Annotated in this window: 76 protein-coding genes and 1 pseudogene (1 of these 77 running past the window's edge); 25 read left to right on the top strand and 52 right to left on the bottom strand. The window is 51.6% G+C overall.

The features are described 5' to 3' along the window. Window positions 1–157: 157 nt before the first annotated feature. Window positions 158–1,042 (bottom strand): hypothetical protein, encoded by an 885-nt coding sequence (locus BAA01_06190; GenBank protein OUM84733.1) that lies wholly within the window; start codon window positions 1,040–1,042, stop codon window positions 158–160. A gap of 230 nt (window positions 1,043–1,272) precedes the next feature. Between BAA01_06190 and BAA01_06185 the strand changes: the two genes are divergently transcribed. The 7 genes from BAA01_06185 to BAA01_06155 all read left to right on the top strand — a co-directional run bounded on the left by BAA01_06185 (window position 1,273) and on the right by BAA01_06155 (window position 8,708). Further along, on the top strand, window positions 1,273–2,172 hold the full coding sequence (locus tag BAA01_06185; GenBank protein OUM84715.1) for a hypothetical protein: 900 nt from the start codon (window positions 1,273–1,275) through the stop codon (window positions 2,170–2,172). Window positions 2,173–2,522: 350 nt separating this feature from the next. Continuing rightward, window positions 2,523–2,753, top strand: coding sequence for a hypothetical protein (locus BAA01_06180; GenBank protein OUM84714.1), 231 nt, complete (start codon window positions 2,523–2,525; stop codon window positions 2,751–2,753). A gap of 302 nt (window positions 2,754–3,055) precedes the next feature. Further along, window positions 3,056–4,153, top strand: a complete 1,098-nt coding sequence (locus tag BAA01_06175) for an alcohol dehydrogenase (protein OUM84713.1) — start codon at window positions 3,056–3,058, stop codon at window positions 4,151–4,153. Window positions 4,154–4,339: 186 nt separating this feature from the next. Beyond that, entirely contained in the window at window positions 4,340–5,713 is a 1,374-nt protein-coding gene (locus BAA01_06170; GenBank protein OUM84732.1) for an aldehyde dehydrogenase, read from the top strand. A gap of 83 nt (window positions 5,714–5,796) precedes the next feature. After that, window positions 5,797–6,924 (top strand): hypothetical protein, encoded by a 1,128-nt coding sequence (locus BAA01_06165; GenBank protein ID OUM84731.1) that lies wholly within the window; start codon window positions 5,797–5,799, stop codon window positions 6,922–6,924. A 98-nt stretch (window positions 6,925–7,022) separates the two neighbouring features. Next, window positions 7,023–8,096 carry an oxidoreductase gene (locus BAA01_06160; GenBank protein ID OUM84712.1) on the top strand — a complete coding sequence of 358 codons (1,074 nt, stop codon included), beginning with the start codon at window positions 7,023–7,025 and terminating at the stop codon, window positions 8,094–8,096. A 246-nt stretch (window positions 8,097–8,342) separates the two neighbouring features. Beyond that, window positions 8,343–8,708 carry a hypothetical protein gene (locus BAA01_06155; GenBank protein ID OUM84711.1) on the top strand — a complete coding sequence of 122 codons (366 nt, stop codon included), beginning with the start codon at window positions 8,343–8,345 and terminating at the stop codon, window positions 8,706–8,708. A 1,300-nt stretch (window positions 8,709–10,008) separates the two neighbouring features. Here BAA01_06155 and BAA01_06150 read toward each other — a convergent pair. The 9 genes from BAA01_06150 to BAA01_06110 all read right to left on the bottom strand — a co-directional run bounded on the left by BAA01_06150 (window position 10,009) and on the right by BAA01_06110 (window position 22,879). Further along, window positions 10,009–10,194 (bottom strand): hypothetical protein, encoded by a 186-nt coding sequence (locus BAA01_06150; GenBank protein ID OUM84710.1) that lies wholly within the window; start codon window positions 10,192–10,194, stop codon window positions 10,009–10,011. A gap of 255 nt (window positions 10,195–10,449) precedes the next feature. Next, on the bottom strand, window positions 10,450–11,070 hold the full coding sequence (locus tag BAA01_06145; GenBank protein OUM84730.1) for a hypothetical protein: 621 nt from the start codon (window positions 11,068–11,070) through the stop codon (window positions 10,450–10,452). 122 nt (window positions 11,071–11,192) lie between these two features. Beyond that, on the bottom strand, window positions 11,193–11,939 hold the full coding sequence (locus tag BAA01_06140; GenBank protein ID OUM84709.1) for a hypothetical protein: 747 nt from the start codon (window positions 11,937–11,939) through the stop codon (window positions 11,193–11,195). Window positions 11,940–12,223: 284 nt separating this feature from the next. Beyond that, on the bottom strand, window positions 12,224–13,501 hold the full coding sequence (locus BAA01_06135) for a hypothetical protein (protein OUM84708.1): 1,278 nt from the start codon (window positions 13,499–13,501) through the stop codon (window positions 12,224–12,226). 37 nt (window positions 13,502–13,538) lie between these two features. Further along, on the bottom strand, window positions 13,539–15,506 hold the full coding sequence (locus tag BAA01_06130; GenBank protein OUM84707.1) for an AMP-dependent synthetase: 1,968 nt from the start codon (window positions 15,504–15,506) through the stop codon (window positions 13,539–13,541). 207 nt (window positions 15,507–15,713) lie between these two features. Next, window positions 15,714–16,205 (bottom strand): acetone carboxylase subunit gamma, encoded by a 492-nt coding sequence (locus tag BAA01_06125; protein OUM84706.1) that lies wholly within the window; start codon window positions 16,203–16,205, stop codon window positions 15,714–15,716. 67 nt (window positions 16,206–16,272) lie between these two features. After that, window positions 16,273–18,504, bottom strand: a complete 2,232-nt coding sequence (locus BAA01_06120; GenBank protein ID OUM84705.1) for an acetone carboxylase subunit alpha — start codon at window positions 18,502–18,504, stop codon at window positions 16,273–16,275. Window positions 18,505–18,546: 42 nt separating this feature from the next. Beyond that, window positions 18,547–20,688, bottom strand: coding sequence for an acetone carboxylase subunit beta (locus tag BAA01_06115; protein OUM84704.1), 2,142 nt, complete (start codon window positions 20,686–20,688; stop codon window positions 18,547–18,549). A gap of 217 nt (window positions 20,689–20,905) precedes the next feature. Then, a complete protein-coding gene (locus tag BAA01_06110; protein ID OUM84703.1) occupies window positions 20,906–22,879 on the bottom strand; it encodes a hypothetical protein in 1,974 nt (657 codons plus the stop codon). Window positions 22,880–23,280: 401 nt separating this feature from the next. On the opposite strand from BAA01_06110, the gene BAA01_06105 reads away from it, so the two are divergent. From BAA01_06105 to BAA01_06095, 3 genes are read left to right on the top strand one after another with little or no spacing between them, the layout of a single operon-like run. Then, entirely contained in the window at window positions 23,281–23,598 is a 318-nt protein-coding gene (locus BAA01_06105; GenBank protein OUM84702.1) for a hypothetical protein, read from the top strand. A gap of 25 nt (window positions 23,599–23,623) precedes the next feature. Next, window positions 23,624–25,042 carry a glycolate oxidase subunit GlcD gene (locus BAA01_06100; GenBank protein ID OUM84701.1) on the top strand — a complete coding sequence of 473 codons (1,419 nt, stop codon included), beginning with the start codon at window positions 23,624–23,626 and terminating at the stop codon, window positions 25,040–25,042. Beyond that, window positions 25,039–26,355, top strand: coding sequence for a glycolate oxidase (locus tag BAA01_06095; GenBank protein ID OUM84700.1), 1,317 nt, complete (start codon window positions 25,039–25,041; stop codon window positions 26,353–26,355). The genes BAA01_06100 and BAA01_06095 overlap by 4 nt, the downstream gene beginning before the upstream one ends. Window positions 26,356–26,450: 95 nt before the next feature. Here the strand turns inward: BAA01_06095 and BAA01_06090 are convergent, their stop codons facing one another. Next, entirely contained in the window at window positions 26,451–28,169 is a 1,719-nt protein-coding gene (locus tag BAA01_06090; GenBank protein OUM84699.1) for a long-chain fatty acid--CoA ligase, read from the bottom strand. A gap of 126 nt (window positions 28,170–28,295) precedes the next feature. Continuing rightward, window positions 28,296–29,294 carry a hypothetical protein gene (locus BAA01_06085; GenBank protein OUM84698.1) on the bottom strand — a complete coding sequence of 333 codons (999 nt, stop codon included), beginning with the start codon at window positions 29,292–29,294 and terminating at the stop codon, window positions 28,296–28,298. Between the two features lie 203 nt (window positions 29,295–29,497). Between BAA01_06085 and BAA01_06080 the strand changes: the two genes are divergently transcribed. Then, window positions 29,498–29,728, top strand: a complete 231-nt coding sequence (locus BAA01_06080; protein OUM84697.1) for a hypothetical protein — start codon at window positions 29,498–29,500, stop codon at window positions 29,726–29,728. Between the two features lie 193 nt (window positions 29,729–29,921). Here BAA01_06080 and BAA01_06075 read toward each other — a convergent pair whose 3' ends face one another. The 7 genes from BAA01_06075 to BAA01_06045 all read right to left on the bottom strand — a co-directional run bounded on the left by BAA01_06075 (window position 29,922) and on the right by BAA01_06045 (window position 38,333). Then, a complete protein-coding gene (locus BAA01_06075; protein OUM84696.1) occupies window positions 29,922–31,475 on the bottom strand; it encodes an AMP-dependent synthetase in 1,554 nt (517 codons plus the stop codon). 54 nt (window positions 31,476–31,529) lie between these two features. After that, window positions 31,530–32,300, bottom strand: a complete 771-nt coding sequence (locus tag BAA01_06070) for an enoyl-CoA hydratase (GenBank protein ID OUM84695.1) — start codon at window positions 32,298–32,300, stop codon at window positions 31,530–31,532. A 75-nt stretch (window positions 32,301–32,375) separates the two neighbouring features. Further along, the gene (locus BAA01_06065; protein ID OUM84694.1) at window positions 32,376–32,990 is read right to left on the bottom strand and encodes a transcriptional regulator; all 615 of its coding nucleotides are present in this window, start codon (window positions 32,988–32,990) and stop codon (window positions 32,376–32,378) included. A gap of 87 nt (window positions 32,991–33,077) precedes the next feature. Next, on the bottom strand, window positions 33,078–33,755 hold the full coding sequence (locus BAA01_06060; protein OUM84693.1) for a hypothetical protein: 678 nt from the start codon (window positions 33,753–33,755) through the stop codon (window positions 33,078–33,080). A 137-nt stretch (window positions 33,756–33,892) separates the two neighbouring features. Further along, a complete protein-coding gene (locus BAA01_06055; protein OUM84729.1) occupies window positions 33,893–34,936 on the bottom strand; it encodes a spore photoproduct lyase in 1,044 nt (347 codons plus the stop codon). Between the two features lie 169 nt (window positions 34,937–35,105). Continuing rightward, a complete protein-coding gene (locus BAA01_06050; GenBank protein ID OUM84728.1) occupies window positions 35,106–36,440 on the bottom strand; it encodes an MATE family efflux transporter in 1,335 nt (444 codons plus the stop codon). A gap of 141 nt (window positions 36,441–36,581) precedes the next feature. Then, entirely contained in the window at window positions 36,582–38,333 is a 1,752-nt protein-coding gene (locus BAA01_06045) for a hypothetical protein (protein OUM84692.1), read from the bottom strand. A gap of 321 nt (window positions 38,334–38,654) precedes the next feature. Between BAA01_06045 and BAA01_06040 the strand changes: the two genes are divergently transcribed. After that, the gene (locus BAA01_06040) at window positions 38,655–39,491 is read left to right on the top strand and encodes a hypothetical protein (GenBank protein ID OUM84727.1); all 837 of its coding nucleotides are present in this window, start codon (window positions 38,655–38,657) and stop codon (window positions 39,489–39,491) included. 132 nt (window positions 39,492–39,623) lie between these two features. Here the strand turns inward: BAA01_06040 and BAA01_06035 are convergent, their stop codons facing one another. The 11 genes from BAA01_06035 to BAA01_05985 form a co-directional block, all read right to left on the bottom strand. Next, window positions 39,624–40,427 carry a 3-hydroxybutyryl-CoA dehydratase gene (locus BAA01_06035; GenBank protein ID OUM84691.1) on the bottom strand — a complete coding sequence of 268 codons (804 nt, stop codon included), beginning with the start codon at window positions 40,425–40,427 and terminating at the stop codon, window positions 39,624–39,626. Window positions 40,428–40,719: 292 nt separating this feature from the next. Further along, window positions 40,720–41,448, bottom strand: a complete 729-nt coding sequence (locus BAA01_06030; protein ID OUM84690.1) for a hypothetical protein — start codon at window positions 41,446–41,448, stop codon at window positions 40,720–40,722. A 52-nt stretch (window positions 41,449–41,500) separates the two neighbouring features. Next, window positions 41,501–42,649, bottom strand: a complete 1,149-nt coding sequence (locus BAA01_06025) for an acyl-CoA dehydrogenase (GenBank protein OUM84689.1) — start codon at window positions 42,647–42,649, stop codon at window positions 41,501–41,503. Window positions 42,650–42,653: 4 nt separating this feature from the next. Then, window positions 42,654–44,237 (bottom strand): long-chain fatty acid--CoA ligase, encoded by a 1,584-nt coding sequence (locus BAA01_06020; protein ID OUM84688.1) that lies wholly within the window; start codon window positions 44,235–44,237, stop codon window positions 42,654–42,656. 117 nt (window positions 44,238–44,354) lie between these two features. Beyond that, window positions 44,355–45,206 (bottom strand): 3-hydroxybutyryl-CoA dehydrogenase, encoded by an 852-nt coding sequence (locus BAA01_06015; GenBank protein OUM84687.1) that lies wholly within the window; start codon window positions 45,204–45,206, stop codon window positions 44,355–44,357. Window positions 45,207–45,577: 371 nt separating this feature from the next. Next, window positions 45,578–47,032, bottom strand: coding sequence for a sigma-54-dependent Fis family transcriptional regulator (locus BAA01_06010; GenBank protein OUM84686.1), 1,455 nt, complete (start codon window positions 47,030–47,032; stop codon window positions 45,578–45,580). A 45-nt stretch (window positions 47,033–47,077) separates the two neighbouring features. After that, window positions 47,078–47,905, bottom strand: a complete 828-nt coding sequence (locus BAA01_06005; GenBank protein ID OUM84685.1) for a hypothetical protein — start codon at window positions 47,903–47,905, stop codon at window positions 47,078–47,080. A 160-nt stretch (window positions 47,906–48,065) separates the two neighbouring features. Further along, entirely contained in the window at window positions 48,066–49,367 is a 1,302-nt protein-coding gene (locus tag BAA01_06000) for a Neu5Ac permease (protein OUM84684.1), read from the bottom strand. Window positions 49,368–49,370: 3 nt separating this feature from the next. Beyond that, window positions 49,371–49,880, bottom strand: coding sequence for a hypothetical protein (locus BAA01_05995; GenBank protein OUM84726.1), 510 nt, complete (start codon window positions 49,878–49,880; stop codon window positions 49,371–49,373). Window positions 49,881–50,004: 124 nt separating this feature from the next. After that, entirely contained in the window at window positions 50,005–51,120 is a 1,116-nt protein-coding gene (locus BAA01_05990; GenBank protein ID OUM84683.1) for a hypothetical protein, read from the bottom strand. A 311-nt stretch (window positions 51,121–51,431) separates the two neighbouring features. Continuing rightward, window positions 51,432–52,250, bottom strand: a complete 819-nt coding sequence (locus BAA01_05985; protein ID OUM84682.1) for a bifunctional hydroxymethylpyrimidine kinase/phosphomethylpyrimidine kinase — start codon at window positions 52,248–52,250, stop codon at window positions 51,432–51,434. A 432-nt stretch (window positions 52,251–52,682) separates the two neighbouring features. On the opposite strand from BAA01_05985, the gene BAA01_05980 reads away from it, so the two are divergent. Continuing rightward, window positions 52,683–53,948, top strand: coding sequence for a glutamate dehydrogenase (locus BAA01_05980; protein ID OUM84681.1), 1,266 nt, complete (start codon window positions 52,683–52,685; stop codon window positions 53,946–53,948). Window positions 53,949–54,138: 190 nt separating this feature from the next. Continuing rightward, window positions 54,139–55,524 (top strand): MATE family efflux transporter, encoded by a 1,386-nt coding sequence (locus BAA01_05975; protein OUM84725.1) that lies wholly within the window; start codon window positions 54,139–54,141, stop codon window positions 55,522–55,524. Between the two features lie 307 nt (window positions 55,525–55,831). Here BAA01_05975 and BAA01_05970 read toward each other — a convergent pair whose 3' ends face one another. Then, entirely contained in the window at window positions 55,832–57,037 is a 1,206-nt protein-coding gene (locus BAA01_05970; protein OUM84680.1) for a multidrug transporter, read from the bottom strand. Between the two features lie 280 nt (window positions 57,038–57,317). Between BAA01_05970 and BAA01_05965 the strand changes: the two genes are divergently transcribed. From BAA01_05965 to BAA01_05955, 3 genes and pseudogenes are all read left to right on the top strand, one after another. After that, the gene (locus BAA01_05965; GenBank protein OUM84679.1) at window positions 57,318–57,752 is read left to right on the top strand and encodes a MerR family transcriptional regulator; all 435 of its coding nucleotides are present in this window, start codon (window positions 57,318–57,320) and stop codon (window positions 57,750–57,752) included. Window positions 57,753–57,776: 24 nt separating this feature from the next. Further along, window positions 57,777–59,249 (top strand): annotated as a pseudogene (locus BAA01_05960) (o-succinylbenzoate--CoA ligase). Further along, window positions 59,242–61,044, top strand: coding sequence for an isovaleryl-CoA dehydrogenase (locus tag BAA01_05955; protein ID OUM84678.1), 1,803 nt, complete (start codon window positions 59,242–59,244; stop codon window positions 61,042–61,044). The pseudogene BAA01_05960 and the gene BAA01_05955 overlap by 8 nt, the downstream one beginning before the upstream one ends. Before the next feature lie 62 nt (window positions 61,045–61,106). Here BAA01_05955 and BAA01_05950 read toward each other — a convergent pair whose 3' ends face one another. The 3 genes from BAA01_05950 to BAA01_05940 all read right to left on the bottom strand — a co-directional run bounded on the left by BAA01_05950 (window position 61,107) and on the right by BAA01_05940 (window position 63,171). Further along, window positions 61,107–61,592 carry a purine-nucleoside phosphorylase gene (locus tag BAA01_05950; protein OUM84724.1) on the bottom strand — a complete coding sequence of 162 codons (486 nt, stop codon included), beginning with the start codon at window positions 61,590–61,592 and terminating at the stop codon, window positions 61,107–61,109. 124 nt (window positions 61,593–61,716) lie between these two features. Then, window positions 61,717–61,914, bottom strand: coding sequence for a hypothetical protein (locus BAA01_05945; GenBank protein ID OUM84677.1), 198 nt, complete (start codon window positions 61,912–61,914; stop codon window positions 61,717–61,719). Between the two features lie 162 nt (window positions 61,915–62,076). Further along, window positions 62,077–63,171 (bottom strand): transposase, encoded by a 1,095-nt coding sequence (locus BAA01_05940; GenBank protein OUM84676.1) that lies wholly within the window; start codon window positions 63,169–63,171, stop codon window positions 62,077–62,079. A gap of 294 nt (window positions 63,172–63,465) precedes the next feature. Here BAA01_05940 and BAA01_05935 point away from each other — a divergent pair, with 294 nt between their 5' ends. Further along, entirely contained in the window at window positions 63,466–64,605 is a 1,140-nt protein-coding gene (locus BAA01_05935) for a transposase (GenBank protein OUM84675.1), read from the top strand. A 268-nt stretch (window positions 64,606–64,873) separates the two neighbouring features. Here BAA01_05935 and BAA01_05930 read toward each other — a convergent pair whose 3' ends face one another. Continuing rightward, a complete protein-coding gene (locus BAA01_05930; GenBank protein OUM84723.1) occupies window positions 64,874–65,350 on the bottom strand; it encodes a diguanylate cyclase in 477 nt (158 codons plus the stop codon). Window positions 65,351–65,594: 244 nt separating this feature from the next. On the opposite strand from BAA01_05930, the gene BAA01_05925 reads away from it, so the two are divergent. Together BAA01_05925 and BAA01_05920 are read left to right on the top strand one after the other, a co-directional pair. After that, entirely contained in the window at window positions 65,595–66,020 is a 426-nt protein-coding gene (locus tag BAA01_05925) for a cupin (protein ID OUM84674.1), read from the top strand. Window positions 66,021–66,215: 195 nt separating this feature from the next. Further along, the gene (locus BAA01_05920; GenBank protein OUM84673.1) at window positions 66,216–66,770 is read left to right on the top strand and encodes a glutathione peroxidase; all 555 of its coding nucleotides are present in this window, start codon (window positions 66,216–66,218) and stop codon (window positions 66,768–66,770) included. 145 nt (window positions 66,771–66,915) lie between these two features. Here the strand turns inward: BAA01_05920 and BAA01_05915 are convergent, their stop codons facing one another. The 3 genes from BAA01_05915 to BAA01_05905 form a co-directional block, all read right to left on the bottom strand. Beyond that, on the bottom strand, window positions 66,916–67,584 hold the full coding sequence (locus tag BAA01_05915; GenBank protein OUM84672.1) for a hypothetical protein: 669 nt from the start codon (window positions 67,582–67,584) through the stop codon (window positions 66,916–66,918). A gap of 6 nt (window positions 67,585–67,590) precedes the next feature. Further along, complete coding sequence (locus BAA01_05910) at window positions 67,591–68,469, bottom strand: hypothetical protein (GenBank protein ID OUM84671.1); 879 nt, start codon at window positions 68,467–68,469, stop codon at window positions 67,591–67,593. A gap of 75 nt (window positions 68,470–68,544) precedes the next feature. Then, complete coding sequence (locus BAA01_05905) at window positions 68,545–69,063, bottom strand: hypothetical protein (GenBank protein ID OUM84722.1); 519 nt, start codon at window positions 69,061–69,063, stop codon at window positions 68,545–68,547. A gap of 302 nt (window positions 69,064–69,365) precedes the next feature. Between BAA01_05905 and BAA01_05900 the strand changes: the two genes are divergently transcribed. The 4 genes from BAA01_05900 to BAA01_05885 all read left to right on the top strand — a co-directional run bounded on the left by BAA01_05900 (window position 69,366) and on the right by BAA01_05885 (window position 74,053). After that, entirely contained in the window at window positions 69,366–69,551 is a 186-nt protein-coding gene (locus BAA01_05900) for a hypothetical protein (protein OUM84670.1), read from the top strand. Window positions 69,552–69,602: 51 nt separating this feature from the next. Then, complete coding sequence (locus BAA01_05895) at window positions 69,603–71,210, top strand: hypothetical protein (GenBank protein ID OUM84669.1); 1,608 nt, start codon at window positions 69,603–69,605, stop codon at window positions 71,208–71,210. A gap of 84 nt (window positions 71,211–71,294) precedes the next feature. Next, window positions 71,295–73,256: a hypothetical protein gene (locus BAA01_05890; GenBank protein ID OUM84668.1), complete on the top strand. Its 1,962-nt coding sequence runs from the start codon at window positions 71,295–71,297 to the stop codon at window positions 73,254–73,256. 236 nt (window positions 73,257–73,492) lie between these two features. Next, window positions 73,493–74,053: a glutathione peroxidase gene (locus BAA01_05885; GenBank protein OUM84667.1), complete on the top strand. Its 561-nt coding sequence runs from the start codon at window positions 73,493–73,495 to the stop codon at window positions 74,051–74,053. Window positions 74,054–74,185: 132 nt separating this feature from the next. Here BAA01_05885 and BAA01_05880 read toward each other — a convergent pair whose 3' ends face one another. Both BAA01_05880 and BAA01_05875 read right to left on the bottom strand, forming a co-directional pair. Beyond that, window positions 74,186–75,922: a hypothetical protein gene (locus tag BAA01_05880; GenBank protein OUM84666.1), complete on the bottom strand. Its 1,737-nt coding sequence runs from the start codon at window positions 75,920–75,922 to the stop codon at window positions 74,186–74,188. 546 nt (window positions 75,923–76,468) lie between these two features. Beyond that, complete coding sequence (locus BAA01_05875) at window positions 76,469–76,729, bottom strand: hypothetical protein (GenBank protein ID OUM84665.1); 261 nt, start codon at window positions 76,727–76,729, stop codon at window positions 76,469–76,471. Window positions 76,730–77,443: 714 nt separating this feature from the next. On the opposite strand from BAA01_05875, the gene BAA01_05870 reads away from it, so the two are divergent. Next, the gene (locus BAA01_05870) at window positions 77,444–77,947 is read left to right on the top strand and encodes a hypothetical protein (GenBank protein ID OUM84664.1); all 504 of its coding nucleotides are present in this window, start codon (window positions 77,444–77,446) and stop codon (window positions 77,945–77,947) included. A gap of 408 nt (window positions 77,948–78,355) precedes the next feature. Here BAA01_05870 and BAA01_05865 read toward each other — a convergent pair whose 3' ends face one another. The 12 genes from BAA01_05865 to BAA01_05810 all read right to left on the bottom strand — a co-directional run. After that, window positions 78,356–78,802, bottom strand: a complete 447-nt coding sequence (locus BAA01_05865; GenBank protein OUM84663.1) for a hypothetical protein — start codon at window positions 78,800–78,802, stop codon at window positions 78,356–78,358. A 297-nt stretch (window positions 78,803–79,099) separates the two neighbouring features. Continuing rightward, window positions 79,100–80,839: a hypothetical protein gene (locus BAA01_05860; GenBank protein ID OUM84721.1), complete on the bottom strand. Its 1,740-nt coding sequence runs from the start codon at window positions 80,837–80,839 to the stop codon at window positions 79,100–79,102. A 203-nt stretch (window positions 80,840–81,042) separates the two neighbouring features. Then, on the bottom strand, window positions 81,043–81,972 hold the full coding sequence (locus BAA01_05855) for a glycine/betaine ABC transporter (protein ID OUM84662.1): 930 nt from the start codon (window positions 81,970–81,972) through the stop codon (window positions 81,043–81,045). Between the two features lie 18 nt (window positions 81,973–81,990). Beyond that, window positions 81,991–82,839, bottom strand: a complete 849-nt coding sequence (locus BAA01_05850) for a glycine/betaine ABC transporter (GenBank protein OUM84661.1) — start codon at window positions 82,837–82,839, stop codon at window positions 81,991–81,993. Beyond that, entirely contained in the window at window positions 82,802–84,079 is a 1,278-nt protein-coding gene (locus BAA01_05845; GenBank protein OUM84660.1) for a glycine/betaine ABC transporter ATP-binding protein, read from the bottom strand. The genes BAA01_05850 and BAA01_05845 overlap by 38 nt, the downstream gene beginning before the upstream one ends. A 310-nt stretch (window positions 84,080–84,389) precedes the next feature. Next, window positions 84,390–85,757, bottom strand: a complete 1,368-nt coding sequence (locus BAA01_05840) for a 2-hydroxy-acid oxidase (protein ID OUM84659.1) — start codon at window positions 85,755–85,757, stop codon at window positions 84,390–84,392. Between the two features lie 25 nt (window positions 85,758–85,782). Further along, window positions 85,783–86,547: a hypothetical protein gene (locus BAA01_05835; GenBank protein OUM84658.1), complete on the bottom strand. Its 765-nt coding sequence runs from the start codon at window positions 86,545–86,547 to the stop codon at window positions 85,783–85,785. After that, a complete protein-coding gene (locus BAA01_05830; protein ID OUM84657.1) occupies window positions 86,540–88,009 on the bottom strand; it encodes an iron-sulfur cluster-binding protein in 1,470 nt (489 codons plus the stop codon). Before BAA01_05830 ends, BAA01_05835 begins: the two co-directional genes overlap by 8 nt. Beyond that, the gene (locus BAA01_05825) at window positions 87,954–88,715 is read right to left on the bottom strand and encodes a Fe-S oxidoreductase (protein ID OUM84656.1); all 762 of its coding nucleotides are present in this window, start codon (window positions 88,713–88,715) and stop codon (window positions 87,954–87,956) included. The genes BAA01_05830 and BAA01_05825 overlap by 56 nt, the downstream gene beginning before the upstream one ends. A 131-nt stretch (window positions 88,716–88,846) precedes the next feature. Next, on the bottom strand, window positions 88,847–90,178 hold the full coding sequence (locus BAA01_05820) for a hypothetical protein (protein OUM84655.1): 1,332 nt from the start codon (window positions 90,176–90,178) through the stop codon (window positions 88,847–88,849). An 88-nt stretch (window positions 90,179–90,266) separates the two neighbouring features. Continuing rightward, the gene (locus BAA01_05815) at window positions 90,267–91,247 is read right to left on the bottom strand and encodes a 2-oxoisovalerate dehydrogenase (protein ID OUM84654.1); all 981 of its coding nucleotides are present in this window, start codon (window positions 91,245–91,247) and stop codon (window positions 90,267–90,269) included. Then, window positions 91,235–91,258, bottom strand: partial view of a pyruvate dehydrogenase (acetyl-transferring) E1 component subunit alpha gene (locus tag BAA01_05810; protein OUM84653.1) — the 3' portion only. The gene runs 1,050 nt beyond the window's last position; the window shows 24 of its 1,074 coding nt (coding positions 1,051–1,074); its start codon lies off the right edge, out of view — the gene reads right to left on this strand; the stop codon is at window positions 91,235–91,237. Before BAA01_05810 ends, BAA01_05815 begins: the two co-directional genes overlap by 13 nt.

Below are 91,258 nucleotides of genomic sequence, written 5' to 3'. Positions count from 1 at the left end.
TTGTGTTATCATGGGAGTGAGCCATCGGTAATTCCTCCTGTTATGAAGGTTTTCGTCGACTTAATCATAACGGAATTACCATGGCTTTTGTTTATTTCTTTTGTTGCATTTGATTTTACAATGAACCTCTTTGAACTTTTATAAAAACGGTCTACATTTATTGAATGCCGAATCGAAGAAAATCAAGGTGAACGCGATTGAATTCATCCGGCTTTTCCCATTGCGGCCAATGACCGGCATTTTTCATCAAGTAAAAACGATGGTTCGGCAAGTTGGACGCCGCCTTTTGCGCATCTTCCCAAGGTTGCCCAGGGTTGTGTTCTGTCCACAAAACCAATGTTTCTTGTTGAATTGATTGCAGAATACTGCTATCTCCAAACTGCGCCTTCAGATTATCCCGTGACTCCAAGATACTATTTACAACACTCTCTGTGATTTTTTTCATTATCTCTGCCGCACCAGGACGAGAATAGATATAATAGCGCGTCTCCACTAATTCTTCGGTTACATCGTTCGGATCTGCCATCAACCATTCCAAGCGTTTTCGCACTGCATCTTTTGTCAGGTTTTGTGCTGCCGCTTTCGACCGTTCTAACATATCTTCCAAATCTTTATATCCCTTTTCTGTCCACGGACATGGAATACCCGTATTGAGAACCAACCGATTCACCAATTCCGGGTACTTATAAGTAAAGTAAAGCGCAACAAAGGCCCCGAGAGATTCGCCAGACAAATTCACTTTATTGGCACCGATTTCATCGATAAAATCTTTGAGATGATTGACAAAATCGTCAATTTTATAGTTCAAATTCCTCGGTTTATCGGAAAATCCATGACCTACCATGTCAACAGCATATACCCGAAAATACTCAGAATGAGCTAAAATATTTCTTGCATAAGCTTCAGCATGTCCACCAGTTCCATGTAAGAAAATCAACGGTTCTCCAGTACCTGCTTCGATTACCCTCGTTCGAACATCTCCCGCTTGATAAAAAGTCTGCTTGACTTCCTGTCCAATCAAATTATTCCATATGCTTTTAATAGTTGCAGAACCCAAAACTCATACTCCCTCCTATCTGAGATATTCTATATGTTGGTTATTGTCGTTGAATAAAATATAATACATAATTTCTTAATAATACAATTGATCTTTTCTTTATTATGAATGCGTTTACATAAATATTTTTTATAAATTTATATTAAACGATTATTTGTGTTGATTTTATCAGTTATAATAATAATTAAATTAAATAATTAGGAGGTGAAATGAATTTGGATATTGATCAGCTCAAAACTTTTCTTTTAGTGAAAAGAGTTATGAATTACTCAAGAGCAGCTGAGCTGTTAAATGTGACACAACCAACTGTAACCGCAAGAATTCAGAACCTGGAAAAAGAACTTGATTGTAGATTATTTCACAAGGTAGGAAGAGCAATCACTCTAACGAAAGAAGGTGAAATTTTTTCACGCTATGCAGAAAAAATTCTCGACTATATGCATGAAGCTAAAGAATCTATTAGTCTGCTTAAGAAACCTCACCTTAAAATTGGATTTGCTCCTGGATTCTCTAAGCAACTTGTAATGGATGTAGTACATCTTTTCGAATCAAAATCAAAACACGATCTCATGCTTACGATCATTGAAGGTCAGGATTCCGCTGACCTGACAAACAAAGTGCTTAATAAAGATATTAATTTAGCATTTGTCCGGACTTTATTTACGCATCCAGAACTGAGCGCTCGGCATATTTGTGATGATAAACTTGTTTTCATAATAGGAACAGGGCACCGATTGGCAAATAAACAAAAGATTACAACAGAAGATCTTATTGGAGAAACGATGATTTGTTTTCTCAGACATACCCCCATATGGCGTAAAGTTGATGAAAAACTTGTTGGAATAGAAAAGTTAAAACGGATCGAGGTTGGAACGCTTGAAATGCTGAAGTCGATGGTAATAGCCAACTGGGGATTCAGCATCATTCCTTCATTGTCTATTGAGACACACGAAAAAAGCAAAATTCATACAAAAGAATTTGAAATTTTGGATAAAATCACAAATAAGGTAATCGCTTTATTCCGTAATGACTCTCCCAACATCGAATATATTCAGTTGTTTATTCAAACATTTAAAAATTTGATGGAAAATGTTAATGATGTTGTCATATCCTAGCAGTTCAGTTAAAACATGACATTCATGCAGAGAAGATATGGGTTATGTCAAACATTATTAAGGATGTGTATACGGTACCTAAAATTACCCACCGCGCTCATCGAAAAATCACTACCCTAACCGATAATCCCCAAGAGCTAAAAATCATTCAATGTGGGGACGGGGAGAGATAATCCAATTCATCCAAAAGTAAAATATTCTCATCGTGCACTACCGGGACAGGAAGTCTCAACAAGAGATTGCAAAAATCACAAGCATCGATCGAAATACGGTCAGAAAGTAAATCAAACAATACGAGCAGCAATGAAAGGAGTTGGAACAAACCGGAAATTTCTAAGAATACGAACGTCTTGATCCGATCGATTTTAGAAACACCCAAATATACTGTCGGTAAAGAAATGAAGCGAAAGCTGACGAAAGACGTTGAACGCCGGATTCAGGAAATGATCGATGAAAACGAAGAAAAACAGAGAAAGGGACAACACGAGCAAGTCAAAAAATCGGTGGATATTTACGAGTCATATGAGACGAAAAACGTGGACATCGGTTATAACACTGTGAAGCGCTATGTTCGAGTGTAGATGGAAAAACCAAAGGAGGCATTCGTCAAAGCGTGTTATGTGCCGGCAAGATATATGGGAATTTGCTTGGAGTATAGTGAAACTCACGACGCTTCCAAGGTTCTCGCACTTGATGCATACAATCGATCTTGTCCACCAGCTTTCCATCGCAAAATGATTAACAATATTTTTTATAGTAATTATAGAAAAATTCGATGGAAACGTATTAATAATAAAGAAAAGATCAATTGGATTTTAAAGAAATTATGTATTACATTATATCAAAAGAAAATAATATAAAAAATTTTAAAAGGAGGATTTATGTGGAAGTCAAAGCAGTAATAACCCGCAATAAAGGCGAATTCAGCGTGGAACAAGTTACGCTGCACGAGCCGAAGGCAGAGGAGGTATTGGTCCGAATTACCGCTGTCGGAATGTGTCATACTGACCTGAGTGCCAGAGACGGTTTAATCCCGTGTCCGTTTCCGATTGTTTTGGGTCATGAGGGAGCGGGCGTTGTGGAAAAGGTCGGGGCAGCGGTGCAAGGGATTGAACCGGGGGATCATGTGGTGTTATCTTATAGCTCTTGTGGAAGGTGTGATGCTTGTCTCCAAGGTAAAACCAGCGGATGTGTGCATTTCGTAACATTAAATTTTGGCGGCACCATGCTGGACGGTACCCGACGGATAGAACAAAATGGGCAGGAAATCTCTACGTTTTTCGGGCAGTCCTCTTTTTCAGAATATGCGGTTGCCAACTACCGAAATGTTATTAAAGTTCCGAAGGATGTTCCGCTCGAAATCATTGCTCCGCTTGGCTGCGGCATCTTAACCGGGAGTGGTGCGGTGATTAACAAACTGCAACCGGAACCAGGTTCTAGTATTGCTGTATTCGGCTGTGGAGCTGTCGGATTGAGTGCCCTGATGGCGGCCAAGTTAAAAGGCTGCACAACCGTTATTGCCATCGACATTAATGACAGTCGCTTGGAACTAGCGAAAGAACTTGGAGCCACCCACACAATTAACAGCAAAGAAGTCGGCAATGTGGTCGAAAGGGTCATCGAAATTTCTAATGGAGGCGTAATGTACGCTGTCGAAACCAGCGGTGTTCCGCAAGTTTTAAGACAGGCGGTTGACAGCACAAAACCGCTTGGAACAACGGCGGTTGTTGGTGCACCGGCAGCGGGGACAAACGTGGAATTGGATCACTTCGGCCTTATTATAGAAAAAAACGTTAGAGGAGTTATTATGGGAAGTTCAGTACCGCAAGTCTTTATTCCTCAATTGATTGAGTTGTATAAACAAGGCGTGTTCCCGTATGACAAGCTCATCAAGATCTACGACTTTGAGGAAATCAACCAAGCTGCAGAAGATTCCAAGAGCGGCAAAACGATCAAGCCGGTCTTGCGTGTTTCTGTCTAAAAGGCGTATCAGCTTTAAATAAGCAGACATTACTTCATTGATATTTTGACAGCGATTTCAGATTCGGGTAAATTTAAAATTTACGATAAATAATGTTATGAGGAGGAAATCAAGTTGACAGTTATGGTAGAGCAAGTTGAGATGTGGATTAACAATAGTGAAGTACCCGCAAGTAATTACTACGAAATCAAAGACCCTGGGCGTCTCACTGATGTGGTGGCTCGAGTTGCGAAAGGAACTGTCGAAGATGCCGATCATGCGGTAGAGGCTGCCCACAACGCATTTCTGTCTTGGCGAAAACTTGATGTGGGTGAACGGATCCAAGCAGTGTTGGCGGCCGCTAAAGTATTGGAAGAGTCAATTCCTCAATTGAGTCCATTGTTGGCGAGGGAGCATGGCGGTTTATTAGGTGAAACTCAAGTAGACTTTGGATATGCCGTGGGAGTGACCCGTTTCACTGCTGGAATTGCCGAATCCTATCTAACTCCACAAGTGATTGAAGATGAAACCTGCCGGATCGAAATCGAGAAAGTCCCGAGGGGTGTTGTCGCTGCTATCGTCCCTTGGAACTACCCGATCGCTTTGGCAATGATGAAACTTGCACCCGCGTTAATCACAGGAAACACTGTGGTGGTGAAACCGTCTCCGTTCGCCCCTGCAGCGCTCACTCTGGCTTTGAAAAAGATGGCTTCGGTCTTGCCCCCTGGAGTAATCAATGTTGTAAATGGGGACGGGGATGTGGGCGCGGCACTCACCCGCCATCCGTTGGTGAGGAAAATTTCTTTCACCGGCGGTACTCAAACAGCAAAGCATGTGATGGCTGATGCCGCGTCCACCATCAAAAACATTACGCTGGAGCTGGGGGGGAATGACCCGGCGATCATCTTGGACGATGTGAATCCGGCAGAGATCATGCCAGCGTTGGTTAAGGGGATTTTTACCAGATCAGGACAAATCTGCTTTGCGGTAAAACGGGTTTACGTACCTCAAAGTATGTATGACAAATTTTTCGATACGATGTGCCAGGTAGTTGATGAAATTAAAGTTGGGCACGGTTTGGACGAACGTTCAACCATGGGGCCGGTGAACAATCGTAATCAGTATCAATTTGTGAAAGATTTGATTCAACAAACCAAACAAAGCAACGCTGTCGTCCGAGAGTTGGGACAAAAGCTGCAACCGGAAGAATGGGAGAACGGTTATTATATCCTGCCGACCGTTGTGCGTGACATCGATCCGACATCAACATTGGTATGTTGTGAGCAGTTTGGTCCTGTGATTCCTGTAATCCCTTATCAAACATTGGAACAAGCGATCGAAATGGCAAATGACACCGAATTTGGATTAGGTTCTTCGGTATGGTCGGCAGACAGAAACCGGGCTGTCGAAGTCGCCCGTCAGATCGAAGCAGGCTTTACACTTATTAACGGCCACGGGATAGATATGCTTGACGTGCGGATGCCTTTTGGCGGGATTAAACAAAGCGGGATTGGTCGAGAGTTTACTGAGTTAAGTTTGGCTGACTATATTGAATATCACGGCATCCGTTATCTGAAATGAGTTGGAGATGTTAATCCTCATCTGGAAAAAGGTCAATAGAATCCGTATTCTCCAAAATTAATGAGGGAGGAGAATGCCTCATGTTGGACCATATACGGTATTTTTTAAACACGATACTTGTGCTTGTAGGGATCGCAGGGTATATTTTAGGCGGACAATGGGTGTGGATCGGTTCTGTAGGAGTGTTCATCTTTTTGTTACTGGGTGAACTTGCAATCGGACAGGATGAAGGGATAAGAAATGTGAAATATCCTTGGATAGCTGATTTACACTTGTACCTTCATCTTCCCCTGATGATCCTGCTTTATGCAGCTTATGCTTGGCGAATTAAAGAAGGATTTAATGAACCCACCACGGCTATGACGATCCTTGCCTACGCAGGATGCGTCATTACAGCAATGTTTATGGCTGCTGTACCCAATGTGGGGATAGCTCACGAATTATGGCACAGAAAGGGGACGTTTCAAAGAAATCTGGGTTATATAATGGGCGTATTTTGGGGAGATCCCACGCGCGATTTGGCTCATGTATATACTCACCATATTCATGTGGGAACACCGAAAGATTCAGATACTGCCTACCGGGGTGAAACGGTCTATGCATTTGCGCTGCGAGCAACATTTGGCGCTCTAAGAGACGCCTTCAGAATTGAGAGAGAGTTTCAAAAGAAAAGAGGGCGCTCAATTTGGTCATTGCGTAGTCGCATTACCCAAGCAATTCTATTGCTGGCTCTTGTGATAGGTAGTTTTTACTATGTCGCCGGATGGCTAGGTGCAGCACTAGTGACTACCAACCTAATTTTAGCAAAGATGCTTGTCGAAATTTTCAATTATACGCAACATTACGGACTTATCAGGGTAGAAGGTACTCCGATTAAAGACCATCATGCATGGGAACATCGTACACCCTTCACCAGGATAGCCGGTTCGGAAATCACGACGCATGCACACCATCATTTAGATAGTGACGTCCCTCATTATGCACTGAAACCAAGCGCCATAGACAATAGAATGCCAACCATCCTTCTTTGTTTCCTGATGTCGTTTGTTCCGCCACTTTGGTTCTGGTTTGTCAAGAAAAAACTGAAGAAAATTGATTTGCTCTATGCCTCGCCGGAAGAAAGAGAACTGGCAAAAAAAGCAAACGAAAAAGCCGGTTGGCCGAACTGGTTTGAAGAAGATGCTGTAAAGGCCGTTTCGTATCAAAACTAAGGTCCTATGGCAGTATCTAACCAACGATATAGGCAATTTCAACCCGAATTGTCTTTTTATTCATGATGCGTATTCATGGCGCGGAAAGGGAGATTACGATGGCGAATTTACTTACTAGGATATTCAATAAAACACAGAACCCCCGCTTTGTTGATGTACAACCTACCGGCGACCGCTTTCCTGTACATCCAAAACAAACATTGCTGCAGGCAGCTTTGTCAGCGGGGGTACCTTTCCCGCATGACTGTAAGGTTGGGACTTGTGCTACTTGCAAATGCCGCTTAATCGAAGGGGAAGTAAAATCGATCATGGACTTTTCCTACACGCTAAGCAGAGAAGAATTAGAACAGGGCTATATTCTTGCATGTCAGTCATTTGTCAAAAGTAACCTTAAGGTTTGGCTTGACCGGCCTATGGAAGGCCCTCTTCATACTGTTAAATCTATAAACGGTGTGATTCGCAAGTGCGAATCGTTGACACACGACATACTCAAAATTGTGATTGAACTGGACGAAAGCATTACTTACGAAGCCGGACAATATGCAGATCTGTCGGTACCAGGCATCAAGGAACCCCGATCGTATTCGTTTGCGGATGCGCCGAAGAAACAAGGACAAACAGAGATCAGTTTCTTTATTCGCCGAGTGCCAAAAGGGGAAATGACCGGCTGGTTGTTTGCAGCGGACCGGACGGGCGAAAAAGTGACTGTAACCGGCCCCTACGGATCCTTCTATTTGCGGCCTTCCGATCAACCGATTGTATGCATTGCGGGTGGCAGTGGCTTAGCTCCAATTAAAGCGATATTAGAGCAAGCAGCCAAACAAGGAGGAAATATTCCGGTATTATTTTTGTTTGGCGCACGCACGCAACGCGACCTGTATTGTCTAGATGAGATCGATCAGATCATTTCGGTCTGGAACGCGCCTTTCCATTTCATTCCGGTATTGTCGGAAGAGCCGATCGACAGCGATTGGTTAGGAGCCCGGGGTTTGGTCACCGAACATATCAAAGATCAGCCTGGAATTCAGGTATCGTCTTGCAAAGCTTATCTTTGTGGGCCTCCAGGAATGATCGATGCAGCTATAAGCAAACTGAATGAATGTGGTGTCACCTCAGATCAAATCTTTTTTGACAAGTTTTTGGACCGTAGTCACACACAGGCGAAAAGATAATACTCCCAAGCATCATGTAGACGACCTTGCTGCTAATGCAGCACCAGCAAGTGGATAAAGATATCCTTGGAAAGGATAGTACAAATTTCGATAACATGGGAAGGAGTTCTGACTCGATAGGTGCCTAGAGCCCTTGATATAGAGGATACAACAACTAAAAATTAAAAATTTTGATACGTAAAACAAATATTTCGAAGCAGTAAACAGCTGAAAACTTCTGTTAAAGATGCAAAGGAGGATTTTAATATGGCCAAAAAATTCATGAAAATTTTAGGTACAGTACTAGTATTGGCTGGTATAGCAGGTTTTATTTTTCCTTTCCATGGATTGCTTTCTTTAACAATGACACACAACGTGTTTCACATTTTGACAGGCGTTCTCGCTCTTGCGGTAAGCGGAAACAACGAAAGAAGTATTTTGTTCGCGAGATTTTTCGGAATCGTATATCTGATTGTGGCAGTATTAGGTCTGTTCACACGAGACGTTTTAGGGCTGATCATCTTAGAACCGTTAGATACGTTCATTCACTTTGCAATAGCCATTCTGGCTCTTGTGATTGGGTTCAAGAGCGTTAATTCAAAATCTCCAGGTATACAGCGTAATTTACACTAAGACAACCGAACTCTTTACCAATCGGTTGAACTAAAAAGCGTTAAAAATATCATCCGTGTATACTTACGTGGAGTATCTGTCAGATAAACAATTTATGGGGAGGTTACGGAAATATCATGTGCCATTCATTTTGAGATATTATTTAAATAAATATGTTTATTATGTTTAGTAAATTAATGTTTATTAATTAAAGTTCTTGTGATCAAGTCCATATTTATGTGTAAAATTGCCCTCGGTTAGTTAGAACGCCCCCTTCCGTCATCCAAGGCTAGACGCAGAGGGCTCGCCCCCTGTACCCTGTCACTCGCCGTGTGGCAAGCCCAGCAATGAGTTGCTGGGCAAAATATCAGTGTGCGGGATTATCCTATCAAGGCTAAATGGAACGCTTCACGTCCTTGACAAGCTGTCAAAGGATGGGTCAACAGATACGTGTGACCTTGACATCACGTTTCGTTGCCTATGATTCTCGCCACGTCAGTTACTCTGTTATATCCAGGTACTTTCTGCCATTTGCCCACTTCTCGTCGATTTCCATCAGCAATGCCCCAATCAGTCGCATAGGCGATTACACCCGCCGAACGGGCTGTGGCGGTAACTGCCGTTCCGAAGTTCCTCCTGCAATTGACGAAGAAAGGGAACAATGCCTTTCTGCTCGATGTCCTCAATCGTGACCCCGTCCACGCCGGCACTGCTACCGTTTGCTTTTACCATCTCCTAAGCTCGCCAACGTCTCTCTCGATTCTGCTTAACCGCAAGGTACAGCTTGACTTGGAGAGAGCGCGTCTTTTTTTGCAGGTGGTTAGCCATTTTTGACTTCATGCAACGCCTCTCTCTTCGTCTCTTGTCTCGCATGGAACCAACCGTTCCACTCCCCTTACCGCGGCGAGTTCTTCGAGACTGCCATCCAGGTTCTTCGTCTCTTCTATGGCCTTCGCCGTGACACTCCCGGCTCGGCTCTAGCTTGTTCCCCTTTTGGAGCTGCCATCACGCGGCGGCAGATTCGCTTAATATTACGGACCGTCTGGTTGCTCCTCCTATAGAGTTTTTAACACGGCGCTTCGATGCCCGGCGTCTCCCCAGTGCAGCGGTCGTCTGCTACCGGGATCCCTGGCGATTACCCGGACCGGACTTTCATCGGCTGATCACCATTAGCTTGCGCGGATTCAATCTCAACTCGCTCTGGGCATACAGTGCGTCTGTTACCGCTACCAGGTGACGACTTGAAAGTGCCTGCGAACGGCCTGAACCAATCCACCGTTGTCATCCGACACAACAAGGTTGACACCTCGCAGTCCACTTTTCAGCCAGCCAAAAATTCACTCCAGCTGACTTCCGACTCACTGTCTCCAATCATGAGGCCCAATGCCTCGCGGTATCCGTCAGTATTCACACCAATCCCGATGAGTGCACTACGTGAACGGACTTGACCCTCTTCCCGGATTTTAAGGACCCTACAGATTAATTTATTAGCTTGTTCTGCTGGCATTTCGCATGTTCCACAATGAATTTTAAAATCAAGCCCGGTTGAATAACTAATTTTACAATGTAAGTGCTAGCAAACAACCAGAAATGGTGGTATCAACTTGATGTATTCTAGGTCTACCGGTAGTCTTCCAGTCACATTAGATGTGCTTAAGCGTCGAACTTATAGCCATTCTGAAAACAAATCACTTCTTGCACACTGTTAATTCACAAGTTCTTCAAAAAAGTGAGCGGCTACTCCTTTACAGGCGAGTAGATTTCATCTACCCTCTTTCCAGTCAGCGTACCTGATCCGTTGCATCTGAAGCAAGGTCTCTTCCCCAATCCGCGTATACCAGCTGCCGCCCAAGCGCCCCAGCGGTTTCAGGATATCATACCGGATCCGGCCATTCTCCCAAACCGCATCGTCGATGTGGACATGCACCACATCCCCCATCACCCAGTAATTCTCCTCCCCGTCAGCGGCCAGCTTGATCATGTCCCGATACCGGCACTCGATGTGAATGGGAGACTGCGCGATTCCCGGCACGCGGATCTTGCGGCTGGGAAAGGTCGTCAGTCCCGCATGGGGCAATTCGCTTTCGCCCGGCGGGAATTCTATCGCCGTGATGTTCATCGCCTCCGCCATCTTTTCCGGCACGATGTTCACGACATACTCCCGCGTCTCGGTGATATTGCGGACGGTGTCCTTCCAGTCGCCGACGCTGATCCCAAGTACCGGCGGCGTGGCCGACATGACATTGAAAAAACTGAACGGCGCGGCGTTCAGTGTACCGTCTGCACCCATCGATGTCACCCAAGCAATCGGGCGCGGCACAATCATGTTGGTCATCAATAGGTAGCGGTCCCGCTTCGCCATGGACTGAATGTCAATCTCCATTTTTTTGTCCTCCCGTTGTGATTTGCAGATCCATTGAATGTCAAATCGACCGTTCATCACCCATCGTAAAAATCCTGCAGTTTATGTGCAAGTATGAAATCATCCCCTCATTATTTTTCATATTATTTTTTCACATATTTTTCTACCGCTTTCCTCGTCTCTTCCTCGCCAAAGACCAGCGCAAATTCATTGACACTGGCATTGATCGACTCCTGCAGCGTCGTGTTCTGCCAGACTTCGAAGAGACGCTTTTGGGAACGGATGGCTGCCTTGGAATGGACCGTGATCCGCTGCAACATCCGCTCCACCGCTTCATCCAGCGCATGCGGTTCCACTACCTGATTGATCAAGCCATACTTGTCCATCTCTTCCACGCCGTACAGATCTCCGGTGAGCAACATCTCCTTCGCCTTGCTCAGGCCGATATGCTGTTGCAACAGGGCGGCATCCAGCACCGAAGGGATCCCCACCTTGATCTCCGGCATCCCGAACCGCGCATGCGTCACCGCGATCCGGATATCGCAGGCCATGGCCAGTTCCATGGCCCCGCCGATGCAATACCCGTTGATGGCGCTGACAGTCGGCAAAGGAGAGGTTCGGACCGCATCCAGCAAACCTCTCAGTTCCGAGATCAATTCTCTGGCTTCGGCCGTGCTCAAATTGCGAAAACTTTCCACATGCACACCGGCCGAAAAAGAACGCTCCCCCATCCCGCGAAACACGATGGCATCCAGCCCCTGTTCGGAAGCTTCCTGCACGCGGCGGTGAGCATCGCGAATATCCTCGCGCGTGAGCGCGTTCAATTTCTCCGGCCGGTTGAAAAAGATCCAACGAACCCCATGCTGATCCTTGACGAGTAAATTGGACATCCTGATTCCCTCCCCAAACCGTGATAACCATCCTGTGTGTTTATAAATATAAACTGATACTTATATTTTAAAACAACCGGCAAAAAATACAAATCAAATCTTATTGATCGACATTTGCAAAACTTCGCATCCCTGCAAAAAGGGGACTGGCCCCTTTCACACCGGAGCTGTCCCCTGCTTTGGTCATGACTTCAGCACATGATTTCTCTGCACATGATTTCAATGATTTCATCATCTGTCGTCCTTCTCGTCCAGCCATCCTGCCCGTTTCACGCAAGTCTACCTTATTTGGAGGGCTCGTAGAGAAACTGATCCGTCTTCGGATCGTATTTCACCAGCGGAGTCACCTTCTCCAGCTTGCCGTCCTTTGCCCGGGTCAAATACATCGACGTCTGGCCATAACGGGTATCAGGCGTGTAGTATACATCGTAATACATCGATCCGTCCCAGTCGTCCAGCGTTTCCATGGCGGCAATGAAATGATCCCATGTCAACTCCTCTCCCGCACGGCGCAATCCCTCCACCAGCACTTGTGCAGCCGCCCAGCCGATTTGCGCATTGGCACTCGGGACAGACTTCGGGAAGTCTTTGCTGTACTGCTGAACAAATTCTTGGATTTTCGGGTTGTCCGTCTCGTCAATGGATACCATGGAAAGCGTACTGTATACCCCGTCCCAAGCGTCACCCGTCAAGTCGTACATCACTTTATGGTCCATTCCGATGGCGTAGGTAACCATCAAAGGAATGTCTGTCGCCCCGATCTTGACCATTTCCTTTCGGAAAGCGGCGGCATTCTTCTGGATCCCGGTCATAATGATCACGTCCGGATTGGCTTGTTTCAAGCGTTGGGCATGGGCGCTAAAATCCACCTCCTGAACATTGTGCGGCACCTCGGCGACCAGTTGAACGTCCGGATGCTTTTTCAGCTCCTCCTTCGCACCGAAATACCCTTCTTTGCCATAATCGTCGTTTTCATAAAAGATGGCGATCCGCTTGGCGTTCAAATGATTGACGGCGTAGTCGACAAAGAAACGTCCTTCAATCTTGTAGTTCAACTGCAATCCAAACCAGTTTTTGCGCAAGGGCTCAAGAAAGGCGCTGGTTGAAGCGGGCGAAGGACCAACCATGGGAATTTCGCCAAACAGCGACTCGGCAGCCTGGTGACACGGGGTACAGGTGGTGGCCACAATGGCGAACACCTTGTCCTCTTGCACCAGTCGCTGGACAACAGGCACCGTCTTATTGGGCTGGTATTCGTTGTCATAAGCGATCAGTTTCAGCATCCGCCCGTTGACCCCTCCCTGGGCGTTGACCAGGTTGAAATAGGATTGGATGCCTTCACGGATCACATCGTAAGAGGCGGCAAAACCGGTTTGCGGCCCAAAATGTCCGATTTTGATCTCCTTGTCGGTGACACCTTGAGCCAATTGAACTCCCTCTTGAGAGTCAGGCCCGCCGTCTTTCTCCCGCTGACCGGTGCCGGCAGTCTGGGAACTGCAGGCCACAGCAACGGCTAACAATAAACTGAGCATCGCGACGAAAAGAAAACGATTCTTTTTCATCCATACACCCCCGCTATGTTCATCATTCACATGTCCATCATTCATGTGTGAATTTTTGAATCTCACGGATCGACTCCGGATTGTCCAGAGCCGACAAATCCCCCGGATTCTTGCCCAGATAAACGGCACGGATGACCCGGTGCATGATTTTTGCGCTGCGGGTCTTTGGCAACTCTGCGACAAAGTGAATGGCCTTCGGACGCAGGGCCTTGCCAATCTGTTCCGTCACCATCTGCATCAGTTTTTCAGCCAGCGACTCATCCGGCGCATGGCCCGGATTGATCACCGCAAAGCAGACCGGCACTTCGCCTTTCAGCGGATCGGGAACGCCAATCGTGGCAGCTTCCCGCACCGCTGGATGGCTCACCAAAATGGATTCCATTTCCGAAGGCCCCATCCGCTTGCCCGCCACGTTCAGGGTGTCATCGGAACGGCCGATGATCGTCCAGAAGCCTTGCTCATCCCGAATGACGGCATCGCCGTGAACCCAGATGTTTTTCCAACGGCTCCAATAGGTCTCCTCATAGCGTTCCGGTTCTTGCCAAAAACCGTGCGTCATGCCCACCCAGGGCTGTCTGACCACCAGCTCCCCTATCTGCCCATACACCGGTTTGCCTTCTTGATCCAATACGTCCACATCCATGCCTAGATTCGGAGCATTGAAACAGGTCGGGGCAATCGGCTTGAGGACCGTTGTGCCGATGATCACGCCCGAGACTTCCGTACCGCCGGAAACATTCAGAATGGGCAGCCGTTTTTTTCCAACCTTCTCAAACAACCAGTTCCACGGCTCCGGATTCCAGGGCTCTCCCGTCGAGGCAAAAGCCTTGAGACTGGACAGATCGTGCCGGCCGGCCAGTTCCTCGCCATGCGGAACCATGGCGCGAATCAATGTGGGCGCAACACCCAGGATACTCACCTGGTGCCGCTCCGCCATCTGCCATATCCGGTCGGGAGCGGGAAAGTCCGGAGAACCGTCGTACATGACCAGCGTTGCCGCATTCATCAAGGAACCGAGCAGAACCAGCGGCCCGACGACCCAGCCCATATCGGTCACCCAGAACATCACCTCGCCCGGCCGCAAATCCAGTTGCAGCCCCGCCTCAAATGCGGCGCGAATCGGGAATCCGGCATGGATGTGCACCGTCCCTTTCGGCTTGGTTCCGGAAGTATACAACAGCATGAACGGCGTGTCGCTGTCGAGAACCTCGCAGGACACCTCCTCTCGTTCAGCCTCTTTCTCAGCCTCCAGCTCCTTCCAGTCGATATCCTTGTCCTGGTTCCAAGGTATCTCCCTGCCGAGCGAACGAACCACCACCACCTTTTCGATGGTCGGAGACAACGCAACGGCCTTATCCGCCTCCTCTTTCATCGGGACCACCTTTCCCCGGCGGATAAATCCGTCAGCTGTCACCAACATCCTGGCCCCGGAACTCTGCAGCCGCTTGGCGACCGGATCGGCCGCGAAACCGGAGAACGATGGAATGAAGATGGCTCCGATTTTGGCAACAGCCAGCATGATCACCGCCGCTTCGGGAATCATCGGCAGATAGATGCCGATGCGATCCCCTTTCTGAACCCCTTGTCTCTTCAATCCGGCGGCCACCCGGTTCACCCATCCGGCCAATGCCTCATATGTATAGCGGCGAATCACTCCATCCTCCCTTTCGTAAATCAAGGCATTCCGGCGCCGCACCTGGGGATCTTCCAGCCACTTGTCCAGGACGTTGTAAGCCAGATTGAGCTTGCCGCCGACAAACCACCGCGGCCATTGCGGGCCACGTGAGAGATCCAGCACCTGACGATATGGTTGAAACCAGGCAATTCCCAGTTCTTTTTCTGCTTCCCCCCAAAACCAAGCGATATCCCTTACCGAAGCTTGATGGAAACGGTCATAATCCTCGAATCCCAATCGCTTCATCCACTGGTATAGGCGTGTGGATTCGACACGTTCTTTGGTCGGATACCATACGGCCTGATTCACTGAAATCACTCCTCCAAGCATTGTTAGCGCTTTCAAAACCGATACTTTTCTTCAATGTTGGCTTTGTAATAGCGTTGGCTGGATGAATTTCTGCTGTGGTCTTTTATGGGGATAACTAACCATAGCATATAAATATTTGCCCTTTATTTTGTTTATTCGTAACAAAAAAGAAAATGACTTTGGCATTTGCCAAAACGGGCAAATGCCAAAGTACTCCATGGAGTAGAATCACTTCAGTGGATGGTTCAGCCACTTTTCGTAGAAGGTGTCGATGTCCGGTTGGAAGTCAAACACTACTGGGTATCCTGGAGGCACCGCTTCCACTTCCAGGAGCGTGGCACAACCAGGACAAATATATTCACGCAATTCCATCCAATCCGGATCACATCCCAGCATGTCCGGATAGATTTCATTAATTTTTTCCTTGCTGTCCCGGACATAAATCACCGCCTGTAACTTCCAGTTTTGTTTCACATCGCCAAACTCGTGTCCGCAGTCACATTTCACCACGCGGCTCTTATCCGGCTTTTCCACCACGTACAGATGCTCCGCATAAGGCAAGAGAATCTTATCATCCCAAGGTACCGATTCCTGCGCAATCTGTAACATCTTCCAAAAACGATCCGCATCTTTATGACTGGATTGCATCTCATGAACCTTTTGAAAAGGCAGTTCCCCACGCTTCAGTTGACGCAATGTTTCCAGATCGTATTCCGCCATTTGATTCGTCTCCTTTCATCACCATGTTTTATCATTCATCATCGAGGTTTTATCGAAGATGGGTCGGTTATTCTTCAACCATACGAAAATCTTCCGGTAAATTCCAAAAAGACAGGTATTTTTGCCGCCATTCTGGGGACAAATCCATGGAGCTCTGATACATTTCACGGACGGGCTGGATAAAGTCCCGTTGCAAAATGCGTTCCCGTTGCTCTTTCAGGAATTGACTGACGGGAATCGCTTTCTCCAGGCGCTCTCTCCGCTTTTCTTTCCTCCGGGCTTCCGTTTTGGCCACATCGACATGCCATCTTCCATCCGCTCCCTGTTCCGCCACAACGCCATAAATGGAATCGGCGTAACGCGGCAACAGATAGCCGCCGTTTAAGTCTGCTTCAACCGCTTTCGGATCGCGTTCCAGCACATCACCGAGTCCGGGACCGCCACGGTGCACCGAAACGTAAATATCATACTCAGAAAATTTTTGCGGTCCTGCTGTGGCATGTTTGTCAAACACATTTTTCTCCGCCTGGACAAGCGCATTCACCTCAGAATGTTCCGGATCGCCATCACACGTAGGATAAGGCAACTGCCTGGCGATAATTTCTTTCATGTTGGTCCCATGCAGGCTGTGACGGTAACCCGCATTGCCTGGGTATCCTCCAAAAATCCCGGCGCTGCCAAATACATATCCGTCCGCAAGCCCGTTAAACAACACTTGTTCATTGGTCCGGTACAACATGCGGACGCTTTCCAGTCCCGCACCTCCACGATATTTTCCCGGCCCCGGCGTCATCGGCTTAATGGTGCGGCCAAGATAAAGCAACGGCTCCAACATTTCCCAGGACTCTGCCTCACCCATATCCCCCTCCGGATTCCACATCGCCGCAGTAGTATCCTCTCCGTCCTTGACATACATTGCCCCGGTTCCTTCGCAAGACATCTCGAAGTTGGTAAAGGCTGATTCCACGCCGAAGTGGTTAATACCCCCGCCTTGCAGGATATTTCCCGTCAAAGGAAAACTGGCCGATATCTCCTCGACATACCCTCTTGCATAATAAGCTCGGGCCAGACTACGGATCATCCCCGAAAAAGCGGGAATCAGGAAGTGCCAGGAAAGCGTGGTAGAAACCTTTTCATAATCGGGGTTGCACCAGGAACCGTAAGGCAATTTCAGCGAAGTGGCCAGGTAGGCTCCGTCATTGATCTTATCATTTGGGATCAATGATTGGGTCAACTGCACCCAAAGGGCTCCCTGCATCGGGGATGGCGCACAGTTGAACGAATGGTAGCCCCACTTGTTGGCTCCTTCAAATGACATGTCAAACTCCCCGTTTGCGCCAATCTTCAATTGCAAAGGAGCGTGCATGATAATATCTTTGCGGCATTTGTGAGAAACGGTGGGATCCTCTTTCCAAGGCACATCTGTGAAGCGTGGGGATTCGTACACCCCGGGAAAGGTCATTTCTTTGACCCGTGCCAGAAAACTGCGGCGTCCTTCTTCTATCACTTCGCGAATAAAACGCTTGTAAGTGTCAATTCCCTCTTCCCGAATTACACGGTAAACCTGATCACGGATCATTTGACATCCCGCCAAACGTGTCCGTTCATCCAGTACCCAATACATTTCGGCTCGTACCGAATCGGCGACTTTGATCAAGTAACTCTGGTAAAACTCGTCATTTTCTCCGGCCTTTTCACAAGAAAGCAGCAACCCGTCACCGTAGCGATCTTCGTGACCAAAGGCCATCGAACCTGGACGCACCGCGCCGACGTCGATCTCATGCGTCACACCACCGGCCCATCCGATCAATTCCCCTTCCCAAAAAATCGGGATCAACGTATGGACGTCAGCTGTGTGTACGTCTCCAATGATCGAATTGTTATTGGAGAAAATATCACCCGGCCGAATCCCCGGATTTTGCTCAAAGTTCTTGCGAATCATGTACTTAATCGCGTCACTCATCGTGTGAACATGAACGATGATTCCCGTTGAAAGAGCAATCGAATCACCTTCCGGTGTATAAAGCGCGAAGCACAATTCACCAATCTCCTTCACGATCGGGGAGGCGGAAATATTCAAAGCGGTTTCCCTGGCATTCACCAGTCCCCCGCGCAACTGGGAGAAAATTCGTTCATACCGGATCGGATCCTTTTCACGCAGTGTCAGTTCATCCAATCCCCAATACTTCCCTGTCTGCGCAAACAGGCGCTCAGATTCATCCAGCATTTCCTTCAATGTTCTTCCTTCCCAACCAATTGGACGTGCTTGCATGATTTCCTGTTTCGTTGTCGCACACATCAGTAATAACTCCTTTCTTGACCCTTTTTTAATAATCCATCCCTAAACTAAAGGTTTTAAATGAAAAATCCTGTGTTGATCCAAATAAGTTTCATAACCAGTCGGCACGACAAAGGTGGTGTTTGGTGATTCCAACACGGCAAATCCACGAATTCGGTTTCCAGGCTTCAAGTGTTCCATCTGATACACCTTGGCTTCCGTCCAGCTTCCTTTGTAGTACACCTGACGCGTTTGCTGAAACCTGACGTCAGGTTCCTCTGGTCCAAGTGGTTCTTCTGGCAAATTGGGCTTCTCGCTGTCTACCACACCCGTGATAATGGCCGTTGTCACAAGATAGCCCAATTCAGGCGACCGGGCCGAACGGGAATACATCTTGGAATAATCCTCTTCAAATAGATCAATAATCGTCTGGACATGTTCAGAAGTAGCCACCCTGTCAAAAGGCACCTGTATTTCTACATCATTTAACTGACCAACATACTGGACACGCAAATGATAACGAAACTCAATCTCCTCTTTCCGGACACCACTCTTGGCAAATTCGCTACTTACTCGCTCTTTCAGTTCTTCCCAGGCCTGGTTAATGGTTGCCGCAAAAACGGTCAAATCGGCATAAGCGTTGGCAATGGATACCTGTACCGTCTTGTCGGCACGATACTCGTATTCAGCACAAGCACACCCGTAAGCAGAAAAACCGGCAGCCCAGGATGGAACCAAAATATCCTCAAAGTTTAATCCCGCCGTATAACCTGCAACGTGAACCGGTCCGCCACCACCATAAGACATCAAGCGATAGTTTTCAGGTGAATACCCTTTCCCCAGAACCCGAGAAATGACCTCGTTTCTCAGATGATCTTGAAAAAGATTAATGATCCCTTCTGCTGCCTCATATACATCCAATCCCAATGGATCGGCGATCTGCTCCTTGATCGCTTCATAAGCCCGTTGGACGTCCAATTTCACATCGCCGCCGAGAAAATTGTCGGGGTTAAGATAGCCCAGCACCACATTGCAATCGTTGATTGTAACTGTGGTGATCCCGCTTTCCGGGTTGGAAACCCCGATCCGGTAACCGGCGCTGTCTGGACCAATTTCAATCCGCTTGGATGTTGGAGTAAGCCGGACAAACGAACCCGTTCCAGCACCAACCGAATCAATTTCAACCAATGGCAGTTTCAAGACAAAACGGGCCATATCCGGCTGTGTTTTGATCGAAAACTTTCCTCCTGTGATCATGGCCAAATCAAAGCTGGTCCCCCCGATGTCGGAACAAACCACATTGCTGAATCCCAGCTGGTTGGCCAAATATTGCGCACCAACCACACCGCCAATTGGACCGGAAACCAGTGTACGGGCCAATTCCTTTGCCTCAGTGGAAATCGTACCGCCATGGGACGCCATGACGCGAAGTTCAAAACCAGCACCCAGTTGCCGGAGCTTGTTGGTAATACGCTGAAATTGCCCCCGTGATGGCTCTGCGGCATACGCCTCGACCAACACGGTGTTCAAGCGGGCAAAATCCTGAGAAACCGGATACAGTTCAGAAGATAAAAACATCGGAATCGATATGCCTAGTTCCTCCATCACTTCAAGTGCAATCTGTTTTGCCCGCTGCTCATGGGATGGGTTGACATAGGAATGCAAGAAGTTGACGCAAATGGCATCCACACGTTCTTCGACGAGGCGCTTCACCGCCTCACGAATCTCGTTTTCGTACAATGGAATCTGTTCTTCACCGAACGGGTCGATTCGGCCGCGAATGCCAAAAATCCGTTCACGCGGCACCAGAGGTTTGTTATGGACATGAGTGACCAAATGCAAACGATCGGAATAAGAATAACCCAAATACGTCTGAAGGCCTCGCTCCATTCGAAGATAGTCTTCAAAACCGGCCGTGACCAATATGCCCAGTTTCTGGCCTTTTCTCTCCAAAAGACGGTTCAACATGGCGGTACCTGAATAGATGCCAGAAACCAGTTGCGGCACCCCTTCCTCCAACGTCATGTTCCAGTAGTGCAACGCGTCCCGAAGTGAATTGATAAACCCTATCGATTCATCTTCGGGCGTAGATTGCGCCTTGCCGACGACAAATTCACCCCTTTCATTGACAAGAATCGTATCGGTCATTGTTCCTCCGGCATCGATCGCCAAAATTCTTGGTCTGTACCCTGCTGCCGACATCAACCAAACCCTCCAATCTCCAATTTGATCACTAACCTGTATTTACAGATGGCAACCTGTAATAAAGCAAGTCCTGTGCCAAATGAAACCCAACAAAAAAGAAGCCTCTTTTGGGCAAAAAACAACAAAAAACGTCACCCATCCGTCACATCCATATCACATGTGACAATTCTGGTGACGTAACAAGTGACAATGTTGATTTTTCGATAAACTACCCAATTTATGATCTTTTAATGCCAAATTCCTTCATCTTTCGATAAACGGTCATTCGTGACACGTTCAAAAGACGCGCAGTTTCTGCCACATTGTCATCGACCTGCTTCAATGTCCGTTCAAGAAGCTCACGTGTCAACGCCGGTCTTGGTCGTTTCGAAGGCGACAGGAAAGGAAATGATTGGGGATGCGTCGATGAAGACGGTACAGTACGAAACTTCGTTTGCAACAAAGGCGGCAGATCGTGCGGGGTAATGATTCCACCTTTTGCTCGAAACATCGCCTGTTCCAGTACATGCTTTAATTGCCGGACATTTCCTGGCCAGTCGTATTGGAGCAATATGTCCATTGCCGATCCTTCAACTGTCCATCCCTTGCCACCTCCGCATCGGTGCAAAAAATGCTCAACCAGCAAGGGGATATCCTCCTTGCGTTCTCTTAATGGGGGAATGTGGATGGTCAAAACATGAAGGCGGTAATATAAATCTTCTCGAAACCGACCCATCCTCACCTCTTCGGCCAGATCTCGGTTGGTGGCTGCAATGATGCGAACATCGACCGGGATCGGATCGATACTGCCAAGCGGTACCACCGCTTTCTCTTCCAGTACGCGCAACAGATACGCCTGCGCTTCCAACGGCAATTCACCAATCTCATCAAGAAAAAGCGTTCCTCCGTCGGCAGCGACAAATTTTCCCTGTTTTCCTTTTGACAAAGCACCCGTAAACGCACCTGGCGTATAACCGAACAGCTCACTGGCAATCAGCTCTTTTGGGAGCGCCCCGCAATTCACCTCGACAAACTTTTTTCCACTGCGAAAACTGTAGGCATGTACAGATTGGGCAAACACTTCCTTTCCTGTTCCTGTCTCGCCCGTAATCAACAAGGTTTTATCCGCAGCAGCAGCCATTTTCGCTTCTTCAATCAGTTGTTGGATCACAGGACTTCGCGTGACAATTTGATCAAACGTGTACAAGGTGCGTTGTACCGTTCCCCTTGAATGATACGTAATCCGCTTGAGAACTGCCACACCTCCGATGATTCGCTGATCCAAGCGATAGGGGTGAAGGGTGGCAGTCCACATGGGATTGTTTTCATCTTTTGTTACTTTAAGAGGGAATGTCTGCCCCCAAAAAGGAAAACGCTCAATATCGGCATTTGGGATATCCAGAAATTTCTTCAACGAATCTCCGGGTGACAACCGTAAAATATACCCGGCTTTCTCATTACATCTTACGATTCGCAAATATGAATCAAATATGAAGATAGGTTCCTGGAATATATCCACAATACCTTGCAGAACCGAAAGCTCCCGGTTCATCACGCGGTTTCCGAGTTCACGCTGGATCTTTTGCACCTGACTGATGACCAAAGGTAAACCGTGAGCCTGAACACGGTCTTTGATACCACTAATATCCAGTACACCGAGTAATACATTGGTGACTGGATCGATAATAGGAGCTGCTGAGCACACCCAGGAATGCCAGCCTTGACAAAAGTGTTCGGCGCCAAACACCTGAACCGGCTTCTTTTCCGCAATGGCCGTGCCAATGGCATTGGTCCCTGCTCCTGCTTCCGACCAATCGGCTCCAGGAAAAAAGTGTATCTTTTGAACTTTTGACCATGCCTTGGAGGTGGCCTTGCCATCAAGAATAATGCCAGCAGCGTCCGACAGCATGATCAAAATGTTTTCTTCCGCAAGCTGTTCATATAGTTCCTGCATATACGGATGAACCAATTGTAGAAGCTCATGATGTTTCTCTTGCTGTCCTTTCAGTTCGTATCGTGTATAAACAATAGGCGCTTCCTGAGTCATCGGATCAATGTTTTGGGAGAGACATCGTTGCCAGGAGGACTCGATAGGCGGACGGAAGGTTTTTGCCTCTCTTGTCGTATTCATGATCTCCCAATGTTGGTACAACTTACGCTCCCGTTTGAGATATTCATGGAACGAGCGAAGAGCAAGAGTATACTGGTCCACATCAGTCCCTCCTTAAAATCAATATATTGATATTTTTTTAATCATATTTATTTTTGATTTTATTAGTGCGAAAGACAGTTTTTGTTACTATAACATGACTTTTTTCGAGCAGTAAAGCCCTTACATTTTTAATTATATAACAATTTTTGATATATTTCAGGGAATCAGATCGGATTTCCTGATCCAATTTAGGGAAAAAGAGAGAAAATTCGGCGTTTATTCATTTAGTAAATGCCGAAGAGAACGGACGAGGTATCTTTCCCCCAATATTATATAGTTATATATGACGTAAACATATACGTCATAAATTATCCTTCCCATAATTTTTTATATTAGAAACAAAACGGGGACATTCCCAGCGTTGAACCCTATCCGGCAGACGCCAAAGGTGCGATGTCGATTTGAACCGCCTCAAGCAGATGGTTCATGTACCGCTCCCTTTACTAGACAGTGGACACAGCCTATTTGCGCATTATAGAATAGATGAAATACGTCATGACGAGAGGACGGGAGTCAAGGGGCTCATCATATCGGAGGAGAATCACTTGGCGGATAGATCGAACCGGTTCATTCTTGTTGGCATATTGATTTGTTTAATATGGATCGCACTGAAACCCGTTCCTCAATTCAGCCTGCCATCCCGGTATCCTTGGAATCCTCAGGCGAATCCGTGGTTCAGCTTGGGGAAAATCGAATCGCTATCGTCGAAACCAATTTGAACTCAGGTACGTGAGGAGGGCCGGCATGTACGGGAAAATCAACACTGAATCGCTCAACGAACTCCGTTCCCTCATCCGCGACGAGAAACGGCTGCTGACCGGACCGGCCGACCGCTACAGCTACAGTTACGACGCCTCGTTCGGTCAATTTTTGCCTGATGTGGTCATCCAGCCCGAATCGGCGACCGAGATCGCCGGCATCCTGAAATGGGCCAACCGCCACCGGATCCCCGTCTACCCCCGCGGCCAGGCCAGCGGGCTGAGCGGCGGCTGTCTGCCCGTCAAAGGGGGCGTGGTTCTGGATCTTTCAGCCATGGACAAAAAGCTGGAAGTGGACGCCGAAGATCTGGTGGCCGTCGTTTCCCCTGGCGTCTTGACCGCACGCATCCACCAGGCGGCGGAAGCGGCGGGCCTGATGTACCCGCCCGATCCCAGCAGCGCCGCCGTCTCCACGATAGGCGGCAACCTGGCGGAAAACTCCGGCGGCCCGCGCGGCCTGAAATACGGCGTCACCAAGGATTACGTGCTCGGCCTGGAAGTAGTCACGCCGCAGGGGGAGATCATCCGGACGGGCGGCCGTACCGTGAAAAACGTCACTGGCTATGATCTGACCCGGTTGATCGTCGGTTCCGAAGGGACGCTCGGCGTCATCACCGAAGCCATCCTCCGCCTGATCCCAAAACCGCCCGCCTCAGCCACGCTGATGGCTGTCTTTGATGACCTGGTCGATTCGGGAAAAGCCATCTCCCGTGTTCTGGCTTCCGGCATCCTGCCTGCCAAAATGGAAATCATGGACCAGGCCTCGATGGAAGCGGTGGAGGCCTACCGGCCCAGCGGCCTGCCTCTGGATGCGGAAGCCATCCTGTTGATTGAGGTGGACGGCCATCCTGCCGCCGTCCAGGAAGAAATCCGCCAAGCGGGCGAGATTTGCCGCAACCTGGGCGCCCGCAGCGTGCAAATCCCTGAAACTTCCGAGGAGGCCCAAAAGCTCTGGCAGATCCGGAAACTGGTCTCTCCGGCCATCGCCCGCATCAAACCGACCAAAATCGCAGAAGACGCGACCGTCCCACGGAGCCAAATCCCGGCCATGTTTGCCCGCCTGAAGGAGATCCGGGAAAAATACCGGCTCCATCTGGTGGTGTTCGGCCATGCCGGCGACGGCAATCTGCATCCGAACATTATCTGCGACGAACGGAACAAAGAGGAAATGCAGCGGGCGGCGCAGGCGGTGCGGGAGATCTTCGAAGCGGCGGTATCGCTTGGCGGAACGCTCTCTGGAGAACACGGCATTGGCCTGATGAAATCCCCCTTTATGGAGATGGAATTGGGACCTGTAGGCCTTGACATGATGCGCAGGATTAAACAGGCCTGGGATCCGAACCAGATCCTCAATCCCGGAAAAATCTTTCCCGAACCCGGACAAAGGTGGGTGCTGGAAACATGAGCAAACCTTCCCTGCTGGAGACGGCCCATGAAAAAACATTGTCCTGTGTGCAATGCGGGTATTGCCTGCCGGTCTGCCCCACATACCGGACGACGGGAAGGGAAACCCACTCCCCGCGCGGCCGGCTCAACCTGGTCAAGATGGCGGCGGAAGGCAAGCTGCCCCTGGCCGAGCTGGCCGAACCCATCGATCTCTGCCTGGGTTGCCGCGCCTGTGAAACAGCTTGTCCCACGGGAGTGGAATACGGCCGGATTCACGCGGCGGCCAGCCACGCGCTGGCTGAAGTAAAACGGGAACCGGCCCGCACACGGGCGGTCCGCAAACGGCTGCTGGCCTCCCTTCTTCCCTTTCCCGGCCGGTTGCGGCGGGCGGGCCACCTGTTGTGGGCTTATCAGTCGCTCGGCTTTCAGTCATTGGCCAGGCGGCTGAACCTGTTGCGACTGCTTCCCGGTAACCTGGGGCAGTGGGAAGCGGTTCTGCCAACGGTCCCATCACCCCGGGACAGAAAGCTGCCCCGGTTCCTGCCTCCACGCGCGCCAAAAAGAACTGGGAAAGCGCCGGAAAAGCGGGTCAGGGTGGGGTTCCTGCACGGCTGCATCATGGAAGTCCTGTTCCATCGCGTCAACCGGCTGAGCATGGAGCTGCTCTCACACTGCGGCTATGAGGTGGTTCTCCTGCAGGGCCAGACATGCTGCGGCGCGCTGCACGCCCACACCGGCGAAGTGGAAATGGCCGTCCGGCTGGCCAAGCAGAACATCCTGGCCGCCGAGCAGGGGGGCGTGGACTGGGTGGTGAGCAACGCCGGAGGATGCGGCGCCCATCTGAAAGAATATCCGTTGCTCTTTGCCGCTGAACCGGACTGGGAAGAGCGGGCAAAAGCCTTCGCCGCAAAAGTCCGGGACATCAGCCAGCTGCTGGATGAGGCGGAAGAGCAACCCGCCGCCAAACCCATGCGCGAAGTCATCACCTATCAGCCCTCCTGCCACATGAGCCATGTCCAAAAGGTAACCGAAGCACCTCGCAAGCTGCTTCGCCACATCCCAGGCATCACCTTCCGCGAGATGGCCTATGCGGAACATTGCTGCGGTTCAGCGGGCGTATACAATCTCCTTCACTTTGAAGAATCGATGCAGATTCTCGACCTGAAGATGGAATCGGTCCGCGACACGAAAGCGGCTATCATCGTCACCACAAACCCCGGCTGTCAGTTGCAGCTGCAGATGGGCATCCATCGCGCCGGCCTGGATTCATCCGTCCGTGTCCTCCACCTGGTGGAATTGCTGGCAGAAGCCTGGGGAATAAAGGAAGCATGAAAAGGGCTGTCCTTCAGTCGCAAGACTTAAGGGACAGCCCTTGCCTTGTTTTGGCGCAAATGCCTAGCGTCCGCGCTTTATCAAGTGCTCACGCTCTACCCTTCTTGCGCGTTTTGCTCTGCCGGTTGCGGACGCTGCTGCTGATATTTGGCCCGTTCCTCTTCCTGCAGTTGCCGGCGCAACACCTTGCCGACCATTGTTTTGGGCAGTTCATCGCGGAATTCGTAGATCCTCGGCACCTTATAGGCCGCCAGATTTGCCCGGCAATGCTGATCCAGCTCTTCTTCCGTCACCGTCTTTCCTTCCTTGAGAACGATGAAAGCCTTGACGGTCTCTCCCCGGTACGGGTCGGGTACCCCCACCACGGCCGCCTCCTTGACCGCCGGATGCTCAAAGAGAACATCCTCCACTTCCCGCGGGTAAATGTTGAATCCACCCGCGATGATCATATCCTTTTTCCGGTCGACAATGTAGAAGTACCCGTCCTCATCCATCCTGGCCATATCCCCCGTGTAAAGCCAGCCATCCCGCAGCGTCTTTGCCGTTTCATCGGGGCGGTTCCAGTACCCCTTCATGACCTGAGGTCCGCGAATGATCAGCTCGCCCACTTCGCCCACGGGGACATCATTTCCCTCCTCATCCACGATGCGGGCATCCGTATCCGGCCAAGGGATGCCGATGCTTCCCACCTTGCGGAGGCCATTGATCGGATTGGAGTGGGTGACCGGTGAAGCCTCTGTCAGCCCGTACCCTTCCACCAAGAGACCGCCGTTGCTTAGGGTCTCAAATTGCTTTTGGACCTCAGGGGCAAGCGGCGCAGAGCCGCTGAGGCAGATGTTCACCGACGACAAATCATATTTGTTGACATCCGGATGATTGAGCAGTCCGATGTACATCGTCGGCGCGCCGGGAAACTGGGTGGGCTTCTCCTTCTGGATGGTTTCCAGGACCTCTTTGACATCAAAGCGCGGCAGCAGGATCATCAGCGCGCCCGTGGCAATGCTGAGGTTCATCACCACCGTCATCCCGTAAACGTGGAAAAACGGCAGCACAGCCAGCACCCGCTGCTGCTCTTCATCGTGTTTTTCCTGCCATTCCATGCACTGGAATGTATTGACTACCAGGTTGTAATGGGTCAGCATCACACCCTTGGGCAATCCCGTCGTCCCGCCGGTATACTGAAGCAGCGCCAAATCTTCTTTCGGGTCGAGCGCTACCGGTTCCGGCCGCGTGGCGGGAGCCGCCTTCATCAATTGCTCGTATGCATAAACGCCGTTTCCGTATGGGATGTCATGCCACATTCCGTCTTTTTTCTGCTTGAACGGATAGAGCAAATTTTTCGGAAACGGCAGGTAATCCTTGATGCTGGTGTAAATGATGTGCTTCAGGGGGGTCTGCGAAGCCACCTTGGACAGGCGCGGGTACACCAGATCCAGGGCCAGGATGGTTTCCACTCCCGCGTCTTCCAGCTGGTGCTTCAGCTCTCGTTCGGTATACATCGGGTTAGTTTGGACCACAATGCCTCCAAGCAGCAACACCGCATAATACGCGATCACGCTCTGGGGGGTATTGGCCAACATCAACGAGACCCGCTCCCCTTTTTTCACCCCCAATTTGGACAACACATTGGCAAATTTGAATACTTCATCCCGCAGCTGACGATAGGTGAGGCGCTTGCCAAGGAAGTGGATCGCCTCCCGCTCCGGGTATTTTTCCGTTGTTTCGATAAAAAGATCTCCCAGTGTCTTTTCCGGGTATTCCAACGTGGCGCGGACGTTTTCCGAATAATGTTTCAACCACGGCTTTTCGGCCATGTTCCCCCTCCTCATCAGAATAAACCGACTTTTTCTCTTTATGTTTCTTCTGTTCTCTCCCCGACATGCAGTTCCTTTTATTTTACCGCTTACAATCTAGAATAGAAAGACTCTTTTACAAATCGGTTACGAAAATTGCCCCTGCACCAGACTTTCCCAGAGATACAGCGTCACGTAACTGGACCACGGCTTCCAGGACTGGCCAAGCTCCCTGATCTGCTCTTCCGTTGGTTGTTCGGGCAATTGGTACACTTTGCGCACGGCATTGCGCAAGCCAATGTCGGCCGCAGGCAACAAATCAGGACGTCCGAGTCCGAAGATCAGCACACATTCCACCGTCCACCGCCCAACGCCGCGAATCGTTTGCCATTCCAGGAAATATTCCTCGTCCGGTTTGTTCAGCGCCTCTTCCAGTGACGGCCAGCACAGTTCGTGATTGGCCACACTTCTGGCAAGATGAATCACATATTCCGCCTTGCGCTGGCTAAACTGCAGCGCCCGCAACTGCGCCACATCCAACGATGCCAGTTCTTCCGGCTGGGGAAAAACCGGGTAAGCCTCCCCTTTCCAGAAAAAGGGCGGTGCCGCAAGCTGGATGAGACGTTCATTCAGCTTGCGCGCAAAGGCCAGGTTCAACTGCTGGCCGATGATGGTTTTGATCATCGACTCAAACAGGGAGCCGTCCAGGGGAGGCCGGTAGCCTTCAAACTTCTTGACAATGGGAGCCAGTCGAAGGTCGGAAGCCATTTGTTCATAATACGGCGTCAAATCCACATCGACCATCCAGATATGGGCCAATTGCCTGACAACCAATTTTTCCTCGGAAGATGTCAGCGATTCGTCTCCTTCTTCCAGGATGACATCCACGCGCAATTCCGGTTCCCACACTTTATGATTCCAAGTGGTCCTTGTCAGAAGGCGTCTCCACCCTTTTCCCGTATCCTGCCGTGTACCCGCTGATGATTCACACGTTCCCGCTTCGTCCTGCCGAATCGTCAACGTGCGGATGACGGCACCATCCGGGTCAAACCGGTAAAGTTCGTGGCGTGCGTATTTGAGGCGCTGGAGCATGTGAAAAAAATTATACGGGGGAATGGGATGAAAAGTGTAAGTGGCCATTTCCACGGTTTAATCCTCCAATCCAAAAACAACATTTTCGCTGCTCTTGTGTTATACACCACCCAGTTTACGGAAAATTCACTCGAAGATCCACAATGGTCGGCATAAAATTTTTCCCAAACCGATGGCATTCCCGATGAAACTTTTTTCCCCTTCGCAGCGTCTAATCGGGTGAACAGGATATCATGAGTTTAAAGGAGTGGGTCAAGGTGCGCAAACCGTTTCTCCTGGCGGCAGCTTCAGCCCTCATTTTCCTCACATTTGCTTTATCAGCATGCAGTAGCGCTTCAACACAACTCCCTGAACAGCCAACGACTCAAAACAACCAGAACCTTGACCTGGATCAAATCAAGAACGAGCGGCTGCGACTGGAACAGGAGCTGTCGGATTATCACAACCAATTGGAACAAATACTCCAAAACCTATCCGAATCATCATAATCATCATAGAATCATCATCAATCATGCGAAAGGGGCTGCCCCATCAGCCGAATGATGGCGGGCAGCCCCATTGTTAAATCCAGGGCACGAAAAATAGAACCCCAGGGAAAAACCTTTCCTCTCGCACATACCGTCCATCCCATCGCTTGGCGCGAAAAAGATTTTCGAGGAACATTGAAGTGCGTAGGCCAGCCTAGATGCGCCGCTCCTTTCCTGCCCAGTAAGGCTCTTTGAGCAGGCGACGAACCACTTTCCCTACTGGGCTCTTAGGCAAGGAATCGACAAATTCCACAGACTTTGGCTTTTTGTAGGAAGCCAGCCGCTCTTTGCAAAAACTAATCAATTCTTCTTCCGTGGCGGTATGCCCGCTGCGCAGCACGACAAATGCCTTGATCGCCTCGCCCCAGGTCTCGTCCGGCACACCCACCACCGCCGCTTCCATCACTGCCGGGTGCTGGTAGAGCACCTCTTCCACTTCCCGTGGATAGACATTGAAGCCGCCTGTGATGATCATGTCCGATTTGCGATCCACAAGGTACAGATAGCCCTGTTCATCCAGATATCCCATGTCCCGCGTATGAATCCAGCCGTCTCTGATCGTCTCCTGTGTAAGTTCGGGAGCCTTCCAGTAACCGATCATCCCCTGGCTTGTCTTGACGACAATCTCGCCAATCTCTCCCGGGCTCACTTCCTTACCCTCTCCATCCAGGATGCGAATCATCACATCCGGCGTGGCACGGCCGCAGGACAACAGCCGCTGGTCAACTTCCGGCCCCTCACCCAAGTGTTCATGGGCCTGAAGGACGGTCAGGATGAGAGGTGCCTCCGTCTGGCCATAATATTGCGTAAACTTGGGTCCCCATAACTCCAGCCCGCGGCGCAACGCCTCACGCGGCATCGGGGAGGCGCCATAGATGATGTTGCGCACGGACGCAAAAGAATACCGCTCCACTTCCGGATGATTCAGCAACATGATGATCATGGTAGGCACCAGGTTTAGCGTGGTGGCTTTGGTCTGCTCCACAGCGGCAAGGTATTCCGATGGATTGAAACCGGGCAAAATGGCATTGGCCGCCCCCCGGATCCAGTGCGGAAGCACCAACGTGCCTGAAGCATGGGTCAGCGGTGCGGCGTGAAGCATCACATCCCCTTCCTGAATCCAGATCGCGTGCAAAATATTGTTGCAGATGGCCGCCCAGGTACCCTGAGTGTGAACGGCGGCTTTGAGCGTTCCGGTGGTGCCGGACGTATATTGGATGGTAGCCAAATCCGCTTCCTCTATCACCACAGGCGGCTCAGCATCGTCTGCGGCAGCGACCAGTTCTTGAGCAGACAACATCCATGGATGTTCAGGTGTTCCATTCATTTGGCAATAAAAGGAAACCTGTGGCAACCGGGGCCGCAAGGCTGCAACCCTTTCGGCAAATTCTTCCGTAAACAATATGGCCCGGGCCTCCGTCTCTTGAATCATGTGAAAATGTTCCTCTTCGGACAGACGCGTATTGAGCGGAACGCGCACCAAACCACTCTGCAAGAGGGCAAAGTCAATTTCCACACTCTGCAGCGAATTGGCCAGCAGCGAAGCCACCCGGTCCCCCTTTTTCAACCCCAGCTTCAACAAGGCATTGGCCAGCCGGTTGCTGTTCCGGTAAACCTCTTCAAACGTCAGGCTTTTTCCCTGAAACATCACAGCGGTTCGATTGGGATAATACTTTGCTCCTCTTTGAATCAATTCGCGTGCATGCATACCTGTCCCCCCTGTTTTAAAAATGTAAAATGATTTCTGAACGCGATAAATACATTATCCGAAAAACTTGCCATGCCTTCCCTCGCCCGCAGAAAACCGTTGCGCGCCCCGACTGGTCTCACCGCTTTCAATCACACGCATCCCCAAACGGAACTCCAGCGCCATCGCTGCATCAAAGTCCATCTCAAATCCACGGTATGCCGCCTCCCGGTCGCTGCGCAAACAGGTCTGCGGGAAAGCGGCTATTTGTTCTGCCAGCTTTTCCGCCTCCTCTCTCGCCTTGCCATGAGGCACGACACGATTGGCCAACCCCATCATCAAGGCCTCTTCCGCCCCTACCGGACGGCCCGTGAGGATCATATCCATCGCCCGGCTCATCCCGATCAGACGGGGCAACCGTTGCGTTCCCCCGTCAATCAAGGGAACGCCAAACCGCCGGCAGAAGACGCCAAACACCGCCGTCTCCTCAACCACCCGCAAATCACACCAGCAGGCCAGCTCAAGGCCACCGGCCACCGCATACCCTGACACGGCTGCAATCACCGGTTTGGAAAGCCGCATGCGGGTCGGCCCCATGGGTCCGTCCTGGCTCATGTCCTCTGACAAATGGTTTCCCTTTCCTTCTGCGAGGGCTTTCAAATCGGCGCCGGCACAAAAGTGCCCGCCTTCCCCCCACAACACCGCCACGGCCAGGTCATCGTCCGCCTCGAACGCCCGGAACGCCTCCGCCAGTCGCTCTGCCGTCTGCCGGTCCACCGCATTTCTCACCTCGGGCCGACTGAGTATGATCGTGCAAACAGGTCCTTTTCGTTCTACCCGAACCATGGTGCACCTTCCTTCGCTGATATATTGAACGTTCATTTCATTTATGCGGAAAATTGGCCCGATCCTTGCGTTTCCTTACGCATCTGGCTCAGTTCTTCCGACTCCGAGATGTTCCAGCATCCATTGGAGGAAAAGTTTGCCCGCTCCATTCGCGTCCACCGATTCAGGATCCATCATCCACATCACTCCCAGCCCCAAACCCACACTGTAAAGAAGGGCTGGAAGGTGACGGACCTGCTCCGGAGCAAAAAGCCCTTGCTCCACTCCCTCTTGCAAATATTGTTCCACATAGAAACGCAAGTTTCGGAAAAACTTGGCGACAATGGCCTGCAACTCAGGATGGTGTTTCGCTTCACCGAGATAATTCAACAAGACGACAAAAAAGTCCGGGTTTTCTTTCGGCACCGCCAAGATGTTTTCCAAATGGCGTTCCAGTTTTTCCACAGGCGAAGAAAGCGTTTCCACGGTTTCCATCACTTGTTCATGGGACTTCTGAAACGCCCTTTTGATGACCTGTAAAAGAAGATCCTCTTTGTTTTTAAAGTAATGGTAGATAATTCCTGTGCTGACATTGGCTTCCCTGGCGATGTCTTTCATCGACATGTCTGCCAGCCCTTTTTCCACGATGCAACGCGAGGTGGCCTCAATGACTTGCTCTTGCCGCCATTCTTTGGTATCCGACTTTGCCATAAACTCTCCTCAATCACAACTATTGAATGAACGTTCAATATAAAACTAACGCACAGTTTGTGTTTTGTCAATATTCCGTTTCACCGTTCATGTGTTCAAGAAAATCTTGTCAAAAATGGCGGTCCACATCTCCCACGTGAGCATTCCCGTATTGGTGTTCCGCCTTGAGGGGTGGTAACTGGCCATGAGAATCGGTAATCCATCACCCAAATCATAGGAAACGCCGTGGGCAAAAGTCATGCCCCGGACATTTACTCCCTGGTCCCGGTATACCGCCTTCACACTGTCAAAGGCATCCTTTCCCAGTGCCAAAACGACCCGAAGCTGACTCAACAAGGACATCTCCTGAAGCAAATACGCTCGACACGCCTGAAGCTCTTCGCCAGTCGGTTTATTGTTTGGCGGGACACACCTCACCACATTGGTGATAAACACATCAGTCAACACCAGCCCATCATCCCTGGACACTGCATCCGGTTGACTGGCAAAACCATACTGATACAGCGCCTGATATAACCAATCCCCAGCCGCATCGCCAGTAAAGGGGCGTCCTGTCCGGTTGGCCCCATGCGCTCCCGGCGCCAGGCCGACGATCAACAGACGGGCCTCCGTATCACCAAACCCGCTCACCGGCCGCGACCAATAACTTTTCGCGGGATACTCCCGTTTCTTCCCCGCCACAGCTGTCCGCCATTCCACCAGCCTCTCACAGCGGCAACATTGATGAATCTGTTCCGCCAACTGATTCCACGACATCTGATGCATCCCCTTCTTCCGATACAACTCCTGCTCACCGTGTTCACTCTATTGATCCAGGTTCATCTGTGCCCAATGAATGGATTCATCGTATTGTAACACACGGAAAGCTCATACCGGAAGGCAATAAGCAAGAAATAAGGGGATCAGGTAAAATACTCGATCTGTGCCTGGGGAAAATAGTGTCTGATCTTTTCTTCCAGCAATTCCTGTAATTCCGCGGCTTCTTCATCACGGTAGACATATTTCCCCCTGCCGTACTTGCCCCACTTGAATTTCCTTTCCTCTTCTTTCATCTGCAGACGGGTATTCGGATAACGCTGCAGGATGATCGTCTTGGCCACTTTTGTGAAACGGTGCTGAATCAATTCAAAGGTAAGATCAGGGTGTCCGTTCAGCAGGTGGTGGCGGGCAAGTTGTGCCAGCAGCCGGGTATACTGTTCCTGCCAACCGTCAAAGCGGTAAAGAGGAGCCAGGATAAAGCCGAGCGGATAAGCGGCTGCTGCCACCTTTTCAGCCGCAGCGATTCTTAACTCGAGCGGGGAAGTGGAAGGTTCGAAATACTTAATCACATAATCCGCGTTCAGGCTAAAGCGGATCCGGGTGTGCCCATTGTGTGGAATCGACAGCAGGGAATCCACAAAGTGAAATTTGGTCACAAAACGCAGACGCCCGAGCGGCTGCTCCGCCATAAAGCGGATCGCCTCCGCCAAACTCCCTGTCAGATGCTCTACGGCCAGTGGATCGGATGTGCAAGCCGCCTCAAAACGGGTGATCTCCGGCTCACGCTCTTTGATGTATTTCCTCGCTTGCTCCAATATCTCCTCCACATTGACATATACCCGCACATACGGCTTGGTCCCCAGATTCGTATTCAGATAACAATAATGACAGTGAGCGATACAGCCGGTACCCAACGGTAACGCGTATTCGGCGGAAGGCTTGGAAGGCTCGAATTTCAGCGAACGTTTGACACCGACCACCAGTGTTCGCTTGGCAATTCGGTAGGTTTCCGCATCCGTCTCGCCTGCCAGCCCTCTGACCTGGTTATGACTGGTGGTCATCCGGATGGGAACATTCCAATCTTTCATCATGCGATAGAGTTTTTTCCCTAATGGATAATCCAGTGAAGCCGGTTCAAAATAAGCCTGCTCGGGGATAAACGGGCGTATGCCTCTCTTACCTGCCATTTGACGGAGGATGCCATTTTTCTGTTTTTGATCGATTGGGACCATGGGGGAAGCCACTCCTTTTGCTGCATCGGGCCCATATTGCAGCCTCACAGTTCTGATTCATCCATTGCATCACCGCATTTGAAGTTGCGATTTCTTTCCGCTAGTATGTCACGCTTCCCCGCTTCTACTCAACGTCGTTGAGGAGAAATCGGCGCCGCTGAATCCAAATCAGGCGCAGGAGAATGCTGAATGTGAGCACGCCCACGCCTGTGATCAGCCCGATCCAATATCCTGATGCCCCGAAATGGGTGCGCACCGCCAAGACATGACCCAGCGGGAGACTGATCGCCCAATAAGAGATGAGCGTCAGGTAAAAGGTCGCCTTCACATCTTTGTATCCCCTCAGCGTTCCATAAATGGGCGTCGCAATCGCATCTAGAAATTGGAAAAATATAGCATAACTTAAGAACTGCCGCGTCAGCTCCAGAACCACCGGGTCGTTGGTATAAAGACCTGCCACCTGTCGGTTGAACAATGACAAAATGAGGGTATTGAACAGCGCCATGAACAAGGCCGCGCCAACACCCAGCAGCGTATAGTGGCGGGCCGCGGCAAAACGCCTTGCGCCCACCTCATAGCCCACGACAATGGTCAAGGCCATCGATATGCTCAAAGGAATCATGTACAGCAGGGTGGCAAAATTCATCGCCGCCTGGTGGGCGGCAATCGTCGCCGTATCAAAACGGCTCATCAAAAGGGCCACCAGGGCGAAAATACTGACTTCCAGAAAGATCGCGAGGCCAATCGGCACACCGATCCCAAGCAGCTCCTTCCATACCCGGAAGGAAACACGTTGAAACGAACGGAAAATGTGATAACCGGCAAAGGGTTTGCTAAAGTGAATCACCGACATGCTGATGAACATGATGATCCAATAAGTGATGGCCGATGCCACCCCCGCTCCGACGCCTCCCAGGGCGGGAAAACCGTATTTCCCGAAAATCAACACATCGTTCAAAAAAACATTTAGAGGAACGGAAACCAGCGTGATGATCATGGTGACCCGGGTGTATCCCAGCGCGTCAATAAACGAACGGATGACAGCATAAACAAAAACCGGCACCATGCCGAAAGAGAGGGCCACCAAATAATGGAACGCAATCCTCCGCACTTCAGGCTCCAAATCCATGAGCGACAACAAAGGAAACAATGTCAATTTACCGGTCAACAGCACGACAAAAGCGAGCAACAACGCCAGATATAGCCCCTGAATCACCTTTGAAACCACCTGGTCTTGTTTTCCGGCTCCGAGCAACTGGGCGACAATCGGCGTGATGGCCGATAAAATACCGCTTAGCCCCGTGTAAACCGGCACCCAGATGCTTGAACCAATCGCAACCCCCGCCAAATCCTCAGGGCTGGCCTGGCCGGACATCAACGTATCGAAAAAGCTCATCGCATACATGGACAGCTGGGTAACGAGAATCGGCAGCAAGATGGTTAGAAAATGACGAACCAAGTTTTCGCCTACTTTCTCATCACGCTTCTGCAAATTGCCATTTCTTCAATCATCTATTAAATGAGGCACATATTCATTATAGATGATCGCAGCCGGATCGCTTCAAGCCATGAAACAAGCCGCCCAACGAGCGGCTGCACGCTACAATTTAAACTGATTCACGACTTGCTGCAACTCATTGGCCTTGTCATTCAGCGTGCCGGCTATGGCGGACACCTCTTCCATGGCCGCCGACTGCTCCTCTGAAGAAGCAGCCACCTGCTGCGAATAACCTGCTGCCTCTTGCGCATATTTTCTGACCTGTTCCATCACAGCCATCAGTTGCTCAGATCCTTCATTCATGGTATGCATGGACGAAGAAATATCCCGGATCCGCTCCGACAAACCGCTGATCTCTTCCATGATGGCGCGAAATGCCCTGCCGGCTTCATGGGACAGCTGAATACCCGCTTCGATTGCCTCCCGGTTATCTTTCATCGCAGCCACCGTCCGGTCAACCTCGTGTTGAATCTCCGTAATCAGATCCGCCACCTGACCCCCTGCCCATTTCGACTGCTCAGCTAGCTTTCGCACCTCCTCCGCGACGACGGAAAAGCCGCGGCCATGCTCTCCTGCACGTGCCGCCTCGATCGCCGCGTTTAAGGCCAGAAGGTTGGTTTGCTCAGCGATATGGGTGATTAAGGAAATCACTTCACCAATCCGCTCCGTTTTATCGCTCAGGGATTGAATGACCTCATTCATCAGCTTGCTGGTGTCGCCGATCAGTTCCATCTGCTGACGGTGTTTCAAGATCGTCGCACCGCCCGCTTCAGCGATCCGCACGCTTTGCAAAGAGGCTTCCTGCACATTTTCCACATGGCCGGCAACGCTGGTGATATGCTCCAGCATCTCGGTGACCACCCCGTGGGCCCGCTCCATGTTGGCCGCTTGTTTCTCCGAGCCCTCCGCCACATTGCTCATCGCTGCGCTAATCTGCTCCGCGGCCTGGCTGGTTTCCTCACTGCTGGCCAACAGTTGTTCGGAGGTGGACGCCACCTGGTGTGCGGTTTCTGCGACATGGCCGATGGTCGCTTTCAATTGGTTAAACATCTGATTCACGTGTTGGGTCAACTCACCCAATTCGTCGTTCGATTTCATCTCAAGCGCAGGAATGCTCAGATCGCCTTGAGCCACGGATTGCGCCTGGGATACGATGCGGCGAATCAGTTTGGACCAATGGTGGGCAAAAAAATAGGCCACTGCCGCTCCGCTCAGAATGGCGGCACCCAATGTCACCGCCAGAACCGCCAACAATTGATTGGCCTGGGCGTTGATTTCATGCGTATAGGCCCCGACCGCCACCACCCATCCCCAGTTTGGATCCAGCAACGAATAAACCACTTTCTCTTTCACCTGATCAGGGTTCTCTGGCAAAGGCCACTTATAATAAGTAAATCCCCCACCCTGCTTGGCCCGCTGGATCACTTCCTGAATATAATGCCTGCCTTGTTGATCCTGTTCGTCCCAAAGATTTTTCCCTTCTGCATTCGGGTGCGCAAGCAACGTGCCCTTCTCGTCTATCACATAAAAATAGCCGTTTTTGCCAAAATCCATTTTTGTGTTGATGGGCCGCTTCCCATCCGCCTGCTTCGGCCCCAAAAGAGATTGTTTGACCGCCTCCTGCGCCTCAGCCAAAGACAGTTGACCCGACTTGACCAGCTCCTGCTGAGCATGGATCAGTTCGATGGCCATGGTCACACTGTTCTTCAAGTTGGCTGCCATCTGATCATTGAGCCCCTGCCGCGCCAAATTGTATCCGACGATGCCAATGACGAGACTGGGGATGATCAGAAGAATACAGCAAAGTAGAATCAGCTTGCCTTTAATGGATAATCGCAAGTTCCTTCCCTCCATATTATCAATTTAAACAAAATATACCATGATAAACATTATTTTACTATATATAACAATTTATCCAGGAAACATTCGCAATAACCAAGTTTTTTAGAAAAAATAAACGAAATCGAACGTTAAAGCTTGCAAAGCGCCAAGTTTGGGTTTATTTGTGCCGCGCATTTTTGTTCAAGTAAAATATGGTGGAAAAGCTCAAGACGCGCCCCCATCACGTTTCTCACCGGAAGCGCATCGTTGTCCCGAGGCACGGAAGGGAAGGTGAACCATTTGAAAAAAATTGAACTGGCCAGGCAACTGATCCAGAAACACTGTCACCTCTTCATGTGCCCTTTATGCGGCACAGCGTTGAAGGGCAGCCGGCCCAACAGCTTGATCTGCGCAAACCGGCATTGCTTTGATTTATCCAAGCCAGGATATGTTCACTTGCTGGCACGACCGGCGCGTCCGACCAAATATGGCCAACAGCTTTTTGAATCAAGACTGGCCATTTGCAGGAGCGGTTTTTTCCACGGGATCGTCGAACGGATTCACAAAATCATCACCTATCAAATGGGTAACATCCGCACCGAAGGCATCCATATCCTGGACGCCGGGTGCGGGGAAGGTTCCCTTTTGGCGGAATTGACAACAGGTTTGAATCATACGTCGGATGGGGACGTATTGGGGGTCGGCATGGATATTGCCAAAGCCGGGATTCGAATCGCTTCGCGGGAATATCCCGGCCTGATTTGGTGCGTGGCGGATTTGGCACGAAGCCCTTTCATGGATAAGGCATTCGATGTCATTCTGAACATCTTGTCTCCATCCAATTATTCGGAATTTAGCCGCATGCTGGATGATGACGGCATCCTGATCAAGATCGCACCGGGCAGCGAGTACCTCAAGGAATTGAGAACATTATTCTTCGGACAAAGCGGCAAACAAGCCTATTCCAATCAACATGTGGTGACCCATTTTTGCCGACACTTCAACCTGATCGATAAGCAGCATGTTCAATATCGTAAAAGACTCGATCAAACGCTACTGACTCATCTCATCAATATGACGCCGTTGTCATGGGGGGCAACGGAGGGAAATCTTCAACAAGCCCTCCAATCCGGCATCTCATTTGTCACGGTGGACGCGACCATTTTGGTCGGAAAGAAGCAAATACGGTAGTGTCCGGCCAGCTCCGTCTCGTTCATCATCTCCTGCCGCCGTGTGCAAAAAATGGCCGCCCGGGTCGATCCCGTGGCGGCTACTGCGCAAGTCGGCTCTCCTCAGCATGAGCAGGAAAAGGCGCAGGAAGGACTAATCTTTCATCCTGCGCCTCGGAAAGCGGGGTTTTTCCTTTTCGACAAAAGAAGCCACACCGACCGGAAAATCGATCGGGTCGACAAAGGTGTGCCGGGGATGGCCCCAGGGCACCTCATGCCGCGGCTTGACGAGCGCCACATTGCGCTTGACTGCCTGCAGGGAGGCGGGAGACTGGCTGGCGATCAGGTACCCTTTTTCCACCGCAAAGCGATCCAGCTGCTCCTCCTCCACCAAATAATTCAGGAGTCCCAACTGGTAACACTCCTCCGCGTCATAAATCCGGTTGGTATAGACCAGGTCCTTCGTCCGGCTGGGTCCGATCAGGTCCACCAGACGCTTGGTAAAGCTGGCATCCAGCGTGATTCCGAGCCTTCCGACCGGCATCCCCATCCTCGTCAGCGGAGAACCGATCCGCAGGTCACAGGCCAAAGCCAGTTGCAAACCTGCTCCCATCGCCGGACCATTGATGACCGCCACTGTCGGAAAGGGCAGCCGCTCCACGGCAGAGATCGCCTTGTCCATGACGCGGAACGCCTCTTCCGCTTCCTCCAGGCTCATCCGGTGAAATTCCTTGAGATCTGAGCCGGCCGTGAACTGTTCGCCGGTCCCCCGGATGAGGAGCACCCGGTTTTTCGGGTTGTCGGGAACCCGCTGGACCACCCCAGCCAGTTCATCCCACATCTGAACAGTCAGGGCATTGCGCAAATGAGGACGATGCAAGGTGATGATGGCCAGTCCGGCCGTCTCCTGCAGCGTGATCTTCTCCTGCGGACTCATCCGGCTGATGTGCACCTTCATGATGTTCGCTCCCCTTTTTAAGTGTTCGCATTTTTTACGCGTTCACAGCGGCGGATTCATCGTCTGACATGCATTCGCCAAGTAATACCATAACTGACACTCTGCTCCTGACTGGCATCGGTCTACACGCTACACGGTCTTACTCTTCATCCGGTCCGACATGCCGATGCGACCATCGTACTTTACCGATGATGATACCAAAAATATTGGCAACCGCAAAGGGCACGGCAATGCCAAATTGCGCGACATACCGAAGAAAAAAAGCTTTCCGGGAACGGCAACGCCGTTTCCCTCAGGCTTTGAAAAGGCTTTCCCGAAATTGCAGCATCGCTTCCACAAAAGCTTGCGGTTGCTCCAGCATCACGTAGTGACCGGCGCCATCAATGGCCGCCGTCTGCACATCCGGCCGGATGCTACGCAGTTCCGCTTCTGCCCCGGGCGGAAGCAGGCGATCCTCTGCGCCGTAGACAGCGAGCACGGGAATGTTCAGCTGCCGCAGCCGTTCCGCGCCCTGGCTGTAGCGATCACAACTTCTGAAGTCGGCCAATGTCATTTCCGGCGGATTAATCGCCAGTTCCTGGCGCTCCTCCGCCAGAAGCTCCGGGTCGACCGTCTTGCTGTATGATGCGAGAAAAAGCGATTCCGGAAACGTGCCCTGCGCCAGCTGATCCAGGATCTTCGGGTGCACGGGCAGACGAACGTGACTTGCCGCAAGAATCACACCGACCACGTTCGGAGTGCGCGCGGCCAGCTCAAGGCTGATAAGACCGCCCATCGAATGCCCGACCAGGATGACCGCTTCCTCTATCCGGGAAGCCAGCGCCTCGGCGTACCATTCGATGGATACCTGATCGGGCGCCGCCGCATCCCTTGCTTCGCCGTGGCCCGGCAGGTCAACCGTCTGCCAGGGAATCCCTTGCAATCTCGCCGTGGTACGGCGCCATTTCCTGGCCGTCCCGCCCGCGCCGTGAATAAAGAAGAAGCGCGGTTCTCGTTGTTTTCCCGACATGTTTCTCGTCATCCTTTCTCCTTTGGATATGCCCACTCCACATCCATCTCTCTTCGTCAAATGATCATCTCAGTCCAGGAAGCAAAGAACGGGCAATGACGATCCGCTGGATCTGGTTGGTTCCTTCGTAGATCTGGGTGATTTTGGCATCCCGCATCATCCGTTCCACCGGGTAATCCTGGATGTATCCATAGCCGCCCAGGATTTGCACCGCGTCCGTCGTCACCTGCATGGCCGTGTCGGAAGCAAACACCTTGGCCATCGAGGCAAGCCGGGCCTGTTCCGGATTTTTGCCGCGAAAATCTGCTTCGTTCAGCGCCGTCGCCGCACGGTAAACAAGGCCGCGCGCCGCTTCGATACGGATCGCCATGTCGGCGAGCATGAACTGAATCCCCTGGAACGTACCAATCGGGCGCCCAAATTGCTCCCGTTCTTGCACGTATTCCAAGCAGACATCCAACGCCCCCTGGGCGATCCCCAAGGCTTGCGCGCCGATCCCGGGCCGTGTCCGCTCCAGCGTCTTCATCGCGATCAGCCAGCCGTCTCCTTCCTCGCCGATACGGTTTTCCGCCGGGATCCGGCAGTTTTCAAAGAACAGTTGCGCCGTCGGCGATCCCTTGATCCCCATCTTCTTCTCCAATTTGCCGACCGTAAAACCAGGCGTTCCCTTCTCGACCAGAAAGGCGGTAATGCCCTGTTCCGTCTTGGCAAAAACCGTGTACAGATCGGCCACACCGCCATTGCTGATAAACACTTTCTGGCCGTTGAGTACGTAGTATCCCCCGTCTTTCTCCGCCCGCGTCTTCATGCTGCGCACATCCGAACCTGCCGTCGGTTCCGTGAGCCCAAACGCCCCGATCCTTTTTCCCTGGATGAGATCAGGCAGATACCGCCGTTTTTGCTCCTCCGAACCGCCGAGGTAAAGCGGCAGCATGCCCAATTCCTGCACCGTGACAATCTGCGAAGAGGAAGCGCAGACGCGGGCCACTTCCTCCACGACGATGCAATAGCTCAGCAAATCGAGACCGGCGCCGCCGTACTCGGGCGGGAACGTGACGCCAAGGTACCCCTGGGCCGCAAGAAGCTGAAAGATGTCGTACGGATACTCGCCCCGCTCGTCAATCTCCGCCGCACGCGGCTTGATCTTCTCCTGCGCCAGGCGGTGGATGTTCTTCTGGATCTCCAGATGTTCCTCGGATAGCTGAAAACTCATGTCTTTAACCTCCCAGCCGTTGGTTCGCCTGCTCTTTTAACTGCTGCTCCAGGACAAACTTCTGCATCTTGCCGCTAGCGGTCTTCGGCAAACTGTCGACAAAATAATACTCCCTGGGCCGTTTGTACCGGGCCAGTTTGTCCCCCTCGATGAGGAATTGATCCAGTTCCTCTGCCGTCACCTGGCTGCCGGGTTGGCGCACGATAAACGCAACCACAATTTCGCCCCACTTCTCATCCGGCTTGCCGACGACAGCCGCTTCCAGGACTCCCGGATGCTCGATGAGGCAATCCTCCACTTCCCGCGGGTAGACGTTTTCCGCCCCGGAGATGATGGTGTGATCCATCCGATCGCGGATCCACAGGTACCCGTCTTCGTCAATGACGCCCACGTCCCCCGTGTGGTACCATCCGTAGGCCAGCGCTTTTTCCGTCGCATCCGGCCGGTTGTAGTATTCCTGCATCATGCAGGGGCCCCGGACGATGATCTCGCCCGCCTCGCCTACCTCGCACAGGTTGTCGGGACGGGAGGGGCTGCCATCCGGCTCCGGCCTGACGACACGCAGTTCGTGGTTCATCACCGCCTTGCCCGCCGAGCCCGCTTTGGCCAACTGTTCATCCGCATAAAGCACCGACATCACCGGTCCCATCTCCGTCGTCCCGTACATCTGTACCAGGTCGGCCCCCACCTTTTCTTTAAACAGGCGGATCAGCGCAGGCGCCATGGAAGCGCCGCCATACCCCAGCATCCGAAGCGAAGAGAGGTCGTAATTCTCCAGGCCGCTGGTATTCAGCAGCATGTTGACCATGGTCGGCGCGGCAAACAGGTGCGTCACCCTCTCCTGCTCGATGACCTTCAACACCTTCTCGGGATCGAACATCGGCAGCAGCAGGTTGGTGGCGCCAATCTGCACCCGCGGCAGGAACGAAGTGTGCAGCTCGGCCGTGTGGTTGAGCGGCGCGACGGACAAGCCGACGTCATTGCGCGTAATTCCCATGCATTCCAGCATGATGAAATTGTGGGTAATCATATTGCGGTGCGGATGGATGACGCCTTTCGGACGGCCTGTCGTACCGCTGGTGTACATCATGATGTAAGGGTCCGTTTCCGACACCGCCACATCGGGCCTGTCATCCTGTACCCCGGCAAGCAGGGAAGACAGGTTTTGGGCATATGCCGGAGGATTTTCATTGGCATATAAATAATGCTGCACCGGAACGCCATGCTCGCGGGTCCGGGTCACGACATCCAACACCCGCTCCTCAAAGACGAGGACCTTGGTCTGGGCATCGTTGAGGATGAATTGCAGTTCTCCGGAAGTCAGGCGGTAATTGATTGGATTGAAAATCGCGCCGATCTTGGCAGCAGCAAACAGCGTCGTGACAAACTCGCTGGTGTTGTAGAGGAAGACCGAAACGACGTCGCCTTTGTTCACTCCCAGTTGCCGCAACAGGTTCGCCATCTTATTGACATCCCGGTCCCACTCCGCAAACGTCCATCGCTGTCCCTTTTCCAAGTCGACCAGGCCGGTCTTGTCAGGATAATTGCGGGCCGACCATTCGATCAGTTGACCAATTGTCGCTTTCATCCGGAATCTCCCCCTCCCAAAAAGAACGAATTATTTATTATTACTAAATATTTAAAAATCTTTATTCGATTGCATGCACGCGGTACGCTGTGCATGCATGGCAGTTACTTCATGTAGTTACTTCGTGTAATCGTAAAATCCCTTCCCTGTCTTCCTTCCGAGGTGCCCGGCGCGAACCATCTTTCGCAGCAGGGGAGCGGAGCGGTACTTGGAATCCTGCGTCTCCTCGTACAGGGAATCCATGACAAAGAGCAGCGTATCCAGTCCGATCAGATCGGCCAGTGCCAGGGGACCGATCGGATGGTTGGCGCCCAACCTCATCCCTTTGTCAATGTCCTCAGCGCTGGCAATCCCTTCCTGCAGGACAAAAATGGCCTCATTGATCATCGGCACCAAAATCCGGTTGACAGCGAAGAGCGGGGACTCTTTGACATCAATCGTCTCTTTGTCCAGGGACTCGACAAACTGCCTGGAGGCCTGATAGGTCTCTTCCCGTGTGTCAAATCCGCGAATCAGCTCCACCAGCTTCATCACCGGCACCGGGTTGAAAAAGTGCACGCCAATCACTTTTCCCGGATCGGAGGTCACGCTGGCCATTTCAGTAATGCTCAGTCCCGAGGTGTTGCTGGCGATAATCACCTCCGGACGAACCACCTGGTCCATCTTTCTGAACATGTCCTTTTTCAGTTCCAAGTTCTCCGTGATCGCCTCAATCACATAATCGGCCTCACTGAGCCGGGAAATATCCGTCGTCGTGACAAGGCGCGCTTCATACTCCGCCTGCTGCTGGCTGCTCAACCGCCCTTTTTCAATGGCACGCTGCCAGTTCTTTTTCATCTGTGAAAGGCCACGCGTAAAAAAGGCTTCCTCCTGTTCCACCGCGATCACTTCATATCCATGCTCCAGACAAACCTGCGCAATGCCTGAACCCATCGTGCCAAATCCAACGATGCCGATTTTTCTGTACATTAGTTGTCTCCTTTCATCATGAATCTTGCTGCCATCCTATATGTAGAATCACATAAGCAAAATGCATGCCGAAAATATCCTCCTCGCCGGCGGCGATTTCTTGATGAAAAAAGCGCTCGGAGGCTACATTGTTTCTTTTATATACAAATAACGTATATATATTAAACAAACAATATTTATCTATTAAACAAATGGACCAGCATCGTGTTGCATCATGTCGCTTATTATAAATCATTTAATTCCGGTTAATCAAGTGTGTTTTATGCGAAAATAATTCACTCCCTACAATTCTACAAAAAAAGACCAAACAGCCAGTTTATGGAAACGCTCGGTCTGTTGCATGGATGACCCCTTTTCATCCCCGTCACGAGTCAGCCTAGCCCGTACCTTTTCAGCCGTTCATAAAAGGTGCGGCGGCTAATCCCCAGTTTCCGGATCGCTTCCGTACGCGTACGGCTTTCCCGCAAGACCCGTTCAAAAACCGCCCGTTCGGTTTGTTCCAGGACATGCTGTAATCCCGCATGCGACTGACCTGCCGAACCCTCTTCCTGTTTCATGCCGGTTTTTCCAGCCGCCTCCTTCCAAGCGCCCGAAGTCCCCGCCCCTTCGGCATGCTCATGATCCCAAACGCCAGATTCCTGCTCCACATCTGTCCCCTTCTGCAATAATGCGAAAAAGCTCTCGGGTATATCCTCCACTTTCAGATAATGGTCGTTGCAGACAACAAACATTCGCTCCAGGACATTGGACAACTCCCGGACGTTTCCGGGCCAGTCGTACTGGCAAAACACGCCATAGATGCTGTCATCCACCAGAACATGCTTGTTGTATTTGAGACGGAGTTTGTTGACCAGGTTGTTGACGAGGCGCGGCAGATCTTCCTTCCGCTCCCGCAAGGGAGGGATATGAATCGGCACCACGTTCAGCCGGTAATACAGATCTTCCCGGAACCTCCCGGCCTGGACTTCACGCTGGAGGTCGCGGTTGGTGGCGCAAATGATCCGGACATCCAGGGGGTAGAGGGTGGTCCCACCCACTTTCCGGTAGGCGTGTTCCTGAAGGACGCGCAACATCTTGGCCTGGACAGACAGCGACATCTCGCCAATCTCATCCAAAAAAAGGGTCCCCCCTTGCGCCAGCTCGATCAGGCCTCTTTTGCCCCCCTTGCGCGATCCGGTAAAGGAGCCTTCCTCGTAACCGAACATCTCGCTTTCAAACAAAGTATCGGGTATCGATACCATGTTGACCGGTATAAAGGGCTTGTCCCGGCGTTCGCTGGCTTGGTGAATCGCTTGGGCAAACAATTCTTTTCCCACACCGGTTTCACCGGTCAAGAGGACGGTCGCGTCAGTGGGAGCAACACGCCTTGCCAGAGATACCGCACGCTGCATGGACGGAACCTGGCTTTCCAGAAGCGTGAAGCCATCTTTCTGATATAACTGCTCCTCCAGCCGGCTGAGCTGCTTCCTGTAATTTTCCAGTTGCTTCTGGAGGGTTTTAATCTCGCTGATATCTTTCATGATAGTCACGACGCCGATAACCTGCCCCTCTTCAATCAACGGGGTCATGTTGGCGTACACATGCTGACCGAGGGAGTGCACATAGCTGTAATCGTTGATCCGGGGCTTCCCGTCACGCAACACATCCAGAATTCTGGCGTTGGGCTCCACATCCCGCAATTTTCGGCCGATCAGTTTGTGTGGCGGAACACCAAACTGACGTGTGTACGCCTGGTTGATGTAAACGATGGTACTGTCCCGGTCAATCACGATGACCGCATCATAGAGGGACTCCAATATCGAGAGAAAATGTTTCTTCAGATCCACCCCGTCTCCCCCCAGTTCCCTGGATTCAATGATTATCCCATCTCTTCACTTTTTTAGAGAGACTGTCCTCAACCTGCGCAACTCGAGGTGGCGGACATGCAGGTAGGGTGGCGGTATCGTCCGGTCCAGCATCTGCAAAAAAAGCTCCTGAACCTGTGATTGCAGTCGTCTTGCAACAACGGGAATCGGCGTTCCGTCATATAATGAAAGACCGATCTGAATCGGTTCCTCCAACTCATCCGGAATCGTGATCGAATAGATCTGGTGAACTTGCGGCTCCTGCAACAGCACATGCTGCACCATCGTCTTCAGGCACTGCTGCGTGATGAGAATGCGCCCGCCTTGAAAACGCGGATAAACAATCGTATTTTCACCAATCGGCCTGGACTGGGGATCGAATATCGCTTTCACTCGCTCAATCAGCTGCTGGAAACGATCCTTCTCCACCTGAATCCGGGGAATCGGAATCACATGCTGGCCGTGAAACTTGCGAATATATTGGGCTTGCTGGATCTCTTCCTCCCTGGCCACTTCGCTGATATGGATCCATTTCTCCGGGCTGGGCAGGCCCAACCGCTCGGCGATTCGCTGGATCATCCTGCGCGAAGTGCCGATGATCAGAAGCTTTTCGGGACGATACTGCTCAATGGCGCGGCGCACCATCTGGCTGTGCTCAGGATCATCGAAAATCGCCCGGCGAATGGCTGCCATCCGGTGCTGTTCATATTTGGCCGAGATCCCCGCTACCTTTCTTCCATGACGGATGTACAATCCATCGTCAATAAAATCCTCGATCCCCAACTGATGGCAAAGGTGAAGGGCACGATAGCTTTTGCCTGTTCCGCTGGGACCATAAAACCCGTAGACAACCATCGCATCACCTGTTTATCGTTTTTCCGCCTGGGAATTCCTTACCCCCATCTTAACATATTTTTAATGGACGCTTTTTATCCAAATGGAAAACCGTATACAAAAACCGGGCCTTCCTGCCCGGTCTCCATGATATTCATCCGTTTAGCATGCCACGAGACTTTTACGACATTTGGCTCGGCAAATACAAGGCGATTTCCGGAAAAATCATCAAAAGAACAATCAATACGACAAGCGGAATCATAAACCAAAGCGCCCCTTTAAAAATCTCTTCCAGGCGCAATTCCGGCGCAACCCCGTTAAGGACAAAACAGTTCATCCCAATCGGCGGTGAAATTAACGCCATTTCCACAACGATCACGATGATCACGCCGAACCAAATGAGATCGTATCCCAACGCCTCGATGACAGGCAGAACAATCGGAATCGTCACGACCACCATCGCCATTGAATCCATGACCGCTCCAAGGAGGATATACATCAATATGATGGATATAAAGATCATGGTCGGCGGCAACGTGGTCTCCGACAAGAAATTTGCCAAAAGCATCGGCACGCGGGTGATGGCCAAAAAGTAATTCAGGATAAAAGCGGCCAGGATAATGGCAAACAAAAAGCCGGTCGTCCGCAGTGTTCTGGACATCGATTCAATAAACTTCTGAAACGTCAGTTTTCTCCTCACCAGCGCGATGACAAATGCGCCAAACGCCCCTACGCCAGCAGCTTCCGTCGGGCTGAAAATGCCAAAATACATCCCGCCAATTACCAGCGCAAACAGAAGCAGAATCCAGCCGGTGGAACGAAGGGAAACAAAACGCTCCTTCCAGGAACTTCCCTCACCCACTGGCGCCAAGTTGGGGTTAATCTTGACGGCGACAGCAACGGTCAGAATATACAGTACAGTCAGTAAAATTCCGGGCAGGATTCCCGCAATCAACAATTTTCCAATCGACTGTTCCGTCAGCATTCCATAGATGATAAACATCGTGCTGGGAGGAATGAGAATCCCCAGCGTGCCTCCTGCAACAATCGATCCGCCAATAAGCGGTTTGTGGTAATTGGCGTTCAACATCTCCCTTGAGGAGATAACGCCCATAGTCCCCGTCGTCGCCAGACTGGACCCGGACGCGGCAGCAAAAATCGCCGATGCGCCAATCGCCGCCATGGCCAGTCCGCCACGCAACTTGCCGAACCAGTGACGGAAGGTGGCAAATAATTCCTGGCTGATCCCGGAAACAAACAAGAGCTCGCCCATCAGCACAAACATCGGAATGGTGCTCAGCGTGTAGTTGAAACTGTGATCCCAGACAATCGTCTCAATAGCCGTGGACAAAACCCGCCAGTCCCGCACATAAAGGATTCCGATGAAGGCTGGGACTGCCATCGCGATAGCAATCGGAACGCGCAAAAACATCAACAAAAACATGGCCAAAATGCCGAGAAATCCGATCATTTCCAGAGACATCGCTTATTCGCCCCCTCCTTCCACGGAACCCTTCAACAGGTGTACCAATGACTGAATCACTTTCAACAAAGCTTCCAGTCCCCACAGAAAAAAGCCAATCATGACAATATACTTAAACGGCGTCAGGGGGATCTCCAGCAAATCGGTATACTGGGGAACTTCCGTGGTGTAGCGAATCGCCACATGCAAATACACCCAGCCAATGACCAAACACGCGATGAAGGTCAGCGTATAACCGATCACATCCATCAACGCCTGCATGCGGGGCGGGAAGCGATCCACCAACAAACCAATCGAGACATGGGCATCCCTGGACTGCGAGTAGGCCAGCCCGAACATGATCAAGATGACCATAGACAACTGAACGACCTCCACATCCCCCAGAACAGGAACGTGAAAGGCACGGCCGATCACAGCGATCGTGATAAAAAACATCATGAACGCCATCGTGGCCAGCGCCAACCATCTGGTCACATCCGTTATCCGCCGAACAACGTTCAAAAAAGCTTGGATAACCATCACCCTCTTTCCAAAAACATGCCCATCAGCACCTTGTCATTGAACGCGGAAAAGGAGCTTGCCCCTTACAGGCAGGGGCAAGTCCTACAAACTCCGAAACGATGGAATTCCACTGGCCTTAAAACGGCAGTTCCAGCCCTTCCTCCTGGATCAACTTTTTGAATTCATCGATCATCTCTTGGCCATTGTACCCTTTCTTGTTGGCATCCTCTGCCCACTTATCCCACTGCACCTTGGCGTGTTTCTTGAATTCTTTCAGTTCCTCCGGCGTCAGCGTGATAATCTCTCCCTTGCCCTGGACGTGCTTCTCCAGTTCCTGATAGGACTTTTCCAACTCTTTGGTATAGCTTTCATTATAGAGATCAATCAACTTTTTGTTGAAGTCCTCATCAAACATCTTTTTCAAGTCATCAGGCAACTTGTCATAGAAGCCTTTGTTCATCACAGCGATCAGCGGCGTTACCGAAACGCCCATTTTGGTGACATACGGGGCCACTTCGTAATACTTGGTTCCCACCGCGCCGATCGGCGTGTAGAAGGTCATATCGATTGTCCCTTTTTGCAGCGCTTCGTAGGTTTCATTCACAGAGATCGACACAGGTGTGGCACCAAACGACTTGATCATTTCACTGTCCGACTTGCCTTGTACGCGCAGCTTGGCGTTTTTCAGATCTTCCACTTTGCGCACCGGCTTGGTGCTGAAGAGATCATAAGGGTCGGTGGAGGTGACACCCATCAGCACCACATCTTTGAACGCATCCTTGGCATATTTTTCGCCAATCTTGCTCACAACCTTTGCCGCGGTGACGGAGTCAGGAAATGCAAACGGCAGGTTTCCGATGGTATAAGGAAAAAGCTCAGAATCATAATAATAGGTCGTGACCACCAATCCGACATCATAGACGCCACCCTTCACGTCCTCCCAGGCCGACTTGGCAGCGCCCAGCGTTCCGCCGTGGTACAAGTTCACCTTGATCCGGCCATTCGTTTTTTCCTCTACGTACTTCTTCCACGGCTCCAGGACATTATACACATAATGGTGGGTAGAGGGCTGCCAGTTTCCCACATTCATCTCGATGACTTCGGAAGAGCCGCCTGCCGACTTATTCTCTCCATTGTTATTGTCGTTCTCTGAGGAAGACGGCTTGGCCCCTCCACAACCGGCCAATACAAGGGCGGCCATGACAAGCAAACTGATCCCAAAAAACAGAAAACGTTTTCTTTTCACGTTCATCAGAAACCTCCTTCTAAAATTTATAATAAAAGGGTTAAAATGGTTCAATATCTTCATCCAGGGAAATATGATACCATGCCTTTCTTCTGTATGCGTTTTTACCCCCCCTTTACCAATATATAAGTATGTAAGCGTTTTATAAATGAAATCAAAAAAATATATCGCGTTATATTTATAGTCTTTGCGATATATTTTTCTCTAATATACAAGAAAGAAACATAGTTTTCAATAGAAAATCGATCGCTTTCGACAAAAATTTTTCACATCCTGTTATAATACTGAAATGACCAGTCTGCATCAGACTGGCTGGCCTAATTCTCTCTGGTCTTTCGTTCAGATTCCCGGAATGCCCAATGGTTGGTCGGCCCATGACCCTTTCCAATCCCCAGCGTCTCCCGAACCGCGCAGGTGATAAACCGCTTGGCCAACGCCACCGCCTCCAGAACCGGGACTCCTTTCGCCAGCTGGGCCGTAATGGCCGCCGAAAACGTGCATCCCGTGCCATGCGTATGGCGGGTGTCCACCCTCGGGGCAGCCATCTCTTCCCAGACCTTGCCATCGTAGATGACATCACGGGCTTCTCCCGTTAAGTGCCCTCCCTTGACAACGGCCGCCTTCGCCCCATATTCCTCCACCAATCTTTTGGCCGCTTCTTTCATCGCCGGCAGATCGCGAATCGGCTTGCCGATCATCACTTCCGCCTCCGGCAGATTGGGCGTCACCACCTCGCACAAAGGCAACAGTTCCCTGAGCAAGGCGCCACGGGCATCTTCAGCCAGTAGCGGATCGCCGCTTTTGGCCACCATGACCGGATCCATGACATAATGTTTTACGCCATATTGCTTCAGCTTGCGCGCCACCAGCTCAATGACCGGTATTTGCGAGAGCATGCCGGTTTTCACGGCATGGGGCGGTATATCTTCAAAGACGGCATCGATTTGGCTTTCGATCAACTCCAGCGGCATGTCCAGAAAAGTTTTGACACCCAGCGTGTTCTGGCTGACTACGGCCGTGATCACACTCATTCCGTATACACCAAGCTCCTGAAACGTCTTTAAATCGGCCTGAATGCCTGCCCCGCCGCTTGGATCAGTTCCTGCAATCGTCAAAGCTGTCCGCACATCCTTCATCATTCCTGCCTCCTTGTTCGCGTCTTCACATATGGCTCTACTTTTTGGCATCCATCGATTCATTATCATTATAGGATAAACGGCTCAAAAATACCGCTTGCCCGTTCCATTTTACCCTCAATCTGCATATCTTAAATATTGTGTGACGGCAAGAAAAAAATATTCTGCCCGCAAAAAAACATCTTCTATTTTTTGCCCAATTATGTTAGAATACAACAGTTAACATCAGAACCTACATAGCACAGGTTGTGAGATGGCATGCTGCAGTTTTGAATCCGAACTGCGGTTTTTGTGATTTTAAAGCTGCAGTTTTGCGTTGCAAGACCGTGTATGTAGAGTTTGTGAGCAGTTGGTCGTAGGCGAAAGGTTCGGGCAAAGAAAAATTAGACAGGCGAAAGAAATGACAAAATTACAGGAAATGGAGGTCGATCTATGCACAATCCTTTTGAAATCGCCCAGTATCAGGTAGCTCATGCAGCCAAGTTGCTCGGTCTGGACCAGAACATCACGGAAATTCTCCTGCATCCGATGCGCGTGCTCTGCGTTTCGTTCCCCGTCACGATGGATGACGGCAGCACCCGGATTTTCCACGGCTACCGCTCTCAGCACAACGACGCGATTGGGCCGACCAAGGGAGGCATCCGTTTCCACCCCAATGTCACCATGGATGAAGTCAAAGCCCTGTCCATGTGGATGACCTTCAAATGCGGCGTGGTCGGTCTGCCTTACGGGGGAGCCAAGGGAGGCGTCATCTGCAACCCGAAAGAATTGTCCAAGAGTGAGCTTGAGCGGGTCAGCCGCGGCTTCATTCAGGCGATTGCCTCCATCGTCGGTCCGGACAAGGACATTCCGGCACCGGACGTTTACACAAACGCCGAGGTCATGGGCTGGATGATGGATGAGTTCAGCCGCATGCGCCAATCGTTTACGCCGGGCGTCATCACAGGAAAGCACCCGATCATTGGCGGCTCCTTGGGACGGGATAAAGCCACCGCCCGCGGTTGCGTCTTTACGATACGTGAAGCGGCGGCCAAACTTGGAATCGGCATGGAAGGCGCGACCGTCGCCATTCAAGGATTCGGCAACGCGGGAAGCTACAGTGCGTTTCTCCTGCAAGAGCTGGGCTGCCGGATTGTCGCCATCAGCGATTCCCAAGGCGGCATTTACAATCCGGACGGGATCGATCCGCAAGAAGCCCTGACCGTCAAGGAAAAGACCGGTTCCGTCATCTATTTGAACGACAAGGCAAAGCGCATCACCAACAATGAACTCCTGGAACTGGAAGTGGACATCCTGGTTCCGGCCGCGCTGGAAGATCAAATCAATGAAGAAAACGCCGATCGCATCCACGCCAAAATTGTGGCTGAAGCGGCAAACGGCCCCACCACGCCGGAAGCGGACCAAATTCTCTACAACAAGGGCGTGCATGTGATTCCGGATATCCTGGCCAATGCCGGCGGCGTCACCGTCTCCTACTTTGAATGGGTCCAAAACCTCATGAACTATTACTGGACGGAAGAAGAAGTGAACAACAGACTGGAACAAAAAATGGTGGATGCTTACCACCGCGTCTATCAGATGCACAAGGACAAAAACGTGGACATGCGGACGGCTGCCTATATGGTATCGATTGCCCGAATCGTTGAGGCGATGGCCGCCCGTGGCTGGATCAAGGATAATGTCAGCCTCCTATCCTAATCATCCAACGATCCGTTTCAGCGCTTGCACCCGTGAGGGAGATATCCCTATCGGGACGCAAGTGCCTTTTTCTCCCTTTTTCTCTTTATCAGTTCGCGAGTTAGCCATAATAAAAGTAATGTGGCACCATAAATATCTGTTAATTCTGATAAATACACTCACCCGGAGGAACCCTATGTCTGAAAATCTGATGCCGGAAACCAAAGCTCCTTCTTGGCAAACCATGCTGGCTTTTCTCATTCCGATGATGCTCAGCAACTTTCTGCAATCGATCAGCGGGACAATCAGCAGCATTCTGCTTGGCCAGTTTATCGGCGTCCATGCGTTGGCTGCCGTATCCATCTTCTTTCCAGTGCTCTTTTTCATGATTTCCTTTATCATCGGCATGGGCAATGCCAGCACCGTTTTGATCGGACAAGCGTATGGCGCGCGCGACGAGCGACAGCTGAAGGCCGTCGTCGGCACCTCTCTGTCGTTTACCTTCCTGTTAGGCGTCGCACTTGCGGGATTGGGCATTTTCTTCAGAGAAAAAATTTTCCAGGCCATTGGCACACCGCCAGATATTTTCGCCATCGCCGTTTCCTATGCGACGTGCCTGTTCGTCGGACTGCCCATCCTCTTTCCTTACATCATGTACACCACATTCCTGCGCGGGACGGGTGATTCCAAAACGCCCTTCTACTTTCTGCTGATTTCCACCGGATTGACCCTGATGTTGACACCTGTGCTCACTCTCGGCTGGCTGGGTTTTCCCCGCCTTGGGATCAATGGCGCCGCGGTTTCCTTGATCGGAGCCGAATTGATCACGTTTATCCTGTTGCTGCTCTATTTGCAACGCATCCATCATCCGCTGCGGCTGGACAAACAGGCCGTTCGCCATCTGAAGATTAACCCCGCCATTCTCAAGCTGATGTTCAAGATCGGCATTCCCACAGGCATCCAGATGATCATGATCTCACTGTCAGCCATTGCCCTGATGGCGCTTGTCAACCAGTACGGCTCCAATGCCACGGCCGCTTACGGTGCCGCCAACCAGATCATCAGCTATGTGCAAATGCCGGCCATCAGTATCGGGATGACGGTTGCCATCTTTGGCGCACAGGCGATCGGCGCGGGGAAGATGAACGGGCTGCGCCACATCCTTCACACAGGATTGAAACTCAACCTGGTCATCAGCGGAACGTTAATCCTGTGCACGTACCTCTTTTCCAAAAGCATCCTGTCCTGGTTTATCACGGAAAAAGGCGCGCTCGAGATTGCCATGAACCTGTTGGTGATGACCCTCTGGAGTTACCTGTTGTTTGGAAACATGAGTGTGTTAACCGGGATGATGCGCTCCAGCGGCGATGTGTTTTGGCCGACGTTGCTCTCGGTGCTGAACATCTGGTGCATCCAGGTCCCCTCCGCCTTTCTCCTGTCCAAATTTTCACCGCTGGGGATCAAGGGCATCTGGCTGAGTTACCCGTTGGCCTTTGCCGGCGGCCTGCTGGCGCAAACCGTTTATTACCACTTCTTCTGGAAGAAAAAAGAAAAAGTCCGGTTGATTCCAGCCCAAACAACCTCAACTCAGAAATAAACATCAGCAAAAAAAAGACGCCTGTTGGCGTTCCAATTTTCCCCTCACTTGCGTTTGGATATTTCCCAACATCTTCGTTTTGGCTCCTCCTTCCACGACCGGTGATCCCTCTCCAATCCGTCGTAAAGAGGGAAAACCCTTGTCATTACCGCATTTTTCATTTCGTTTTCAGCCGATCCTAATGAGAGACATATGACAACGCCAACCTTGAATTGACACAAGATCCCCGAAAAAAAGTCTCACTCCCAGGGAAACAAACCGGTTAAGGAGTGAGACATTCCCGCAATGAGACGCCAGTGGCGCCCCTCTATGTCATTTCCTGTTGCCGCACCGCCTGCTGCCGCGTCCACAAGACAGAAACCCCGAAACACAACGCAAAAACGGCCGAACCGACCAAAAACGGCCAGCTCATATTGACATCATACAAAAATCCGGCCACAGCAGGACCCAATACGTTGCCGATGCTCATGTAGGCATTGTTCATCCCCGCTACGTATCCTTGTTCATCCCCCGCCATTTTCGAAAGCAGCGTGTTGATTGCCGGACGCAGGATGGAGGTGGCCAAAAACGTCAACAAAGTCACCACGAGGACGCTCCAAAACCCCCGGGCAAAAAGAATGAACAGATAACTGATTGCGGTAAAGGCCAAAGAACCATTGACCACCTTGCTTTCTCCAAACAGGGCCACCAGTTTGTTTACGACAACTGCCTGGATCAACACGCCGAGAATGGCCGCGGACGTGATCACGATGGCAATATCCTTGGGCGTAAATCCGAATCGTTGATCGACAAACAAGCCGAAGATCGACTCATAATTGGCCAGACCAAAACTCATCGCCAAAACCAGAAGCAACAGAATGGCGTAGGGCGCACGCGTGGAACGGAGGAGCTGGCGAAAGAACGATTCCCCCTTTTTCAGGGCCCTGCGCGCTTTCAGTTGCGCTTTTTTGGAAAGCGTTTCTGGCAACAAGAAAAAAGAAAGGATCAACGCGGCAACCGCCACACCCGACGCAAAGTAAAAAGGAATGCGAACCCCATATTCAGCCAAGAATCCGCCCAACCCTGGCCCGATTACAAAACCCAGGGACATGGCCGCCCCCAACAGGCCCAGGCCCTTGGCCCGCATCTCCTCCGACGTGATATCGGCCACATAGGCCATCACCGCCGGCACAAGGAAAGCAGCTGACACGCCCCCCAGCAATCGCGAAACATACAGCAGCCACAATGATTGGGAAACGGCAAACAGCAACTCAGACAGCGCAAAACAGCCCATACCGAGAAGGATAAACTTCCTCCGGCCGTATTTGTCCGATAATTCTCCCGCCATCGGCGAAAAAAGGAATTGCGTCAGGCTGAACGTGGCCACCAACAGACCCAATGTCTGTCCGCTGGCCCCAAAGGACTCAAGAAACGCCGGCAACACTGGAATCACCAGACCGATCCCAATCATGCCGATGAACATATTCACCATGAGAATGATTAACGGACCTTTTCTCAATTGACCTTTCTTCATCTCTCGTTCCTCTCTCTCTGTCCCAGTATGCATGGTCAGTCAGGTCAGGACGTTATCATCATACAAAACTTGTCTTCGCTTCATCAACATCTTTGAAGAAAATACCGTTCCGTATCATATGGACGAAAGATCGAAGGAATTTCTTTCGCTTGCATTTACAAACAGGCCTCTGACAAACAGGCCTCTGTTGAATTGTCTAAATAAACTACCTTTTAACGTTGACGTTAACGTTAGATGATGTTAAAGTGAAACTAGTCAAAAACAGGGAGGTGGGAGGTGGGTGAAACCGCTTGATCAAAAACATGTCTTCACCATATCCGAATTGGCACAAGAGCTGGACATCAGCACCCGGACCATCCGGTATTATGAAGAAATCGGACTCATCCACCCAAAGCGAAGCAAAAAGGGCACCAGATATTACACCCGCAGTGATCGGGCCCGCCTCAAACTGATCCTGCGCGGAAAACGATTTGGATTTTCCTTGCACGAAATCAAGGAAATGATCACCCTGTTCGATGAAGACCGGACGGGGCGCAAGCAACTGAAACGCACAATCCAGTACGGCGAAGAAAAAATCCGCGAACTCAATGCCCGGATAGAAGAATTGGTCCAATTGCGTGACGAGATCCTGGAGTACAAGACCCGTTTTGAAGAAAAGCTGGCCTCCCTGGAATCCGGCAAGACGGATGAGAAGGAAGAAAAACGCGCCCAATAAGTGACACAGATGGAGGTGCCACATGTGAACCTGTCAAAACTGCTGCAAATCAACGGGAACAAGTATCCGGAGAAGGAAGCGCTGATCCTTGGGGATCACCGCCTCACTTACAAGCAATGGAATGATCAAGCCGACCACCTGGCCCGGTACCTGCAACAGAAGGGCATTCAAAAAGGGGACAAGGTCGTTCTGATGATGCCCAACGTGCCCGACTTTGCCATCCTCTATTTTGCCATCATCCGTGCCGGGGGTGTCGCGGTACCGATCAACGCCCGGTTCAGTCATGATGAGGTGGCATATATTCTGGACGATTGCCAGGCCAAAGGGATCTTCGTTCACGAAATGGTCTACCCAGCCGTGGCCAAACTCCCTGAGGTGCAACCCTCCCGCTTTTACGTCAAAAATTGACCGAGGATGATGAAGTGGACATCCTTTACACATCTGGGACGACTGGTCGTCCAAAAGGAGTACGGTTCAGCCACCGCAATCTGCTCACAGTGGGCACGATGATCGCCGTCGAATTTGAAGTCAATCTGGAGAGCCGGATCCTGCACATGATGCCTCTCAGTCATTCGGCACCCTTGCACCTGATGTTTGTATCCGGTGTCATCGTTGGCGCAACCCATGTCTTTCATCCCACCTTTTCTCCTGATATCTTTTTGCGCTTGTCCGAGAAGGAACGGATAACCCACTTCTTCGGCGCGCCGGTGGCCTATCTCCTGAGCATGCAGGACCCCGGCTTCAACCAAACCGACCTGTCGGCCGCCAAATACTGGGTGTATGGCGGCGCCCCTCTTTCCAAGACACAGGCCTATACAATAGCCGAGCGGTTCGGCAAGGATAAGCTGGTCTGCGTCTATGGCCTGACCGAAGCCGGACCCAGTGGCACCCTGATGCGTCACCGGGATCACCACGAAAAATCGGGAAGCATTGGGTGTCGCGCTGCCTTGTTCACCGAAATCGACATTGTGGATGACAAGGACCAGCCCTGTCTCCCCGGACAAATTGGCGAGATCCGTCTGCGGGGGCGAAGGCACGATGCTCGGTTACGTCAACCGCCCGGAGGAAACGGCACAGACGTTGAAAAACGGCTGGGTCTACACGGGCGACCTGGCCTACCGGGATGAGGAAGGGTTCATCTGGATCGTGGATCGCAAAAAAGATGTGATCATCACCGGAGGGGTCAACGTTTATCCGAAAGAAGTGGAGGATGCCCTAATCACCCATCCTGAGGTGCAGGAGGTGGCGGTGGTCGGCGTGCCGCACGAGACGTGGGGTGAAACCGTTAAGGCCTGTATCGTGCCGAAGCCGGGAACGCCGGAGCGGGACACAGAGGCGTGGTTGCAGGAAATCCGCCGCTTCCTGGAAGGGAAAATCGCCGATTTCAAAATACCGAAACTGGCGGACATCCTGACCGAGTTGCCGCGAAACGCCAACGGAAAAATCCTCAAACACCTGTTGAAAGAAAAACGTACGGGGAGTGATCAGCATGCGTAACATTCAGCGGGAGATCGACCAAAGACAATACGGGGACAACATCCCCCGCCCGCCGGAAAAGCCAAATTTTTATCTGGAAGACCCGAACCTGCAGTACCTGATGCGACGATATCTTCCCGCCTCGATGCAGGAATGGGCAGATCGTGAACTGACCCGTTTTGGCGAGCTGGTGGCCGGTCCCGTCGACGAACGGGCCGCCTATACCGACAGGGAAGGAAAGCCGCGCCTGGTGAAATACAACCGCCGCGGCGAGGACATCTCGCTGATCGTCAAAAACGAGGGCTACCTGCAGACCGTCAAAGAGGTTTACGGCATGGGCATCGTCGGCTACCTGTACCGCGATATCCCGGAACTAGGCTGCAAAGCCCCTTATATGTACTCGTATCTGCAGGGGTATCTCCTGAGTGAGAGCGAGCCGGGCTTCTACTGCCCCGTCACCCTGACGATGTCGGCCGCCCACTTGGTCGACCGTTACGGCACTCCTGAACAAAAAGAAGCCTACCTGACAGGCTTGACCTCACTCGATGCGGAAACCCTCTACGAAGGGGCCACTTGGCTGACGGAACGGCAGGGCGGTTCTGATGTCGGCGCCAACCTGACGGTGGCCGTCCCGGATCCGGAAAAAGGGCCAGGCGTTTACCGCCTGACCGGCGAAAAATTTTTCGCCAGCAACGCAGGCGCCATGGTGGCCATGGTGCTGGCCCGCGTCAATCCGGATCTGCCTGGAACCAGAGGACTGGGCCTCTTCCTCGTCCCCTGGATCAAGCCGGACGGCACGCGCAACAGCATCTACGTCCGCCGTCTGAAGGAAAAACTGGGCGTCAATGCCGTCCCCTCCGCTGAGGTGATCCTGGAAGAGGCGGAAGGGTATCTGGTCGGCGACCCGGACAAGGGGTTCAAGTACATGGCGGAAGCTTTGAACATCTCTCGCATCTGCAACGCGGTGGCTTCTGCCGGGATCATGCGCCGCGCTTTCTACGAAGCGTTGCATTACGCCAGGGAGCGGAAAGCTTTTGGCCAGACCATCATCCAATACCCCATGGTCAAGCAAACCCTCGTGCGGATGCTGGTCGAACTGGAGGTGAACACCGGTTCCACCTTTGACATGATCCGCTTCTTTGACAAATCCAACAGCGGCCAGGCCACCCCGGAAGAAGACGTGATGGCCAGGATGCTGATCCCGCTCATCAAGTACCGGACGGGAGAAGTGGCCAAGGAACTCACGCACCAGGCGATTGAGACGCTTGGCGGCAACGGGTATATCGAAGAGTATGTCACCCCCCGGCTTTTGCGGGACGCTCAGGTCCTCACCGTCTGGGAAGGAACCGCCAACATCCTGGCCTTGGATCTCTGGCGGGTGATTCAGAAATTCCGGGCTGACGAAGTGTTCCTGCAGGTGATGCAACGTGAAGTGGAAGCACTCACCCATCCCCTGTCCCAGGCATTCAAACCTGGCCTGAAGCAAAGCCTTCAGGAGATCCGGGAAAACATCGCTTTCCTCAAGGCTCAGCCGGAAGATATCCTGACGTATCACCTGAAACCGCTCGCCGATCAGATGATCGATGTGTACCAGCTGGTCTGCATCCTGAAAGAGGCCGAGGAACAGGCTAAGACAGACGGCAACGCACGCAAATTCATCGTTGCGGAACTGTACCGGAAAGCTCACTTTGAACCGGCGGCAAAATACCGGATCCGGAACACGCAGTTGCCCGACCTGACGTTTTTTGAGGCGTTGGTGGATTATCAAAAAGTGGATGCGGACGTCCTCCGGGAGAAAGTCCATCAGGCCGGGTGATTCCTTGCCATGCTTTCAAGCCTTCACGGATTGAAACCGGACTCGCACCGAGTCCGGTTTCTTCATGCTTCGGCATCCCCCTCAATCCGTGCCAGCTCCTTCTCCACCTCGTCCAATTGATCTTCCCCATATACTTTAAACCCATGTTTTCGCAGCAGGGCAGCGGTGACTCCTTCACCCGGTATCTTCGTGCCTGTAAACGTCCCGTCATAAATGAATGAACTGCCGCAGGACGGACTTCGCTGTTTGAGGATGGCCAGCGCGACGTCAAACTGCTTCGCCAGGGCCAACGCCGCCTCAGCGCCAATCTGGAATTGCTCCGTCACATCGACACCTTCGATGTTCACGACGCGGTCACCTTGAATTTCCGCCGGAGGACGGGGAGTGGGGAGGCCCCCCATGACCTCCGGACAGATGACAACAAAACGCCCCTCCCGGTACCATTTTTGAAAACGCGGATCATGGCACATATTGTTTCCATGGTCATATGTCACATCATGGCCCAACAGGCAGGCACTGACCAATATTTTCCTCTTTTTCTTTTCCAAAGCCGACGTCCTCCCAATGCCAAATTTAAAATTAAAATAACAAAACCAAACCAAAAACAAAACCGTCAGGACACACCAGGGTTCCCTGACGGTTTCGTCGATCGATGACCGATTCTGCTCCTCTTCACGGTCTTTTCAAGTTCTTCCCCTTCTCATTCTCCTCATCCATGGAATCAGTCGTCGTATCCTCAATGATCCCCGTTTGATTGCTGACCCACCCTCCTCCAAGCCCTTCGTTCACCATCCGATCGATGTCCATGAACATCTCGTCTCTGCCTTCCCATAAAGAATCATTCTGCCGCTTTTTCTTTTCATCAGCCACGGAACATCCTCCTCAATCCGATTTTGAAGAAAAGGATGCCCAGCAATGGATGGAAACATACTTGACACTCCACACGGCTTTAAGCCGTGGGATTCTCGGGAACAGCGACCCAACGGTCGCTTCTTGACCGAGCGATCCCCTTGTGCCCCACGGTTCAGTTGGCTAGGCCAACAGACGCAAGCCTTCCTGCAATATGTTCCTTGCGGCATTGACATCCCTGTCGTGGTGAGTACCACACTCTGGGCATGTCAATGCTCTCAAGCCAAGGTTTTTCACTTCTTTGTTCCGGTATCCGCATGTGGAACAAAGCTGGCTTGATGGAAATGTCCTGGCCACAAGCACGAGGCTTCGTCCGTACCAATTCGCCTTGTATTCCAGCATGGAACGGAACGTTGCCCAGGATGCATCAGAAATAGACTTGGCCAGCCGGTGGTTCTTTTGCATATGCTGCACCTGCAGGTCCTCCAGGCAGATCACTTGGTTCTCGCGAATCAGCCTGGTCGACAGCTTGTGCAGAAAGTCCCTTCGGCAGTTGGACACTTTCTCATGCAGACGGGCCACCTTCAGGCGGGCCTTCTCCCATCGCCTTCCACCTTGGGTTCGGCGGGAAAGGATGCGCTGCCAGCGGATCAACTGTTGTCCATGTTTGTGCAGATGTTTCGGATTGGCAATGACCTCACCGGTGGAAAGGACGGCAAAGTTCTTTACGCCAAGGTCAATGCCCACTTTACTATCACAAGCGGGTAACGGTTGAATCTCCGTCTCCACCAGCACCGACACAAAGTATTTTCCCGTCGGGTTCCGCCGGATGGTGGCGGAGATGATCCGGCCCTTGACCTCGCGGGACCTGGCAAACCTGACCCACCCCAGTTTGGGAAGGCGAATCCGGTTGCCTTGGATGGCAATGGTTCCCTTGTTGTTTTTGGATGTGTAGGATTGCACCGGGTTTTTCCGGCTTTTGAAGCGTGGGTAGCCTTTCTTTTCCCGGAAAAACCGTTTGAAGGCATCATCCAGATGCCGCAGTTCTGTCTGCAACGCCGTGGCATCCGGTTCCTTGAGCCAATCCAGATCTCTCTTGAGACGGGTAAGCAAAGCGGAGCAGGCATTATACCCAAGTGTCTTTCCTTCCGTCTCGTATACTTCCTTCCGTCTGGCAAGGAAGTGTTTGAAGACGTATCTGCAACATCCGAACGTCTTATGGATGAGATCACGTTGCGTCCTGTTTGGGTAGATGCGAAACCGGTACGCCTTGTGCATTTGTTCCACCTTCTTTCCTTGTCCTTATGATACCATGGGAGAGGAAGATGGAACAAATGTTTGCCGGGAGGGGTCCATGTATCCCACCCATGAAGGAGTGGGTTTTATTGCCCCTCCCAGACCCTCGCCGGTTTTTATAATTAATATTGAAGTCACTAGCGTTGCACTAATTGAACCCGATAATTAATAATTCTAGGAACCTTCACATTTCGATTGTTTTGCTAACAAAAAAATCCTTTACAATGGATGTACAGGGTGGTTCCTGTCCAAATCCATTGTAAAGGAAGCACGGATATGGACAAGAATACACTACTTTCATCCTTTGGTAAATGGGTTGCGCCAATCAATTTTTTAAAACTTGACGAACAGGTGCAAGCCATCCAACAAGACAAGTACACCAAGAAACTCACGACGAAAGCTTACCTGTTGCTTTTTCTCCATGCTCACCTGCATGAAAAAGAAAGTTTGCGGGCCATTTCAGCCGGCCTGTTGGACGAAGATTTTCAAAAAGCACTAGGACTGGATTCCATTAGCGCTTCTCAACTTTCAAGAAAAAACAATGACATCGAACCAGCGCTTTTAGCCCTTGTGTTTTTCGATCTCGTCCAGCAAATCCGGTACTATCAACAAGGCGCACGGTTCATGAGGCTTCCTCTGAAAATCATCGACTCGACCACGGTGCCTTTATGTTTGACCCATTACAGATGGGCCACTTTTCGAAAGACCAAGGCCGGTGTCAAATTGCACTTGCGCCTGGTCTTCATGGACAAGGACACGGTGTACCCGGAAAAGGCCATCGTCACGCCGGCTCATGTCCATGACCACACGCAACTTGAAGTCCTGGTCGATGAGAAGGAAGCCATGTACATCTTTGACCGTGGGTATGTTGATTATGAACGGTTTGACCGATTTTGCGATGAAGGCATTTTCTTCGCCTCCCGCCTGAAGAAAAATGCGGTCATCCGGGTGCTCCAAACGTTCTCTGTGCCAGAGGGTAGTCCCATCCTCTCGGATGCCATGGTGGTCATGGGTACACCCCAGAAGCGAACGGAGCATGTGTACCGATTGATCGAAACGGTTGATTCGAAAGGGAACATGATTCGCATCATTACCAATCGCTTTGACCTCAGCGCAGAAGAGATGGGTGACATTTACCGTTCTCGATGGGTGATCGAACTGTTTTTCAAGTGGCTCAAGCAACATGTGCGCATCAAGAACTTTTACGGTACAAGTGAAAAGGCGGTTCAAAATCAGATCTTCATGGCATTGATTGCCTTTTGTCTGCTTGTCCTTGTGCAATTAGAAACCAACGCGAAACAATCACTACTACAACTCAAACGATGGTTAGAAGCACTGTTGTGGCAGCCTTATGAGAAATGGTTTCGGCGGATTCGGTTTCGTAGCATGAAGGAGACCAGGGGAGTCCCTTCCTAAACAAGCTTGTCGTCGTTGCCTTTATCTAAATGGATATATTTACCAAACGATGGACAGCACCACCTTTATATGGTCTTTGTCCTTTTAGCAATTTTAAGCAAGAACGGGATGATTGAATATTCGTGTAATAGTCTTATGCGTTTTTATGTAACGCTACTGTATTGAAGTAAATACTGGAACATTCCTGCTTGTCGCATATCAATTTTTAACTGCTACGGAATCAACAAAACCTCCCGGCATGTAAGCCAGGAGGCTTGCTTTTCCAAAATTATCCTCCGTAATAAAAACCGGTCTCTTTCAGGGTCATCGGTTCCCCATCCCGGTGCACGCCGGCGTTGATCACTTCACCCACGTAGATGTAGTGATCGCCCTTTTCCACCTTCTCCACGACTTGGCACTCGAAGAAACGCAGCGCATCCTTGAAGATCGGGCATCCCGTCTTTTCCGTGTAGAACTCGTACCCTGCCAGCTTGTTGCCTTCCGGTTCGAGGGAACGGAAAAAGGCGGTGACCATTTCCTTCTGTCCCGTTTCGAGCACATTGACGCTGAAGACGCCGCTTTTGGCAATTTGCTCCTGGGAACGGGTTCCCGCCTTGACAGCCAAAGCCACCAAAGGCGGCTCAAAGGAGGTTTGCGTCAGCCAGTTCCCCGCAAAGCCATTGACGCCATTCTCATCCTTGGTTCCAACAATATACAAGCCATATGTAATCCCGCGCAAAGCCGTCTTTTTTGCTTGAGGATCCATCTTCACATACCCCTTTCTCTTTTTGATCAAAGTTCTGCAGATGCTCTCCCTGACGTCATGATAGACAAACTTTCGTAAAAAGTCCATCCCAATGCGGTTCATTCAGAACACCCGACCAACAGACTGTAGGATGGTTTTTCTTTATTTTTCAGAACATATTGTGTACAATGAAAATGGTTAACCATTCCTTTCCACATGGCGGCACAATGCCCTTTTACAATTTTTCCATTAGGAGGGAACTCTCATGGACAAAAAACCCCCTGTCATCGAAGGACCGCATTTCACGGCGACACATCTCGGCGAGCTGGCCAACCTGGACCAGTACAACAAAAGAGCAAAAGTCTTCCTCAAAAACATCCTGAACCTGACCGGCATGGAGATCTCGGTCAACAAGGTCCCGGCGGGAGGAGAAGCCCCATTCCTGCACAAACATAAGAACAACGAGGAAGTATACTTCTTCGTCAAAGGAAAGGGACAATTTCAGGTGGACGGCCAGATCATTGACATCCAGGAAGGTTCCGTCATCCGCATCGCGCCAGAAGGCGTGCGAGCCTTTCGCAACAATTCGACGGAGGATTTGTATTATATCTGCATCCAAGCAGCCAAAGACAGCTTGACCACCTGGACCATGACTGACGGGGAAATCGTTGAGGGGCCGATTAACTGGTAAACCGTACATGAAAGCTTCATCTGGTCCACCCGGATATTTTAGTCATACAAAAAGCTGGGTACATACAAAAGCAACCCAGCTTTATCTATATTACCAACATAGAAAATCATATTGATGATTGATTAATGATATATTTTTGTTTATTATGTTTGCTGACAACGCTTGGGACCAACAAATTGCCATAGGAGGGAAAGCATGTCTGTCCATCAATTTGATGTGCAAACCGTCAACGGGGAAACCAAATCGCTGAGCGAGTACAAGGGAAAAGTGCTGCTCATCGTGAATACGGCCAGCAAATGCGGATTTACGCCGCAATACGAAGGTCTGCAAAAATTGTATGACAAGTTCAAGGAACACGATTTTGAAGTGTTGGCGTTCCCGTGCAACCAATTTGGCGGCCAGGAGCCGGGTACCAGCGAAGAAGCGGCGGCCTTTTGTCAAGTGAATTACGGCGTGACGTTTCCAGTGTTTGCGAAAGTCGAGGTAAACGGGCCGAACGCGCATCCGTTGTTCCAATATCTAAAAAACCAAGCGCCGTTTAAAGGGTTTGACGAAGAAAACCCGCGCGGGAAAAGGATAAAAGAATTTGTAGCCGAAAATTACCCGGAATTCTATGAGGGAAATGAAATCAAGTGGAATTTCACCAAATTCCTGATCGATCGCAACGGACAAGTCACGCGCCGCTATGAACCGTACGAGGAACCGATGAATTTTGAACAGGACATCGCGCAATTGGTTCAAGCTCCATAATTGTACACAAAATCGTACACAAGCCAAGAGAGGGCAAGGGGGTCGTCCCCCTTGCCCTCAGTTTGTTGCGGAAATGGCTTCCATACCGCCCCATCATGGAGGCATCATGGAGGAATCGCTGGAATACGTCATCAGAGTGGGCGGCTCACTCCACGGGCTCAATCAAATCCGGCCCGTCATATGCAGCCGAATTGACGCGATCCGATACGGGATAGACCAGCATCTCCTCCGCCATGTACGGCTTCAAAAGAGGTTGCAAGTCAGACAGATCTCGCGCCGACCGATCCAGCCACCTCGCTTCAAACTTCGCAGGCAGAATGACAGGCATCCGCGGATGAAACGGGCGAAGAAGGTCGTTGGCTTCAGTGGTCACGATGGCACAGGTATAAAGCACCTCCCCATTCGGCGATTGCCACCGCTCCCACAGCCCGGCCATGGCAAACAGTTCGCCCGTTTTCAGCTGGACGCGGACCGGCTGTTTCCGGTTCCCCTCCCTTTTCCATTCGTAAAAGCCGTCCGCGATGATCAGGCAGCGCCGTTTCTGCGCCGCTTCCTGAAAGCTCCGCTTTTCCCCCAGCGTCTCCGCCCTGGCGTTGATGAGCTTGTAGCCGATCTTTTCATCATTCGCCCAGGAGGGAATCAGCCCCCAACGGAGAAAGCCGGCGCGGTTTTCTTTTCCGTCATGGATGACAGCCAGGACAGGTTGCGAAGGCGCAATATTGTACCGCTTGACATACGCCTCGGGAAACGTCGTCAACCCAAATCGCCGGATGATCCGTTCCGCCGGCGCAAACAGCGTAAAACGGCCGCACATGAGGACTCACCTCTCTTTCGGAAGGCTCACCAGCCATGCCCCTGCCGTGACAAGCGCCGTTCCCAGAATGATCGCGCCTGTCAACGGCTCGCTTAAAACCAGGACGCCCAGAATGACCGCCACGATCGGGTTAATGAGCGTAACATACGACACGGTCACGCTGTCCAGGTGTTTGATCAAATAAAACATCAACCAGTAGGCCAGCGCGGAACCAGGTATGGCCAGATACAACAATGCCCACCAGCCGGTCATGTCCACGGAAGCGAGCTGCACAGGCCGATCCAAAAAGATCGACAAGCACAGCAAATACACGCCTGAAGCCCCCAGATGAATGGCCGTGTTCCAATAGATGTCCCCAGCGAAATACCGCTTGTTGATCGCATAGGAAATGGCATAGAAACAAGCCGCGCCAATCATGGCCGTTTCGGCCAACAGCTGAATGGCGTTTTGCGGCGACCATCCCCCCTTGTACACCTCCGTCGCAAACACCACACCCAGGATCCCCATGATGACGGCAAGGAACTGGAACCAGGATATCCGCTCCTTGTTCCAAACGACAGCGAGGAAAAGGCTGAACAGCGGCATGGTGCCCACCAGGACAGCCGCCTCCCCCGAAGGGATGTACTGCTGTCCCCAAAAGATCAGCGCAAAGGCTGAACCGTTAAACAGCGCAAACAACAGCGGCGGCCACCATTGGCGCCACGACTTGGGCGATGGTTTCCCCAGTGCCATGACAAGTAAAACCACCGCCACACATGCCAACAGATTTCGCAGCGAGGCCAAAAGAAAAGGCGGCCAGTAGGCCAAACCGATTTTGATGAACAAATACGTTGAACCCCAGATAAAAGAAAGGAGGGCAAAGGCTGTCCCGGTCCTGACATTCACTCCGGTCATCTCCTATGGGCGGATTCATTTCAGTCACACTGATTCATCTCAGTCACAGTAGATTATATCACGCCATCAGAAAGTAGGTGGAGAAATCACCCAAATCAATTCCGCTGGTTCAGAACCAATATTCCTCCAGCCGTGCGGGATACGGCTGCAAAACGTGATGGCATCCCCTTCTTCGAGTATGTATCGATTTCCGCCAATGTTTATTTCCATTTTGCCGCGAATCACAATGATACACTCTTCATCACTGTCGTGCGTATAGGGTTCGCCGCTGCCGCCGCCGGGATCGACGCGCGAGTAGATCACCTCAAATTTGCTGCCCAACTCTGTCAGCAAATAATCAACCGTATTTTCAGGGGACGGATATGACAACTTTTTTCGGCTTGATTTCCTGACAATGATCGGATAGGGTCGGATGTCTTGTGACGTTGAATCATCATCGTCGTCAAACAGCTGGGATAAGTTGATTCCAAGCGCCTGCGCCATTTTCTGGATGGAAGCAATGGAGGCTTTGGTCAATCCTCGCTCAAACTGGCTGATAAAGCTGGCTGTCAACCCAGACTTTTTTGCCACTTCATTGATGGTCATTCCTTTTGAGCGCCGAATCTGCCTGATTTTTTCACCAATCGTTTTGTTTTTGTCCAATTCGCAATCCCCTTGACTTTAGATAATGTTGTATATTAATTTTTAATATGTACTTAATTAAGTATTACTTAATTAACCTTAGTTTAAATTTAATCATAATATATCACAGGGGAGGATGATTTAATGAATCATGGCTTTTGAGTGATCATTTTTCCGGATATAAATAGACAACGCTTGATTTATTTTTGTTGTTTACGCAGTGTTTCCACTCTTGATTATATTCTATCCCGGAGGTGATGAAAAACATGGGAGAATTTATTTTTTCCGTCATGTATGGGGGTTCCTTGATCATTATCGGCATTGTCGTTCAGATCTTGCTTAAAAAGATGGATGTAGACAAGCCGAAGGTCACCGATGTACGTGATCAAGCATCGCCGGCGAATGCAAATTTGGTCGACGAATACAAATATGGCCGACGAATACAAACATAGCCTGCGGATACGCACATGCTCGGCCAACACGAAAAGGAAGGAAGGGACATATTGATGGTTTATACCATAGGGGTTTTATGTTCATTCATGATTTATATCGCACTGGGCGTTTATCTTTCCCGCCGAGTCAAGACCTCAGAAGAATATTACGTGTCAGGCCGCAACGGTTCGACACTCATGGTGACCGGCACGTTGGTCGCTTCTTTCGTAAGCACCGTTTCATTTATGGGTGAAGTTGGATTCTCTTATGACGGGTATCCCATTTTGTTGCTCATTTTGGTCATTTTTAACGCCAGCGGTTACGTTTTAGGAGTGTTTTTGTTTGGGAGGTATTTGAGGCGGAGCCGTTCATTGACTGTTCCAGAGTTTTTTGGAAGGCGCTTTCATTCGAACAAGGTGCGCTCCGCGGCAGCGGTGACGACCATATTAGGCATCTCAGCGTATTTGGTGGCAGTGACGCAGGGAGTGGCTGTCATCCTTTCGGAACTGTTGAATGTATCCTATGCCGCGGCTTTGATCATCACATGGATCGCATACTCCTCTTTTACCATCCTTTCAGGGGCAAGGGGCGTTCTCGTCAATGACACGATCATGTTTATGATTTTTTCCTTTGCCACTTACTTGTCACTTCCCTTCATCTTCCACGCGGCGGGCGGTTTTCCGGAAGCGATCGTGAAGGCTGCTAGCCTGCCCTCCCGGCCGGATATGTTGAGCTGGCATGGCTTGACGGGGCCGAATGCCTACATGGGGACACCGATGGAAGCTTTGGTTTGGGCCATCATTTTAGGTTTGGTTTGGGGCGCTGTGGTCGCGATCAGTCCGTGGCAAAGCAGCCGTTATTTGATGGCCAAAAATGAGCACGTGGTGATTCGTTCGGGGGTACTGGCCACCATTTCCATTTTGACCATTTATCTGTTCTTGCATCTAAGCGTATCGGCGATTGCGACCATCAACGACAGCATTAAACCTTCGGAAAAAGCGTTTATATGGGCGGCGATGAATGTCGTGCCGACATGGTTAGGCGTGATTATCATCACCGGAATCTTTGCAGCCGGTCTTTCTTCGTGCGCAAGCTTCTTGCAATTGATAGGAAACAGCTTTACCCGCGATCTGATGGAGCAAGCCCGAAACAAAACCTATTCTGATGCACAGTTGTTAAGATGGAGCCGCATCGTCATGTTCGTCGTAAGCGTGATTATCCTATTGGTCGGTTTGTGGCAACCGCCTTCCATTATGTGGATCGGTTATTTTGCGGCTACCTTGTTCGCGGCTTCTTGGGGACCGGTGGCGGTGGCCAGCGTATATTCCAAGAAGGTCACGGAAAATGGCGCCTTTTGGAGCATTATTTTCGGTTTCCTAGGTGTTTTCCTCGGGGAAATTCTGAAAAAATTGGGCGTTGAGCTCCCTGTCTATTTGCACCCTGTGATTATCGGTGTGGTGTTGGCCAGCGCCGCAATGATGATCGGTTCCAAGTTCGGCAGTGTCACAGAAGAAGAAAAGGCGTTCCGTGAAATGATCACGACAAGGGTTGTCTCGCCGGATGAAGACAAGGAAATGTCCGTAACCAAAAAATATCCTTACGTTTTGGTGTTCAGCGGAGTTGCTCTGATCCTATTCACCTTCGTCTTTTATTACTGGCCCTTTACGATGGCCCAATAAGACAACGGCCTATCAGACAATGGCCCAATCAGACAATCTGCCGATTCCTTTTGACACAAAAGGTGTAAAAAGGAGGAATGGATATTGGACAATTTCAAGAATCTGTTCAGTAGTGTAAAAATTGGCAATATAGAACTTAAAAACCGGATTATGGTAACGGCTCACCAAACGAACCATGTGAAAGATGGCATTCCCACCTCGGAAATGACAGCCTATCATGTGGCGCGGGCCAAAGGCGGGGTCGGCCTTATCGTCCTCGAAGCGGCGGCCGTGCATCCTTCCGGCATGCTCACCACCAGCACCATTGCCGGGTATGATGAGCGGATCGTACCGGCCTACGTCAAATTGGCGGAAGAATTGCATCAATATGGTACAAAGGTATTTTCGCAATTGTTTCACGGCGGAAGAGAAGTGGTTTCCAGCGACTACCGCAACGCCGCCTGGGCTCCATCGGCCGAACCCAGCTTACGCTTTTCGGTCGTTCCTAAACCGATGAACCTTGAAGAAATTAAAGAGGTGATCGATGGTTTCGCTTTGTCGGCAAAACTGGCGAAGGAAGGCGGATTGGATGGCGTGGAAATCTGTTGTTCCCACGGCTATCTGCCGGCCCAGTTCTGGTCCAGTCACACGAACCACCGTACGGATCACTATGGCGGTTCCTTTGAGAATCGCATGCGCTTTATCATCGAGGTCATTGAACGGGTATGGGAAGAAGTTGGAGAAGACTTTACGGTTGGCATTCGCATGAGTGCGGATGAAAAAACCATGGACGGGCTGACCGTGAAAGATTCGGTGGAAATCGTCCAATACCTGGTGGATCGGGTCCGCATTGATTTCATCAATGTGACTTCTGGCGACTCCAGTACGTATGCCGGGTCGACGCACATCGCGCCACCCTCCCCCGTGGAACACGGTTATAACGCCCCTTATGCCTTTAAAATCCGGATGGCCGGGGCAGTGCCGGTGTTTGTCGGCACGCGCGTGCTTGATCCGGCAGAAGCAGAACGCATCATCGCCACCGGTCAGGCTGATGTCGTAGGCATGACTCGCGCCACGATTGTGGATCCGGAGATGCCGAACAAGGCCATGAAAGGTGAGCTTCATTCGATTGCGGCCTGTCTGGGTTGCAATCAGGCTTGCATCGGCCATTATCATAAGGGCCTGACCATTGGATGCGTACAGAATCCCATGGCCGGCAAGGAGGAAAAGCTGCTCCCGCTTGTCCAACGTCCAAGAACCGAAAAGCGCGTTGTCGTCGTGGGTGCAGGCCCGGCGGGATTGCAAGCTGCCGTGACCGCAGCCGAGCTTGGCCATCAAGTGACGCTTGTCGATCAGGCCGATGCCATCGGCGGATTGCTAAGAACCATGCGCCGCGCGCCCATGCGCCGCGAAATAGCGGAAACGATGCTGGACAACTATACGCGCAAATTGGAGCTAAGCAAGGTAACCCTCATGTTGGGGAAGCGGGCAAGCCGTGAAGCATTGGCGGAAATGGAAGCGGATGCCATCATCTGTGCCGTCGGTTCAAGACCATATGTTCCACATGTGGAAGGAGCGGATCATCCACGGCTGATCATGGTGGACGAACTTTTTGGCAGCCATTCACCGGCAATCGGCCAACGCGTCCTGGTGCTTGATTATTTGGGTGACTGGCCTGCCGTCGAAGCAGCTGTTTTTCTGGCCGAAAAAGGACATGAGGTCACCTTGGTGACCGCCAAGCTTTATATCGGCGAGGAGGTGCACCAATATCTGCGGAATGAATATCTGAAGCGGCTTTATTCGTTGAACGTCAAACTTCTCCCGCACTTTGATTTCGGCGGCATTTGCAATGACCGTGTGATTTTGAGAAATCTGTTCTCGTATGAAACAGAACAAATCGAAGACTGGGATACCGTCGTGCTTTCTTATGGACGGGTTCCGAACGTCGAACTGTATGAACAAATCAAAGGCATCGCTCCGATCGTGAAACAGGTCGGGGACTGCCTCGCTCCACGCACGTTGGAGGAAGCGGTCTACGAAGGCTACGTGGCAGCGCTGGAGATATAGCCGTACATCTCCAAACTGGTTTTTCCAGATATCGCGAAAATGGTTTAATCAATGAAGTTGCCGGGGTTTCTCCTGAGAGACCCCGGTTTTCAATTTGCGCTCCGATCCAGCCAGCGGTACTGGATGACCTTTCTGGAACGCGCAACCTGCATTCCCATATTGATTTAAAAAAAGTATTTTTTTATAATTATTATCATAAAATGGATGGATCAATCTAATCTACAGGAGGGAACCCGATGTCCGTCTATCAATTTGAGGTACAAACAGCCCATGGAGAAACAAAATCACTGGAAGATTATAAGGGTAAGGTCCTGCTCATCGTGAATACGGCGAGTAAATGCGGATTTACACCGCAATTCGAGGACCTGCAAAAATTATATGACAAGTATAAGGAATATGGTTTTGAAGTGTTGGGCTTTCCGTGCAACCAATTTGGCGGCCAGGAGCCTGGTTCCAGCGAAGAAGCGGTGGCCTTTTGCCAGCGGAACTACGGGGTTACTTTTCCGGTCTTTGCAAAAATTGAGGTGAACGGAACAAACGCACACCCATTGTTTCAATACCTAAAAAAACAGGCACCGTTTAAGGGGTTTGACGAAGAAACCGCACCCGGAAGATTGTTGAAGCAACTCATCGCCGAAAAGTACCCGGAATACTATTTGGGAAATGAAATCAAGTGGAATTTCACCAAGTTTCTGATCGACCGGAACGGCCAAGTCGTACGCCGTTACGAACCGACAGAAGAACCGTTGGATTTTGAACAGGATATCGCGCAAATGGTTCAAACGCCGGCCGTTTAATCAAACAACGAGGTTGCGGGGCAAGCGGGATCATTCCCCTTGTCTTCCGGCAAACAGGGAAATCACGTCTGGATGAAAAATGTGGCCGATAAGGATATGTCTTACCGACCATGGATGAGGAACCAGTTGTTTTCAAGGTTGTCCATTCGTCCCCCGATCCAGACAGCGGTACTGGATGGCCTCCGCCAAATGCGGAATGTCCACCTGCTCCGATCCATCCAGGTCGGCAATCGTCCGGGCCACTTTGAGAATCCGGTCGTGAGCGCGGGCGCTCAGGCCAAACGTTTCAAACGCCTGTCGCAGCAAATCCCTGGCTTCCGGGTGGAGTACCACATATTTCCTCACCAGGCGTGGAGACATTTGCGCGTTGAAACGAATCGGCCATTTTCCCTTTTGGTTTTGTTCCTGCCGAAACCGTTCCTCCTGAACCTGCCAGACGTGTGTCAATCGCTCGCGGATGTCCGACGAACGTTCCCCAGGTTCATCGGCAGCAAGCTGGCGGTATTCCACTCGCGGCACCTCGATCTGGATGTCGATCCGGTCCAGGAGAGGTCCGGAAATCCTGCTCCGGTACCGCTGAATCTGGTGGGGCGTGCAGATGCAGGCATGCCGCTCATCCTCAGACCCAAAAAAGCCGCAGGGACACGGATTGAGCGAACAGACAAGGGTCAGAACGGCGGGATAACTCAGCGTCATCCGGGCTCGTGAGAGGGTAACCTCACCATCCTCCAGGGGTTGGCGCAACACCTCCAGCGCACTGCGCGAAAACTCGGGCAGCTCGTCCAGAAACAGCACGCCCCGGTGCGCCAGGCTCACTTCTCCGGGCCGCGGGATGTTCCCGCCTCCGATCAGGCCCGGCGGGGAAATCGAATGATGCGGCGCACGAAAGGGCCTCTGCCGGATCAAGCGGCCCCGTTCTTTTAAGAGCCCTGCCACACTGTAAATTTTGGTCACCTCAAGGGCCTCCTCCATGGAAAGCGGCGGGAGGATTCCCGGCAGGCTCCGGGCCAGCATCGTCTTCCCGGAACCGGGCGGCCCGATCATCAGGAGGTTGTGCATTCCCGCCGCCGCCACCACCAACGCCCGTTTGGCCTGATACTGTCCCTTGATGTCAGCCAGATCGACCATCTCTTCCGGGATTGCCTCATTTGGCTTTTGCAACGGCTCTTTTTGATGATGAAGCGTCTGATTCGGTTTTTCACTCGTTCCATGCCCCGCTTCACTGCCGTGACCTTCTTCATCCTGACCGGATACCCGCTGGATTTGGTTCTGCATCCACGATTCTTGATTTCCTTGTATATACCCCGTATGTACTTGGCCGGCTTGCACCCCTTGGACCGATACCGGCTCTCCTGGATTCTCTCCAAAAAGCTGCCTCACCGCATCCCGGAGATGGCGAACGGGGAACACCCGGATGCCTTCAATCAGTCTGGCCTCATCCCCGTTTTCCGCAGGGACCACCACCTGCTCAAACCCCTTTGCCTTGGCTTCCATGACCATCGACAGAACCCCGGGAACCGATCGAACCGTGCCATCCAACGCGACCTCGCCAATCCACACTGTGCCGCGATCACCCTGGGAAGGCAACTGTCCGTCTGCAATCAGAATTCCCAGGGCAATGGCCAGATCAAAGGCGGAACCTTCCTTTTTTATGTCGGCAGGCGCCAGGTTGACCGTGATGCGCTGCAAGGGAAAGGCAAACTGGCTGTTGCGGATGGCGGAGCGAACCCTTTCCCTGGCTTCACGGACCGCTGAGTCCGGGAGGCCGACGATCTCAAAGTGGGGAAGGCCGTTGGCAATGTCCACTTCCACCTCCACCACGTACCCGTCAATCCCATGGACGGAAGCGCTGAACAACTTGGTATACATCGCAACCTCTCCCAGTCATTTCATACTATTATATCGAGTGATGTTTGTTTGAATCAAGAAAAGTCGATCCATTTTCAAAATAGCAAGGCCTGGAAATAGAAAGCCCCGGGTGCACAGGATCCTGAAACCTTCAGAATACCGCTCACCCAGGGCCAATTCATTCAGTTATTATGAGTGAAGCTGCAAGAGCTTCCACGTATGTAACCCTCTCACATAAAACTTATTGTTTAACTATCGTCTCATATGTTTCAACAAGTTCAGGAAATCCATATTGATGGATCATAATCAGGCAAACAAACGACACAATAGCCGTAATAATTTTATGCAACGTCCCTCTGATCCCGAGCAACCGAAGAACAAACATTACCAATAATAACAGGAATAACCATGTAAATAAACAAAACCTTTAAAACCGAAAAAGTTAGTGCGCTAAGTGTGTTGACGACTATTCCACTAAAACCTGTGTCCATCCGTTATCCTCCCTTACTATTAGAATTTCAACATACGCGCAAAAAATCCTACATTAAAATGACAAAAACCGTAATTTTATTTGTAATACTCTACTTTTTCGACATCACAAATCTTACTTGCATTGATATGTATTTTACCATCATCGCTTAATAGCCGGATCTGCCTCATCTCATACAATACAATCCTACCAAGAACCTCACGTTCGCCATCCTCTTCCAAATACCAGATAATCGCCCGCCGGCCAGTGCAGAATTTTTGTGTAAGTATCCTGTTCAACTCCTCTGCAACCAGCTCTAGTTTTTCACGAATCTCTTCTGCGAAAAGTTGTTCAAGCATCCCCCAATATTCCATTTTCTTTAACGATATCTAGACGAGAACGATTTCCTCGAAGTTGCAATAAAGCATTCTCATTTATTCACCTACTGTTTAGACACGTTTCGTTTCTTTCTAACGATCCCTCTTGAAACTTTTTTTGTTTCATCGACTACCTCCTCGGAAGCTCAGACGATACTTATCCAAATATTCCGGCTTAAAGGTTAAAAGGCGTACTTCGCAGTCAACTCCAGTCTGCATTGAATGGCAAAGTTGATTCTCAATATAATCGCACAATAAACTTAATCGAACAGGAAATCCAAAAAATAATTCAAGAACAGGGATTTTCTCTCATACCAATTCCGAAAATGTGAATAATTCATGCTGGTGATCCTATTCCGGCAGAAGAGCGTAAAAGGCGATCTAGTCATTGTTCGCGGACAGCCTGACATGGAAAACAGTCTGATCGCTGTGGCCCTCTGGCCGGAAGTGAACGAAGCTCAACTGAGACGCGTATACAAAAAAATAGCTAGGTCATTTTGAGAGTGGACAACCCGGTTTATCCGCCAGAGATTCTGCAAAAAGAAGACTTACGAAGGCTTGGTTGTGAGTATTCAGAGTGAACCTGCCGCTGCAAAAGAATTATGAATTGCCCGGTGATATGATACGGGCAAGATATGGCATGAGTAGTCTCAATACTTAAACTAGTTTTATTTTGATAAAAAGGGGGATTCGCTTATGGCAAAACTTCCCAAAATCTTGGAGGAAGCAAAGAAACATTTGGAGCCTGGTGAGCAAGTTCTTGAGGCCGTCTTAGGAGCATATGAAACGAAACTCATGGGAAAAGATACAGTCATGAATGGCGTATTGATCGCAACTGATAGAAGGCTAGTTTTTTATGGAAAAAAACTGATGGGTTATAATTTGGAAGTCTTCCCATACGAAAACATCAGTTCTTTTGAGATGGGCAAAGGGATTCTTGGGTACTCACTTAATTTTTATGCTTCAAACAATAAGGTTAGCGTTAAGTGGATCAATCAGGGAGATGTAAAGAAGTTGACTGAAATCGTGAAAGAAAAAATTAGAAAGAAGAAGTATGAACAGGGACAGGGTAAAGTTCAGGCCAATACAAGCACGGACGATGTAGTAGAACAGCTGAAAAAGCTTTCAGAGTTAAAGGACCCGGGGATTATAACCGAAGAAGAATTTACTGCGAAGAAAAAACAGTTGCTTGGGATTTAGGACGACAGTTGGCATTTCCATTATCGAGCAATATAGGGTTTTAAGGTAGGCAGTGCGGTTGATGCCTTTGGATAAGCCGGTAAGGGTATTCCAAGAGAACGTTGTTGAAGGCATTAGACAGAGATGTCGACGGAGTTGCATGTGAGTAGGAAACAGGACGCAATACTTATCAATTGAAAACTTTTTAAGTAGGAATTTGATACCACATGAAATGATTAATACTATACGTTATTCAATTAACAAATAAGGAGGGATGTTTCTATGTCAACAACAAACTTTTATGTACCGATTCTGAAATGGAAGGGAGGCGAACGTATTGCGTTGCGGTACTTAAACGAAGACATCAAAACGATGATTCGTCCTGTGCTTTTAGCAATTTTTATTTACCAATAAACCAGTATGAGAGTATTATTCCATTGAAATAAAAAAAGAGAAGCACAACAGCAGTTGAATCAAAGAAAGTAATTGTAGGACGTTATGTTGTGCGTCTGGGACAATGTGATTTTTAATGGGAGGTAAAAATTTTATTGTGTTAGCAAAATGAGACTCGTATAACGATCTAGGGAATTGTTTGAGGTGTTTCCCGGTTAGGTATGGCATCCACCATGTGAGCAGCTGCATCAGTAAAAAGATGAAATAAAAAAGAACTGCAATTCCAACAAGAAATTTGATTTTTGAGGCAAACAATCCGATGCACACGATTAAGAGGATACCATTCGATGAAGCCTCAATAACTTTTTCTTTCATGGAATACTTGGAAAGGTCGTTCCAAGGATACAGAGGCATTAAAGTTGTTACTTCAAAATATATGAAAACGATGAATTGAGCCAGTAAGCTCCATGCAAATAAATCCATGTTCTCCTCCTATTACTCTTCCAGTATTTACTATCCAGGACTCCCTTTACCTAGGTTAAAATAAATATACACTATAATGCTCCCCAAAAGTCCAGACAAATTTTGAACGTTTTAAGTTATAACCTTCTTCAGCAACTTGGGATTTTAGGATGATCCAAGAAAGGCGTCAACAAAAGCATTTGACCCCTTTTCAAAATAGAAAGCCCTGGGTGCACGGTATCCTGACGTCTTCAGAATACCGCTCGCCCAGGGCGATTTATTTGACCAGACAATGATTAAAAATGCTATCGGGGCCAATCAGTTCTGAAGATGCGGCAGCAACTCGTTGACGGCCTCTGCCGGAATGGTGTCCCAGTCGATGAGCGGCTCCAGCCACTTGCTGACACTTCTGTCAAACGCATATGGTTCGTCAAGACCTTGGGACAACAGGTAACGATAGAGATAGTGAACCGCCAAAAGCAGCTTCCGGTAGCTGTTCTCCCGGGCAATCTGAAACTCCGCCTCTTCGAGGAAAAGGCTGACGACGGCCAGATGAACCATCCGGTTCATCAACCGTTTGGCAAACATCTCCCGCTCCGTCCCTTCCAAGCGGCCGATGCCCTCCGCCTGCGCACGCACCCGCTCAAGCACCGGTGAAAAGATCTCAATCACTTGCCGGACGGACGGGTTGGCCAGTCTGGCCAGTCGCTGCGCAATGTCACCGAAAAACACGTCGGCCGCTCCGTCCTTGGTCAAGGCGCGCAGCACATCCAACGCGATGATGTTTGTCGTCCCCTCCCAGATGGATCCCAGATGCGCATCCCGGACCAGCCTTGGATTGACCCATTCTTCGATATAGCCGTTTCCGCCGCGGACCTCCATGCCTTCCGCCGTCGTGTATCGGGCCCGCTTGCAGATGTATCCCTTCAACAGCGGCGTCAAAGTGCGCAACAGGGTTTGATGCCTGCCGCCCTCTTTTTCCACCTGGTCATAAATGTGTGCCGTGTAAAGCACCAGCGAAGCGGCCGCTTCCGCATCCAGCATCAGCTCAAACAGCGTCTCCTGCATCAAGGGCAGTTCCGCCAGCGGCTTTCCGAACGCCACACGCCCCCGGGCGCTGACAAGGGCTTCAAGATAACTGCGCCGCATCATGGCTGCCGACCGCATCGCATTGGACAAGCGTGAGAGGTTGACCATGGTCATCATCTGCTTGAACCCTTGGGACAGTTCTCCCACCACGTACGCGACAGCGCCCTCAAACGTCACTTCGCCGGAGGCCATATCCTTCGTTCCCAGTTTGTCCTTCAGGCGGTTGACCCGGTAGCGGTTCAGCGTGCCATCCGGCAACCTCCGGGGCACGAGAAACAATCCTAATCCCTTGGTCCCTTCCGGAGCCCCTTCCGGCCGGGCCAGCACCAGTGCCACATCGGCTGAGGCATTGGAACAGAACCATTTGTCTCCCCACAGCTCCCAGTGGTCACCCACTTTCTTCGCAATGACCTGGTTGGCTCCGACATCGGACCCCCCCTGCTTTTCCGTCATAAACTGCCCGCCTGTCCAGCGTTCATTCATATCGGTGCTGAGCATACGGGGGAGGTAGGTCTGCTTCAATTCTTCCGAGCCGAACCTCTCAAGGACGGTGGCAGCGGTATCGGTCATGCTCATCGGGCAACAAAGCCCGAACTCAGCCTGCGCAAACAGGTACCAGAATGCATACTTTAACACGTGGGAAAACTTGCTTGGCCAGCCGAGAATCCCCTCCCGATGCGTCATCGCGACCAGCCCAAACTGGCTGTAGCCGATTTTCTCCATCTCATGGTAGGCAGGATGAAACACCACCTGATCCACCCGCTCCCCACGGGCATTATACGAAACCAGCTGAGGCGGATTTTTGTCTGCAATCCGCGCATACTGATCCAACTCCGTCCCCGCGATTTCCCCCAATTTGGTCAAATGGGGCCATGCCCGCTCCAGATCGGATTCGTTGACATACATCTCCAGCAACAAGCCCAGGTTGGGATCGGTGAGAAAATAGTTAAGGCCAACAGTGTCAGGCATCGCTCCAAATGCGGCTTCAGGTTTGGGCACTTGAAACGTCGGTTTCAATATGTACACTCCCTTTCTTATTTTATAATTTACAGAAAAATTTCCTTAATATAAAGGGGTATCTATTTTTGATTTTAATCCAATCGTTGATAAAATAAAATACAAAAAATTGGATCACCCGTTTCTTGCGGCGGGTGATCCAGCATGTTCATGGACTATGATTTTCCAAGCCAACCATTCACCACATCACGGTTTTCTTCAATCCACTTCCTGGCAGCTTCCTCTTCTTTCATCCCTTCATGAAAGATGTAGCTTTCCAGGGTTCCCAACTGCTCGTCCGTCATCTTGAAATTCTTCAGCCAGCCAGCCACTTCCGGGTTGCGCCCGGCAAACCCCTTGTTCGCCAGCGTGTGTATCTCCTCCGGTTCACCCAACGCTCCTTTCGGGTCCTCCAGATACTTCAGATCCCATTCGGTAAACATCCAATGGGGCCGCCAGGCTGAGATGACAATCGGTTCCTGGTTTTTATACGCCTTGTCCAACGCGCTCAGCATCGCCGCCTCACTGGAGGCTACCAGTTTCAACGACAAGCCGTACTGCGGAATCACTTTCTCCTCAATCAGCTTCATCAGTCCGGCTCCAGCATCAATCCCTGTAATCTGGCCTTTAAATAACTCCTTGTGGGTCTCTAGATCCTCGATGGAATTGACCTCATCAACATAGGTCGGAACAGCCAATCCCAGATCCGCTTGCCCACCGTACCAGATGCCATAGTCCTCTAACTGGTCGCCGTATTTTTCCCAGTAGGCCTGGTGTGTAATTGGCAGCCAGGCATCGAGGAACACATCCAAATCGCCTTTGGCTAATCCAGTGTAGAGGGGGGCAGCATCCAGCTGGTGCAATGATACCTTATACCCTTCTTCCTCCAGGATCACCTTCCACAGATGGGAAACAGCAATATCCTCCGCCCAGTTCACCATCCCGATCTTGATTTCCTCTGTACCGGATGGATGCGTCTGGCCATTCCCTCCTCCCTTCGTTTCTTGTTCCGAAGGAGAAGGACTTGTGCCACCACATCCCATCATCACCATTGACAATGAGAGAATCAGGACCAGTGTCATCCACCAGGATTTCTTCAGACGCAATCCAATTCCCCCTTTTTCTCAATGACCTTTGCTTTTCACTTGAAAACGATCACCGATCCGCTGTGTAATCCGATCGAGAATAATCGCCATAATGACGACGGCGATGCCGTATTCAAACCCCATTCCAGTCTCCAGCCGGCTCAACGCCCGGGTCACACCGTCTCCGAGTCCGCCCGCGCCGATCAGGGAAGCGATCACCACCATCGACAGTGAAAGCATGATCGTCTGGTTCATCCCGGCCATGATCGTCGGCAGGGCGACCGGCAACTGCACCTTGAAAAGCATTTGCCGCGGCGAAGAGCCAAACGCCCTGGCCGCTTCAATCAATTGTCCGGGGACCTGACGGATTCCCAAATCGGTCAGGCGAATCACAGGCGGCATCGCAAAAACAATCGTCGCAAAGGCGGCCGGCATCAGCCCGATGCCAAAAAACGCCATGGCCGGCAGAAGATAAACAAAAGACGGTAATGTCTGCATGAAATCCAAGATCGGAAAGATGAACGCATGGACCCGGTCATTTTTTCCGGACCAGATCCCAATCGGGATCCCGATGATAAAACAGAGCAACGACGAAACCAACACCAGGCTGAGCGTGCTCAGAAAATCGTTCCAGAAACCGAGATTGGCAATCAACAGCAATCCGAGACCTGCGCCGACACTCAGCTTCCAGCCGGCAAGAACCCAGCAGAGGGCCATCAGCAGCAGCAAGAACAGCCACCAGGGAAACAACTGAAGGAATCCGTGCAGTCCTTCGATCATGGCTGTGACCAAAAAGGCAATCCAGTCAAAGAGGGAACCGCATGTCCGCTCCAGCCACCCGACCAAACTGTCAATCCAGTTCCCGAGCGGCAGACGATTCGCGTCCATCGGGTTCACCTCCTTTTGAAGCCAATGCTTCCAGCACCGAACCGCGGACAATCACGCCAAGCAGGCGATGTTCCTCGTCGGTCACCGCCAGCGGCGCCTTGGCGTTGGCCACGACAGGCAGAATCTCTTCAATGGGTTGCTCAGGAGCCACACGGCTGAAATCCTGGGAGATGAGCGGAAGAATGTCCCGTTCCCCTTTTTCGGTCGCATGAAAAGCCGCGTCTGCTGTCAGCAAACCGAGAAGCCGTCTGTTTCGTTCCACAACAAAAATGCTGGAAATGCCCCAGTCACGCATCATTTTCAGGGCAACCCGCGGCCCGTCCTTGGGCGTAATCGTCGGCTCCGGCTTTTTCATCACATCTTCCGCCGTCAGAACCTTGGTGATGTCGACCCCGCGCACAAAGCGGGCCACATAATCATTGGAGGGATTGCTGATAATCTCTTCCGGCGTGCCGATTTGCACGATGCTCCCGTCCAGCATCAGGGCAATCCGGTCCCCCAGTTTCAACGCCTCGTTGAGATCGTGGGTAATGAAAACGATGGTTTTTTGCATCTGGCTTTGCAGGTTCAAGAGTTCATCTTGCATATCTTCCCGAATCAGGGGGTCAAGAGCGGAAAAGGCTTCGTCCATCAAGAGGATGTCCGGGTCATTGCACAATGCCCGCGCAAGACCGACCCGTTGTTGCATGCCGCCGCTGAGTTGCCCCGGCAGCTGTGACTCCCAACCGGACAATCCGACCAGGGAGAGCGTTTGTTTCGCCCGCTCCAGCCGCTCAGAACGGGGCACGCCCTGAACCTCCAGGCCATATGCCACATTGTCCAAAACGGTCCGGTGAGGGAACAGGGCGAACTGCTGAAAGACCATGCTCATCCGCTTCTGACGGATGTGCCGCATCGACTTTTCATCCAATCGGGTGATCTCCTGATCACCAATCCATACTTCCCCTTCCGTCGGCTCGATCAGGCGGTTCAAGCATCGCAGGAGCGTGGACTTGCCGCTTCCAGAAAGCCCCATTACGACAAAAATCTCACCCGGATACACGTCAAAGGTGGCCTGGTTGACACCGACCGTGGCCTCCAGCTCCTTGAAAATCTCTGCTTTGTCCTTTCCTTGCCGCAGCAACTGGAGCGCGCGTTCCGGTTGCGGTCCGAAAATCTTGGTCAATTGCCGGACACGTATGATCGGTGTTGGGTGATCCGAAGGATATCTTTTGTCATCCAAAGCTTCAAAATCCCCCATTTCATTCGTTTGAACTTATCATCATTATCAGTAAAATTTTATAAAATGATATAAAATAAAATTTACTCCATCACTTTACCATTGAACGTCAGACATTGTCAAACCACCTGGCCAGGTGTTCTGCCTGGTGAGACAACGGGATCAAGGATGAGATCGGATGAGGAGCGGAATACTCCATCTTATTCACAGATCCTCAAATCTCCTCCCAATTTGGGCTTATTTTGCCCTTCGTCAAAAAAAATACGCTCCGAACGTCTTGCTTGCTGACGCCCGGAGCATCTTTTCATTCGGGAAACGTTCATTCAAACGTTCATTCCGGCAATACCTTGCCCGGATTCAGAATCTGTCCCGGATCCAGAACCTGTTTTATCGCTTTCATTACGGCGAGGGAGTCCCCGTGTTCCGCTTTCAGATACTTGATTTTCCCCAAGCCGATGCCATGCTCTCCGGTACAGGTCCCCCCTTTTTCCAGCGCAAACCGGACAACCTGCTCATTGACTTCCTCGGCCCGTTTCACATCATCAGGATGATTCGGATCCATGATGAAAGCGGCATGGTAGTTCCCGTCTCCGACGTGACCGAAGATGGCCGCCTCCATTCCGTACGAATCGATCAGTTGCCGGGTGTGCCGAATCGCCTCCGGCAAAAACGAAATCGGGACACATACGTCGGTGGCCATCAGTTTTTTCCCCGGCGCGCTGGCTGCGATCGCCAGTCCCGCCTGATGGCGGGCTTCCCAGAGGAGTGCCCGCGCCTTTGGATCCGTCTCCTGCTCAAAGGAACGGCAGCCATGCTCCATGGCGATTTCACGCGCCACCTCCACTTCGTGCCGGACCGTCTGGGAATGGCCGCTGAATTCGAGAAACAGGGTCGGCGCCTCCGCATACGCCGTCCCTTTATACGCGTTGACGGCGGCCACCGTCCGCGCATCCACCAGCTCCACCTTGCCTATGGCGATCCCTGAGGCGATCATCCCCACCGCGGCCTCCCCAGCCGATTCCACATCGGGAAAGACAGCTCGCGCGGCCACGACCGCTTCCGGGATCCCGTACAGACGAAGCGTGAGTTCCGTAATCACACCCAGCGTGCCTTCCGAGCCGACAAAGAGCCCCGTCAGGTGATACCCGGCGGATGATTTGACAGCCATCCCGCCCGTGGTGATAATCGTCCCGTCGGCAAGCACCACTTCCAACCCCAGCACCTGCTGGCGCATGACGCCGTACCGCACCGCATTGGTTCCGCTGGCGTTTGTGGCCGCCATGCCGCCCAGTGTGGCATCGGCGCCCGGATCAATCGGGAAAAACAGGCCGTGCGGCTTCAATTGCTGATTCAGCTGATTGCGCGTCACGCCGGCCTCAACACGGACGAGAAAATCCTGCGGCCGGATCTCCAGCACCCGGTTCATCATCGTCATATCCAGGCTGATGCCGCCGTATGTCGGGATGGTATGCCCTTCCAGACTGCTTCCGACACCGTAGGGGACAACGGGAATCCGGTGTTTGTTGGCAAATTGAAGGACCTTCTGAACCTCCCGCTTGTCTTTCGGAAAAACCACCACATCCGGCTTGTGCGGCTTGTGGTACGTCAGGTCGCGGCTGTGTTGCTCCAGAATCGTCTCATTGACGGTCACCCGCCGCTCATCCGGAATGAGCCGCCGCAACTCCTGCAACAAATCCATCCCACTCCGCCTCCTTCCAATCCTCCTAATCCCATTCCAGCACGACCGCCAACAGCTCCCGCGGGCCGTGCACACCCTTGACAATCTCAAATTGAATATCGGCGCTGCTGCTGGGACCGCCAATCAGGTTGACGGAAGAAGGCAATGCCCCCATCTCCATCAACTGCCGAAGTTGCCTGGTCAGATCTGAAAGACGGCCCTGAATCTGGCTGCGGTACAAGAAAACCAGATGCGTGTCCGGCAGCAGGCTGACGCTCCGCCCTTTGCCGGGCCCGCTGTAGACCACCACCGTCCCTGTCTCGGCATACGCCCCATCCGCCCACGTGATCCCCACTTGGGCCTGCTCCGCCTGATCCACCCATTTTCGGCCTTCATTTGTCCTGCCATCATTTGTCTCACCCTGTTCCTGCCCGTCATGTTCTTTCCCGCGATGTTCCCGCTGCCAGGAAACCCATTCGATGTCCAGTTCCTCCAGCAGGGAGGCAAGAGCCAGCTTCTCCAGGCGCGGATCGTCCCAGAGCGCCACCTGTTTCACCTGTTTCTCCGCAAGCCAGGAACCAAGGCGGGCACGCAACTCCTCCTGCGAGGACACGCGCCACACCAGTCCTCCCTGCGACTGCAACGTTTTACAGAACAACCTGACCAGATCTTCCTGCGTTTTTCCCTCGTAAAACGATTCCCACGGCTGCGATGAAAAGGCCAACGGAGCCACCTCGCCGCTTCGGCGCCGGCTGCGGCGCAGGCGGGCGGCAATCCGGTCCAGGAAAGCGTCACGGCCGTCATCATTCACCTTCGCCATGCCCCTCCCTCCTCTCCCGCTCCTGCCACCACTGCAGGAAGGTCTGAGCAGCCGGTTGCGGCAGGTCCCGGTATCGGGTCCAAAGCCCGAGAGGCCCCGCAGCCGAAGTGACATACCCGTCTTCTGCCGTTCCTTTGGCCATCCACCCGATCATCCGCTGGCCCATCCGGTACATCGGGGCATGCGCCGTCCCCCATCCAAACAGCCGGGCCACCATCTTCTCCGCCCAGGGGGGTCTGAGCTCCCGAGCGGCATCTGCCCTCAGCTCCACCAGGTACTCATGCAAGGGAATGTTCACCGGACAGGCTTCGGTGCAGGCACCGCACAAACTGGAAGCAAAAGGCAGCTCTTTCCAGCTCTCCAGGCCATCCATCAGCGGACTGACGACCGAGCCGATCGGTCCATTGTAGACGCTGCCATAGGCATGCCCGCCGATGTGCCGGTAAACCGGGCAAACCAACGAGCAAGTCCCGCAACGGATACAATTCAACGCCTCCTGATACCGGGTGCCGAGCATCCGGGAACGGCCGTTGTCCACAATGACCACATGCAACTCCTCCGGACCATCCGCCTCTCCCGGCTTTCGCGGACCCGTGACGGCGCTGATATAACTGCTCGTCTTCTGCCCCGTCACGCTGCGCGGAAGCAAGGTCAGGAGAATGTCCAGGTCCTCCCAGGTCGGGACGACGCGTTCCATCCCCATCACCACGACGTGAATCGGGGGCAGGGTGGTGACGAGACGGATATTGCCCTCATTGCTGAAAAGCACCACGGAACCCGACTCGGCAATGGCAAAGTTGCAACCGGTGATCCCCATTTCCGCCTTGAAAAATGCCTCCCGCAGATATTCCCGGGCAAAGCGGGTCAACGCTCCTGACTCCGCCGGCAGCGTCTGGCCTGCCAGACGCGAAAACAGTTCTGCTATTTGGGCCTTGTCCTTGTGAATCGCCGGGCCGACGATGTGAAAAGGCCGTTCTCCCGCCAACTGGATGATAAACTCGCCTAGATCGGTCTCGTATACGTCAATCCCGTCCTCCGCCAGGGCGTCATTCAAGTGGATTTCCTCGGTCACCATGGACTTCCCCTTGACGACCGTTTTCACCTGATGCCGCCTGGCCACCTGAGAGATGTACCGGCAGGCCTCCTCACCATCTTGGGCAAAAAACACCTTCCCGCCTCTGGCCGTCACTTGGTCGGCAAACTGTTCCAGATAGGCGTCCAGGTTCTCCATCGTATGGTTCCGGATCGCTGCTGCACGCTTCCGCCATTCCTCAACATTTCCCAGGTCTTCGAACGCGTGGGCGCGAATCGCTTTGAAGTGATCTTGCACCCGCCCGACCGTCTGGCGGGTGAAGCGGTTCTCTAGGCCCCGCCGGACCCGCTGGGCAAAGCTCTGGCTACTGACCGTCTCCGGCAATGGAATTCCCTCCTTCCGCGAGGACTTGTGCCACATGCTTGACCGGGATCGGCTTGCCCTCACGCCGGGCGTATCCGCTTAAGTGCATCAGGCACCCAAGATCGGACGCAATCAGAAGCTCGGCCCCCGTCTCCCGCACATGCTGCAATTTCTCAGCCCCCATCGCCATGGATATGTCCGGCATCTTCACGGCAAACGTGCCACCAAAACCGCAACAATCCTCCGCATTGGCAAGCGGGATGAGTTCCAGGCCTTCCACGCGCCTCAACACCTCCAAAGGTTCCTCCCGCAACCCCAGTCCCCTGCTCATGTGGCAGGAATGGTGGTAGGTTGCTTTGGCCGGATAGGTGGCGCAGATCCGTTCCACACCCAATATGTGAACAAGAAATTCAGAAAACTCGTATACCCTCTCCGAAACGGCAACGGCACGGGCCAACCAGTCCGGGTCATCCGCCAGCACTTTGGGATACGTCTCGCGGATCATCGCCGCACAGGAACCGGACGGCAGCACAATATACGCTTCTGTCTCCCGGAGCAACGGCTCAAACGTTTCAATGAAATGTTTCGCCGCCATCCTGGCTTCCTGCTGATAACCGCTGTTGTACGCAGGCTGGCCGCAACAGGTTTGCTTCAACGGCACCTCCAACTCAATGCCCTGGGACTCCAATACCTGCACCACACTCTTTCCCACCTCGGGGTAAAAAAGATCGGCCAAGCAGGTGACAAATAATGCCACTTTCATATTTCCGTCTCTCCCCTCCCACGAATCACCCTTCTGCAAGAACCTCGCTTGCGAAACAGCCTGCCACCCTCACGCACCTTCGCAGGGCCGTGAGGATGACAGGCTACCGGAAAAGCGCCGTCACGCAAGATTCAAACCATTTCCATAAACAGCAGACTAGGCTGTTCCAGGTATCTGGTCACATGGTTGGTAAAACGGGCCGAAGTGGCTCCGTCAATCACGCGATGATCAAAGCTGAGGCTCAACCCCATCATCTGCCGGATGACAATTTGGTCCTCCCGGACCACCGGCTTGGGCTGAATGCGGTTGACACCGAGAATGGCCACTTCCGGATAATTGATGACCGGCGTGGCAAAGGTGCCCCCGAGCGCCCCGATGTTGGAAATGGTAAACGTCCCCCCTTGGACATCTACCAGGCGGAGTTTGCCCTCCCGTGCGCGCTGCGTCAGATTCTCGATGGTTTCAGCCAGCTGGATCAAGCTCAGCCTGTCCGCGTGGTGGATGACCGGCACAACCAGCCCTTCCGGCGTGTCTACCGCAATGCCGATATGATATTCCCGCTTGATGAGAATCTCCTCTTTCTCCTCATCCAGCGAGGCATTCATGATGGGGTAAGCTTTCAGCCCCGAGATTACCGCTTTGATGATAAAGGGCAAGTAGGTAAGCTTCACCCCTTTTTCCGCCGCCTTTTCCGCCATTTGCCGGCGCAGCGCCACCAATTCGGTCACATCCACCTCATCCATCCCCGTACAGTGGGCCGCAGTCCGCATGGACAACGCCATCCGCCGCGCCATCGCCCGGCGGATGCCGCGCAAGGGCTGCCGTTCCACCTCCACCTCAACCATGTTTTGCGTCCCGATGGCTGAATGCTGGTCACGAACAGGCGCGAAGGACTCCTGTTGCGCATATCGCTCCTGTTGCACATGTCCCTCATGTTTCTCCTGTTGCCATTCAATGACACGCGCACTCCTGGCCTCGGTAAATCGTTGCAGGTCGGCTTTCAAAATCCGGCCCCCGGGGCCACTGCCGGTAACCTGACGGAGATCGATGCCCATCTCCCTTGCCATTTTTCGCACCACGGGAGCAGCCAGAACACGCCGCTTCTCCGCTCCAGTCCCATCACCATCTCCTGCCGGCCGAGCCGCCTGGCTGTCTGCCGCATGCCCAGGACTGGCAACAGCGCTTGCATCAGCCGGCGCCGTTTGAACGGCGCGAGCATCTTGGCCATCTGTTTCGATCGTGATCAGGACGGCACCGACCTGGACGATGTCTCCCTCTTTGGCCATCCGTTGTCTGACGCGCCCCGCCACCGGACTGGGGATCTCCACCGTGGCCTTGTCGGTTTGCACCTCAACCAACGGTTGATCTTCCTGAACCCAATCCCCCTCCTGAACCAACCACTTGACCACTTCCCCTTCGGCAATCCCCTCGCCGAGATCGGGAAGACGAAATTCCACGAGCATACATCAACCTCCCATTTTCCAGCGAAATCCTCCGTCCATTGCTACTTGTCAGGACCCGACGTTCCTTCCAGCCACCTGCCCGGATCGTCTAATCGGCAAGCACCTGCTCAATCGCCCGAAGCAGGCGGGGTTCATTGGGCAGCCAGTCATCCTCCACCTGCGGCACGGGATAGGGTGTATCGTACCCCGTCAGGCGAACCATCGGGGCCTCCAGCGAATAGAAAGCCTCTTCATTGATCCGGGTGATGATTTCACTGGCAAAACCGCTCGTTCGCACCGCCTCATGGACCACGATCAAGCGTCCCGTTTTCTCCACGGACCGAACCAGCGTTTCCATATCCAACGGGACCAGGGAACGCAGGTCGATCACCTCGATGGACAGCCCTTTTTCCGCCGCCAGCTGTCCGGCCACCTTCTCCACCATCAGCACCGGGGCACCCCAACTGATGATCGTCACGTCCTTCCCCTCGCGCACCACCCTGGCCTTCCCGAGCGGCACCCGAAAAGGCTCTTCCGGCACTTCCTGGCGAAATGCACGGTACAGTTTCATCGGTTCGAACACCATCACCGGATCGGGATCATCAATGGCGGCAAGAAGCAGCCCCTTGGCGTCGTAAGGCGTGCTGGGAATCACCACTTTGAGGCCCGGCGTGTGCGTACAGAGCACCTCCAAACTGTCCGAATGAAGCTCCGGCGTGCGGACGCCACCGCCAAAGGGCGCGCGGACCACCATGGGGACCGTATACTGCCCCGCCGTACGGAAGCGAAAACGGGCCGCCTGCGAGGCCAGCTGATCCATCGCCGGATAGATGAACCCCATGAACTGAAGTTCCGCCACCGGTCTCATCCCGTTTAAGGCCAATCCGATAGACGTGCCGATAATGGCCGATTCCGCCAGCGGCGTATCCACCACACGCGCTTCCCCGAAGCGTTCCTGAAGCCCTTCTGTCGCCCGAAAGACACCGCCGTTTTTCCCTACATCTTCGCCGAGAATGATCACCCGCTCGTCCGCCTCCAGGGCCTGCGCCAACGCCTGGTTGATCGCCTGGACCATTGTCAGACTGGCCATGTTACCCCTCC

It is taken from the genome of Bacillus thermozeamaize, assembly GCA_002159075.1.
GTDB lineage: Bacteria > Bacillota > Bacilli > ZCTH02-B2 > ZCTH02-B2 > Bacillus_BB > Bacillus_BB thermozeamaize.
This window is presented reverse-complemented; position numbering and strand designations above follow the sequence as displayed.

Excerpts from the sequence above, each read along its gene's own strand:
- BAA01_06160 (OUM84712.1), top strand. The coding sequence starts at position 7,023 with ATGGCGAATTTACTTACTAGGATATTCAATAAAACACAGAACCCCCGC.
- BAA01_06155 (OUM84711.1), top strand. The coding sequence starts at position 8,343 with ATGGCCAAAAAATTCATGAAAATTTTAGGTACAGTACTAGTATTGGCT.
- BAA01_06150 (OUM84710.1), bottom strand. The coding sequence starts at position 10,194 with ATGCCAGCAGAACAAGCTAATAAATTAATCTGTAGGGTCCTTAAAATC.
- BAA01_06145 (OUM84730.1), bottom strand. The coding sequence starts at position 11,070 with ATGGAGATTGACATTCAGTCCATGGCGAAGCGGGACCGCTACCTATTG.
- BAA01_06140 (OUM84709.1), bottom strand. The coding sequence starts at position 11,939 with ATGTCCAATTTACTCGTCAAGGATCAGCATGGGGTTCGTTGGATCTTT.
- BAA01_06135 (OUM84708.1), bottom strand. The coding sequence starts at position 13,501 with ATGAAAAAGAATCGTTTTCTTTTCGTCGCGATGCTCAGTTTATTGTTA.
- BAA01_06130 (OUM84707.1), bottom strand. The coding sequence starts at position 15,506 with ATGCTTGGAGGAGTGATTTCAGTGAATCAGGCCGTATGGTATCCGACC.
- BAA01_06125 (OUM84706.1), bottom strand. The coding sequence starts at position 16,205 with ATGGCGGAATACGATCTGGAAACATTGCGTCAACTGAAGCGTGGGGAA.
- BAA01_06120 (OUM84705.1), bottom strand. The coding sequence starts at position 18,504 with ATGTGTGCGACAACGAAACAGGAAATCATGCAAGCACGTCCAATTGGT.
- BAA01_06100 (OUM84701.1), top strand. The coding sequence starts at position 23,624 with ATGTACGGGAAAATCAACACTGAATCGCTCAACGAACTCCGTTCCCTC.
- BAA01_06095 (OUM84700.1), top strand. The coding sequence starts at position 25,039 with ATGAGCAAACCTTCCCTGCTGGAGACGGCCCATGAAAAAACATTGTCC.
- BAA01_06090 (OUM84699.1), bottom strand. The coding sequence starts at position 28,169 with ATGGCCGAAAAGCCGTGGTTGAAACATTATTCGGAAAACGTCCGCGCC.
- BAA01_06075 (OUM84696.1), bottom strand. The coding sequence starts at position 31,475 with ATGCATGCACGCGAATTGATTCAAAGAGGAGCAAAGTATTATCCCAAT.
- BAA01_06070 (OUM84695.1), bottom strand. The coding sequence starts at position 32,300 with ATGGTTCGGGTAGAACGAAAAGGACCTGTTTGCACGATCATACTCAGT.
- BAA01_06065 (OUM84694.1), bottom strand. The coding sequence starts at position 32,990 with ATGGCAAAGTCGGATACCAAAGAATGGCGGCAAGAGCAAGTCATTGAG.
- BAA01_06060 (OUM84693.1), bottom strand. The coding sequence starts at position 33,755 with ATGCATCAGATGTCGTGGAATCAGTTGGCGGAACAGATTCATCAATGT.
- BAA01_06055 (OUM84729.1), bottom strand. The coding sequence starts at position 34,936 with ATGGCAGGTAAGAGAGGCATACGCCCGTTTATCCCCGAGCAGGCTTAT.
- BAA01_06045 (OUM84692.1), bottom strand. The coding sequence starts at position 38,333 with ATGGAGGGAAGGAACTTGCGATTATCCATTAAAGGCAAGCTGATTCTA.
- BAA01_06040 (OUM84727.1), top strand. The coding sequence starts at position 38,655 with ATGTGCCCTTTATGCGGCACAGCGTTGAAGGGCAGCCGGCCCAACAGC.
- BAA01_06035 (OUM84691.1), bottom strand. The coding sequence starts at position 40,427 with ATGAAGGTGCACATCAGCCGGATGAGTCCGCAGGAGAAGATCACGCTG.
- BAA01_06030 (OUM84690.1), bottom strand. The coding sequence starts at position 41,448 with ATGACGAGAAACATGTCGGGAAAACAACGAGAACCGCGCTTCTTCTTT.
- BAA01_06025 (OUM84689.1), bottom strand. The coding sequence starts at position 42,649 with ATGAGTTTTCAGCTATCCGAGGAACATCTGGAGATCCAGAAGAACATC.
- BAA01_06020 (OUM84688.1), bottom strand. The coding sequence starts at position 44,237 with ATGAAAGCGACAATTGGTCAACTGATCGAATGGTCGGCCCGCAATTAT.
- BAA01_06015 (OUM84687.1), bottom strand. The coding sequence starts at position 45,206 with ATGTACAGAAAAATCGGCATCGTTGGATTTGGCACGATGGGTTCAGGC.
- BAA01_06005 (OUM84685.1), bottom strand. The coding sequence starts at position 47,905 with ATGGTTGTCTACGGGTTTTATGGTCCCAGCGGAACAGGCAAAAGCTAT.
- BAA01_06000 (OUM84684.1), bottom strand. The coding sequence starts at position 49,367 with ATGTCTCTGGAAATGATCGGATTTCTCGGCATTTTGGCCATGTTTTTG.
- BAA01_05990 (OUM84683.1), bottom strand. The coding sequence starts at position 51,120 with ATGAACGTGAAAAGAAAACGTTTTCTGTTTTTTGGGATCAGTTTGCTT.
- BAA01_05985 (OUM84682.1), bottom strand. The coding sequence starts at position 52,250 with ATGAAGGATGTGCGGACAGCTTTGACGATTGCAGGAACTGATCCAAGC.
- BAA01_05980 (OUM84681.1), top strand. The coding sequence starts at position 52,683 with ATGCACAATCCTTTTGAAATCGCCCAGTATCAGGTAGCTCATGCAGCC.
- BAA01_05975 (OUM84725.1), top strand. The coding sequence starts at position 54,139 with ATGCCGGAAACCAAAGCTCCTTCTTGGCAAACCATGCTGGCTTTTCTC.
- BAA01_05970 (OUM84680.1), bottom strand. The coding sequence starts at position 57,037 with ATGAAGAAAGGTCAATTGAGAAAAGGTCCGTTAATCATTCTCATGGTG.
- BAA01_05955 (OUM84678.1), top strand. The coding sequence starts at position 59,242 with ATGCGTAACATTCAGCGGGAGATCGACCAAAGACAATACGGGGACAAC.
- BAA01_05940 (OUM84676.1), bottom strand. The coding sequence starts at position 63,171 with ATGCACAAGGCGTACCGGTTTCGCATCTACCCAAACAGGACGCAACGT.
- BAA01_05935 (OUM84675.1), top strand. The coding sequence starts at position 63,466 with ATGGACAAGAATACACTACTTTCATCCTTTGGTAAATGGGTTGCGCCA.
- BAA01_05930 (OUM84723.1), bottom strand. The coding sequence starts at position 65,350 with ATGGATCCTCAAGCAAAAAAGACGGCTTTGCGCGGGATTACATATGGC.
- BAA01_05925 (OUM84674.1), top strand. The coding sequence starts at position 65,595 with ATGGACAAAAAACCCCCTGTCATCGAAGGACCGCATTTCACGGCGACA.
- BAA01_05920 (OUM84673.1), top strand. The coding sequence starts at position 66,216 with ATGTCTGTCCATCAATTTGATGTGCAAACCGTCAACGGGGAAACCAAA.
- BAA01_05915 (OUM84672.1), bottom strand. The coding sequence starts at position 67,584 with ATGTGCGGCCGTTTTACGCTGTTTGCGCCGGCGGAACGGATCATCCGG.
- BAA01_05905 (OUM84722.1), bottom strand. The coding sequence starts at position 69,063 with ATGACCATCAATGAAGTGGCAAAAAAGTCTGGGTTGACAGCCAGCTTT.
- BAA01_05900 (OUM84670.1), top strand. The coding sequence starts at position 69,366 with ATGGGAGAATTTATTTTTTCCGTCATGTATGGGGGTTCCTTGATCATT.
- BAA01_05885 (OUM84667.1), top strand. The coding sequence starts at position 73,493 with ATGTCCGTCTATCAATTTGAGGTACAAACAGCCCATGGAGAAACAAAA.
- BAA01_05880 (OUM84666.1), bottom strand. The coding sequence starts at position 75,922 with ATGTATACCAAGTTGTTCAGCGCTTCCGTCCATGGGATTGACGGGTAC.
- BAA01_05875 (OUM84665.1), bottom strand. The coding sequence starts at position 76,729 with ATGCTTGAACAACTTTTCGCAGAAGAGATTCGTGAAAAACTAGAGCTG.
- BAA01_05870 (OUM84664.1), top strand. The coding sequence starts at position 77,444 with ATGGCAAAACTTCCCAAAATCTTGGAGGAAGCAAAGAAACATTTGGAG.
- BAA01_05865 (OUM84663.1), bottom strand. The coding sequence starts at position 78,802 with ATGGATTTATTTGCATGGAGCTTACTGGCTCAATTCATCGTTTTCATA.
- BAA01_05860 (OUM84721.1), bottom strand. The coding sequence starts at position 80,839 with ATGCCTGACACTGTTGGCCTTAACTATTTTCTCACCGATCCCAACCTG.
- BAA01_05850 (OUM84661.1), bottom strand. The coding sequence starts at position 82,839 with ATGGACGCGAATCGTCTGCCGCTCGGGAACTGGATTGACAGTTTGGTC.
- BAA01_05845 (OUM84660.1), bottom strand. The coding sequence starts at position 84,079 with ATGGGGGATTTTGAAGCTTTGGATGACAAAAGATATCCTTCGGATCAC.
- BAA01_05840 (OUM84659.1), bottom strand. The coding sequence starts at position 85,757 with ATGGATTTGTTGCAGGAGTTGCGGCGGCTCATTCCGGATGAGCGGCGG.
- BAA01_05830 (OUM84657.1), bottom strand. The coding sequence starts at position 88,009 with ATGTGGCACAAGTCCTCGCGGAAGGAGGGAATTCCATTGCCGGAGACG.
- BAA01_05825 (OUM84656.1), bottom strand. The coding sequence starts at position 88,715 with ATGAAAGTGGCATTATTTGTCACCTGCTTGGCCGATCTTTTTTACCCC.
- BAA01_05820 (OUM84655.1), bottom strand. The coding sequence starts at position 90,178 with ATGCTCGTGGAATTTCGTCTTCCCGATCTCGGCGAGGGGATTGCCGAA.
- BAA01_05815 (OUM84654.1), bottom strand. The coding sequence starts at position 91,247 with ATGGCCAGTCTGACAATGGTCCAGGCGATCAACCAGGCGTTGGCGCAG.